Origin of the sequence: Pseudomonas sp. GL93, assembly GCF_003408955.1 — a bacterium.
GTDB classification, from domain to species: Bacteria; Pseudomonadota; Gammaproteobacteria; order Pseudomonadales; family Pseudomonadaceae; genus Aquipseudomonas; species Aquipseudomonas paracarnis.
This window is the reverse complement of sequence record NZ_NKRF01000005.1, coordinates 57,109-166,867: the sequence shown is the minus strand read 5'-3', so window position 1 is coordinate 166,867 and position 109,759 is coordinate 57,109. Positions and strand designations below refer to the sequence as shown.

The following is a 109,759-nucleotide window of genomic DNA, read 5'->3' as shown; positions in this document are numbered from 1 at the left end:
GCGGTGCTTGAACATTTGGTGAATGTATCCCTAACCTGCTCGATCCCTAATGAGTAGTCCTTCATGGCAGAAATGAATTTGTTGTTAAAAATTATTGTTGCCGCAATCAGTTTTATGTCTGCTGATGGCAGATCACAGACTGAGGAGTTTGGCTGTGTGTAGCAGCTGACGTGGCTCGTGTAAGCAATTTTCTTTACCTCTTGGCAATTGCACGATTTTGTATCCGTGAATGGTATCGACGGTACAATAGCCTCCTGCAAACAGCGCAATGTATTATCGCGCCATTGATTTCCGTTTGAGGTAAACGAGTGCTCATTTAGGAAAGCGTCACAGTATTGCTTGCCAAAAGACATCAGATACTCCTCATCGCTGCCAGTGCAATTGCAGTACTTATTGAAGCAGGAATCATAAACGTCACAGCTTGGGGTTATTGAGTTTACGCAGTTGGCCATTACAGGGAGGCATGCAAATAACAAAAATATCCCAGCTATTAATCGCATGATGCGAACCTCTATTTTTCATCACCACATATTAGTAGCAGAGGGAAGCTTACTTTATATCAATTTGAACTAGGGCTAGCTTCTGATTGGAATTGAACTGGAGTTGGAGCTTTCAATTTTTAATGCCCGCCCCCTCTTTGCAGATTCTTTTGGAGCGTAAATGTATGACGATTACTACTAAGGGAACCGTGACCAGCAGCATCCCAAGCCTCGGCCAAAAATAACAGGGCGCAAGCCAGGGGTGGCCGTGGCCCTCTAGTGATTCAGGGTCGACAAGGCCGCGGACAATGTGGAACAAAGGGCAGGAACTGCCCAATAGCCTAGCCTCCTCCTGAGCGGCTCGGCCGATTACCAATTCATAATGGCCAGCTCTCCAGTCACGGCGACTTTCCCCTGCCTCGGGTTCGCGGTGCTGTAGCGGATATCCATCGATTCCATACGAAAACCCTCAAACGCCCGCCGGATATCTGGATGATCGTTGATGCTTACCATCATCTTGCCCTGGCAGGTCCGCATGAAGTCGGCCATTCGCTCGTATTCCTCAAAGCCAAATCCGACCCCGTAGCCTGCCGTCTGCCAATATGGCGGGTCCGTGTAGTGGAAGGTGTGCGGTCGGTCGTACTTCTTGGCACACTTCAGCCAAGGCAGATTCTCGACGTAGGTGCCGGAAAGACGCTGCCAAGCTTGCGATAGATTTTCTTCGATTCGCAGCAGGTTGATTGGCCGCCCGGTTGTGGCAGTGCCGAACGTCTGGCCCGTGGCGTTAGCTCCAAATGCGTGGTGCTGGAGGTAGAAGAACCTCGCCGCCCTCTGGATGTCCGTCAGCGTTTCGGGCACCGCCATCTTCTGCCATTCGAAAATCTGCCGAGAGCTAAGCGCCCACTTGAACTGGCGCACAAACTCCTCGAGGTGGTGCTGAACAACGCGGTACAGGTTCACCAGGTCGCCGTTGATATCGTTAAGCACCTCCACCTTTGCAGGCTCTTCGCGCTTGAAGTAAAGCGCTGCGCCGCCGGCGAACACTTCAACGTAGCACTCGTGCTCAGGGATCTTCCCGTCTAGGTTGGTGACTTTTGTGTCGAGGCTGGTGAGCGCCTGAGCGGTACCTTCAAATGCCTCGACCACACCCAAGCGTGGCGACTTGATTGAGTCCTACCAGCTGGAAGTGACCGACACCCGCGATGGCACGACCGTAGAGATCTCAGTACCGACGAAGAAGCTCATTTCAGCTCATAGCATGAAGAGCATTCTGCTCGGCCGAAAATTGTTCTACTCCGTCACGCAGCGCAAGCACGCGAGAATTCTGAGCGAGATGTTCGATCAGCAGTTGCCTGAAGAAATCAAAGACTAGCTCGGCCCGCGGGCTGTTTTCGATCAAAACAAGGAGCGTTGAATGTCATGCTGCGGATGGATCTACAACCTCTTTAGAAAAACTCCGGAAAAATCAGACCCACCGTTGTCACCAGCAAAGCACGCGCAAAACATTCGTAATGCGATTCCTGCAGCCTGCCAAACCATAAAGGGGCTTCAAGATCTGAAGGTCGTCATTTCTAGGTATACAACCGAAGACCCAGAACTATTCAACGCCATCAACAGGACCTTACCCCTCACTGCGCCATCCTCTATTGGGGATTTTGACTTGCTGGGGCAGATTTGCGACATGATCGCAGATCATACTGAACGCGCGAAAATCCTTAAAACGCTTGAGTGGGCGAATTATTAGTACTACGGGCGATGGTACAGACGCAAAAAGCCCAGCGCGGAGCTAGATTCATTGATCAATATTCCAACTCGCTGTCTTGATGCTTCAAGCCATCTCTCAAAAGAGCGACGACACGCTCGGCGCCTCCACCATAAATGAGAGTGTCGTAAGCGAATTCTGACTGCCGGTAGTGGCCGTTAAGTGTCTCAAGAACCGCACAGATTGAATCCAGGGCCGCTTTGATCTTTGTACGGCTGGCAGGCGGCAGCGGTTTAGCAGAACCCCTTTGGACATGCAGCAGATCACTGTGAGCAATACGTTTGTTGCGGTGATCGCGTGCAAATTTCGTCGCATCCAGCGCATCCTTGAGCGCATCGTTCACCTGTCTCCGAACGTTCAAATCACTGACAAGCGGCGGGATCGCTCGAATGGAAAGGTTTTTCTGAGATTTGTTCTCAGGCGAATCGGTAAGCCTTGATACCCCAAGCATCACAGCATCCAAAAACTGCACCTGCACAATGCCGAAGAAGGAAGGTGCTGAGCTATTCAAAACCTGCACGGTTTCTTCATTCACACCGAACAACTGCTCGAATTGCTCCCACAAAATCAGAACTTCCACTAGCTGATCGTTGAGGTCGCAATACAAAACACCAAGCTCCCCACCCATACTTTTGACGCACTGAACCCGCTTTTCGTCCTCGCTGATCACTGACGGCACTCCTTCCTGTTTGAAGAGGCCGCGGAGCCTGCCATGCCGTTAGCTAGGATGCCACCCTGTCCACCCATCCAGCATGGATGGAATGCCAGTAGCGGGTGCGCGCTTCTACGTAGTAGCGTTGTGCCAACACACGCCGTCGCGAGCCGGCAACAGAGCGTTTTTTTGAGGCCAGCCATTGACCCCCGCCGCTTCTTCGTATGGAGGTGTATCCAGCGTGAACCGTGGGTGCTCAGCATCTGACAGAGGAATCTCTTTGATATTTCCCTGTAAGTATTTCGCGGCCAATACCAAGAAGGTTTCTAATTCTGTTTCGAAATCAACAAAATTCCCGTCAAGGAATGCTCTTCCACGCCGATCATAAGATTTACACCTACTAAAGCTATTTACCCGAAGCACTTCAACCATAAAAACCTCCAAGGAACTTGTCAGAAATGAATGGAATCACCAAAACCAAAAATATTTTAGATACAACAACCGCCCTTATCGAAACCACCGAAGCAGGAGGGGCGTCACGCGGGACTGGATTTATGTTCGCGATAAACATGGGTGAAAATGATATAGCGCCGCTACTCATCACAAACAAGCACGTACTGAAAGACGCAAAAAAACTATCAATAAAGTTCTCCCTTTCTTCCCTATCTGACCATACGCAAAAAATAGGTATTGCGGAATACATACTACAGGAAGGACTGAACAGTATAGTTTTCGAACACCCTGACAGCGATATAGATCTCGCGGCCATAAACATTGCCGCCTTGTTGCAAAACTTAACGGACTCAGGATACTCAGGCCATGGAAACATGTTCTCTGAGAATGATATCGCGGAAAAAGAGATCCTAAGTACGCTAGGCTTAGCCGAAACCGTTGTCATGGTTGGCTATCCAACCGGGCTCTCTGACGAAAAACACAACCTACCAATTATACGGCAGGGAACACTGGCTAGTGACCCGAAAATTGACTTTAATGGGCGTCGGCATTTCGTAATTGATTGTGCATGCTTTCCTGGATCAAGTGGAAGCCCAGTTGTTTTGAAAGAAACTCAGTCCATTCATGAAGACCAAGGCAATTTAATCTTCAAGCGCCGCCCCAACAAATTAATCGGGATTTTATATGCCGGACCTATACACACTAGCAAGGGCAAAATTGTAATTAGAAACATTCCGAGCAATGCCGACGACTTTGCACAGGTAGATCACATGATAAATCTCGGATATGTAATACCAGCAAAGCACATTTTGGCGCTCAAGAATATGATGACATTGAGACCTGCAGGTCAGACAATAAACTTCAACAGAACAATAACAATGTTCTAAATGTGTATTGCGCTTCCAATGAACGTATTGGCCATTTGACTTATTGCTCATTTTACGTGCTTGTGCCTGAGGATCAGGAGCCTCGCGCACTCTCCCGCTGCTCCGCCATCACCTGAAGGGCTTCGGCCTCCATTCGCCGGAAGTCGCTGAAAATAGTTTGTCGCTGGCTGATCGGCACGCCACACATCCGAATCACACCGGAGAGAACGCTGTAGTCCATGCCTGTTGCGCCGCACGCGCCTGTGCGCCACTGGGTGCTCATGGCTTCGAAGACCTTGAAGGCGTCCCAGTTGTCGGGCCAGATGCCGACTTCCTTGTCGGGTATATCCTGGCGGGACAAGCCGAAGGCCATCAGGTCTGCATCTGACGGCCCTGGTTCATACAGCGCGCGGGAGGCGCTTAGGAGTTTCCCAGGCGAGCTTCGCTGAAGGCTTCGGCGTACGCGTTCAGCACTGCCTTAGGTGCTGAGTTGATGGAGTTGACGAGGGTGCGCACGTTTTCAGGCGTGAACTTTTCTTCAATATCCCAACCGACGACCACATCCAGCAGTTGGTCTGCTTGCAGGGCGATCTGGGCGGCAGTGAAAGCCTTGAGGTCCATGTCGCCGAGCTGCTTACTCAATTCGTCGTGCCGCTCGTTCCAGCCGGTATACAGCTCGGCCAGCGCGGTTCGGTCCAGGTACTTGAACTCGAACTCCACCTTTTCAGCGTTGTACCCGGCCCGCTGGATCATCACCGGCGCTTTGAAGGTCGGCTTCTGGATCAATTTGAACTTAGCCATGGGTTACACCACGGCTGCATAGCGAGTTGGAAGGCCAGTCAGGGCAACGCTGATAACACGGGTCATCAGGTTGTTGCGTGACATGGTCGGCGTCGCAGTGATCGACACGCAGCCGTTGTAGATAATGCTGCTACCGCCCGGGAGGTTCAGGCGTAGCAAACGAGGCTGTTTGTCGTCGTCTGCCGCCTCGCAAACAGCCACATAGGGCTTCGACGGATCGTCAGCGACAGTGTAAGTCAGCGTGATTGGATTCTTGGTGGTCGGCATCTGGCGGTCGTTGTCGTCGGCCACAAAACCAAAGGTAAGGAACTGCTGATCGCCACAGGCCGAGTTCATTTCGGTGACCTGCGAGATCTCGGTGAAGGCCGTCACCTCGCGGACAGTGCCGATACCGGAGCCCGCTGGGTACTGCTGAACGTTGGTAGTGTTCACACTTTCCAGGGCGAAGGTTCCGCTGGCAATTACCCCCACACGGACACCGCGACCGTCGAGGCGAGTCCAGCCGGAGTTAACTGCGATCACATCACCTTCGGCAAGACCATGTGCTGCTGCGGTCGCAATTGCAGGATTGGCATTGGTCAGCGCGGTGAACGGGATTGCATCGCCGTAAGTCGATGCAATTTCAAGTGTTGCGCCGTTGGGCATTTGGATGCCGGCCATTGGTGTTTCCTCTTTTCAGAAATGACAAAACCCGCACATAGGCGGGTTTCGGGGTTTGCCCAACGGGCGGATTAGAACGTGTCGGCTCGATACTGAAACGACAGAGGCAAGGTACTCGTAGTCTCGCCCTGGATGGATGCGGCCGTGGCCATGGGCGAGCGGACGTAAACCGTGAAGTCCGCTTTCGTCAGTGGCAGGTTGTTCGGGTACAACTGTGCGATCTCTTCGGCAATCGCGCCGGCGGCGCCAGTGCCCGAACCTGACGCTGTGACCACGCTGACCTGAAATACACCTCGATAGGAGACGTGCTTGCCGGCCAAGTCCTCGCTGTCGGTATTCCCTGGCATCAGGTACGCCCTCAGGTAGGTAGCCCCTCCGGCTGGCGGTGTGAATGTCACGCCTTCATACGCGATCACCAGCTTTGGCGTACGTGCGTCAGCCCAGGCCTTCAGGCGTGCCTCGAACAGACTTCGGATGATTCGATCGCTCATGCTGAAAGCTCCGAGACGGCTTTATTTATGAACATCTGAAATTCCGTCACGGTGATCTGCACCATTCCGGCCGGGGCCTGGTTGGACCAGCCTTCGTACTCAAGCCGTGGGCCGTATGGGAGATTGTTCATGATCCAGATTTTCCCGACGCCGATCTGGTAATGCTCAAGAACGCCCTTGCCAATGGCTTTGGCAGCAGAGCCAGTTGGGTCGACAAGGTCCAGCATGCCGGTGGCGCCTACCTTTGACGTGGCGGCCCACCTGGTGGGAATGACGAATCGCCATGTTCATGATGCGGTCGGTCATGCCGTTGCGCAGCATGTCGCTGGAGCCCGCCTCGTTGACTTTAAACAGGCCAGACTGCTTGCCGCGCATGTTGCCGATGGCGGAATGCCCCAGAACCAGCTGCAGATCGTTGGTAGGCGCACCATTCTGCTCCAGTACGCCCAGGACGCCAGCGAAGTCGGACAGATCTGCTGCGGTACCGAATGGCGTAGTGCCGGCGGTGCCGACGGCGCGGGATGCGTTGCGGTAGGCCTCAACCCATAGATCCTTCTCGATCTCGTTCACCAGAGTGCGCATCGCTTGGTAGAAGCGATCAGCCTGAATGGACGAGAAGGTGCCCGCGTTTTGCAGGCCCTTGGTCTGCTCACCGTTCCAACGAACCGGAACGTGCTTGCTCTTGGTGATGGCCACGGCCACGTTGTCAACGGCGGTATCGCCAGTATCTGGAGCGGTTACGCCGGGGATGTTGTCAGCGGCAGCTTCTGCGCTGGTGATCGGGACCAGTACGTCCTGACCGATACCATCGCGACAGTTGGCGATCAAACAACAGGTTGCCGGTGTTGGCCTTCATGACGGCAGCCTCGCGATCAGATCGGCCAGTAGCTGGGCGTTGGAGTTGCCGCCGCCTTTCTCGATGAGCTTGAGCTCAGCACGTCGCTTCTCGACCTCAAGACGCTTCAGCTCAGCATCAAGCTCGGCATGCCCCGGCGCAGTGAACATACCGAGGTGTCGGCCAATATCTACCAGCGCGCCCTTCTTGTCGTGCAGCTTGACCTTCAGCCCATCACGGCCTTGAGATACCTCAGCAATAGCTGCTGCTGTTGAGTCGTCCACCTCGGTTGAGTCGATCAGTGCCAAGCCGTGGTACGGAACCATGTCCTCAGGGGCGTCATCCTCCCTGTCGACCATGCGGACCTGCGTCTCTCCCCAGCGGATGACCTTACGGATGTCGCTGAAGCCGATCTTCGCCAGTTCGCGAAGCACCATATCTTGGGTGATCTCGGTGCGGGCCGACCTTGACTGCATGCGCTTTTCGAGCGCTGCCTTGATGTCAAGTTTTGACAAGTTCTGATCTGCTATCTGCCGCGCCGTCTTCTTGCTGTACCCCGCGCGGATAGCTGCTTGCGTGGCATTCAGGTCTATCAGGTACTCATCGACGAAGCGCTGCTGTTTTGCTGTCAGCGCCATAGGGGTTCCTTGAGACTTTGATGCCTCGCTTGGGTAGGACTTGAAATGATGGCTGGATGCCAGTATCAGTACGCGCCGCGGGAGGCGGTGCCGGACGAAAATCTAGGAATGAAGATGAAAAAGCCACAAGCTGACTTTGAATACATGCACGACCTTCTCAACGGCTTCTTTAAAATGCCCAATATTCGGTCAGCCCTACGAGTCATCCAGAAGCAGCAGATAACCGGATGGGAAATTTGGTTTCAGGTCGAATTCGCACGCTTCCTGTCAGAGCATATTTCCGAACCTGACTGGGAGCGCGAATACGCAGTTGAATTTGATTATCGCAGAGAAAAGTTGGGATATTTTTTCAAGCCAGACTTCATTATCAGAAAGAAACACTGGCCTAAAGATCGCTATGTTGCGCTCGAGATAAAGCAACATATTCAGCTGGGGAACTGCCTTACGAATATGGTCGCCGACCTCGCCAAGGTGGCCAAGATTCGAAAGTCGCAGCTAGATCTACGATCAATCTGGGCGTTGGGCATTTTCCCTTACGACCCGGCGATTGACGTGAGAGCTATGATTGAGGACAAGCTCTATGGTGTCGGGCAGCCTTATCACGAAACAAGGACGGCTACGGCACGCATCCCTCGCACTAAGTTTAGCTATGCGTTGTTTTGATAGAAGCTTGATCACGCCCACATGACCCGGATGTCTGCATCCAGTAGGTGGGCATGGTCTTCGTTGTGAATGGTGCCGGTGTCGGCAAGGATCTTGGTTTGTAGCCATTCCCAAACCTCTGTGGCTGGAGTCAGCCGAATACCGACGTCGGATAGCTCCGACAGCTCAATCAGTGATGCGGGAGGCATCGGTCTGTTCATTGATCACCTGATCTTTGTAGCGACAGCACGTTTAATTCAGACCGGAAAATGGTACGAATACAGCACTCAGGAGTGAATTAGGCGTGGAGGATAGGTAGCTCATTCATTACAGGCGATACGCATGAGCTACACAGAGACAATATCGAAGGCGCTTCTTGTCATCTTGATTGGACTTTACCTAATGGGGCGACTCACACCGAAAACAGTGCTGATATTTGTGCTAGGAGGCGTCACCCTATGGCAAATATTTAAACCCTAACCACAATGCAACCCGGCCCGGTAGGCGCGTTCGATTGCCTCGCAGTCGGGTTGCTTGGTTGTCATTATTGGTGGCTCAAAAAAAATATTCAAACCGCTAAAGTTCGTCGTTCTTGGGACCGTTGAATAGTGAAACTATCGAAAAAGGCAAACTCGCCGAGGATCGATATTGAAAATGAGACCGAGATGCTCTTGACCAAAACGAAACTGGCTTGCTCCGACCGTCCTTACCTTCCATTGCCTGTTCTGGGAACTGGATACCGAATTGGTGATATTCCCGCCATCGTCATTCTTAAATCAGGTTTCGCAGTAAACCTCGCCAGAGAGGGCTTGAAGCGTGTCCCGGCGGTTGATCACAACCAGCGGGTTCAAGGCGCAATCGATTTCATTCGTTCAACGGAGTCTCCCCCGTTTGAAATCGGCTCATTGATCTACACAACTGAACCGGACTTCATGTCTGGCAGGCACCGCACCCTTGCATTAGCTGTAGAAGGATTTCAGACCATACCGTTCCTAGTCTCCGAACGAGCGGCCAAACTATTGACAAATTACTGGGGTAGCAAAGAGGAGGCGCTACTCGAATATGACTTCAGCTTATGCGAAACCAAATTACTGATTGGCCACTAGCACTCTCTCTTTACCGCTATCGCTCTACCATTATGCTGGTCTGCTGCTGGGCGTACCCATGCAGGAGAGATACGACGAAGCCCTGAGGCAGGCCGGCAGCCTTGGCCGCGTCGATTGCTTTGGCAATGGCGCTGTCCAAATCGGTCAGGGCCTTGTTGATGTCCTGGCTTATCGGTAGCGCGTGGTGCAGACGGGTGACATTACTCATAAAATTACCCTGATCGAGTAGGAGGCGGATTTACATCCGCCGTCCTCTCACACCACCGTACGTACGGTTCCGTATACGGCGGTTCAGGTTATGCGATTAAGCCGGTTTATCGTATCCAGTATTGAGACCAGCCCGAGTCGATCCCAGAGCTTCTTCGGTAGCGCCTGATTCATATGTGACGCTCCCGAGTTCCACCATGGGCCTCGGCCATTGACCGCCGATTTCCACGCCCGCGCCTCGTTGATTCCCAAACGTATCAGGTTGCGCGCCCTCGTAGAGGGCCGCTTCCATTGACGCCATATGACGCAACGAAGTTTGTGACGCACCCAGCCATCAAGCTCCTCAAGTGGCCGCTTGCTCTGACTCAGCTTGAAGTAGCCAGCCCAACCACGCAGCACGGGAGTCATTTGCTCAACGATATATCTCATTGAGCGGGCCCGTACCCGACGCAAGAGTTCCCTGAGTCGGTCGCGCAGGCAGTGCAGGCTTATGCTCGCTACTCTCAGCTTCGGCTGCTTATGCCAGCTCATCCCATAACCCAAGTAATCACAGGCCCAAGGCCGTGCCACACGGCTCTTTTCCCGATTCAGTGTCAGTTTCAGACGCTGAGTCAGGAAGCGCTCAACACTGGCCATGACCCGTTCGCCTGCACGATGACTGCGCACATAAATGTTCGCATCGTCGGCATAGCGCACGAAGCGATGGCCCCGCCGTTCCAGTTCGCGGTCGAGTTCGTTGAGCAGGATGTTCGACAGCAACGGCGAGAGCGGGCCGCCTTGCGGCGTCCCTTCCTGCCGTCGGCTGACGAGTCCGCCTGACATCGTCCCCGCTTCGAGATAACGACGGATCAGCGTAAGGACGCGTTTGTCTTCGATTTGACACGCAACATGGGCCATCAGGACATCGTGATTGACCCGATCAAAGAACTTCTCGAGATCAAGTTCCACGCACCAGCGGTGTCCCGCCGCTACATGGTCACGGGCGGTTTCGATGGCTTGATGAGCGCTTCTGCCCGGACGAAAACCGTAGCTGTAGTCCGAGAACAGTGGGTCGAAGATCGGCGTGAGCTGTTGCAACAGTGCCTGTTGGATCAGGCGATCCACGACGCTGGGGATACCCAGCTGCCTTGTGCCGCCTTTGGGCTTGGGGATGTCGACGGCGCGTACACCTTGGGGGTGATATTCGCCGGCCAGCAACCGAGTCTTGAGGATCGGCCAACACTGTTTCACGTAGCCCGCCAAGTCGTCGACCATCATGCCATCGGCACCCGGCGCGCCCTTGTTGCTGACCACGCGTTGATACGCACGCCTGAGGTTGGCCGGTGCTAGCACCCGCGCCATCAGCGTGTCCGGCTCCGCGTTCGTCCACGTCACAGACGCCGCCGATGTCTGCGCACTGCCAGCCGCAAACCCCGGATTCCGTCCGGGACTTGGGGGGTTACAGCCCTCTTGTGGAGAGATTTCTGCTTTCCGACATTCGACGAGACTCTGACGCCTACTGGCGGCATAACCTGTTCGGCCCTTGGTAGCATGGTTACTTGCCACTTACTACGGCCTCGGCTGACTTCTGTAGGTTCATCCCGTCGCCTCTCGACGCTCGGTAGCACAGTGGCAAACCTACAGATCTCCCAGGGTAATTCGCGCGACCTTCCTGCTTATGCCTGTCGGATTTACGTCACAGCGTTCCGTGCAAGTATCGGGCTTTGACGGTTTGGGCCGCCTTACCCCGCTGTGCCGCCTCTATCCGCTTCCTGTTCGTCAGGCCAGCATTTTGCCTCGGGCTTCCTTCAAATTCGCAGTCACCCGCGACACCCTTGCCTCTGGCTAACACTTCCCCTTGCCGGGTGTGTAGAGGACTTTCACCTCCAAGTCACCAGCGTGGCCACCACAGCCAAGCTGGTTGCGCTGACGCGCAACGCGCCGTGCCTGGCGCACCCATAAAAAAGCCCCGGCGGTTGCCGAGGCCAATTCGAGAGTTGCTTCGTCTACTACGCGCTTGTATGACGCTTGGTTCGCACCACCCTCACAGGCAGCGTCGCTGCAAAAGCAAATGCCTCTTCACGCGTGCGGAACGAGCCGAACCGATCAGCATTCGTACAGACCCTCCAAGGACCGTGGTTTACGCTTAGGACGTCGTAACCATTGATATGCATCTTGGTCAGGATAGGAACACTCATAATCACCTCCTTTTCTAGAGATAATCTCGGGCTGTCCTAACCACCATACACTCGCTTTTTGGGTCTGTGACTACCGCGTGTCGCGCCACGATTTGGCGCATTCGAAAACGTGGCGCGGATTACGGTGCAAGCCGCAGTTGTTGGTCGAACAGCTCCCGAATCTCTCCAAGACGTCGCATCACAACCGGTTCACCCTTCAAATGGATAAGGTGGGCCAGCTGGTGGACGATCCCCTCATCCGAAAGCACCTGGCTTGTCGGCAGCTCCTTGAACCAGCACACGAACACGGCGAAGTGCATAGCCCCTGGTAATTCTTTCAGGAAGCGCTTGTCAGTCATCTGGACGTATCGGGCGTGCTCTTCGCGTAGCTCTTGGTAGCTGACTGAGTAGGCATGGTCGCCGAGGACGTAATCCATTCGGGCCACCCTCAATAGATTGGCGCCGGCAGTACCGGGCGCCTTTGGTTTAATCGGTTTTTCGCCTGCGCTCATCGGTGCACGTCATGCACTGCTCGCAGTTCAGCGTCTTGCACAGCCAGGCCTTTACCGTCTGCCAGTAGGTGACCATGAAGATATGGCGGGCACCGGCCATAGCCAGGGCGATATGCAGCGTCAGGCCAGCAGTAGTCGGGCCGAAGAAGATGCTCTGGCTGCGAGCCATGACAACGAACCCGCTTATGGCGATCGCCGAATAAACCAGCTTGCCCAGGATACCGTCTCTCACCTTCCCGCTCAGTACGCACCAGGTCGCCCAGAAGGCGATCAGGCCGCAAGCGATGGAGTTAATCAATTCAAGGTTCATGGTGGATTTCTGACCATCTGGAGGACGTGATCGAACATTGCTACAAGAAGCTGCGCGAAGAGGCCAATCAAAGCCAGATGGTGGCTTCCGGCTGGATCGCTATCCCCGACACCCTGTCGCTGGACGAGGAGCACGCCGCGCGGATCTTCGAAGCGGTTGGAGCCTGGAATCAGGTGAAGGTCGATTCATGCGCCGCATAGCCCGCCCCCAGCAACGTAAACGTCAAACCTGGCTCGCACTGCCGGCCAGCGGAATAGAAGAGGTAGGCCATGGCAGCCGAACAGAAGGAACGCACGGCCAAGCTTGCCGAAAAGCGGCAGGAACTGGGCGAGCAGGAATTGCGGCACACGGTACCGTACGGCACCCGGCAGATGCTCGACGAGTTGATGCGCTGGCATGAGATCGAGGAAGTCAGCGAGGCGATGCAGCTACTGGTGCTGAATGGCCGAGCCGAGGATCTGCCACCGGCGCCACCGAAGGTCAAAGGGACGTCCGATATCATCCGTCACTACTTCCGCCCGGGAATGCGTGACCGGTTGTCATCGCTCACCGCCGAACTGGGCGAGTCGAAAGACCGGGCTACCATCTGGCGACTGATCGCACACGCCCACTCGCTCGGCGCCGATGAATCCGCAAGCTACTTCAAAATTAAGCGCCACGTTTTAGATGTATCCGAAAACGTGGCGCACAAATTACGGCAAGCAGGCTTTGCCGAATCGCTCAAAATGAATGCAGAAGACGAAGGCGACAACGACTGAAAACTCTAACATTTCGCTGCATGTAACCAAAAGGCACACAGCCAGTTTGGAGTGCTAAAAATCAAGACGGGTAGAAATACCAAGTTACACCAATCACACCTGCCAGCAATACAAATGCAGAGGACCACTTCAGAATCTGGAAGGACTTTTCCCCTCTTTTCACGCGCTGCCACTCAGTTTTCAAAACCAATTGAGTTTCTGCGACTACCCCCTCAATCAGGGATTCAGTTTGCTTTTTGCTGAGACCTTCCCCTTGGCTCATAGTATCTAAAACCGCGAGGAGACGAGCGTGTTCTTTAACATTAAGCCGCAGTCTAATCCTCGTTATCAGGTTCGCCATGTCAACAAAGCTATCTTTACTGGACACTAGAAATTCATAAGCATGACTTTCGCCCTTCGCTTTAACGGAATCAGCAAAGCTGAGCATTGCATACATAATCCCTGCTAGCTTTGAAACATCATTTCGTAGCGAGTCGATCCATGACTGACGGAACTCCGATGTCTTCTGATCTTTAGTCAAAATAGCTACAGACAGTGAAATTGCACCAGCGATTACAGCAACCACCACGGCGCCTACTAACGGGATTAAAGCCTCTTCTTTTAACATGCGCGCTCTCCATTTTTTTACATCATCGCATTTTCGAGCAAAGCAACCTACCGCCCGCCGACTCACTGAGGGCGAAATCTGACTGGAGATAATCCATGAGCAAGCCAAAACTCGATCCGGCATCACGCAAGGTGCTGGCCTACTCCGTAGAGACCAACGACCCCGAAGAATCCAACATCCAGTTCGCCACCTCGAACGCGGCAGCTCGACGTCAGGGTGCGGACGAGATTGGCACTGACTTCGGCGCAGTATCATGCCGACGAGCGCATTGGGCCGACCAGTATGCGGGCCAGCGCATTATCCCGGCGAAGGCTTACATCGACGCCGGCTGGTGGTTCGGCTGTAATCATTGCGGCGCCAGGTGCGACAGTGATACCAGCTATTGGGATGAAGAGAGCGAAGCCGATATTGCACTGAACCTGGTGTTCGATGGTCGAGTGGTCTACTGCTCTGCGGACTGCAAGACCGGGCACGAAGCCGAGGTCACGGCCCGCAATGCCAGATTTGAAGAATTCAAGATTCGGGTAGCAGCGGAGCGCCCAGGTGTCACTTTCACCGAGTTCACCGGTGGTTATCCATGGTGCGGCAACAAAGGGCTATTCACTTTCCCCGGAGCCCAGTACGGCGGCTCGGTCACTGACACGGAAGAAGGCGAGGAACTGAAGTGGTACGTAGCCCAAGGCGATAAAGCAGCCTGGGACTACTTCATCGCTGAGCATGAATCAGTCTGATCCAGCTTCATAAATTGCAATGGCCCAGAAAGTCTAAGCTAGCGATCTTCCGCCCAGACGGACTCACAAGGAGAAAATGTCTCCTGGGTCCTGCGCCATTGGCAGGAACATGTCTCGCAGGTGTAGAACGAAATATCCTTGCCGATCATGCTTCGCTCTCCCGTTTTATAAAAGCCGTTGGCATTGGACCCGTCGTCAATCTTGTGCATTACCTCTTCACAGCACTCTTTGATAAACATCGCGTTCCTCCTTGATCCGGCTCCATGCCGGTCATCCGTAATACTCCAGCCATCACCGCATTACCGTTGCGGTAAAGAGTGATGCTTACCTGAAAAAACACGATACTCAGCTCGGGGTTTCGCTTACGACTACCCATCTCATTTTGTATGGATAGTGGTCGTCGCCGTAGCTGCACTGCAAGGAACGATCTTCTGTGGGTTGAAGAGTGAAGTGTTTAAAGGTTTCTGTTGGCTTTCCCCCGCCCCATGGGTTGAAGATCTCTTTTACGACGACCTTATATGCCCGTTTGGCATCGCTGTTTATCAGATGTGCAATTTGGCCGGCTGAGGCGAAACCGCAGCGTTCATTGTATCTGACCGTTACGACAGGATCCGCAAATGCTGGGCCAGACAAAATCAGTGCGACGAAAAAACCTATCCAAATCCTTACTCGCATAGACACCTCGCGCATTCGTGCTAGCCCGATGCCAGCTCTAAGGTTATAGACCACCAAAACCAAATTGCCACCACCGGACAGCGGAGGGCGGCGCCTACCTGAGGCAAAAGCAATGCCCGTACTTCACAGCGCAATCCACAAGATCGACAAAAAGCCAGACGGCACCCCGGCCGTTCTGTTCCTCAGCGGCGCCGAGCAAGTAGAGAGCCAAGCCCGTGACGATCTGATGCACCAGTTCAACGAAAGCTACAACGGCGCTACCGGCAAGGGCTGGGGCTTCTTCCATGCCGAATCAGGTGCCTTCCCACTAAGCGGCTGGCTCGGTAAGTACCTGGCAGGAGTCAGTGACTTTTTCAAGTTCAGCACCATCGCCGTCGAGCACCTGGTCAAGCTCATGGAGGAGTCGAACCTGGCCACGGGCGGGCACGCCCTCTTCTGTCACTACCAGCAAGGCCTGAACGATTACCTGGTCATCGCCCTGTTGCAGGAAACCGAAGCGGTGACCATGACCGAAGAGCTGGCCCTGATGACGGTGAAGCGCCTGGACCTGGACCACGTACGCCTGGCCGCTCGCATCAACATCAGCGAATGGCAGACCAACCGCCAGTCGAAACAGTACATCTCGTACCTGAAGGGCAAGCAAGGCCGGAAGCTAAACGATTATTTCCGCGACTTCATCGGTTGCCAGGAAGGCGTAGACGGCCCGGGAGAAACCCGGACGCTGCTGAAGGCGTTCAGCGACTTTGTTGAAAGCGAGGATCTGCCAGAAGAGTCGGCACGCGAGAAGACGCACACGCTGGTGAGCTACTCCATGGCACAGGCCAAGATGGGCGAGCCAATCGCCCTTGATGAGCTGTCGGGTCTGATAGACGAAAACCAGCCGCGAAGTTTCTACGACTTCATCAAGGCGAAGGACTACGGGCTTTCTGAAACCCTGCCGCCGGATAAAAAGACGCTCAACAAATTCCGGCGATTCACCGGCCGGGCCGAGGGGATGTCGATCAGCTTCGAGGCGTACCTGCTCGGCGACAAGATCAAGTTTGACGAAGAAGGAGGCACGCTTACGCTCCGGGGCCTGCCTACTCAACTCACCGAGCAGCTCAAGCGCGCATCAGCCTGATATCGCTCGCGGCGGCGCTTACCTGGAAGAGCTTTCGAAGCTACCTGGCAGAAACGGGGATCCGCCGCGGCCCTTCTTTTTCTTTCGAGTCCTCCCTCTCTTGGCACCTAGAGCTTTTTTCATCGCAGCCTTCGCAGCTTCGTCTGAAGTCAGCTCTATGCCATCGGCAGCAGCTTGTGACTTTGCTGAATCGAGAACATTGATAAATCGTTGGGTTCGTTTATCGAATGCCATTTCCACTCCTGATCCGGCTCCATGCCGGTCACCCGTAATACCCCATATCAACGAATCACGCCAGCCGGCGAGGCAGGCGCACGCTTGGAGATAAGCCATGAGCACCTTTGCAGTGTTTGGAATGACCCTCGATGTCGCCAAGACAGAGGCCCGCAAGAAGACGGCTGGCACCAGGAAGAACGCCAAGGCTCCTGGCGGCGTCGAGCCGATACCGGAAGCCGAGTGGCTGGAGCTGGTCGCCAAGCGCACCGAGAAGATCATGGGGGGGGTACGGTCCGCCAGCTCTCACCGCTCTTCGATGCCCCGCAGTACGCCGAGCAGTTCATTGAGTTGGCACGCAAGACGCTGAGATGCCGAGACATGCAGATCAGGGCCAAGGCGGTGCTGGTGGACGCCAAAGGAAAGCCGATCATCAACCCGAAGACGAAGGCTCCCCGCGTTGGGTTTTCGGAATGGCCGCCGAAGCAGGACTCACAAGCAGCCTAATTTAGTGATGTATGCAAGTATTCTCTACCGATTAAAATCGGATGAAATTTGATTACTTTTTCCCTGCGGTTAGAAGACCAAGAAAAACACCCAGGCATAACTTAGCCGCATCAAAAAACCACACGCTTGAAGCATTCACCGCCCCCTTATCAGGTATTAGACACACCACACCAGCGACCGCAAACACCACCATAACAATCACGACAACAACAGCTATCCAATTATCTGCCAACTTAATCGATAGATACTCCTTCACGGTAGCCTCGGCGCCACTCCCAGAAGAAGTTGTTTTACGAGACTGAGCATATGTATTCCAGTCTTTCATTCTAAAAACCCCACCCAGCAGGAGCTTCATAGAACGAATAGAAAAGTAAATAGCTGGGTGCCTGCGGGTGGCGTTCAAGATGAAATATCATTTGAAGCTCAATATTATTTACGCCAACAATACTTACTGGCTCTGGAATACCACTTCTTCCGCTGCGAATGCTATTAAAAAAACTCACAGCTACGGAATTATTAACAATTTCGTTCACCTCGACTGTTAGAGGCGGCTTAGAAGAATCATCCAAGAGCATAAAATCAACCACTAAAGGCATCGGGATATCTGGAACGTTTATTTCAAACTGTACAGATGAGCCCTCCAGGCCAAGGATTACTCCATGAGACACAAGCTTTTTACCCGTCGGAGATCCGATACAACTAACTGAGAACATATTAATCACTGACTCCACTGGAAATTGACAATTTGAGCACAGGCTTCTCTGTTTATCCATACCTGCACCTTTCGGTGGTCGATGACAAAAAGGCAATACCTGCTTCGCAAAGTGAAATCCGTGTAATTCAATAGCTCACGGCTCATCCTCAATAAAAACAAATCATGCGTCCCACTCCACCGCCAGGGGATGGCCAGACCGGAACTCACCATGCCCGCAGAAAACCTATAGGCCTGCCCCAGCAATCAACCGGGCCCAGACCTCACGCCCAGCACCCTGTGCCAGGCCACGGTCAACATAGGTTCGGTCACCGGCAACAACCGGCACCACCGCCTCGCCACCGCGCTTCACCTCGACGTTGATTCGCCAGGTCTCCCGGCCTTCCTCGTCCTTGTCGCACTCCATGTAGTTCCAAACCTGAAAGCCTTCGATCTCATCGTAAATATCGTGCTTGGTCATGGTCCTGCCCATTTAGAGGAAGGGGCCATCGTAGCACTACACCGCCCGGGCATGGCCCGGCAAGGACTCTCCATGCCTACAGAAAACAAAACCATCGGCCAGCAGCGCCTGGATCGGATCATCGCTGCAAACGAATACCTCAGGGTGATCGCCAACTGCGGCCGCTGCTTCTTTCGTAACAAGGGCGCCGGGCACGATGCATATCTCGCTCTCAATGGCCGCCGCAATATCGTCTGGCTGTTCGATGACTACACCGGGGCGCGCATCAATGTTACGAGGGAAGGCCCGTGGGATGGCTTCTCGCACGGCGGCACACTGAAGAGCCTGGTCGGGTCTATCGGTTCGTTCGTACTCAGCGGGAAGATGATGCGCTACGGGTATTTCCAGCCACTGATGGATAACGGCTTCGAGAATCCATGGGGCTATGGCGACGACATCTTGATTGTTCGGGACGAAGGCGTGCGCCTGGGCTTGATCCGCAAGCCGGAAGAGCAAAAGGAGGCCGCATGAAACGCATCTACCTCAGCGGGCCCATGAGCGGCTTGCCAGGCCTGAACTTCCCCCCCTTTCACAGCATGACCGCCAGCCTGCGCGCCAACGGCCACACCGTCACCAACCCCGCCGAGATCAACCCAGACGGCGGCACCTGGAACGACTGCATGCGCCGTGACATTGCCGCCCTGATGGACTGCGACACCGTGGCCACCCTGCCCGGCTGGGAGCATTCAAAGGGTGCCCGCCTGGAAGTCCTGATCGCCGAACGCCTCGGCATGACGGTTGTGAATGCCCAAGACCTGGTATCGACGGAGATTGCATAAGACGTGACATAAAAACGCCGCAAGGATTTAAATTCCTTGCGGCGTGATTTGTTGATTGCCTTTGAATACTTTTGTTACGCGGAAAAGTAGTCAATTACTTCGGCAACTGTTTCTTTTGTCAAAACCGACTTATTAGGTCCAGAGCCTTTTTGGGTGCATTCAAACTTATAACTCGCTAATTTCGCGTTTTTCGCCTCTTCATTTAGGAGGCGAAGATCTTCTTCTAAGAGCCGAGTCGCATCACCGCTGCGCACTAAAGGCCTTTCGGGCATACCAGTGAAACGTGGAAGAATTCGAACATCGTTTTTCTTGCTGTCAATCAATACGTCAAACCCATGATAGACGCCCATATAGCGCTCTTCAGGCCCAGGCAAGACAAGTGCTATTTTTAAGTCTTTGTATTGACCCTCTGCACCGGCGGATGTTTTGGTAACTATGAAATCATTAACCTCTAAGTAGCTCCGAAAGTTACTCAGCACTTCTTCATTGATTTGATTTCGAAAAGCTTCGTGCAATTCTCCAACCTTTTTAGCAGCAGCGTCCACTTGCTCCCGCACTTCAGCCAATTTTTTTGCTTGCTGTAACGACATGCTCTGTTCTCCGTGATGAACGCGCGCCAATCATGATGGCTATCTGATTCTGCACCATTCCTTGACCCAAACCAACCTAACAGCCTGCCGGTGAGCGGCGGGCGAGGCATTCGTATGTCCGACTTTCAAACGGAAACCATGCCCGTAGCACGCAAGCAGCACAAATGCTGTGAATGCTACAGCCCGATCCAGCCCGGCCAGCAGTACCAGCTCATCACTGGGCGCTGGGATGGCGACATGTCCACCTTCAAGACCTGCCCATCCTGTTTGTCTGCTCGCAATTGGGCGACAGTTCAGCCTGAGTGGATGGGAGATGGTGAACACCTCTACTACTTCGGTCAGTTGGAAGAGGACTTGTCGTACACGGCACCAGAGATTCCTCCTGGTGACGGTCGGCGATTCAAGGCGTACCGGTTGCAGCTGCAAATCACTCGGCGGCGTATGGCCGCATCAGACGCCCGCAAGGCGGCTTAACCATAACCCACCTTCTGCCGCCCAGCGCGGCAAGAACACCCCATGTTCGCTATGAAACTCACCCTGATACTGCTGGGCGCTTTTCTGTACCTGGTAGGAACCATCGGATGGTTCGGCTGGCTCGGGCTCGACCTGCTGGAAACCGGCACCACTGAGGCACTGCTCTACGCCTTCACCGGCACATGCGCCTGGCTGCTGATCAGCTTCGGCCTGGCAATTCAAATCATCAAGACGGCACGTCCCGCGAGCTTTCTCGACAAACCAGAGGCATAGAGGTGCACGCCATGGAAATGCAAAGCGAAACCCTTGCCGAAGAAGAAATCGCGGCAATCACTGGATATATGATCCCGTCACGCCAAATTGCGTGGCTCAACCTGAATGGATGGAAGTACGTGCTGACCCGGGCGCGCCGGCCGGTAGTGGGCCGGGTATACGCCCGGATGAAGCTGGCAGGCGTAAAACCTTCAGCAGAAAACGTTGCGGCCGAAGCCTGGTCGTTGGACTTGTCACGGGTAGGATAAAACGATGCGAGCGAAAAAGGCGGCAAACAGGGACCTGCCGCCGCGAATGATTCGGCGCGTACGCACGCTGAAAGGTGGTAAAGAATGGGTGGGCTACTACTACGACGGAAGGAATGAAGACGGGAAGCGGGTGGAAATCCCGCTCGGGGGTGATTTGGATATCGCCAAGGCTGAATGGGCAAAGCTTGATTGCAAGCCGGTACCGAAGAAGAACGCCCTACTGACCCAGGTGTTTGATCGTTACGAGCGGGAGATCATCCCAGGCAAGAAGCCCAAGACGCAAAGCGACAACCTGCTGAGCCTTAAACAGCTTCGCAAGGCTTTCAACGACGCTCCCATTGATGCGGTTTCGCCACAGATCATCGCGCAGTACCGGGACAGCCGGACCGCCAAGGTTCGAGCCAATAGGGAGATATCCCTGCTATCCCACATCTACAACATTGCGCGGGAGTGGGGACTCACCGAAAACAACCCCGCCGCCGGCGTGCGCAAGAACAAAGAGGTGCCGCGCGACTTCTACGCCACCGAGGAAATTTGGGGCGCCGTGTATGCAGTCGCAGCCTCGGAACTACGTGACGCTATGGACCTGGCCTACCTGACTGCTCAGCGCCCGGCGGATACGCTGTCCATGCGGGAGGCGGACGCCGTGAACGAATTCCTGCAGGTGTCCCAGGGAAAGACATCGAAGAAACTACGCATTCGCCTAACCGCTGCCGGCGCACTCAATGATCTGGGCGCCTTGGTTGCAAGGCTGATAGAGCAAAGACGCTCCCGGGGCGTACGAAACCCTTACCTGATAATCACCGAAGACGGCAGGCAGGTGACTAAGCACATGCTCCGGCTACGCTTTGACGATGCTCGCGACAAAGCAATCGCCATCGCCAGAGAGGCAGGCGACGGTGTTCTTGCATCTAGTATTCGGCAGTTTCAGTTCCGTGACATCCGCCCGAAAGCTGCCAGTGAGATTCTGGACCTGGGCGATGCCAGCCGCCTGTTGGGGCATACGGACAAGCGGATAACCGAGACGGTTTACCGTCGTGTTGGGGAGATTGTGAAGCCGACGCGCTGACCGCGGTCAGCACTAGGTTGCGGAAACTGCCGGAAATGATGCGGAAACGATCAGGCTGTAGAGATTTTTCTGAGACGAACCCCAGAAACGCAAAAGCCCCGCTTTCGCGAGGCTTTCGTGTAAATCTTGGCGGGAAACCAGGGATTCGAACCCTGGAGACGCTATTAACGTCCGCCGGTTTTCAAGACCGGTGCATTCAACCACTCTGCCAATTTCCCTTGTGCATCACAGGATTATAGTAGCTCATCCCATGTCAGCGGGCGCCATAATACCCGAATGAAACACACTGTCAAACTCTCTGCATCGCTTGTTACAGAGCGTCTGTTATGATCTTTGCGACTGAACGTTTCAAAACTGAAGGAGTGTCGCCATGCGCGAACAGAATTACGCAGTGAATGGCAACGCGCAGGCTGAGCAGCTTGAAGTCAGCCGCGTGTTGCGCAACACCTACGGCTTGCTCGCCCTTACCCTCGCATTCAGCGGCGTGATGGCGTACGTGGCCCAGCAGATGCGCGTCGGTTACCCGAATATCTTTGTCGTATTGATCGGCTTCTATGGTCTGTTCTTCCTGACCAACAAGCTGCGCGACTCGGCCTGGGGCCTGGTGTCGGCGTTTGCCTTGACCGGTTTCATGGGTTTTATCCTCGGCCCGATCCTCAACCGTTACCTGGGCATGGCCGGCGGTGCGGAAGTGGTCAGCTCGGCGTTTGCCATGACGGCCCTGGTGTTTGGTGGTCTGTCGGCCTACGTGCTGATCAGCCGTAAGGACATGAGCTTCCTGGGTGGCTTCATCACCGCAGGCTTCTTCGTGTTGCTGGCGGCCGTGGTGGCCAGCATGTTCTTCCAGATCAGCGGCCTGCAACTGGCGATCAGCGCGGGTTTTGTGCTGTTTTCCTCGGTGTGCATCCTGTTCCAGACCAGCGCCATCATCCACGGCGGTGAGCGTAACTACATCATGGCGACCATCAGCCTGTATGTGTCGATCTACAACCTGTTCATCAGCCTGTTGCAGATCTTCGGCATCATGAGCCGCGATGACTGATCAATCGCAGCAATAAAAAATGCCCCGTATCGCGAGATACGGGGCATTTTCATTTCCAGGCCCGATAAAGCTCAGTACTGATTGGGTTCCATTTCCAGCTCGACCTTGAAGCGCTTGAAGATATCTTGCTGGATGCGTAGCGCCAGCTGGGCAATCTCCTGCCCGGTGGCCGTGCCGTAGTTGACCAGCACCAGCGCTTGCAGCTTGTGCACGCCTGCATCGCCCTCCCGGAAGCCCTTCCAACCAGCCTTGTCGATCAGCCAGCCGGCGGCGAGTTTCATCTGGCCGTCGGCCTGGGGGTAGGCCACCAAGTCCGGATACTGGCTTTGCAGCTCAACAGCCAAGGCTTGGGGTACCAGCGGATTCTTGAAGAAGCTGCCGGCATTGCCCAGCTCTGCCGGGTCTGGCAGTTTCTCGCGGCGAATGCTGCAGATCGCGCGGCTCACATCGCTTGGCGTGGCCTCGGTGATTCCCTGCGCGACCAGGCGCTGTTGCACCGGGCCGTAGTCGAGTTTCAGGTGGGTGGCGCGGCTAAGGGCAAAGCGTACCCGCAGGATCAGCCAGCGCCCGACTTCGTGCTTGAACAGGCTGTCACGGTAAGCAAAGTTGCATTCGTCCAGGCTGAAGTCCCGCAGTTCGCCCGTCTGACGATCCAGGGCGGTGAGGCCGGCGAAAACATCCTTGATCTCTACGCCATAGGCACCGATGTTCTGCATCGGCGCGGCACCGACAGTGCCGGGGATCAGGCTGAGGTTTTCCAGGCCGCAGAAGCCGTGCTCAAGCGTCCACAGCACAAACGGATGCCAGGCTTCGCCCGCTTCGGCTTCGACCACCACCCGCGTGCCATCGTCGCTCAGCACGCGAATGCCTTGGGTCGCCATACGCAACACCAACGCCGGAATATCCTGGGTCAACAGCAAATTGCTGCCGCCACCGATCACCAGCAACGGCACCGTGTGTGCGGCGGCATAGGCAATGGCCTCGCGCACGTCAGCATCACTGTGGGCCTCGGCAAATAATCGCGCACTCACATCAATGCCAAAGCTGTTGAATGGCTTGAGCGATACCTGCGCACGCACTTGCAAGGTCATAACCGCCCCTTCAATTCGATCACCAATAAATCACAGGCGCGTTCGATCAGGTCCAGGACCCGTTCGAAACCTTGCTCACCTTCATAGTAAGGGTCTGGCACCTCGTCCACTTCGCCATCAAAGCGACGCAGGAACAAATCCAGCTCCGCCTTACCCTGCCCTGGCTGCACGGCTTTGAGGTTGCGCAGGTTGCTGTGGTCCATGGCCAAGATCAGGTCATAGCGGGCAAAGTCCGCGCGGGAAACCTGCTGGGCACGCTGGCTCGACAAATCATAACCTCGCACCAGCGCCGCACGTTGACTGCGCTGGTCCGGCGGGTTGCCGACATGCCATTCCCCGGTACCGGCAGACGCCACCTCAACCTGGCCAGCCAAGCCGGCTTCGCGCAACTTATGACGCAAGATGCCTTCAGCGGTTGGCGAGCGGCAGATATTGCCCAGGCAAACAAACAGAACTTCCATCAGGCGCCCAGCAGGCGACGGACGCGTTCGAGGTCTTCCTGGGTGTCGACGCCGGCTGGCGGCGCTTCCAACGCATCGCCCACGTGGATACGCACGCCATGCCAAAGGGCACGCAGTTGCTCCAGAGATTCGGTGTTCTCCAGCCAGCACGGGCCCCAACTGACGAAGTCGTGCAGGAAACCGGCGCGGTAGGCATAAATGCCGATATGGCGGCGATACGGCACACCTTCCGGCAACACGTCAGGGCGCTTGGCGAAGGCATCCCGCGCCCAGGGCAACACCGAACGGCTGAACGTCAAGGCCAGTCCGTTGATATCGCTGACCACCTTCACCACGTTCGGGTTGAACAGGGTTTCAAGGTCTTTGATCGGCTCGGCCAGGGTCGCCATGCGCGCTTGCGCATCGGCGGCCAGGTTGGCTGCGACCTGGTCAATGATGCTTGGCGGGATCAACGGCTCGTCACCCTGCACGTTCACCACGATAGCGTCGGGGGCCAGGCCAAGCTTGGTCGCCACTTCGGCCAGGCGGTCAGTGCCGGAATTATGGTCTTCGCGGGTCAGTACCGCTTCGGCCCCAAAGCCTTTGCACGCCTCGACAATACGCGCGTCATCGGTGGCTACCACCACGCGCTCCGCGCTGCTTTTGCAGGCTTGCTCCCAGACCAGCTGGACCATCGGCTTGTCGCCGATCATTTGCAACGGCTTGCCCGGCAGGCGGGTCGAGGCATAGCGCGAGGGAATGACAACGGTAAAGGCGGTGGTCATTTATCCAGACGCTCATCGGTGGTCAGAGTACGGGCTTCGCTTTCGAGCATGACCGGGATGCCGTCTCGGATAGGGTAAGCCAGGCCGGCACCTTTGCTGATCAGCTCGGTTTTGTCAGCGCTGAGCTTGAGCGGGCCTTTGCAGATCGGGCAAGCGAGGATATCGAGCAGTTTGGTGTCCATGAGTGTTTCCTGGAAAGAAGCGTTTTAAGGCAAGAGACGGTTGGGCAGCAGACGCATCAGCTGCGTGTCGAACCAGGCGACGAACGCCGGCGACGGTAGCGCATCCACCGCAAGGTACCACCAGTCGGGCTGGGCAAAGGCGCGGCACTTCACCGCGTCCTTTTCGGTCATGACCAGCGGCAATGACGGGGTAAAATTCAAGACCTCGGCGCTGTAGGGCGCATGGTCGGCAAAAGCATGGGGTAGCGGCTGCCAGTGTAGCGTTTCAAGGGTATTGAAGAAACGTTGCGGGTTACCTATGCCGGCCACCGCATGCACCTGCTGGTCCTGCGGAAAATAGTTGACCGGCTGGCGCTCGCCGCTGTGCAGGTTGACCAGCGCTGTGGGCTGCAGGCGGAAGGCAAAACCCTCTTCACGGTCCGAAACGGCACCGTTATAGAGCACCGCGTCCACACTGTGCAGGCGCTCCACCGGTTCGCGCAACGGCCCGGCTGGCAGGCAGCGGCGGTTACCGAGGCCGCGGGCGGCATCAATCAGCACCAGTTCAAGATCGCGGGCCAGGCGGTAGTGCTGCAGGCCGTCATCGGAGAGGATCAGGTCCAGGGGCTCACTGGCCAGCAGGGCCTTTAACGCGCGACTGCGATCGGGGTCGATCATCAACGGGACGCCGCTGCGCTGCACGATCAGCAAGGGTTCATCACCGGCCCACTCGGCACTGTGGCCGGCCTCGACCCGCCACGGCAACTGCGGCGGCTTGGCACCGTAGCCTCGACTGACCACGCCCACGCGCAAACCGCTGCGGCGGCAGTGCTCGATCAACCAAAGGATCAACGGCGTTTTGCCGGTGCCTCCCACAGTGATATTGCCCACCACGACCACGGGCACCGGCGCTTGATAAATCTCGCCCTCGCCCGCCACGAAGCGCGCACGCTTACGTTGCACCACGCGCCGATACAGCGATTCCAGCGGCCGCAACACCACCAGTGCCGGGTGGCCCTCGTACCAGGCCTTGAGTAAACGATCGGACATGGCCATCAGGGCGGGCTCGCCGCCTCGACGGTGGTCATGCGCAAATGGCTGAAACCGAGCTTGCCGGCAGCGTCCATGGCGGTGATCACAGCTTGATGCGGGGTCTTGCCATCGGCGCTGATGGACAGCGGCAACTGGGTGTCGCCGCCGGACTCCTTCTGCAAGGCCTCCATCAAGCTGGCAAGGTCGTTTTTCTCCAGCAACTGGTTATTCACCGAAAACACCCCTTCGGCGCTGATGGCGATGTCCAGTTGCTTGACCTGCTGGTCTTCGGCAGGCGAGCCGCTTACCGCTTCAGGCAAGTCGACACGCAGCTGGGTTTCGCGGGTGAAGGTGGTGGTCACGACAAAGAACAGCAGCAGGATAAACACCACGTCGATCAACGACGCGAGGTTGATATCGACATTTTCCCGTTGCTTGCGGCGAAATTTCACGCTTTGCCCTCGACCAGGTCTACATCACGGTCGCCCTGCACCACCTCTACCAGCTTGATGGCTTCCTGTTCCATGCCGACCACCAGTTCATCAATGCGCCGCTGCAGGAAACGGTGGAAGAACACCGAAGGGATACCCACCATCAAGCCCGCGGCGGTGGTGATCAATGCCTTGGAAATGCCCCCCGCCAGTACCGACGCGTTGGTGGTCATGCCCGAGCCCGTGAACGCGCTGAAGATATCGATCATGCCCAATACCGTGCCGAGCAAACCCAGCAACGGCGCCATGGCGGCGATGGTGCCAAGGGCGTTGATGTAGCGTTCCAGTTCATGGATAACCCGGGCGGCCGCCTCTTCGATGCACTCCTTCATGATCTCGCGACCATGCTTGGAATTGGCCAGGCCGGCGGCGAGGATTTCACCCAGTGGCGAATTGGCACGCAGCTCCTTGAGCTTCTGCTTGTCGAGCTGCTTGTTCTTGATCCAGCCCCAGACTTGCCCCAGCAAGTGCTCGGGGGTGACGCGACTGGCGCGCAGGGTCCACAGGCGTTCGGCGACGATGCCGAGTGCGACGATGGAGCTCAGAATGATCGGCAACATCATCCAGCCGCCGGATTTGACCAATTCCCACACAGTGAATGTCCCCTCGAAAAAGTGCGCCACTTTACCATATAGGTTCGGCAGCGGGGTTCACCGGCTACAGGCCCGCCTGTCGCGGTTCGAGTCCTTGGTAACGTGTGATTACGGTAATGGTTCGCGCCAGAAACGACGTTGACTGCGCGCAACGATCGGAGGCTGAAACGCCCCCAGGCGCAGGCGCACGCCCCCCTGTTCGGCACTGTCGTACACCCGGCTGCCCAGCGCTTGGTAGCGTTCCAGGACCTGCGGATGAGGATGGCCGAACGCATTGCTGCGCCCGCGGGAAATCAACACCGAGGTGGGCGCCAACCGCTGCACGAAAGGCCAGGACGACGAACTGCGACTGCCATGGTGCGGGGCTTGCAGCCAGTGGGTCGGAACCGCCAGCGGGGAAGCCAGAAACGCCTGTTCGGCGGCGCGATCTATGTCGCCGGTGAGCAGCAGGCGCTCGCCACTGGCCTGGACTTGCAGCACGCACGACCTCGGATTGCCCTCAAGCCCACCCACCCACTGCCACAGTTCAAACGACACGCCGTCCCATTCCCATCGCTCGCCGCTGGTACAGGGCCGGGTGGCGAGAAAGGCGGGCAAGCCCTCGGTTTCGCCGCCCACCACGCGTTTGACGGGCAGCCCCCGAGCCACCGCCGCCGCACCACCGGCGTGATCGGCGTCGGCATGGCTGAGCAGCATCATGTCCAACTGCCCTACCCCGAGTTTTTTCAACGACGGCAACACGACGCGCGCGCCGAGGTCGACAGGCCCCGACCGCGGCCCGGCATCGTAGAGCAATGTGTGATGACGGGTGCGCAGGATCAGTGCCTGCCCCTGGCCGACATCCAGTTGTAGCACCTCGACCTGTCCGTGAGGCACCCACTCCTTGGGCGCAAAAACGGCCATCAACAGCATGGGCCAGCCCAACACCCGGAACGGTAGCCCGTTGGGCAGCAGCAACATCACCGCGCCTGTCAGGCTGACCAGCCAATACCCCAACGGCACTTCGGCCGGCACCCAGGCCGGCAATTGCCCGGCCAGCAGCGCCAGGCCCTTGAACAATCCGTCCAGCGCGCCGCCGGCCAGCCACAGCACACCCTCACCCGCCAGCGGCACCCACAACAACGCCGTGCCTAGCAGCGCCAAGGGCAGCACCACCAGGCTGATCCACGGCACGGCAAACAGATTGGCCACCGGTGCGCTGAGACTGATGGGCAACCCCAACACCAGTAACACCGGAAACAAACCGATGGCAATCAACCACTGGGGCCGGGTCCACGCCTGCCAGACGCTCCACGGTCCCAGGCGCCCGCCGAACGCTAGCAACAACACCGCGCCCGCCGCAAACGACAACCACAACCCTACCTGCAGGCTGGCCAAGGGCTCCAGCACCAGCACGCCGTTCAGCGCCAACAGCAACGGCCACCACAGTCCCAAATGGCGGAAACGCAGACGCCACAGCAACACCAGGCCGACCATCACACAAGCCCGCTGCACCGGCACGCCAAACCCTGCCAGCAGCCCATAACCCAACGCCGCGCCAAATGCCAGACCGCACGCCCACGGCAGCCACGGCCAGGTTCGGGGCCAGCAACCATAGCGCGCCAGCATCGCGACCAAGCCGTAGATCAACCCCGCCAGCAAGCCGATGTGCTGCCCGGAAATCACCAGCAGATGCACCGTGCCCGTGTCCTGCAACACCTGCCAATCCTCAGGCGCCAGGCCGGAACCGTCGCCCAATACCAACGCCGCCAAGCCCGCCTCACGGCCTTGGGCATCCACCGCCATCAGGCGCTGGCGAACAGCATCGCGCCAGGCATTGCGGGCCGGTGCGAGACGCTCACCGTCTTTTACCGTTGCAGTGGCACCGATACGCTGGGCCAGTAGCCAGGCTTCATGGTCGACACCATGGAAATTGAGCAGGCCCGCAGGCCGCTTGAGTGTCAACGCCAGGCGCCAGCGTTCGCCGCTGTTCACCGCTGGCCCGCCGTGCCAGGACACGCGGATACGTTTGGGCAGCCGAACCTTGCGCGACCGGCCGTCGGCCAGTTCAAAGCGCACGCCCGTACCAGTCTGCTGGGGCAAGCCGACGACACGCCCCTCCACCCAACGAGTCTGCCCGTCCAAGGCCGGCTGCAGTCGATCATCCAGCGCCCGCTGCGCGCTGAGACAGGCCCAACTCAAGCCCACCAAAAAGAACGCCACGGGATAGGACCGAAAAGGCAGCAGCATCAAGGCCAGCACCAGCATGGCTAATAACCCGGTGCCAGGCGGCAGCGCCGGCAACCAACGCAACGCCAGCAACCCCAGCGCCAACGCCAACATCCCTGTCTTCATGGATCATCCTTTTGCAGTGATCCACTCAGTCTTAGCCGGCTGAACGACAGCGCCTATGATGTTTTGTCACAAAGTCTGAATTTTCTGTTTATAGAATCCGGGCATACTTGCCCCTCGAATTGACCTGGACCCCTTATGCCCCGGCGCTTATTCAAACGGTACATGCCCGACCCCAGCAGTATCAGGGAACACAAGTCATTACAGTTTCTTGGCACGCTGCTGCATGACCCGAACCTCTGGCACCTGAACCGGCACTCAGTGGCGCGCGCCATGGCGGTGGGTTTATTTGCGGCGTTTATCCCGATTCCGTTGCAGATGTTGCTCGCCGCGGTCCTGGCGATCTCGGTGCGCGGCAATATGCCTATCGCCATCAGCCTGGTGTGGTTGACCAACCCCGTCACCATGCCGGTGGTGTTCATCTGCACCTATATGACCGGCGCCTGGTTAATGAATGTGCCACCACGAAGCTTGCCCGATAACCTTACGTGGGAATGGATCAGCGGCCAGTTGAGCACACTCTGGCAGCCGTTCCTGCTGGGTTCGGTGGTATTGGGGGTGGTATTGGGCGCCTTGGCCTACTGCCTGACCATGGCGTACTGGCGCTGGTGGGTGGCGCACCAGTGGAAAAAACGCAAACTGCGTAGGCGCTGAGCGCTAACGGGCCAGCAAGTGCAAATGCACCCGCAGGCCCTGCCCTGTATTTTCCGCCCATAAGCGACCGCCCTGGCGCTGCACGGCGTTGCGGGCAATGCTCAGGCCCAGGCCGAAACCGCCATCGCCGGGCCGTGAACCGTCCAGGCGGGTAAAGGGCGCGAAGATGCGCTCCAAGTCACCATCGGCGATCCCTGCGCCCTGATCCTGCAACCAGATATGCCAATAATCCCCCTCCCGACAGCCGTCCAGTTGCACGCAGCCGCCCTCGGGCGAGTGGCGTATGGCGTTGCGCAGGATATTTTCCAGGGCCTGGGCCAGTGCATTGAGGTTGCCGCGCACCCAACTGTCCGCCGGTAACAGGCACGGCAAGCGCGATGCGGGCCAACCGCTTTCAAAACACGCATTCTCGCGCAATATGTCCCATAACGCCTGGAGCTGAATGTCTTCCTGGGGCAGCGGCGTTGTTTCGCTGTCGAGCCAGGCCAGTTGCAGGCTGTCTTCCACCAGGCGCTGCATGGCGTCGATTTCCCGACCCAGGCGCTCGCGCAGCTTGGCCAGGTCTTGCTCGCTGTCGCAGGCCACCCGCAGGCGGCTCAAGGGGGTGCGCAGTTCATGGGACATATCGCGCAGCAACTGCTGCTGCAAACGCACGGTGCCCTGCAAGCGTTCGGACATATGGTCAAAGGCGCGGCCCAGCTCGCCCAGTTCATCCTGGCGGCTGGTAGCATCAAGGGACATCCGCGTATTGAGTTGGTCCGCACGCCAGGCATTGGCCTGCTCGCGCAATTGATTGAGGGGCATGATCAACAGTCGGTAGAGGCCGATGCACAGCAACAGGGTAAACAGGCCGGGAATCACACCATTGGTGACCACCCGCCAGAACAGTTGATAGCGCCCTGGCATAAAGCGCTGCGGCAGCTCGATCACCAGCGACCCGGCGCCAGGGTCGACCGGAAACGGCACCTTCATCCACGGCAGGCCGATGACATGCCGGCTGACCGGCCAATCCAATCCGCGCAAGAACGTCAGGCGCTGGCTTTCCTTGTCACTCAAGGGCGTGCTGCCCAGGGACTGCAGGTCGTTACCGATCACTCCCACCCAAGTGCTTTCGCGCTCGGCCATCCGCTGCAGCCAGGCGTCCACGCCAGCGCTGCCTTGAGTGCTCCACGCCAGCTCGGCACCCGCGGCATAACCATTGAGGATCTCCCGCGACTTGTCAGACAGGTACGCGCTCTGCTGCTCCATGTAGCGGCCCCAGGACCAACTGAGCCAGATCATCAGCAAACAGAAGGCGATCAACAGACAGGCCAGCTTCCAGAACAACGAGTGCCTGCCGGGCAATCGCTCAAAGCCCTTCATCGTGACCGCTCAGCACGTAGCCCTTGCCCCACACGGTGCGCACTTCACGCTCGATGTAACCGATGGCCTTGAGCTTGCGCCGGATCTGGCTGACGTGCATGTCGAGGCTGCGGTCATGGGGCGCATACCCGCGCTGCAGCACCTGCTGATACAGGAAGGCTTTGCTGAGGACTTCTTCGGTATTGCGGTGCAGGGTTTCCAGCAGACGGTATTCGCTGCGCGTGAGCCCGGCCCACTGGTCCTGGCAGAACACATCGCAGCGTTCATCATCAAAGTGCAGCACCCGGGCATCTTCAGGTGCCGGGGCGCGCGGCGGCTCGGGCCGGCGATCCAGGGCAACGCGGCGCAGGATCGCTTCAATTCGCACGCACAGTTCAACCATGCTGAACGGCTTGGGCAGATAGTCGTCCGCACCCAGGCGAAAGCCACTGATACGATCGGCTTCGGCGCCCAGGGCCGACATCAGGATCACGGGCATGGCGTGGCTCTGGCGCAAATGGGTGAGGATCGACAACCCGTCCAGCCCCGGCAGCAGAATGTCCATCAGCACCAGGTCGAAGGCCTGGGCGCTGGCCAGTTGCAGGCCCTGCTGGCCGTTCTGGCACCAGGTCACCTGGAAACCACTGCGGCCCAGTTGCTCGTGCACGTAGGCGCCCAACACAGGGTCATCTTCGATGGTCAGGATACTGGGTAGGCCAACTGCTGCGGGAGTCATTAGCGTCTGCAAGTCATTCTCAATCACTGATTATTCAAGATTAAACGTTCACAGGCAATCGCCACCCGGCGCCGAATGGCCCGAAGATTGCCGCATGTCATTAATTTGCAAGATTCCAGGCCGTGCAAATGGCTACACTGCGCAGGTGGCGCGGGCCGGATGCCGGCGTGGATAATTGATAACAACGTGGTAGCAGGAGAGTGGCGTGCTTAGAAGAATGGGGATAAAAGGCCGCGTACTGTTGCTGACCTTATTACCGACCAGCCTGATGGCGCTGTTGTTGGGCGGCTATTTCACCTGGATGCAGCTCTCGGAGTTGCAGACCCAGCTGCTGCAACGCGGCGAAATGATCGCCGAGCAATTGGCACCCTTGGTGGCACCTGCGCTGGGCCAAAAGAACACCGACCTGCTGGAGCGCATCGCGACCCAGTCTCTGGAGCAGCCGGATGTGCGCGCCGTGTCGTTCCTGGCGCCAGACCGCTCGTCCCTGGCCCACGCCGGTCCAACCATGCTCAACCCGCCGCCCACCGGCAACAGCTCGCAGCTGTTAAAGCGCACCGGCAACGACGCCACCCGCTATTTACTGCCGGTGTTTGGCCGCCATCGCAACCTGGCGGGCGAGTTGATTCCGGATGAGGCCGACCGTCTGCTGGGTTGGGTCGAAGTGGAACTGTCCCACAATGGCATGTTGCTGCGCGGCTATCGCAGCCTGTTCGCCAGCCTGCTGCTGATCGCCATCGGCCTGATGTGCACCGCCGCCCTCGCCCTGCGTATCAGCCGCACCATCAATTCGCCGATTGGCCAGATCAAGCAAGCGGTGGCCCAGCTCAAGGACGGCAACCTGGAGACACGCCTGCCACCCTTGGGCAGCCAGGAACTGGACCAACTCGCGTCGGGCATCAACCGCATGGCCGAAACCCTGCAAAATGCCCAGGAAGAGCTGCAACACAGCATCGACCAGGCCACCGAAGACGTGCGCCAAAACCTGGAAACCATCGAGATCCAGAACATCGAGCTGGACCTGGCACGTAAGGAAGCCCTGGAAGCCAGCCGCATCAAGTCGGAGTTCCTGGCCAACATGAGCCATGAGATCCGCACGCCGCTCAACGGCATCCTCGGCTTTACTCACCTGTTGCAAAAAAGCGAGCTGTCGCCGCGCCAGTTGGACTACCTGGGCACTATCGAAAAGTCTGCGGATAACTTGCTGGGCATCATTAACGAAATCCTCGATTTCTCGAAGATTGAAGCCGGCAAACTGGTGCTCGACAGTGTGCCTTTCAATCTGCGCGACTTGCTGCAAGACACCTTGACCATCCTCGCTCCCGCCGCCCATGCCAAGCAGCTCGAACTGGTGAGCCTGGTGTACCGCGACACGCCCCTGGCGTTGGTGGGCGACCCGCTGCGGCTCAAGCAGATCCTGACCAACCTGATCAGTAATGCGATCAAGTTCACCCGCGAAGGCACCATTGTGGCCCGGGCAATGATCGAGGACGAGCAGGAAGACAGCGTGCAATTGCGCATCAGTGTGCAGGATACCGGTATCGGCCTGTCCAACCAGGATGTGCGCGCCCTGTTCCAGGCATTCAGCCAGGCCGACAACTCGCTGTCGCGCCAGCCTGGCGGCACCGGCTTGGGCCTGGTGATTTCCAAGCGTTTGATCGAGCAGATGGGCGGTGAAATCGGCGTCGACAGCACGCCAGGTGAAGGCTCCGAATTCTGGATCAGCCTGAACCTGCCCAAGACCCGCGACGACGTCGAAGACCTGCCCGCCCCGCCGCTGCTGGGGCGGCGTGTGGCCGTACTGGAAAACCACGAGCTGGCGCGCCAGGCCCTGCAGCACCAACTGGAAGACTGCGGCCTGGAAGTCACGCCTTTCAATACCCTGGAAAGCCTGACCAACGGCATCACCAGCGCCCACCAGACCGAACAGGCCATCAGCCTGGCGGTGCTCGGTGTCACCGCCAACGACATTCCGCCCGAGCGTCTCAACCAACACTTGTGGGACCTTGAACACCTGGGCTGCAAGGTGCTGGTGCTGTGCCCGACCACCGAGCAGATGCTATTCAACCAATCGGTGCCCAACCCCAACAGCCAATTGCAGGCCAAGCCGGCCTGTACGCGCAAGCTGCGCCGCTCACTGGCCGACCTGATCAGCCCGCGCCCTTCGCGCAGCGAACCTGGTGAGCCATTGTCCAGCCGTGCCCCACGGGTGCTGTGCGTGGACGATAACCCGGCGAACCTGTTGCTGGTGCAAACCTTGTTGGAAGACATGGGCGCCAAGGTGCAGGCGGTGGAAAGCGGTTACGCGGCCGTCGACGCCGTGAAGCAGGAAACCTTCGACCTGGTGTTGATGGACGTGCAAATGCCCGGCATGGATGGCCGCCAGAGCACCGAGGCGATCCGCCAGTGGGAAAGCGAACGTCACGGCACGCCGCTGCCGGTGGTGGCTCTGACGGCCCACGCCATGGCCAACGAAAAACGCGCCCTGCTGCAAAGCGGCATGGACGACTACCTGACCAAACCCATCAGCGAGCGGCAGTTGGCCCAGGTGGTATTGAAATGGACCGGCCTGGCGCTGCGCAATCAAGGCCCGGAGCGCCCCCACGAAGGTGCGGCCCAGGGCGTGCAACTCTTGGTACTGGACCACGAAGAAGGCCTGCGCCTGGCCGCCAACAAGGCCGACCTGGCCGCCGATATGCTCGCGATGCTGCTGGCGTCCCTGGAAGCCGACCGCCTGGCGATTACCGTCGCCCGCGAAGCCAATGACAACCACGCCTTGATCGAACGCGTGCACCGCCTGCACGGCGCTACCCGCTACTGTGGCGTGCCGCAATTGCGGGCGGCCTGCCAACGCGCCGAAACCCTGCTCAAGCAGGATGACGCCAAGGCCATGGCCGCGCTGGACGAACTGGACATGGCGATTGCGCGGCTGGCCAGTGAAGCCAGAGTGAGTGCCTGACCGTCCGCCTGTAGGAGCGAGCTTGCTCGCGAAGAACCAGAGGACACCGCGTTTAACCAGAATCAACGCGTTATCGTTGACGTTTTTCGCGAGCAAGCTCGCTCCTACAGGTACGTATCTATTCTGTCATTGCAGGGAGCCTTTTTAATGCGCGTCATTCTCTTCAGCAGCCAAACCTACGACCGCGAGAGTTTCCTTGGCGAACCGCTGTCGGCTGGCCTGGAACTGCAGTTCCAACCCGCCCGCCTCAACCTTGATACCGTGGCCCTGGCCGAACGTCACGAGGTGGTCTGCGCCTTTATCAACGACGACCTCAGCACCCCCGTGCTGGAGCAACTGGCCAAGGGCGGCACACGCCTGATTGCCCTGCGCTCGGCGGGCTACAACCATGTCGACTTACCCGCCGCCCAGCGCCTGGGCCTGACTATCGTGCGCGTGCCCGCCTATTCGCCCCACGCAGTGGCCGAGCATGCCGTCGCCCTGGTTCTGGCCCTCAACCGTCGCCTGCACCGTGCCTACAACCGCACCCGCGATGGTGATTTCAGCCTGCACGGGCTGACCGGTTTCGATCTGGTCGGCAAAACGGTCGGCGTGGTCGGCACCGGTCAGATCGGCGCGACCTTCGCCAAGATCATGGCCGGCTTCGGCTGCCACTTGCTGGCCCACGACCCCTTCCCCAACCCACAGGTGCAGGACCTTGGCGCCCGCTACGTAAGCCTGCCTGACCTGTTGGCCGAGGCGCAGATCATCAGCCTGCACTGCCCGCTGACCGCCGACAGCAAACACCTGATCAATGCCCGCTCACTGGCGCAGATGCAACCCGGCGCGATGCTGATCAACACCGGGCGCGGTGGGCTGGTCGACACGCCAGCACTGATCGAAGCGCTCAAGCTTGGCCAGTTGGGCTACCTGGGGCTGGACGTCTACGAAGAAGAAGCCCAGTTGTTTTTCGAAGACCGCTCGGACCTGCCCCTGCAGGATGACGTGCTCGCCCGTCTGCTGACCTTCCCCAACGTGATCATCACCGCGCACCAGGCCTTCCTCACCCGCGAGGCCCTGGCGGCGATCGCCGGCACCACGCTGGCCAACATTGCCGCGTGGGCCGATGGCCGGGCGCAGAACCTGGTCGAGGGATGATCAGCGGTCACATACCAGGCTCATGATAGGCCGGCACCCGTGATAGGATGCCGCGCCTATTTGGAGGATCCATGGCCGAACACGATTTCCGCTTCAGCTTGCTGAGCCCGCAACACACCCTGATCGAATGCCGTGCCCTGGTGCCGGGCCGTTATCAGGTCACCGGCAACGGTGGCTCGATCAAACATGGCGACGTCCTGATCGTCAGCCTGCGCGGCAGTAAAACCCTGTCGATGCGACTGACCGTCGAAGGTGACGCACGCTACTCCATCCGCCCGGCGGGCCAGTGGGTCGCCATGGCCCAAGGGCCGAAGTTCGGCGAACTGGAGATTCACACCTGGAAGGTCAATTGCGACAGCTGCGACGCCGTGCTGGAGTTTGAATTCGCGGTAGAAACCAAGCTGACCAAGGCACCGCTGCAACCGGCCGCCAACGCGCGTATCAAAGAACTGGGCTGGGCCAGTGAAGGCGATAAGCACCGCTGCCCGAAATGCCAGCAGGCCGCGCAATGAAAGGCCGGCTGCTGCTCGCCGCAATCGGCATGGGCCTGGCAGGCTGCGCCGCCGATGGCGCCAAGCTCGAGCGCGACCACAGCTACGTAGTGGAATGGATCGGTGAGCGGCCGTTGATGGACTACGCGCACCTCACCGTCACCCTGGGCGCCGATGGCCGGGCCTATGGCAATGGCGGCTGTAACCACTGGTTTGCGCCGTACACGGTCGAAGGCGACAAGCTCAGCTTCGGCCCGGTCGGCAGCACCCGAAAAATGTGCGCCGAGGCCCTGATGGAGCAGGAGCATCGCTTCTTCCAGGCCCTGCAAGGCGTGCAGCGCTGGGACATCTCGCCGATCGAGCAGACGCGGTTCTGGCCGGCCGAGGGCAAGCCGATCCGCTTGTGGCTCGAAGAAGGCTGACCTAGGCGCGCTCTATTGTAGGAGCGAGCTTGCTCGCGAAAAACGACAACGATAACGCGTTCCTTCAGATTTAACGCGGTGTCCTCTGGTTCTGTGGGAGCTGGCTTGCCTGCGATGCGGACGACGCGGTGTACCAGGTACACCGCAGCGATGCCATCGCAGGCAAGCCAGCTCCCACAGTTTTAGCCTTTCAGGGCCTTGAGCTTGGCCAACACCCCTTGCGCTGTCTGCTCACCCATCAACTGCTCACGCACCTTGCCCTTGTCGTCGATGATATAGGTCACCGGCAATGCCTCGCTGCGTGGAATCTCGAAGATCCCGTCCGGGTTCTGGGCCAGTACCGTGAACTTGATCCCCAGCTTGTCGCTGGCGGCCTTCAGTTCTTCACCCTGCACATTGTCGAAGTTGACGCCGAACACCCCGACATTCTGGCCTTTCAACTGTTCTGCCAGGGCATTGAGCTCGGGGATTTCCGTGCGGCACGGGCCACACCATTCGGCCCAGTAGTTGACCACCAGCCACTGTTTGTCCAGGCGTTCGGCCGCCACTTTCTGGCCATATTGGTCAACGCCGTAATCGTTACCGCAGCCGCTGAGCAGCAGGGTTGTGATGATCGCCAATGCACCGATCAGTCGCCTTGTCATGGGGTATTCCTTCGCAAAAATGAACGTTGGCTGCGGCCTATCGCCTCTTACGGTTTAAGGACAGGCGCCAGCGCAGGTAGAATACCCGCCACCTTACGCAAGATGCGACCCGCACATGACCGATCTGACGCTTTATCACAACCCGCGCTGCTCGAAATCCCGTGGTGCGCTGGAACTGCTGGAAGCCCGCGGCCTCACCCCGACCGTCGTGCGCTACCTGGAAACCCCGTTGGATGCCGCGCAAATCAAGGCCCTGCTGGAAAAACTGGGGATCAGCGCACGCCAACTGCTGCGCACCGGCGAAGACGAATACAAAACCCTGAACCTGGCCGACGCCAGCCTCAGCGACACTCAACTGATCGCCGCCATCGCTGCCCATCCCAAGCTGATGGAACGCCCGATCCTGGAAACCGCCGACAAAGCCATCATTGGCCGCCCACCCGAGAACGTGCTGGAGATCCTGCCGTGACTACGCCCTATGTGCTGGTGTTGTATTACAGCCGTAACGGCTCGGTGAGCGAGATGGCCCGGCAGATTGCCCGGGGCATTGAGCAAGGCGGCATGGAAGCGCGGTTGCGCACCGTGCCGGCGATTTCCACCGAGTGCGAAGCGGTGGCGCCGAGCATTCCCGACGAAGGCGCGCTGTATGCCAGCCTGGACGACCTGAAGCACTGCTCGGGCCTGGCCTTGGGCAGCCCGACCCGGTTCGGCAACATGGCTGCGCCGCTCAAGTACTTCCTCGATGGCACCAGCAACCTGTGGCTCACCGGCGCTTTGGTCGGCAAGCCGGCCGGCGTGTTCACCTCCACCGCCAGCCTGCATGGCGGCCAGGAAACCACGCTGATGTCGATGCTGCTGCCGCTGTTGCACCACGGCATGCTGATCACCGGCCTGCCCTACAGCGAACAGGCGCTGCTCGACACCCAGGGCGGCGGCACACCGTATGGCGCCAGCCACCATTCCGGGCCAGACGGTAAGCGCATGCTCGATCAACATGAAATCACCCTGTGCCGGGCCTTGGGCCTGCGCCTGGCCAAGACCGCCACGCTGTTGGAGAACGGCCGTGGCCAAGAAGCCTAAGGTCCTGCCAACGCGGGAATGGCTGGAGCCACGGGTCAAGGTGGCACGCGCGCTGAGCCTGCTGGCGTTTTTGGGCCTGGTGGGCTTGTTGTGCGTGTACTACCTGTTGGTCGCCGACCTGCATGGCGCGCGCCCGTGGGTCATCCTGCTGATCGAACTGGTGCCGCTGCTGATACTTGCGCCAGGCATGCTGATGGGCAGCGCACGCGGGCATTCGTGGATGTGCTTTGTGGTGAACCTGTATTTCATCAAGGGCGCGCTGGCGGCGTATGACCCGAACCGCCAGTGGTTCGGTGTGCTGGAAATGCTCGCGAGCCTGGCGGTGTTTTGCACGGCGCTGTTATATGTCCGTTGGCGGCATCAGTTGAACCGCCGACAGGCCGATTGACTTGCCTTTTGTAGGAGCGAGCTTGCTCGCGAAGATCGTTAACGATAACGCGCTTATGCTGGTTTAACGCGTTGCCCTCAGGTTTTTCGCGAGCAAGCTCGCTCCGACAGTGATCAATGGTTGACGGTGTAAGCCAACATCATCGACAGCTGACACATCGGCCGCCCACTCTCGGCATGCCATTGGTTGAAAGCACCCTGCACCGTCGCTAGATCCCGCAGGCTGGTCGGGGCCTTGTCGACGATCTTTTGCGCATTCAGCGCCGCCACCACGTCATCGCTCGGTACAAAAGTGTCCTTGCCGACCATGCGCAGGAAGCGCGGCGCCGACAGCCCGCCCAACTGGTGACCGTGCTTGCTCAGGTATTTCCAGAGCCCGACGATATCAGTCACCGGCCAATCAGCGATAAACGCGCCGAAACTGCCTTTTTCCTGCTCGATATCCAGGATCATCTGCGCGTTGCGCGGCACACTCTTGAGCTTGCCCAGGTGGCGGATGATGCGGGTGTCCTGCATCAGCCGTTCCAGGTGCTCGGCGCCCATCAGCACGACTTTTTCCGGGTCGAAGCCGAAGAATACCTGCTCGAACGCCGGCCATTTGGCATCGACCACGCTGTGCTTCAAACCGGCGCGGAACACTCGCAGCGCCAAGGTCGACAGGTAACGGTCATCCGTGATCTTGCGCAATTGCGCCGGGGTCTTGGGCACCGGCAGATGGGCTTCCAGCTTGGCCGCCGAACCGAAGCGGTTCAGACAATATTCGTGCAGCCACTTGTAATCGCGCATGCCCTCTCCTGTCAGTCGAATTGAAAACGGCGCTCGCAAGCGCCGTGTACTAGAGCCTTGGGAAGGCTCAGAGGTTCACTACATTGACGAAACGCGATGCGGCGGTCTCGTCGATTTTCAGGCTGGTGAAGTCGAACAGATTGCGGTCGGCCAATTGCGACGGGATCACGTTTTGCAGGCTGCGGAAGATACTTTCGGTACGCCCCGGGGTCTTGCGCTCCCAGTCCACCAGCATTTCCTTGACCACCTGGCGCTGCAGGTTTTCCTGGGAGCCGCACAGGTTGCACGGGATGATCGGGAATTGTTTGAAATCGGAGTAAGCCTGGATGTCCTTCTCGTTGCAATACGCCAGCGGGCGGATCACTACGTTGCGCCCATCATCGGCACGCAGCTTGGGCGGCATGGCCTTGAGCGAGCCGTTGAAGAACATATTGAGGAAGAAGGTTTCGACAATGTCATCGCGGTGATGACCCAGGGCCATCTTGGTCGCGCCGATCTCATCGGCAAAGGTATAGAGCGTGCCACGGCGCAGGCGCGAGCACAGCGAGCAGGTGGTCTTGCCTTCCGGGATCAGTTCCTTGACCACCGAGTAGGTGTCTTTCTCGACGATGTGGTACTCGACGCCCAGTTCATTCAGGTAAGCCGGCAGCACATGCTCGGGGAAACCGGGTTGCTTCTGGTCCATGTTGACCGCCACGATCTCGAACTTGATCGGCGCGACCTTTTGCAGGTGCAACAACACGTCGAGCATGGTGTAGCTGTCTTTGCCGCCGGAGAGGCAGACCATGACCTTGTCGCCGTCCTCGATCATGTTGAAATCGGCGACCGCTTCACCGGCCAGGCGACGCAGGCGTTTTTGCAGTTTGTTCTGGTTGACTGTAAGAGTGCCCATGGCGCTTGGATCCGCAAAAGGTGTGTGACGAAAAGCGCAGCATTTTACCGGCAAGACTGGCCGAGTTCCAATGTGGGAGCTCGAGGGCATGAGTCCAGACAGACCACACCGCGATTAGCGCCTGCTTTTACAGCGCAATTTGCTCTAAAGGCCCTACGGTTATTCCGGTCATCCCTTTCTATACTGCGACTTGAGGTCGCACATCTATCCAGACCTTTCAGGCCATTTGGCCCGTGGGCGCTCCGATGGGGGGCGATGGTAATAACGACAGGAGTGACTGGCATGATCCATCACGTCGTGGGGCTGTTTACCCATCCCGACCAGGAATGGCGGGAAATCCGTGGCGATAAAGAAGAAAGCATCGGCCACATGTACCTCACTCATACCCTGATTCTCGCGGCGATCCCCGCCATTTCCGCCTTTATTGGCACCACTCAGGTCGGCTGGGTCATCGGCAACCGCGCCCCGGTGATGCTGACCCAGGAAAGCGCGCTGTGGATGACCCTCATGTCCTACGCGGCCATGCTGTGCGGCGTGGCCGTGATGGGCGCGTTCATTCACTGGATGGCCCGCACCTACGACGCCAGCCCAAGCATGGCCCGCTGCGTGGCGTTTGCCACGTACACCGCTACCCCCTTGTTTATCGGCGGGCTGGCGGCGCTCTATCCACATATGTGGCTGGGCATGGTCGTGGGCACGGCAGCGATTTGCTACACGGTGTACCTGCTGTATGTGGGGCTGCCGACCTTCATGAGTATCGACCCGGATGAAGGGTTCCTGTTTTCCAGTTCGGTATTGGCCGTGGGCCTGGTGGTGCTGGTGGCGATCATGGCCTTTACCGTGATCGTCTGGGGCCTGGGCGTTGGGCCGATCTACACCAGTTGACCGAAAAAAACCGTAGGCAAGGCCACCGCAAGGTGGCTTTGTGCGTCATGCATGACCATTCGGCGCCTGACAGATTCGGAAACACCCAGCTTTGCGGCATACTGGGCGTCTCTGGAGATATGTACAGCATGCCCGAGCAACTCAATACCCGCGTCGAAGATTGTTTCCTGCAAGCCGAATCCTTTTTCAAACGAAGCTTCAAACGCCCCCAGGTCAGCCTCAAGCTGCGGGGCCAGAAGGCCGGTGTCGCGCATTTGCACGAGAACCTGCTGCGTTTCAACCCTCAGTTGTACCGTGAAAACAGCCAACACTTTCTCAAGCAAACCGTGGCCCACGAAGTGGCGCACCTGATTGCCCACCAATTGTTTGGCGAGCGTATCCAGCCCCATGGCGAGGAATGGCAGCTGATCATGCGCGGGGTTTACGAACTGCCGCCCGACCGTTGCCACACCTACGAGGTCAAGCGCCGGCAGGTGACTCGTTATATCTATCGCTGCCCGTGTGCGGACAGTGATTTTCCGTTTTCACCGCAGCGCCATGGGCTGGTGAACCAGGGGCGGCGGTATTTGTGTCGGCGATGTCGGCAGACTCTGGTGTTCACTGGGGAAACTCGGGTGGAATGAGGGCCTCTTCGCAGGCAAGCCAGCTCCCACATTTTGATTGCGTTCACAGATCCAAATGTGGGAGCTGGCTTGCCTGCGAAAGCGCCCGTTCAGTCAACCCACAACCTTGGCCTGGCGCAATGCCTCTATCCGCTCAACACCGAACCCCAGCTCCACCAACACCTCATCACTGTGCGCCCCCACCGCCACCCCAATATGCCTGGGCGCCGGCAACCCCTCAGAGAACTTCAGCGGGCAGGCCAATTGCGCTTGTGTCGAGCCATCACCCCTGGGCACCTGGCTGACCAGCTCCCGCGCCTTCAACTGCGGATGCTCCACCGCCTCACTCAGACTCAACACCGGCTCCACACAGGCATCCACCCCGGCAAACAACTCACACAACTCGTCAAAACTGCGCTTCTCGAACTCCACCTGCAACGCCTGCTTGAGCACGCCCTGGCGTTCGGGCGTCACACTGTGTGCCGCCAGTTCCGGGCGCCCCAAGGCCGCGCACAGCTGCTGCATAAACCCCGGCTCCAAACTGCCCACCGACATCCAGCGCCCATCGCGTGTGCGGTAGTAGTCATAGAAACTCCCGCCATTGAGCACATGGCTCTCCCACCCAGGCTCGACCCCGCAAGCCAGGTAACCGGCCCCAGCCATGGCGTTCAGGCTGAACGAACAGTCGGTCATGCTCACATCCAGGTACTGCCCCACCCCGCTTTGCTGTCTGGCAATCACCGCCGCCAGCAAGCCCACCACGGCATGCAGTGAACCGCCCGCCACATCCGCCAGTTGTACGCCCAGGGGCAACGGGCCGGTGTCCTGGCGCCCGGTATGGCTGGCCACGCCGGCCAGCGCCAGGTAGTTGATATCGTGCCCGGCGCGGTCCTTATAGGGGCCGGTCTGGCCGTAGCCGGTGATCGACACATAGATCAGCCGTGGGTTGATCGCCTTCAGCGCCTCATAGCCCAGGCCCAGGCGCTCCATGACACCGGGGCGGAACTGCTCAAGCAGGATGTCATAGCCCTTGACCAACTCACGCACAATCTCCAGCGCCTCGGCCTGCTTGAGGTCCAGGGCCAGGCTGCGCTTGTTGCGGTTGAGGTAGGCGTGGCTGGCCGACGTGCCACGATCATGGGGCGGCAACACACGCAACAGGTCCATCCGCGTGGGCGATTCAATACGCAGCACCTCGGCGCCCATGTCCGCCAGCATCAAGGAGGCAAACGGGCCGGGCAGCAAGGTGGAAAAATCCAACACTTTAAGGGACGCCAAGGGACCTGACATAGGGACTCCAGTTGGGTTGCGAATACCCACAGACTAGGCAGCCGGGCGCCTGTCGGCAATCGTCAGAACGATCAACCACAGTGACCGTTTTGATCACGGCGGGCTTTTTCGCGGCGGCGGCTTTATCATTGGCCGACGTTTGTTGGCAGAGTCTTCCATGAAGTTCGCGATTGCACTGTATAGCGCCGCCCACGCGCCCTCCTCGCGCCGCGCCCTGTTGTTCGCACAGGCGGCGCTGGCCGGCGGGCATGAGATTGTGCGGCTGTTTTTCTACCAGGACGGCGTGTACAGCGCGTCCACTAACATCGTCGCGCCCCAGGATGAGCAAGACATTGCGCGCCAATGGCGCGAGTTTGTCAGCCAGCACCAACTCGACGGCGTGGTGTGCATCGCCGCCGCGCTGCGCCGGGGTGTGCTTGATGCCGAGGAAGCTGCGCGCTATCAGCGCAGCGCGGTCAACCTGGAAGCACCCTGGGCGTTGTCGGGTCTGGGGCAATTGCATGACGCGATTCAGGACGCCGACCGCCTGATCTGTTTTGGAGGGCCGTGACATGTCCAAATCCTTATTGGTGATCAGCCGCCAGGCCCCGTGGTCCGGGCCGAGTGCGCGGGAAGCGCTGGATATCGTGCTGGCCGGTGGCGCGTTCGATCTGCCCATTGGCCTGCTGTTCCTGGACGACGGTGTGTTCCAATTGGCGCCGAACCAAGCCGCCAAGGCCGTGCAACAGAAAGACCTGGGTGCCAACCTGCAAGCCCTGGGCCTGTTCGGCATTGACGACGTGTTCGCGTGCAGCCATAGCCTGTCCGCACGCGGGTTGCTGTCGCCTGCTAATGCCCAGGCGCTCGACAGCCAAGCCATTTCCCAGCTGATTGACCGTTACGACCAGGTGATTACCCTCTGATGTCGACTCTACATGTGGTGTCTCATTCCCCGTTTACCGACAGCCGCCTCGACAGCTGCCTGCGCATCTGTGGCGCCGAGGACGCCATCCTCCTATGTGGTGACGGTGCCTACGGCCTGCACACGCCCGCCCTGCAAACCAAAGGCGTGAAGGTGTTTGTGCTGGCCGAAGACATGCAGGCGCGCAACCTGCCGCTGCCCGACTGGGCCGACAGCGTCGATTACCCAGGCTTCGTGCAGCTGTCGATCGACTACGACAAGGTCAACACCTGGCTATGAACACCCTGACCGTAGGCGCACGCACCCTGGAACTGGATAAGGACGGCTACCTCGTCGACCTCAACGACTGGTCCGATGAAGTGGCGCATGCCCTGGCCGCTGCCGAAGCCTTGGAGCTGACCCCGGCACACTGGGAAATCCTCCCCCTGCTGCGCCAGTTCTACACCGACTTCCAGCTGTCCCCCGCCACGCGCCCGCTGATCAAGTACACCGCGTTGAAACTGGGCCCGGAGAAGGGCAACAGCCTGCACCTCAACAAACTGTTCAACGGCACTCCCGCCAAACTCGCCGCCAAGCTGGCGGGCCTGCCCAGGCCGACGAATTGCTTATGACCGACTTTGCCCCCCTGACTCTCGTAACGCCCCAAGAGCATCCCTTTGCGCAGTTCGTGCGCATCCTCGGCAAAGGCAAGCGCGGCGCGCGCAACCTCACCCGTGAGGAGGCGCGGGAAGCCATGGGCATGCTGCTCGACGAAAAAGTCGAGGACACCCAGCTCGGCGCCTTCCTGATGCTGCTGCGCCACAAGGAAGAAAGCCCGGAAGAACTCGCCGGTTTCACCGAAGCCGTACGTGAGCGCCTGCACGCGCCAGCGTTGAACGTGGACATCGACTGGCCAACCTACGCCGGTAAAAAGCGCCACCTGCCGTGGTTCCTGCTGGCAGCCAAATGCCTGGCACAGAATGGCGTGCGCATCCTGATGCACGGCGGCGGCGCCCACACCGCGGGGCGCTTGTACACCGAGCAATTGCTGGACAGCTTGCAGATCCCGCTGTGCCGCGATTGGCAACAGGTCGAAAGCGCCTTTGCCCACGGCAACCTGGCGTTTATCCCGCTGGGTGATTGGGCCCCACAACTGCAACGCATGATCGACCTGCGCAACACCCTGGGCCTGCGCTCGCCTATCCACTCCCTGGCGCGCCTGCTCAACCCGCTGAATGCGCGCTGTGGCCTGCAAAGCATTTTCCACCCCGATTACCAGGGCGTGCATCGCGATGCCAGTGGCTTGCTGGGTGATAACGTGATTGTGGTCAAGGGCGACGGCGGCGAGATCGAGATCAACCCCGACACGCTCAGTCATCTGTATGGCACCACCGGCGGCCAGAGCTGGGACGAAGAGTGGCCCGCCCTCTCCGCCCAGCGTCACGTCAAGCCAGCAACGCTTGAGCCCGAGCACCTCAAAGCGCTATGGCGCGGCGACGTTGAGGACAGCTACCCGCAACTGGCGTTGATCGCCACCATGGCGTTGGCCCTGCGCGGCCTTGGCCACCCACGGCAACAGGCGTTCGAATTGGCCCAGCAGTATTGGGACGCACGGGACAAATCGATTTAATCGATCATTCACGCCGGTTCTTTGCGCTTTTAGTTCGAACTCACCCCTTTAGACTGGGCTCCAACGCTTATCAGCCAAGGAGCCAGTCATGGGTTTATTGATCGACGGACAGTGGAAGGACCAGTGGTACGAAAGTAGCGCCGATGGCGCTTTCCAACGGGAACAGGCACAACGCCGTAACTGGGTGACCGCCGACGGCGCGCCAGGCCCGAGTGGCGAAGGCGGCTTCAAGGCCGAGTCCGGTCGCTATCACCTCTATGTCTCCCTCGCCTGCCCGTGGGCGCATCGCACCTTGATCCTGCGCAAGCTCAAAGGCCTGGAAAGCCTGATCGACGTCTCGGTGGTCAGTTGGCTGATGCTGGAAAACGGCTGGACCTTCGACAAGGCCCACGGCTCCAGCGGCGACAAACTGGACGGTTTCAACTTCATGCACCAACGCTACACCGCCGATACCGCCGACTACACCGGGCGCGTGACGGTGCCGGTGCTGTGGGACAAAAAGCTCAAGCGCATCGTCAGCAATGAATCGGCGGAGATCATCCGCATGTTCAACAGCGCGTTCAATGAGCTGACCGGCAATACCCTGGATTTCTACCCCCAAACCCTGCATTCGACCATCGACAGCCTCAACGAACGCATCTACCCCGCTGTGAACAACGGTGTGTACCGCGCAGGCTTCGCCACCTCACAACAGGCGTATGAAAGCGCGTTTGATGATGTGTTTGCCGAGCTGGATCATATGGAACAGCACTTGGGCAGCCATCGTTATCTGGCCGGCGAGTACCTGACCGAAGCCGATGTGCGGCTGTTCACCACGCTGATTCGTTTTGATGCGGTGTACTACAGCCACTTCAAATGCAACCTGCGGCGGATTGCCGACTATGGGAATTTGTCGAACTGGCTGCGGGAGATGTATCAGTGGCCAGGCGTGGCCGAGACGGTGGATTTCGAGCATATCAAGGGGCATTACTATGCCAGCCATCGCACGATCAACCCGACGGGGATTGTGCCGAAGGGGCCGTTGCAGGGGTTTGATATCGAGCATGATCGCCATACATTGCCCGGCAAAGGTGTGTGGAGCTGACATGAACCGCCTGTAGGAGCGAGCTTGCTCGCGAAGAACGCCAACGATAACGCAGCGCTATCAGGCAGCCCTGGGCGTCCTTGAGTGCTTCGCGAGCAAGCTCGCTCCTACAGTGGCTCAGTGTGGCGTTCAGACTTGGGACTGAGCGCCCTCGAACCACTTGAGCTTCTCACGCAACACCACCACCTCACCCACGATCACCAATGTCGGCGCATGCACTTCATGCTCCGCCACCATGCGCGGCAGGTCTGCCAGGGTGCCGGTGAACACGCGCTGGTTGGACGTGGTGCCCTGCTGGATCAGCGCCGCCGGGGTATCCGCGGCGCGCCCGTGCTTGATCAACTGCTCGCAAATGATCGGCAAGCCAATCAAGCCCATGTAGAACACCAGGGTCTGTGAGGGCCCGACCAGGTCTTGCCAAGGCAAGTCCGAGGTACCGTTCTTCAAGTGCCCGGTAATAAAACGTACCGATTGGGCATAGTCGCGATGCGTCAGCGGAATCCCGGCATAAGCCGCGCAACCACTGGCTGCCGTAATACCCGGCACCACCTGGAACGGGATGCCATGGGCCGCCAATTCTTCGATCTCTTCGCCACCACGGCCAAAGATGAACGGATCGCCACCTTTAAGGCGCAGCACGCGCTTGCCTTGCTTGGCCAGGTCGACCAGTTGCTGGTTGATCTGGTCCTGGGGCACCGCGTGATCGGCGCGACGCTTGCCGACGTACACGCGCTCGGCATCCCGACGGCACAGCTCCAGGATCGCCGGCGCCACCAAACGGTCGTACAGCACCACGTCGGCTTGCTGCATCAGGCGCAATGCGCGGAAGGTCAGCAAATCCGGGTCACCTGGGCCCGCACCCACCAAGTAGACCTCACCGGGCGCATAAGGCGGGGCGCCATTGACCTTTTCGATCAACAGGCGCTCGGCCTCCTCGCCCTGCCCGGCCAACTGGCGGTCGGCAATCGGGCCCTGGAACACTTCTTCCCAGAACGCCCGGCGCTGCTGCACATCCGGGTACAAACCTTTGACCTGAGCCCGAAAACGCGCTGCCAGCCCAGCCAATTGACCGTAGGTCGAGGGAATCCAGGTTTCCAGCTTCGCACGAATCAGACGCGCCAGTACCGGCGCGTCACCGCCGCTGGAGACAGCAATCACCAAGGGCGAACGGTCGACAATCGCCGGGAAGATCACGCTGCATAAGGCTGGCGCGTCCACCACATTGACCGGCACGCAACGACGCTTGGCATCACTGGACACTTGCGCATTCAGTGGCTCATCGTCGGTGGCCGCGATAATCAGGGTGCAACCATCCAGGTCGGCCTCCTGATAACCGCGCAACATCAGTTCCCCGCCACTGCCCAGCACCAGCTCACGCAGCTGGCTTTCGATCTGGGGAGCAACCACCCGCAACACCGCGCCGGCGTCGGCCAGCAGCCGGGATTTGCGCAAGGCAATCTCCCCACCACCGACGACCAACACACGACTGCCGCGCAGGTTATGAAACAGCGGCAGAAATTCCATTTAGCGGATGACCTCAACGCCCGCCATGTACGGCTTGAGCACCTCAGGTACACGGATCGAACCGTCCGCCTGCTGATAGTTTTCCAGCACGGCCACCAGGGTACGGCCTACGGCCAGGCCCGAACCGTTGAGGGTGTGCACCAGCTCCGGCTTGCCGGTTTCCGGGTTGCGGAAACGCGCCTGCATGCGACGGGCCTGGAAGTCACCGCAGTTGGAGCACGACGAAATCTCGCGGTATTTGTCCTGGCTCGGCACCCACACTTCCAGGTCGTAGGTTTTCACGGCGCTGAAGCCCATGTCACCTGTGCACAGGGCCAGTACGCGGTACGGCAGCTCCAGCAGCTGCAGCACGCGCTCGGCGTTGGCAGTCAGGCCTTCCAGGGCTTCCATGGAAGTCGACGGCTCTACCACCTGGACCATCTCGACCTTGTCGAACTGGTGCTGACGGATCATGCCACGGGTATCGCGACCCGACGCACCGGCTTCGCTACGGAAGCACGGGCTGTGGGCAACCAGCTTCAACGGCAGTTGCTTGGCGTCGAGGATTTCGCCGGCGACGATATTGGTCAGCGACACTTCGGCCGTCGGGATCAGGTACAGGTCGGCTTCGCCGTCGCGGCTGATCTTGAACAGGTCTTCTTCGAATTTCGGCAGTTGGCTGGTGCCCATCAACGCCGGCGCTTGAACCAGGTACGGGGTGTAGGCTTCTTCGTAACCGTGTTCGCCGGTGTGCAGGTTGATCATGAACTGCGCCAGTGCACGGTGCATGCGCGCAATCGGGCCGCGCAGCAAGGCAAAGCGTGCGCCGGACATTTTTGCCGCGGTTTCAAAATCCAGGCCACCGGTCAATTCGCCCAGGGCGACGTGGTCCTTGATCTCGAAATCGAAGGCTTTGGGCGTGCCCCAGCGGCGCACTTCGACGTTGCCGTCTTCATCTTCGCCGACCGGTACGGATTCGTGGGGCAGGTTCGGAATGCCCAGCAGGATCGAATCCAATTGGGTCTGAATGCCTTCCAGCTCGATTTTGCCGTCGGACAGCTCAGTGCCCATGCGCTCGACATCCGCCATCAACGGCGCGATGTCTTCACCACGCTGCTTGGCCTGGCCGATGGACTTGGAGCGCGCATTACGTTCAGCCTGCAGTGCTTCGGTGCGGGTCTGGACGGTCTTGCGCTGTTCTTCCAGCGCTTCGATGCGCGCAACATCCAAGGCAAAGCCACGGGATGCCAGGCGGTCCGCTACGTCCTGAAGGTTGCTACGTAACAGTTTGGAATCGAGCATGTCGGTCTCTCGTTATCAAAGTTTGGTCAAGGACAGGCCAGCCCAGGTGGCGAGCAGCCCGCCGAATACGCTGATAGCCGCATAGCCAATCGCCAGCGGCACTTGCCCGCTTTCCAGCAGGCGCACGGTATCCAGTGAAAAGGATGAAAAAGTCGTCAGGCCGCCAAGAAAGCCAACCATCAGGCCGGCACGTACCTCGACAGGCACTTCCGGGCGTAACAAAAACAGGCCGTATAACACGCCGATCAACAGGCAGCCCACGATATTAACGGCGAGCGTCGCCGTATAGAAGTGTTTCGGCCAATTGGCGTTGATCCAATTGCCGGTGGCGAAGCGCAACAGCGTCCCGGCAATCCCCCCCACCGAGACCGCGACCAGCAAAGGAATCATGATTTTCTCCGCTGCCTGGGGCTCAGACGGTCGAGGGCGGCCAGGTGATTGAGCTTTTCACCGATCTTCAGCTCCAGGCCACGGGGCACCGGCTGGTAGAACGGCTGCGGCTCCAGCTCATCGGGGAAGTAGTCTTCGCCGGCCGCGTAGGCGTCCGGCTCATCGTGGGCATAACGGTATTCGTCGCCATACCCCAGTTGCTTCATCAGCTTGGTCGGTGCGTTGCGCAGGTGCAGCGGCACTTCGAGGGAGCCGTGCTCGGCGGCCGCACGCAGGGCCGACTTGAAGCCCATGTACACCGCGTTGCTTTTTGGCGCGCAGGCCAGGTAAGTGATGGCCTGGGCCACCGCCAGCTCGCCTTCCGGGCTGCCGAGGCGCTCCTGCACCTCCCAGGCGGCCAGGCACAGGCTCAGGGCGCGCGGGTCGGCATTGCCGATGTCTTCGCTGGCCATGCGCACCACACGGCGCGCCAGGTACAACGGGTCGCACCCGCCGTCGATCATGCGCGCAAACCAGTACAGCGCACCGTCAGGGTTGGAACCGCGCACGGATTTGTGCAGCGCGGAAATCTGGTCGTAGAAGGCTTCGCCGCCCTTGTCGAAACGTCGGCGCGTGTCACCCAGCAGGCTTTGCAACAGGTCGACGCCAATCTCGCCACCGTCTTCGGCCAGGTCGGAGGCGTTCTCCAGCAGGTTGAGAAAGCGGCGCCCGTCACCATCGGCGGCGGTCAGCAAAATCTTGAAGCCTTCATCGCTGAGGCTCAGCTGACGCTTGCCCAGGCCCTTGTCTTCGCTCAAGGCACGGTGCAGCAGCTTTTGCATCGCCGCTTCATCCAGGCTCTTGAGCACATAGACCCGCGCCCGCGACAACAAGGCGTTGTTCAATTCAAAGGAAGGGTTTTCAGTGGTGGCGCCGATAAAGATCAGCGTACCGTCCTCGACATAAGGCAGGAACGCATCCTGCTGCGATTTGTTGAAGCGATGCACTTCGTCGACGAACAGGATAGTGCGCTTGCCGTATTGCCCGGCCTGCTGCTTGGCGACTTCCACCGCCTGGCGGATCTCCTTGACCCCGGCGAGCACCGCCGAGACCGTTTCAAAGTGCGCGTCCGAGACTTTCGCCAGCAGCCGCGCCAGGGTGGTCTTGCCCACGCCCGGCGGGCCCCAGAAAATCATCGAATGCAGCGCACCCTGCTCCAGGGCTTCGCGCAAGGGCTTGCCGCGAGCGAGCAGGTGTTCCTGACCGACGTACTCATCCAGGTTGGTCGAACGCAAGCGCGCGGCCAGTGGCTGGGCAATCGGGTCACTTCGAAACAGATCCATGGGCAGCGTTTGAAACCTCTGGGCAGTTTATTCCTGGATCACGTCGGCACCCTTGGGGATGTCGAACTTGAACTTGGACGCGGGCACCGGCTGGTTGGCCTTGACCCCGGAGAACAGGATATCGGTGCGCTGGCCGACGCTGTCGACCAGGCGCATGTTGTTGATCACGCCGTTGCCGAACGACAGGGACAGCGTGTCAAACAGCGTGTCCTTGGATTTTGGCTTGAGGGTGAACTCGATGACGTTGCTGGTCTGCTTGGAGGTGATGTCGAAGCTGTCGTTGATTTTCGACACATCCCCCGACAGCAGCAGCGCCGGGGTCTGGTTCAGGCGTGGATCGAGCTTCTTGATGGTGGCCTGCTCCAGGTCCGGGTCCCACAGCGTGACTTTCTGGCCGTCGGAAACGATGGTCTGCTCCGCCTTGCCTTCGGTGTGCCAGTAGAACAGGCCAGGGCGCTGCACCGCCATTTCACCAGCGGTTTCCTGCAACTGGGTGCCACCGGCATCCAGGGTCAGCTGGGAGAAGCGCGCGGTGAGGGTCTGGGATTTGTCCAACAGGTTCTTCAGGCTGGCGACGGAAGCCGGGTCAGCGTGAGCCGAAACAGCAGTCAGGGCCAGGGCCGGCAACAACAGCATGCGGATAAAGCGCATGGGAGTCCTCATTGAGTAGTCAGGGCACGCCGCGTGTTGCCACGCGGCGCGGGATCAGTCGCGCATCTGCCCGGGGGCGATGACTTCACGCGAGCCATTGGTGTTCATTGCGGTCACGACGCCGGCCATTTCCATGGCTTCGATCATGCGGGCAGCACGGTTGTAGCCGATTTTCAGCTTGCGCTGCACTGCGGAAATCGAGGCGCGGCGGCTTTCCAGCACGAAGGCCACGGCCTCGTCGTAGAGCGCGTCGGTTTCAGCATCATCGTCGCCACCGCTGCTGCCACCGTCGAAGCCGCTGCCGGCCTCTTCCACGCCAGCGAGAATGTCGTCGTTATATTCCGGCGCGCCGCGCAGTTTCCAGGCTTCGACCACACGGTGGACTTCGTCATCGGAAACAAAGGCGCCGTGAACGCGAATCGGCAGGCTGGTCCCCGGCGGCATGTACAGCATGTCACCGTGGCCCAGCAGTTGCTCGGCGCCACCCTGGTCGATGATGGTGCGCGAGTCGATCTTGCTGGAGACCTGGAACGCCATGCGCGTCGGGATGTTGGCCTTGATCAGGCCGGTGATCACGTCCACCGACGGCCGCTGGGTCGCAAGGATCAAGTGGATACCCGCCGCCCGCGCCTTCTGGGCGATACGGGCGATCAGCTCTTCAACCTTCTTGCCGACGATCATCATCATGTCGGCAAATTCATCGACCACCACCACGATAGTCGGCAGCTTGGTCAGCAATGGTGCTTCATCGTGAATGCTTTCGCGCTTGTACAGCGGGTCGGTCAACGGTGTGCCGGCGTCCTGGGCTTCCTTGACCTTGGCGTTGAAGCCCGACAGGTTACGCACGCCCATCTTCGCCATCAGCTTGTAGCGGCGCTCCATCTCGGCAACGCTCCAGCGCAGGGCGTTGGCGGCGTCCTTCATGTCGGTGACCACCGGGCACAGCAAGTGCGGGATGCCTTCGTAGATCGACAGTTCCAGCATCTTCGGGTCGATCATGATCAGCTTGGCGTCATCCGGCCCGGACTTGAACAGGATCGACAGGATCATGGCGTTCACACCCACCGACTTACCGGAACCGGTGGTACCGGCTACCAGCAGGTGCGGCATTTTCGCCAGGTCGGTAATCACCGGCTTGCCGCCGATGTCATGGCCGAGCGCCAAGGTGACCGGCGATTTGAAGTTGTCGTATTCCGGCGTAGACAGCACTTCGGAGAACCGCACGATCTGCCGGTCTTCGTTGGGGATCTCGATACCCACGGTGGTCTTGCCGGGGATCACTTCCACCACGCGCACGCTGGTCACCGCCAGGGAACGCGCCAAATCTTTGGCCAGGTTGGAAATGCGGCTGACTTTTACCCCGGCGGCCGGTTGGATTTCGTAACGGGTAATCACCGGGCCCGGATGGATCGAGTCCACCGACACTTCGACGCCGAATTCCTTGAGCTTGATTTCCAGCAGGTGGCCGACAGCCGCCAGGGATTCGGGGGAATAGTTGAGTTGTTTCTTTTCGGCCGGGTCCAGAATCGAGATCGGCGGCAAGGTGCCTTCGACGGCGCTGTCGATAAACAGCGGTGCCTGCTTCTCTTTTTGCACGCGATGGCTGGGCTCTGGCGCCTTGGGCGGTGCCGGGGCGATCACGGGCGGCACCTGCTTTTCACGGTCCGACATGTGCTTGCTCAGGGCCTGCTCGCGCTCAATCAAGCGCTCCTTGACCTTGGCTTGCTCGCGTCGGTCCGGCGTGCTGGGGGCCACCACCTCGTTGACACGGGTGTCGACCTCACGCAGCTGCGCCACCATTTGCTTGCGCTCGACACGGGCGGCCCACCAGCGGTTGGCTGCGCCCTGGAACAATTCGAACAGGTCGAGGGTGATCTTGCCGGTCACGTCCATCACCTTGAACCATGACAGGTCGGTGAATACCGTGAGGCCGAACAGGAACAGCGCGATGAACATCAGGGTGCTGCCCTGGATATTCAGGGTCCTGCGCGCCAGGTCGCCAAGGCTTTCGCCCAGGGCCCCGCCCGCGCCCGCCGGCAAGCCGGTCGGTGCATGGAAGTGGATATGCGCCAGCGCCGCGCCCGACAGCACCAGGAACACCAGGCCGATCAGGCGCCAGGAGAACAGCCAGCCGCTCCACTGCCACGGCTCGTGACGCTGGCGGAAGATCTGCCAGGTTTTGATCGCCAGCAACAGCGGGAAAATGTAGGCGAAGTAACCCAGGATCATGAAGAGGATATCGGCGCTGTAGGAACCTACAGGGCCGCCGAAATTCTGCACGTCATCGATCTTGCTGTTATGGCTCCAGCCCGGATCGTCCTTGCCATAGGTGAGCAAGGCCATCATCAGGAACAGGCACAGCGCACCGATGGCAATCAGTGCGCCTTCCTTGAGTCGGTAATGCAGGTGCTGGCGCCAGGCCGGTACGACTGCTGCTTTAGGTGCTGCGGCGGATTTCTTCAAAACGGGTCTATTCCTGCGCCTTTAGCGCGTCCATCTGTTGAATGACTACACACGACTGCTCTATCCGGAACAGTTGAAAAATGAACGAATGTTGCTGAATCTACTTTTAACACCCGGTGACGGATAGGTGAAATGGCGATAACGCCACAATGGCCGCATTGTACGGGTTTGCGTGCGCGATGCCACACACTTGCCCTTCACCTGACTGCACGGACAATTTGAGCATGCATTGCCTTTGCTGACAAAGGCTTATGAGCTGTATTTAGCAATCCAGGCAAGCTTGGCAAATGGCCGGCATCCGTCAGCCCCGATTACGACCACACCCTGTGTGCAGAGTTGCAGAAACACCCGCTCATGCTAATCCTCGTTAATAGCCTATTCGGGCTGGCCCCGTGGCGCCGGGTCGTTAATAATCAACGCTTGCGGTGCAGGTGCTGACCTGCCACTCCCCTCCCCTTCCGTAAGCCTGGATGCCATGCTGACCTGGTTACAACGCGACACCCTGACGTTCCCACCTTTGGCCAAGGCCATGCGCGAACCCAACGGCCTGCTCGCAGCCGGTGGCGACCTGTCGGCCGAACGGCTGATCCAGGCCTACCGCCATGGCTGCTTCCCCTGGTTCTCCGAAGGCCAGCCTATCCTCTGGTGGTCACCCGACCCTCGCACAGTGATATTCCCCGACGAGCTGCATGTTTCCCGCAGCCTCGGCAAATTATTGCGCCAGCAGCGCTATACCGTGACCTTCGACCAGGATTTCGCCGCCGTCATCCAAGCCTGCGCCGCGCCCCGCGCCTACGCCGATGGCACCTGGATCACCGAAGGTATCCAGAAGGCCTACCTGGAGCTGCACCAGCGCGGCTACGCGCATTCCGTCGAGGTCTGGGACCAGGGCGAACTGGTGGGCGGCCTGTATGGCCTGGCGATGGGCCAGTTGTTTTTTGGCGAATCCATGTTCAGCCGCGCCGACAATGCCTCCAAATTCGGCTTCGCCACGTTGACTCGGCAACTGCAAGCCTGGGGATTTGTGCTGATCGATTGCCAGATGCCCAACGATCACCTGCACAGCCTGGGTGCCCGCGGCATACCGCGCAGCGTCTTCGCTGACTTCCTGCATAAACATCTGGACCAACCCAACGCCGGGCCGTGGGTTTCCTAGGCGACTTTCGCGCACGTGGCTTACACTTATTTCAAAGCTTATCCCGAGGGTTGATCATGACCGAGTTGGCGCGCTTGAAGTTCTATGCCACTCAAGCCCACTCTTGCAGCTATCTGCCCGACGAGCAGGCCACCACGCTGTTCCTCGATCCCAGCCAGCCCATGGACGTGCATGTGTATGCCGACCTGTCCGAGATGGGCTTTCGGCGCAGCGGCGATCACCTGTACCGCCCCCATTGCCAGAACTGCAATGCCTGCGTGCCTGCGCGCATCCCGGTTGCGCAGTTTTCGCCTGACCGTAATCAGAAACGCATTCTCAAGCGCAACGCCGACCTGACCGTGCACGCCACCAAACCCCAATACAGCGAAGAATATTTCGATCTCTACCAACGCTATATCGAGCAGCGTCATGCCGACGGCGATATGTATCCGCCCAGCCGCGACCAGTTTTCCACGTTCCTGGTGCGTGACCTGCCCTTTTCGCGTTTCTACGAGTTCCGCCTCGACGGCCGCCTGCTGGCCGTGGCGGTGACCGACCTGCTGCCCAACGGCCTCTCGGCGGTGTACACCTTCTATGAACCGACCGAAGAACGCCGCAGCCTCGGGCGCTTCGCCATCCTCTGGCAAATAGGCGAAGCGCTGCGCCTTGAGCTGGAAGCCGTGTACCTCGGATACTGGATCAAGAACTGCAAAAAGATGAACTACAAGACCCAATATCGACCCATTGAGCTGCTGATTAATCAAAGATGGGTCACGCTTAACTAGAACCCCTTGGCTTGAACACCCTTTTTCGGGCACAATGCACGCCGCTTTTGCCTGGCGCAGTTGCACCGGGCCATTCACTGGATACCGAGGGCTTTACTGCATGTCGAAAGAAGACAGCTTCGAAATGGAAGGCACTGTCGTCGACACCCTGCCCAACACCATGTTTCGTGTGGAGTTGGAAAATGGGCACGTCGTAACCGCGCATATCTCCGGCAAGATGCGCAAGAACTACATTCGTATTCTTACCGGTGACAAAGTGCGCGTCGAGCTGACGCCCTATGACTTGAGCAAAGGGCGCATCACTTACCGCGCTCGCTAAGCAAGTCAATACAAAACGCCCGGTTATGCCGGGCGTTTTTGTGTGCGCAGGATTTATAGAGGCTGCAAAACAACTGTAGGAGCGAGCTTGCTCGCGAAGAACTCAAGGACAACGCAGTGAATCAGACAGCATGCGTTATCGTTGACGATCTTCGCGAGCAAGCTCGCTCCTACAGGTTTACCGCTATCAGGCCATTTCAGCCGTGGTCTCGAACTCGAAGGTCAGCTCGCCGTCCTTCAGGTCGATGTGCACCACCCCACCATGGTCGGAGAGTTCGCCGAACAGGATCTCTTCGGCCAGTGGCCGCTTGATCTTGTCCTGGATCAGACGCGCCATTGGGCGAGCACCCATTGCCGCATCGTAGCCGCCCTCTGCGATCCAACTGCGGGCCGCTTCCGTCACATCCAGCTGCACGCGCTTGTCTTCCAACTGCGCTTGAAGCTCGGTGAGGAACTTGTCCACCACGCTTTTGATAACCTCATGGCTGAGGCGACCAAACTGGATAATGGTGTCCAGGCGGTTACGGAACTCCGGCGTGAAGCTCTTCTTGATCACTTCCATGGCATCGGAGGAGTGATCCTGATGCGTAAAGCCGATCGAAGCCCGCGCCGCGGTTTCAGCACCGGCGTTGGTGGTCATGATCACGATCACGTTGCGGAAGTCCGCCTTGCGCCCGTTGTTGTCGGTCAGGGTCCCGTGGTCCATGACCTGCAACAGCAGGTTGAAGACTTCCGGGTGAGCCTTTTCGATTTCATCGAGCAACAATACGCAATGTGGCTGCTTGGTGATCGCCTCGGTCAACAGGCCGCCCTGGTCGAAGCCGACATAGCCCGGAGGCGCACCGATCAAGCGCGACACAGTGTGGCGCTCCATGTACTCGGACATGTCGAAACGGACCAGTTCGATACCCATGGCCTTGGCCAACTGGCGAGCTGCCTCGGTCTTGCCGACGCCGGTCGGGCCTGCGAACAGGAACGAACCGACTGGCTTGTCCGGCGACTTGAGGCCAGCACGGGACAACTTGATCGCAGTGGACAGCGAGTCGATAGCCGCATCCTGACCAAACACGGTGAGCTTGAGGTCGCGCTCCAGGTTACGCAGCAGCTCCTTGTCGGAACTGGTGACGTGTTTTGGCGGAATCCGCGCGATTTTGGCCACGATGTCCTCGACCTGAGGCACGTCGATGCGCTTCACACGCTTCTCGACCGGCTGCAGGCGCTGGTAGGCACCCGCTTCGTCGATCACATCGATGGCCTTGTCGGGCATATGCCGATCATTGATGTAGCGCGACGCCAGCTCAGCCGCCGCACGCAAGGCCTCATCGGTGTACTCGATGCCATGGTGCGCTTCAAAACGCCCCTTGAGCCCGCGCAGGATACCAATGGTGTCTTCAACCGACGGCTCGGACACGTCGACTTTCTGGAAGCGACGCGCCAGGGCACGGTCTTTTTCGAAAATGCCGCGAAACTCCTGGAAGGTGGTCGAGCCGATGCAGCGGATATCACCCGAAGACAGCAATGGCTTGAGCAGGTTGGAGGCGTCCATCACCCCACCGGAAGCCGCACCGGCACCAATGATGGTGTGGATCTCGTCGATGAACAGGATCGCCTGCGGACGTTTTTTCAGCTCGCCGAGCAACGCCTTGAAGCGCTTTTCGAAGTCGCCACGGTACTTGGTCCCAGCGAGCAACGCGCCCAGGTCAAGGGAGTAGACGACACTGCTGGCCAGCAGGTCTGGCACCTGGTTGTCGACAATGCGCTTGGCCAGGCCTTCGGCAATCGCGGTTTTACCCACGCCCGCCTCGCCCACAAGCAACGGGTTGTTCTTGCGACGCCGCGCGAGAATCTGCGCTACGCGCTCGACCTCGCTCTCACGCCCGACCAGCGGATCGATCCGCCCCTGGCGCGCCATTTCATTGAGGTTGCTGGCATAGGCATCCAGCGGGTTGCTTGAAGAAGAAGACTCACCGCCCTCCTCGTCCTGCATATCCTGCTCACCCTCGGAATGATCGCCATGCCCAGGCACCTTGGAGATACCGTGGGCGATGTAATTGACCACATCAATACGGGCAACGCTCTGCTGCTTGAGCAGGAACACGGCCTGGCTTTCCTGTTCGCTGAAAATTGCCACAAGCACGTTCGCGCCTGTGACCTCACGCTTACCGGAGCTCTGTACGTGGAACACAGCACGCTGCAATACCCGCTGGAAGCCCAGGGTTGGCTGGGTTTCGCGGTCCTCGTCATGCACGGGGATCAGTGGCGTGGTGGAGTCGATAAACTCCTGCAGGTCATGCTTGAGCTTGTCGAGGTTGGCGCCGCACGCACGTAGAACGGTGGCGGCAGCTTCGTTATCCAAAAGTGCCAGCAAAAGGTGTTCGACGGTCATGAATTCATGACGCTTCGAACGAGCCTCCTTGAAGGCAAGATTGAGGGTGACTTCGAGCTCGCGGTTTAACATAGCTTCACCTCATACCCAAGTGGTCGGCGTTAACCGTCCTTCTCGATTTCACAGAGTAGCGGATGCTGGCTTTCCCTGGCGTACTGGTTGACCTGCATGGCCTTTGTCTCGGCGATGTCGCGGGTAAACACTCCACATACTGCCCGTCCTTCTGTGTGAACGGCCAGCATTACCTTGGTCGCCAACTCGCGGTTCAGGTTGAAAAACACCTCGAGCACTTCGACGACGAAATCCATCGGTGTGTAGTCATCATTAAACAAAACCACCTTGTACATCGGCGGCGCCTGTAAAGCAGGCTTCGCCTCCTGAACAGCAATGCCTGCAGAACCGTCGTCGTCATGTTCCTGATCCGGGCGATCCTGATTGAATGTTAGTCGAATCTGGCTGTTTGCATGCATGGGAAAGAAAGGTTCGTCAGTGGTTCAATTACAGTGGTGGGGGCGAGCTGTCAGAATTTCAACTCTGACCGACTGGTCGCCTTGACTATCGGCAAATCGGTGTTACAACCAATAGAGCCCACAGTGGGTAAAAAAGGTCCGCGCAGTCAACCTTATTTATTCGGGTTAGGACGGATAGACAGGATGATACTCCAGTGATGGAGTCTGGTGCAGAGGGATAAGGGAATGGCTAGTGGTACGGTCAAATGGTTCAACAATGCCAAGGGTTACGGCTTCATTAATGAAGACGGCAAAAAAGAAGACCTTTTTGCGCATTACTCAGCGATCCAGGTGGATGGGTACAAAACGCTGAAGGCGGGTCAACCGGTATCCTTTGAGATTACCCAAGGCCCAAAGGGCTTGCATGCGGAGAAGATCGAAGTAATCGCCACTACGCCTGCCACAGAAAAGGTTGCGGCACCCGGTCAAAAATCAAGACAAGAAAAGCAACAGGCCTGAGCAGCCACCGAGCACAGCATTGAAAGCAAATCGGCTGCCCCGAATCATCAGGGCAGCCGGTTTTATTTGCCTGTTTACATATGTTTGATCAACGCATCTCCAAAGCCCGACGACGACACCAGCGTAGCGCCATCCATCAGACGCTCGAAGTCATAGGTCACGGTCTTGGCCGAAATCGCGCCGTTGGTGCCCTTGATGATCAGATCCGCCGCCTCGACCCAGCCCATATGCCGCAGCATCATTTCCGCCGAAAGAATCAATGAACCCGGGTTGACCTGATCCTTGCCCGCATACTTGGGCGCAGTACCGTGAGTGGCTTCGAACATCGCCACAGTGTCCGACAGGTTGGCCCCCGGCGCGATACCAATACCACCGACCTCCGCCGCCAAGGCATCAGACAGGTAGTCGCCATTAAGGTTGAGGGTCGCGATCACGTCATATTCAGCCGGGCGCAGCAGGATCTGCTGGAGCATGGCGTCGGCAATGGCATCCTTGACCACTACATTCTTGCCGGTCTTGGGGTTCTTGAACTGCATCCACGGCCCGCCATCGAGCAAGGTCGCACCGAACTCTTCAGCCGCCACCTCATAGGCCCACTCCTTGAAGGCACCCTCGGTGAACTTCATGATGTTGCCTTTGTGCACGATGGTCAGCGAGTCGCGGTCATTATCCACCACATACTGCAGAGCCTTGCGCGCCAGGCGCTTGGTGCCCTCTTTGGAGACCGGCTTGACGCCAATCCCGCAATCCTGGTCGAAACGGATCTTGGTAACGCCCATTTCTTCCTTGAGGAACTTGATCACCTTGATCGCTTCCGGCGAACCAGCCTTCCACTCGATGCCCGCGTAAATATCCTCGGAGTTCTCACGGAAGATGGTCATGTCCACGTCGCCAGGCTTTTTCACCGGGCTGGGCACGCCTTCGAACCAGCGCACCGGGCGCAGGCACACATACAGGTCGAGCTGCTGACGCAGCGCTACGTTCAACGAACGGATACCGCCACCCACCGGCGTTGTCAGCGGGCCCTTGATGGACACCACGTAATCCTTGACCGCATCCAGGGTTTCCTGGGGCAGCCAGGTGTCCTGGTCGTAGACTTGAGTGGCCTTTTCGCCAGCGTACACCTCCATCCAGGAGATTTTGCGCTTGCCGCCGTAAGCCTTTTCAACAGCGGCGTCGACCACCTTGATCATCACCGGGCTGATGTCGACGCCAATACCGTCACCTTCAATGTAGGGGATGATCGGTTGGTCAGGAACATTGAGAGAATGGTCTGCATTGACGGTGATTTTGTCGCCGACTGCCGGAACCTGAATCTTCTTGTATCCCATGCTGAACTCCATCTATGGATTGAACATCTGGCTGCGTTCGAGCCTACTCCAGATAAATGGCGACTGAAACCTCACGCCATGCTCATTTGCATCGAAAACAGCACATTTGGTGGCCTACAAGCCTGAAAGCAAAGGGAAAAGCGCCAATCTTGAGCACACCCCACCACCCCACGCACCTGCGACCTTTAGACCAATGGACGAGCCTCCTTTTTCATGAAGGCTCAGCGTAAGCATAGCGACCTATGTATAATGCCGCCGCTGACCAAAGAGTCACGACGGCGGACCGCTCTAGAACGTAGCCTTTCGCCAGAAAGCCGGACTATTACCATAGCCCACCCGCTTGACGCTCGACTGATGCAAACCAACATCACCGCGAAGAAACCTCGACATTTCGCTCATGGATGACTTTGAACGAACGCGCTCTACCCGGCGCATCTCGAGTTTCTGCGCACGCTTTCAGCAAAGAAGAGAGTTAATCCGAATATGCCCACCCGCTCGAAGATCATCTACACCTTCACCGACGAAGCCCCAGCCCTCGCCACCTATTCACTGCTGCCTATCGTAGAGGCCTTCACCGCTTCCGCTGATATTGCCGTGGAAACCCGCGACATTTCCCTCGCCGGGCGCATCCTCGCAAGCTTCCCCGAGCAACTGGGCACCAAGGCCATCCCGGACCACCTCGCCGAACTGGGCGACCTGGCCGTTACGCCTGAAGCCAACATCATCAAGCTTCCCAACATCAGCGCCTCGACCCCGCAGCTGCAAGCCGCGATCAAGGAACTGCAGGCCCAGGGCTACGCCCTGCCGGACTACCCTGAAACCGTAACCACCGACGCGGAAAAAGAAACCCGTGCACGTTACGACAAGGTCAAGGGCAGCGCCGTGAACCCGGTCCTGCGCGAAGGCAACTCCGACCGTCGCGCACCGCTGTCGGTCAAGAACTACGCACGCAAGCACCCGCACAAAATGGGCGCCTGGGCGGCCGACTCCAAGTCGCACATTGCCCACATGAACAACGGCGACTTCTACGGCAGCGAAAAAGCCGTGCAGATCGAAACCGCTGACGCTGTCAAAATTGCGCTGGTTGCAAAGGACGGCACCACCACCGTCCTGAAGGAAAAGACCAGCGTTCAGGCCGGCGAAATCATCGACACCGCCGTGCTGAGCAAGAAAGCGCTGCGCAGCTTCATCGCCGCTGAAATCGAAGACGCCAAGAAGCAAGGCGTGCTGCTGTCGGTTCACTTGAAAGCCACCATGATGAAGGTCTCCGACCCGATCATGTTCGGCCAGATCGTTGCCGAGTTCTATAAAGACGCATTGGCCAAGCACGCGACCGTGCTGGAGCAGATCGGCTTCAACCTGAACAACGGCATCGGCGACCTGTACGCCCGCATCAAGGCCCTGCCGGCCGACCAGCAAGCGCAGATCGAAGCCGACATCCAGGCGGTCTACGCCGTTCGCCCTGCCCTGGCGATGGTCAACTCCGACAAAGGCATCACCAACCTGCACGTGCCAAGCGACGTCATCGTCGACGCCTCGATGCCAGCGATGATCCGTGACTCCGGCAAGATGTGGGGCACCGACGGCCAACTGCACGACACCAAGGCTGTGATCCCGGATCGCTGCTACGCCACCATCTACCAGGCGGTCATCGAAGACTGCAAGGCCAATGGCGCCTTCGACCCCACCACCATGGGCAGCGTGCCAAACGTTGGCCTGATGGCGAAGAAAGCCGAAGAGTACGGCTCCCACGACAAGACCTTCCAGATCAAGGCTGACGGCGTTGTCCGCGTCACCGACAGCCAGGGCAACCTGCTGATGGAACAGAACGTCGAAGCTGGCGACATCTTCCGTATGTGCCAGACCAAAGACGCGCCGATCCAGGACTGGGTCAAGCTCGCCGTCAACCGTGCCCGCGCCAGCAACACCCCGGCCATCTTCTGGCTGGACCCTAAGCGTGCCCACGATGGTGTAGTCGTCGAGAAAGTTCAGGCTTACCTGAAAGACCACAACACCGAAGGCCTGGACATCCGCATCATGGCCCCGGTCGATGCGATGAAGTTCACCCTGGAGCGCACCCGCAAGGGCCTGGACACCATCTCGGTGACCGGCAACGTACTGCGCGACTACCTGACCGACCTGTTCCCGATCATGGAACTGGGCACCAGCGCCAAGATGCTGTCGATCGTGCCGCTGATGAATGGCGGTGGCCTGTTCGAAACCGGCGCTGGCGGCTCGGCACCTAAACACGTACAGCAACTGCTGGAAGAAAACTTCCTGCGCTGGGATTCCCTGGGCGAGTTCCTGGCCCTGGCCGCGTCCCTTGAGCATTTGGGTGTGACGTACAACAACCCGAAAGCCCTGGTACTGTCCAAGACCCTGGACCAGGCCACCGGCCAGTTCCTGGACAACAACAAGTCGCCATCGCGTAAGGTCGGCAACATCGACAACCGCGGCAGCCACTTCTACCTGGCGCTGTACTGGGCACAAGCCCTGGCCGCCCAGACTGAAGACACTGCACTGCAAGCGCAGTTTGGCGAATTGGCCAAAACCCTGGCCGAGAACGAAGCAACCATCGTTGCCGAACTCAACGCCGTACAGGGCAAGCCAGTGGACATCGGCGGCTACTACGCGCCGAACCCAGAGCTGACCAGCAAGGCCATGCGCCCAAGCAACACCCTCAATGCGGCGATTGCCAAGTTGAAGTAAGGTTGTAAGGATGCAAAGAAGCCCCGGCCAAGTGCCGGGGTTTCTGTTTGTCGGGACTTCGTTGAAGAAACTCAATCAAATGTGGGAGCTGGCTTGACTTAATGCCAGTCAGTTAAGCGGTCGTCGCCTTCTGTAGGAGCGAGCTTGCTCGCGAAGAACGTCAACGATAACGCGTGCTTGCTGAATGAACGCGGCGCCTTTGAGTTTTTCGCGAGCAAGAACTAGGCGTCCCCCTCGCTCCTACAAAAAAGCCTTAACTGACTGGCATTAAGGCAAGCCAGCTCCCACATTGAACGTGCCACCTTCCAGATACCGAGGTTTGCAATGACCTGGCTCCCCCACATCACCGTCGCCACCATCGTCGAAGACAACGGCAAGTTCCTGATGGTCGAAGAACTCAAGGGCGGGCGCGCCGTGCTCAACCAGCCCGCCGGCCACCTGGACCCGAACGAAACCCTGACCGAGGCCGCCGTGCGCGAAACACTGGAAGAAACCGGTTGGGACGTGCAAGCCACCGGCATCGTCGGCATCTACCTGTACACCGCACCGAGCAATGGCGTGACCTACCAACGGGTCTGCTTTATCGCCACGGCGTTGAAACACCACCCGGATTATCAACTCGACGAAGGCATCCTGCGCGCCCGCTGGCTGACCCGTGACGAGCTGATGGCCGTGCGCGACGACTGGCGCAGCGAGCTGATTATCCGCTGCATCGATGATTATCTGGCCGGCCAGCGCCACAGTCTCGAATTGATCCGCCCTTCTCTTTAGCCTTGCGGGCCCAGGCCTGCTAGAATCGCGTCCTTTTTCAAGACACCCGTTGAAACCCTATGCGTGATCCAGCCCCTTCTGACACACAAAAGAAGCGCGTCATCGTCGGCATGTCCGGCGGCGTGGACTCTTCCGTTTCCGCCGTTCTGCTCATGGAGCAGGGTTATGAGGTGGAAGGCCTGTTCATGAAGAACTGGGAAGAAGACGATGGAACGGAATACTGCACCGCCATGGACGACCTGGCGGACGCCCAGGCCGTGTGCGACAAGATCGGCATCAAGCTGCACACCGCCAACTTCGCCGCCGAGTACTGGGACAACGTGTTCGAGCACTTCCTGGCCGAATACAAGGCCGGCCGCACGCCGAACCCGGACATCCTGTGTAACCGCGAAATCAAGTTCAAGGCCTTCCTCGACTACGCCATGATGCTCGGTGCCGACCTGATAGCTACCGGCCACTACGTGCGCCGTCGCGATATCGATGGCCGCACCGAACTGCTCAAGGGCCTGGACCCGAACAAGGACCAGAGCTACTTCCTGCATGCCGTCGGCGGTGAACAGATCGCCAAGACCCTGTTCCCGGTCGGCGAGCTGGAAAAGCCCGAAGTGCGCAAAATCGCAGAGAAACATGGCCTGGCCACCGCCAAGAAGAAAGACTCCACCGGGATCTGCTTTATCGGCGAGCGGCGCTTCAGCGATTTCCTCAAGCAATACCTGCCGGCGCAACCGGGCGAGATCAAAACCACTGACGGCGAAGTGATCGGCCGCCACCATGGCCTGATGTACCACACCATTGGCCAGCGCCAGGGCCTGGGCATCGGCGGCTTGAAAGACGCAGGTGAAGAGCCGTGGTACGTGCTGGTCAAGGACCTGGAAAACAACGTGCTGGTGGTCGGCCAAGGCAATGAGCACCCGCTACTGTTCTCCGGCGCCCTGCTCGCTTCCGAAATCTATTGGGTCAACCCGATCGACCTGAGCACCCCGCGCCGCCTGACTGCCAAGGTGCGCTATCGCCAGAGCGACCAGCCCTGCACCCTGGAAAAAACCGCCACCGGTTACCGCGCCACCTTCGATGACCCGCAACGCGCGGTCACCCCTGGCCAGTCCGTGGTGTTCTATGACGGCGAAATCTGCCTGGGCGGCGGCGTGATTGAAGTCGCGCAAGCCTGGAGCAACCCGGCATGAGCCCGACCCAGGAGCAATTGACGGCCCTTGGCGGTGTGTTTCTCGCTGCGGTACTGGTGGACAAGATCGCCAAGACCGGCCAGGTCACTGAAGCCGGCCTGACCTGCATGCTCGGCAGCCTGCTGATCCGTGACCCCAAGGACACCCTTGAGGTTTACGGCGGCGACGACCTGGCCCTGCGTGAAGGCTATCGCGCCCTGGTCGGCGCCCTGGAGCGCGACCCCAGCACTTTGCAGCGCGAACCGTTGCGCTATGCCCTGTCGATGCTTGGCCTTGAGCGCCAATTGGCCAAGCGTGACGACCTGCTGGACACCATCGGCAAGCGCCTGCCGCAGATCCAGTCCCAGGTAGAACACTTCGGCCCGGCCCACGAAAACGTGATCGCCGCCTGTGGTGCGCTGTACCAGGACACCTTGAGTACCCTGCGCCAGCGTATCCAGGTGCACGGCGACATGCGCAACCTGCAACAACCCAACAACGCGTCGAAAATCCGCGCCCTGCTCCTGGCCGGTATTCGTTCGGCACGCTTGTGGCGCCAACTGGGCGGTCATCGCTGGCAGCTGGTGATCAGCCGGCGCAAATTGCTCAAAGAGCTTTACCCGTTGATGCGCAACGAATAAGTCGCATCAGCAGGCCATTTTCAAGCCGTTACGCGTAATACGCCGGTCAGTTGGCAACGGACCGGCGGATTTTTTCATGTATGATACGCGCCCCATTTCGTTGCCCGACTGTCCGAGAACACCCCATGCAGCTCTCTTCGCTCACTGCGGTTTCCCCTGTTGACGGCCGCTACGCCGGCAAAACCCAGGCCCTGCGCCCTATTTTCAGCGAATACGGTTTGATCCGTGCGCGTGTACTGGTTGAAGTGCGCTGGCTCCAGCGCCTGGCCGCTCACCCTGCCATTGGCGAAGTGCCGGCGTTTTCCGCCGAGGCCAACGCTGTATTGAACACCCTGGCGGAAAACTTCTCCCTGGAGCACGCCGAGCGTGTGAAAGAGATCGAGCGCACCACCAACCACGACGTCAAAGCCATCGAGTACCTGCTCAAAGAGCAAGCGGCCAAGCTGCCGGAACTGGCCCAAGTCAGCGAATTCATCCACTTTGCCTGCACCAGCGAGGACATCAACAACCTGTCCCACGCCCTGATGCTGCGCGAAGGCCGTGATGACGTGATGCTGCCGCTGATGCGCCAGACCGCCAACGCTATCCGTGAACTGGCGATCCGTTTCGCTGATGTGCCGATGCTCTCGCGCACCCACGGCCAGCCGGCTTCGCCGACCACCCTGGGCAAAGAGCTGGCCAACGTGGTGTACCGCCTGGAGCGCCAGATCGCTCAAGTGGCCGCCGTGCCATTGCTGGGCAAGATCAACGGCGCCGTAGGCAACTACAACGCCCACCTGTCGGCCTACCCTGAGATCGACTGGGAAGCCAACGCCCGCGCCTTCATCGAAGACGAATTGGGCCTGGGCTTCAACCCCTACACCACGCAGATCGAACCGCACGACTACATCGCCGAGCTGTTCGACGCGATTGCGCGCTTCAACACCATCCTGATCGATTTCGATCGCGATATCTGGGGCTACATCTCCCTGGGCTACTTCAAGCAGCGCACCATTGCCGGCGAAATCGGTTCTTCGACCATGCCGCACAAGGTCAACCCGATCGACTTCGAAAACTCCGAAGGCAACCTGGGTATTGCCAACGCCCTGTTCCAGCACCTGGCCAGCAAGTTGCCGATCTCTCGCTGGCAGCGCGACCTGACCGACTCCACCGTACTGCGCAACCTCGGTGTCGGCTTTGCCCACAGCGTGATCGCATACGAAGCCAGCCTCAAAGGCATCAGCAAGCTGGAGCTCAACGAGCAGAAGATTGCCGCTGACCTGGACGCGTGCTGGGAAGTACTGGCCGAGCCGATCCAGACCGTGATGCGCCGCTACAACATCGAAAACCCCTACGAGAAGCTGAAAGAATTGACGCGCGGCAAGGGCATCAGCCCCGAAGCGCTGCAAACTTTCATCGACGGCCTGGACATGCCAGCCGCGGCCAAGGCCGAGCTGAAACTGCTCACCCCGGCCAACTACATCGGCAACGCTGTAGAGCAAGCCAAGCGCATCTGATCCAAGCAAGCTCCTTTGAGACGCCCGGCCGCGCCGGGCGTTTTTATTCCTGTCTTAAAAGTGCTTTTTTTCAATAGGTTACACATGAATCCTGATATCCCTCTTCAACTTCTGGGCGGCATCACGGCACGGGAATTCCTGCGCGACTACTGGCAGAAAAAACCGCTGCTGATCCGCCAGGCCATCCCTGACTTCGAAAGCCCGATCGATGCCGACGAACTGGCAGGCCTGGCCCTGGAAGAAGAAGTCGAGTCGCGCCTGGTGATCGAACACGGCGAGCGCCCGTGGGAACTGCGCCGCGGCCCGTTCGCCGAAGACGCTTTCAGCACCCTGCCCGAGCGTGAGTGGACCCTGCTGGTGCAGGCGGTCGACCAGTTCGTGCCGGAAGTGGCTGAGCTGCTGGAGCACTTCCGCTTCCTGCCGAGCTGGCGTATCGATGATGTGATGATCAGCTTCGCCGCGCCGGGTGGCAGCGTCGGTCCGCATTTCGATAACTACGATGTGTTCCTGCTGCAAGCCCAGGGCAAGCGCAACTGGAAGATCGGCCAGATGTGCAATTCCGAAAGCCCGTTGCTGCAACACGCCGACCTGCGCATCCTCGCCGAATTCGAAGAAAGCGCCGAATGGGTGCTGGAACCGGGCGACATGCTCTACCTGCCACCGCGCCTGGCCCATTTCGGTATTGCTGAAGACGACTGCATGACCTATTCCGTGGGTTTCCGTGCACCGAGCGCCGCTGAAGTGCTGACCCACTTCACCGACTTCCTCAGCCAGTACCTGACCGACGAAGAGCGCTACACCGACGCCGACGCCCAACCCGTCAGCGACCCGCACCAGATCCAGGGCGACGCACTGGACCGCCTCAAGGGCTTGCTCGCCGAGCACATGAGCGATGAGCGCATGCTGCTGACCTGGTTCGGCCAGTTCATGACCGAGCCACGCTACCCGGAACTGGTGGCCGGCGAAGAGTTGGGCGAAGAAGACTTCGTCAACAGCCTGCAAGACGGCGCGATCCTGGTGCGCAACCCGAGCGCGCGCCTGGCCTGGTCCGAAGTGGACGACGACGTGCTGCTGTTCGCCAGCGGCCAGAGCCGTTACCTGCCGGGCAAACTGCGTGAACTGTTGAAGCTGGTGTGCTCGGCCGATGCACTGCACAGCGAAAACCTCAGCGAATGGCTGGCCGACGAAGATGGCCGCGACCTGCTGTGCGAGCTGGTCAAGCAAGGCAGCCTGGGGTTCGCGGATGAATAGAATTCACGTAAGTGTCGCGGACTGGCGAAAGGATATCGACGAGATTCGGCGCATTCGTGAAGCGGTATTCATCGCTGAACAATCGGTCCCGCCTGAATTGGAGTGGGACGCGGACGATGCCGGCGCCATGCATTTTCTTGCATACGAAGGCGACTTCCCGATTGGCACCGCTCGATTGCTGCCCAGCGGCGAGATCGGTCGGGTATCGGTGCTCAAGGACTGGCGCGGACTGAAAGTCGGCGACAAGCTGATGGAAGCGGTGATTGGCGAGGCGGTGAAACGCGGCCAGACCAGGCAATTCCTGAGTGCGCAGGTGTATGCAGCACCGTTCTATGAGCGACTGGGTTTCAAGATCGTCAGCGATGAGTTTCTTGAGGTCGGGATTCCGCATGTGGACATGGTGCGCGAGGGCTGAGCTGTCTCGTTCGCGAGCAAGCCCGCTCCCACATTTGACCGCATTCCAAAGAATGTACTCGGTCAAGTGTGGGAGCTGGCTTGCCTGCGATAGCCCTATCAGCAACACCACAAAATGCCCTGCCTGCCAGGGCATTTTGCCGTCTACGATTCAACTTGCGACCCACCAGGCCGACAAACTGGCACTATCCAGCAAATGACTCGCAGAGATAACGGACATGCCCCTACGCACCCTGCTCACCGCCCTCCTGATGACCGTCAGCGCTTGCGCCATGGCCGCCACTGAAGTCGTCAACCTGAACAACCGCACCAGCGCCGACCTGCTGCCCGTGGCGCAGAACTTCATCGGCAAGGACGGCACCGTCAGCGCCTACGGCAACCAACTTATCGTTAACGCTGAGCCCGCCAAGATCGAGAGCTTGCGCGCACTGCTCGGCCAATTGGATACACCGGCCAAACGCTTACTGATCACCGTCGATACCAACGAGAACAACCAGCAGAACAGCGGCGACAGCCAGACCCGCATCATCAGCTACGGCACTGCCAGCCGCGACGGTGGCGTGCAGCAGATCCAGGCCAGCGAAGGCGTGCCCGCGCTGATCCAGGTCGGCCAGAGCGTACCGCTGACCACCACGCAACAGGACAGCTATGGCCGTCTGCAAAACCAGACCCAGTATCGCAACGTCACCCAGGGTTTTTACGTGACCGCCAGCGTCACCGGCGAGACCGTACACCTGGCCATCAGCACCAATCGTGACCGCATGAGCCAGGAACGTCCCGATGTAGTGAACGTGCAAAGCACCGACACAACCGTCAGCGGCCGCCTGGGCGAATGGATTCCCCTGGCGGGCATCAATCGTGAAACCCAGGCGGACAAATCCTCTACAACCCGCAGCTACTCTACTCAGGGCCGCGATGACCTGACTTTACGGGTCAAGGTCGACACCCTGAACTGAAGCACCGAAAACTGACTGGCAAGTCGCATTAGACTAAAGATGTAGTGCTCAAAAAAAAGCACTACAAAACATTTGACGAGCCAAAAAAGCATGGGCATGATGGCCTCGCTCCCGCTAATCAGAGGCCCTGGCAAGGGCCTTCGGATCGCCGCTCTAAGCTACCCACCTGAGCCGATTCGTGTCTGTACCGCCCACAAGGTGTGTTTGACGTTGGTTGCGACTGGAACGAAGTTGTCCCGAGGGACGGAAGCTAACCAGGTAACCCGGCTACACACTGATGGATCGTACCAAGGCCCACGACGCCCGAAGACCGTTCGCAGTTTGCCCTTACCTGCTCAATTCCCCCTTGAGCCCCATCGTTCATCCCGTCGCTTACCTCCGTCAGATTTGACTTGAACACCAAAGCTTCTGGTCAGCGAGCAACCCTACCCAGGCAACGAATGCCGGGCTGGCAAACGGATACTTCAAACAAGACGCGACGAGGTTTTTCCCCATGGCACTGACACGCGAACAGCAAATTGCAGCCCTTGAAAAAGACTGGGCTGAAAACCCACGCTGGAAAGGCGTGACCCGCGCTTATTCCGCTGCTGACGTCGTCCGCCTGCGTGGCTCGGTCCAACCTGAGCACACCTTTGCAAAACTCGGCGCCGAGAAGCTGTGGAACCTGGTCACCCAAGGTGCCAAGCCTTCTTTCCGTCCCGACAAAGATTTCGTCAACTGCATGGGCGCCCTCACTGGCGGCCAGGCAGTCCAGCAGGTAAAAGCCGGTATCCAGGCGATCTACCTGTCCGGCTGGCAAGTGGCAGCGGACAACAACTCCGCTGAATCCATGTACCCCGACCAATCGCTGTACCCGGTGGACTCGGTGCCAACCGTGGTCAAGCGCATCAATAACTCGTTCCGTCGTGCCGACCAGATCCAGTGGAAAGCCGGCAAGAATCCGGGCGATGAAGGCTACATCGACTACTTCGCGCCAATCGTGGCAGACGCCGAAGCCGGTTTCGGCGGCGTACTCAACGCCTACGAGCTGATGAAGAGCATGATCGAGGCAGGCGCTGCCGGCGTGCACTTCGAAGACCAGCTGGCTTCGGTGAAAAAATGCGGCCACATGGGCGGCAAGGTACTGGTACCGACCCAGGAAGCCGTACAGAAGCTGACCGCTGCTCGCCTGGCCGCTGACGTGGCCGGTACACCAACCATCATCCTGGCGCGTACCGACGCCAACGCAGCAGACCTGCTGACCTCGGACTGCGACCCGTACGACCAGCCATTCGTCACCGGCGAGCGTACCCAGGAAGGCTTCTATAAAGTACGCGCCGGTCTTGACCAGGCAATTGCCCGTGGCCTGGCCTACGCGCCGTACGCCGACCTGATCTGGTGCGAAACCGCCAAGCCAGACCTGGACGAAGCGCGCCGCTTTGCCGAAGCGATCAAAAAGGAATACCCGGACCAACTGCTGTCCTACAACTGCTCGCCTTCCTTCAACTGGAAGAAGAACCTGGACGACGCGACCATCGCCAAGTTCCAGCGCGAACTGTCGGCCATGGGCTACAAGCACCAGTTCATCACCCTGGCCGGTATCCACAACATGTGGCACAGCATGTTCAACCTGGCGCACGACTACGCCCGCAACGACATGACTGCCTACGTGAAGCTGCAGGAGCAGGAATTCGCTGACGCCGCCAAAGGCTACACCTTCGTGGCGCACCAGCAGGAAGTGGGCACCGGCTACTTCGACGACATGACCACCGTGATCCAGGGCGGCACCTCGTCCGTGACCGCGCTGACCGGTTCGACCGAAGAAGAGCAGTTCCACTAAATACCGCGTACACGGCCACTGCGGCCCCACGGAAGACCTAACCGCAGTGCCGCGCAACAATCACGCCCCGACTGGTTCGGGGCGTTTTTTTGCCTCAAAAAATCCTCATAGCCACCTGTAGGAGCGAGCTTGCTCGCGAAGGAGGTGAACGATGACGCGGGAATTCAGAATGAATGCGTCACCTGTGAGTTTTTCGCGAGCAAGCTCGCTCCTACAGAGAGCGTGCCTATAGGCTGGAATTTTGCGCAAAACATTGATCCAGAGCGGTATCCGCGCACATCCGATCGGTTAAAAGAACCGTTGCGACAACTAAGCGACACTCAAGCAAGTAACGGCAACTTCCCGCGCCACATGAGAAACACTCGCTTAAACCCCGCGCAAACAATATTCATTATCATTTAGCGCCTGAAAACTTCGTTACAGCTTAAACAAAACATATTTGATGAAAAGCCCGCTAATGCCCACACCACAAGGGCTACAGCCCCAAGAAGGTGCACTATGTGCTTATTCCACCGAATAATTTCGCCCTGGGAATTTTACTTGCCCGGTGTTTAGCCATAAAATCACCGCGATTGATTGCAGTGCGACATATCGTCACTGCATCGTTACTTTTTCGAGCTCAGAGACCTTTGCTCTCTGTTAAGGATTTCCAGCATGACCGACGCGACAGGACTCATGGCCCACAACTGGGGCTTTGCCATTTTCCTCCTCGGTGTTGTAGGCCTTTGCGCCTTCATGCTCGGCGTGTCCAGCCTCCTCGGGTCAAAAGCCTGGGGCCGCAGCAAAAACGAACCGTTCGAATCCGGCATGCTGCCTACAGGTGGCGCCCGCTTGCGGCTCTCAGCCAAATTCTATCTGGTCGCGATGCTCTTCGTGATCTTCGATATCGAAGCCCTCTTTCTCTTTGCATGGTCTGTGTCCGTCCGCGAAAGCGGCTGGACCGGATTCGTCGAAGCTCTCGTTTTCATAGCAATTCTGTTGGCAGGTCTTGTCTACCTGTTCCGAGTGGGCGCCCTTGACTGGGCTCCGGAAGCTCGTCGCAAGCGGCAGGCGAAGCTGAAACAATGAGGCTTTGGCAATGCAATACAATCTCACCAGGATCGACCCGGATGCTCCTAACGAGCAGTACCCCATCGGCGAACGGGAAACCGTTTCCGACCCGTTAGAAGACCAAGTCCACAAAAACATCTACATGGGCAAGCTGGAAGACGTGCTGAGTGGCGCGGTCAACTGGGGGCGTAAAAACTCCCTGTGGCCGTACAACTTCGGCCTTTCGTGCTGCTACGTGGAAATGACCACCGCCTTCACGGCGCCCCACGACATCGCGCGCTTCGGCGCCGAAGTTATCCGGGCCTCGCCGCGCCAGGCGGATTTCATGGTTATCGCCGGTACCTGCTTCATCAAGATGGCGCCGATCATCCAGCGTCTCTATGAGCAAATGCTCGAGCCTAAATGGGTTATCTCCATGGGTTCGTGCGCCAACTCCGGTGGCATGTACGACATCTACTCGGTCGTTCAAGGGGTGGACAAGTTCCTGCCCGTGGACGTCTACGTGCCTGGCTGCCCGCCCCGTCCCGAAGCGTTCCTGCAAGGCTTGATGCTGTTGCAGGAATCGATTGGCAAGGAGCGTCGCCCACTGTCCTGGGTGGTCGGTGATCAAGGCGTTTATCGCGCCGAGATGCCGTCTCAAAAGGAACAGCGCCGCGAACAGCGAATCGCAGTCACCAACCTGCGCAGCCCCGACGAAGTCTGATCCAGCACCGCTTCTTTTATAGAACGAAAACCTGGCTTCATTCTTTACGTTGACCGAAAGCGATAAAAAACCATGACTACAGGCAGTGCTCTGTACATCCCGCCTTATAAGGCAGACGACCAGGATGTGGTTGTCGAACTCAATAACCGTTTTGGCCCTGACGCCTTCACCGCCCAGGCCACACGCACCGGTATGCCGGTGCTGTGGGTGGCGCGTGCCAGGCTCGTCGAAGTCCTGACCTTCCTGCGCAACCTGCCCAAGCCGTACGTCATGCTCTATGACCTGCATGGCGTGGACGAGCGTCTGCGCACCAAGCGCCAGGGGCTGCCGAGCGGCGCCGATTTCACTGTGTTCTACCACCTGATGTCGCTGGAACGTAACAGCGACGTGATGATCAAGGTCGCCCTGAGCGAGAACGACCTGAGCATCCCGACCGTCACCGGTATCTGGCCGAATGCGAGCTGGTACGAGCGTGAAGTCTGGGACATGTTCGGCATCGACTTCCCCGGCCACCCGCACCTGACGCGCATCATGATGCCGCCGACCTGGGAAGGTCACCCGCTGCGCAAGGACTTCCCTGCCCGCGCCACCGAATTCGACCCGTTCAGCCTTAACCTGGCCAAGCAGCAGCTGGAAGAAGAAGCCGCGCGCTTCCGCCCCGAAGACTGGGGCATGAAGCGCTCCGGCACCAACGAGGACTACATGTTCCTCAACCTGGGCCCGAACCACCCTTCGGCCCACGGTGCTTTCCGTATCATCCTGCAACTGGACGGCGAAGAAATCGTCGACTGCGTCCCGGACATCGGCTACCACCACCGTGGCGCCGAGAAGATGGCTGAGCGTCAGTCCTGGCACAGCTTCATCCCGTACACCGACCGTATCGACTACCTCGGCGGCGTGATGAACAACCTGCCGTACGTGCTCTCGGTCGAGAAGCTCGCCGGTATCAAGGTGCCGGACCGCGTCGACACCATCCGCATCATGATGGCCGAGTTCTTCCGGATCACCAGCCACCTGCTGTTCCTGGGTACCTATATCCAGGACGTCGGCGCCATGACCCCGGTGTTCTTCACCTTCACCGACCGTCAGCGCGCGTACAAGGTCATCGAAGCCATCACCGGCTTCCGTCTGCACCCGGCCTGGTACCGCATCGGCGGCGTGGCCCACGACCTGCCGAACGGTTGGGAGCGCCTGGTCAAGGAATTCATCGACTGGATGCCCAAGCGTCTGGACGAGTACCAGAAAGCCGCCCTCGACAACAGCATCCTCAAAGGCCGCACCATCGGCGTCGCGCAGTACAACACCAAAGAAGCCCTGGAATGGGGCGTCACCGGTGCCGGCCTGCGTTCCACCGGTTGCGACTTCGACCTGCGTAAAGCGCGCCCGTACTCCGGCTACGAGAACTTCGAGTTCGAAGTACCGCTGGCGGCCAATGGCGATGCCTACGACCGTTGCATCGTGCGCGTCGAAGAAATGCGCCAGAGCCTGAAGATCATCGAGCAGTGCATGCGCAACATGCCGGCAGGCCCGTACAAGGCGGATCACCCGCTGACCACGCCGCCGCCCAAAGAGCGCACGCTGCAACACATCGAAACCCTGATCACGCACTTCCTGCAGGTTTCGTGGGGCCCGGTGATGCCGGCCAACGAATCCTTCCAGATGATCGAAGCGACCAAGGGTATCAACAGTTATTACCTGACGAGCGATGGCGGCACCATGAGCTACCGCACCCGGATTCGTACCCCAAGTTTTGCCCACTTGCAGCAGATCCCTTCGGTGATCAAAGGCGAGATGGTCGCGGACTTGATTGCGTACCTGGGTAGTATCGATTTCGTTATGGCCGACGTGGACCGCTAAGCATGAACAGCACGCTTATCCAGACAGACCGTTTCACCTTGAGTGAAACCGAGCGCTCGGCCATCGAGCACGAGCTGCATCACTACGAAGACCCGCGTGCGGCGTCTATCGAAGCCCTGAAGATCGTCCAGAAGGAACGTGGCTGGGTGCCCGACGGCGCCCTCTACGCCATCGGCGAGATCCTCGGCATCCCCGCCAGCGACGTTGAAGGCGTGGCCACGTTCTACAGCCAGATCTTCCGCCCACCGGTGGGCCGCCACATCATTCGTGTGTGCGACAGCATGGTCTGCTACATCGGCGGCCATGAATCCGTGGTCAGCGAGATCCAGGCCAAGCTGGGCATCGGCCTCGGCCAGACCACCCCGGACGGCCGCTTCACGCTGCTGCCGGTGTGCTGCCTGGGCAACTGCGACAAGGCGCCGGCGTTGATGATCGACGACGACACATTCGGTGACGTACAGCCCGCTGGCGTCACCCAATTGCTCGAGGGCTACCCATGACCCTGACTTCCTTCGGCCCGGCCAACCTGATCAAGCGTTCGGCCGAGACTCACCCCCTCACCTGGCGCCTGCGTGACGACGGCGAGCCGGTATGGCTCGACGAGTACCAGGCCAAGAACGGCTACGCGGCTGCGCGCAAAGCCTTCGCCGACATGGCCCAGGACGATATCGTCCAGACCGTGAAGGACGCCGGCCTCAAGGGTCGCGGCGGTGCGGGCTTCCCCACCGGCGTGAAGTGGGGCCTGATGCCCAAAGACGAATCCATCAACATCCGTTACCTGCTGTGCAACGCGGATGAAATGGAGCCCAACACCTGGAAAGACCGCATGCTGATGGAGCAACTGCCCCATCTGCTGATCGAAGGCATGTTGATCAGTGCCCGTGCGCTGAAAACCTACCGCGGCTACATCTTCCTGCGCGGCGAGTACACCACCGCCGCCAAGCACCTGAACCGTGCCGTGGAAGAAGCCAAGGCCGCCGGCCTGCTGGGCAAGAACATCCTCGGTTCCGGTTTCGACTTCGAACTGTTCGTACACACCGGCGCCGGGCGTTATATCTGCGGTGAAGAAACCGCACTGATCAACTCCCTCGAAGGCCGCCGCGCCAATCCGCGTTCCAAGCCGCCCTTCCCCGCCGCCGTGGGCGTGTGGGGCAAGCCGACCTGCGTGAACAACGTCGAGACCCTGTGCAACGTGCCGGCGATCATCGCCGACGGCGTGGACTGGTACAAATCCTTGGCCCGTGAAGGCAGCGAAGACATGGGCACCAAGCTCATGGGCTTCTCCGGCAAGGTCAAGAACCCGGGCCTGTGGGAGCTGCCGTTCGGCGTGACCGCTCGCGAGCTGTTCGAGGACTACGCCGGCGGCATGCGCGACGGCTACACCTTGAAAGCCTGGCAGCCAGGCGGTGCCGGTACCGGCTTCCTGCTCCCTGAGCACCTGGACGCACAGATGTATGCCGGCGGCATCGGCAAGGTCGGCACCCGGATGGGTACCGGCCTGGCGATGGCGGTGGACAACACGGTGAACATGGTCTCGTTGCTACGCAACATGGAGCAGTTCTTTGCCCGCGAGTCCTGCGGTTTCTGCACCCCGTGCCGCGACGGTTTGCCGTGGAGCGTCAAGCTTCTGATGGCCCTGGAAAATGGCGAAGGCCGCGAGGGTGACATCGAAACCCTGCTGGGCCTGGTCGGTTTCCTCGGCCCAGGCAAGACCTTCTGCGCTCACGCACCGGGCGCCGTGGAGCCATTGGGCAGCGCAATCAAATACTTCCGCTCGGAGTTCGAAGCCGGCATCGCGCCTACCAGCGCCGCCGTCCCGCCTCTGGCGAAGCCGATCGTAGTCGGCGCGTAACGCTCAAACAGGCGAAGGGTCCGTGCCCTTCGCCTGCTCATGTGCTGACGCCGTCAAGGCTGTGTAGATGCACATGAATAACAAGATTCCATTAGCCACGCCCGCTGACAACGGGCCAACGAAGAACTTTGAACCATGGCCACTATCCACGTAGACGGCAAAGCGCTCGAAGTCGATGGGGCAGACAACCTGTTACAGGCATGTCTGTCACTCGGCCTCGACATCCCGTATTTCTGCTGGCACCCCGCGCTTGGTAGCGTCGGTGCCTGTCGCCAGTGTGCGGTCAAGCAATACACCGACGAGAACGACACCCGTGGTCGTATCGTCATGTCTTGCATGACCCCAGCCACCGACAACACCTGGATCTCCATCGACGATGAAGAATCCAAGGCGTTCCGCGCCAGCGTTGTCGAATGGCTGATGACCAACCACCCCCACGACTGCCCGGTCTGTGAGGAAGGCGGTCACTGCCACCTGCAAGACATGACGGTGATGACTGGCCACAACGAGCGTCGTTATCGCTTCACCAAGCGTACCCACCAGAACCAGGACCTCGGCCCGTTCATTTCCCACGAAATGAACCGCTGCATCGCCTGCTACCGCTGCGTGCGCTTCTATAAAGACTACGCCGGCGGCACCGACCTGGGCGTCTTCGGCGCCCACGACAACGTGTACTTCGGTCGCGTTGAAGACGGCGTGCTTGAGAGCGAGTTTTCCGGCAACCTCACCGAGGTCTGCCCGACCGGTGTGTTTACCGACAAGACTCACTCCGAGCGCTACAACCGTAAGTGGGACATGCAATTTGCGCCGAGCATCTGCCATGGCTGCTCCAGCGGTTGCAACATCTCCCCGGGCGAGCGCTACGGCGAACTGCGTCGCATCGAAAACCGCTTCAACGGTTCGGTCAACCAGTACTTCCTGTGCGACCGTGGCCGTTTCGGCTATGGCTACGTCAACCGCGAAGACCGCCCACGCCAGCCGCTGCTGGCCGATGGCGCCAAGCTGAGCCTGGACGCTGCGCTGGATAAAGCCGCCGACCTGCTGCGCGGGCGCAATATCGTCGGTATCGGTTCGCCGCGTGCCAGCCTCGAAAGCAACTTCGCGTTGCGCGAGCTGGTCGGCGCCGAGCACTTCTACTGCGGTATCGAAGCCGGCGAGCTGGAGCGCATCCGCCTGGTCCTGCAAGTGCTGAACGACAGCCCGCTGCCAGTACCGAACATGCGCGACATCGAAGACCACGATGCGATCTTCGTGCTTGGTGAAGACCTGACCCAGACCGCTGCGCGCATTGCCCTGTCGCTGCGCCAGTCGGTCAAAGGCAAGGCCGAGGAAATGGCCGACGCCATGCGCGTACAGCCTTGGCTCGACGCCGCCGTGAAGAACATCGGCCAGCACGCGCTGAACCCGTTGTTTATCGCGTCCCTGGCTGAAACCAAGCTCGACGACATCGCCGAAGAATGCGTGCACGCCGCACCGGACGACCTGGCCCGCCTCGGTTTCGCCGTGGCCCACGCCCTCGACGCCAGCGCGCCTGCCGTTGAAGGCCTGGACGCTGAAGCTGTCGAGTTGGCTCAGCGCATTGCCGACGCCCTGCTGGCAGCCAAGCGCCCCTTGATCATTGCCGGCACCTCATTGGGTTCCAAGGCGCTGATCGAAGCGGCCGCCAACATCGCCAAAGCCCTGAAGCTGCGCGACAAGAACGGCTCCATCAGCCTGGTGGTGCCGGAAGCCAACAGCCTTGGCCTGGCCATGCTCGGTGGCGAGTCGGTGGACGCAGCGCTGCAAGCGGTGATCGACGGCAACGCCGACGCCATCGTGGTGCTGGAAAACGACCTGTACACCCGCACCGCTGCCGCCAAGGTTGACGCTGCGCTCAACGCCGCCAAGGTGCTGATCGTCGCCGACCACCAGAAGACCGCCACCAGCGAGCGTGCCGACCTGGTGCTGCCAGCCGCCACCTTCGCCGAAGGCGACGGTACTTTGGTCAGCCAGGAAGGCCGCGCCCAGCGCTTCTTCCAGGTGTTCGATCCGAAGTACATGGACGCCAGCATCCTGGTGCACGAAGGCTGGCGCTGGCTGCATGCCCTGCGCGCCACCCTGCTGAACCAGCCGATCGACTGGACCCAGCTCGACCACGTGACCGCTGCCACCGCCGCCAGCGCGCCGCAGCTGGCTCGTATTGTCGATGCCGCGCCGTCTGCCGCGTTCCGTATCAAGGGCCTGAAACTGGCGCGTGAGCCGCTGCGTTACTCCGGTCGTACCGCTATGCGTGCTGACATCAGCGTGCACGAGCCGCGTACCCCGCAAGATAACGACACCGCGTTTGCCTTCTCGATGGAAGGTTACTCGGGTTCGGCCGAACCGCGTCAGCAGGTGCCGTTCGCCTGGTCGCCGGGCTGGAACTCGCCGCAGGCCTGGAACAAGTTCCAGGACGAAGTCGGTGGTCACATCCGCGCTGGCGACCCGGGCACCCGCCTGATCGAAACCAGCGGTGACTCGCTGAACTGGTTCGCTGCGGTACCGCGCCCGTTCAACCCGGCGCCGGGCACCTGGCAGGTCGTGCCGTTCTTCCACCTGTTCGGCAGCGAAGAAACCTCTTCCAAGGCCGCGCCGGTTCAAGAGCGCATTCCTGCCGCCTACGTGTCTGTTGCCAAATCCGAAGCCGACCGCCTGGGCGTCAACGACGGTGCCCTGCTCAGCCTCAACGTGGCCGGCCAGACCCTGCGTCTGCCGCTGCGTATCAATGACGAGCTGGGTGCCGGCCTGGTTGCACTGCCTAAAGGCATCGCCGGTATTCCTCCTGCCATTTTCGGCAAAACCGTTGACGGTCTGCAGGAGGCAGCGCAATGACTTGGTTCACGCCGGAAGTAATTGACGTGATCATCTCGGTGGTCAAGGCCATCGTGATCCTGTTGGCCGTGGTCGTCGCGGGCGCCCTGCTCAGCTTCGTCGAACGTCGCCTGCTGGGCTGGTGGCAGGACCGTTACGGTCCGAACCGCGTTGGCCCATTCGGCATGTTCCAGATCGCGGCCGACATGCTGAAAATGTTCTTCAAGGAAGACTGGACCCCGCCGTTCGCCGACAAGGTGATCTTCACCCTGGCACCGGTCGTGGCCATGAGCGCCTTGCTGATCGCCTTCGCGATCATCCCGATCACTCCGACCTGGGGCGTGGCGGACCTGAACATCGGCTTGCTGTTCTTCTTCGCCATGGCCGGTTTGTCGGTCTACGCCGTGCTGTTCGCCGGTTGGGCCAGTAACAACAAGTTCGCCCTGCTGGGCAGCTTGCGGGCCTCGGCCCAGACCGTGTCCTACGAAGTGTTCATGGGCCTGGCCCTGATGGGCATCGTGGTGCAGGTTGGCTCGTTCAACATGCGCGACATCGTCGAGTACCAGGCGCAGAACCTGTGGTTCATCATTCCGCAGTTCTTCGGCTTCTGTACTTTCTTCATCGCTGGCGTCGCCGTGACTCACCGTCACCCGTTCGACCAGCCGGAAGCGGAACAGGAACTGGCCGACGGTTACCACATTGAATATGCCGGTATGAAATGGGGCATGTTCTTCGTTGGTGAGTACATCGGCATCATCTTGATCTCGGCCCTGCTGGTCACGCTGTTCTTCGGCGGCTGGCACGGTCCGTTTGGCATCCTGCCGCAGTTGGCCTTCTTCTGGTTCTTCCTGAAGACCGCGTTCTTCATCATGCTGTTCATCCTGCTGCGCGCCTCGATTCCGCGCCCGCGCTATGACCAGGTGATGGATTTCAGCTGGAGATTCTGCCTGCCGCTGACCCTGATCAATTTGCTGGTGACGGCTGCCGTCGTGTTGTTGAACACGCCCGCTGCCGCGGTTCAGTGAGGATTTGACCCATGTTCAAATATATTGGCGACATCGTTAAGGGTACCGGTACCCAGTTGCGAAGCCTGGTGATGGTGTTCGGTCACGGCTTTCGCAAACGCGACACCCTGCAATACCCCGAAGAAGCGGTGTACCTGCCGCCGCGCTATCGCGGCCGCATCGTACTGACCCGCGACCCCGATGGCGAAGAGCGTTGCGTAGCCTGCAACCTGTGCGCCGTGGCGTGCCCGGTGGGTTGCATTTCCCTGCAGAAAGCTGAAACCGAAGACGGTCGCTGGTACCCGGACTTCTTCCGCATCAACTTCTCGCGCTGCATTTTCTGCGGCCTCTGCGAGGAAGCTTGCCCGACCACCGCGATCCAGCTCACACCGGATTTCGAGATGGCCGAGTTCAAACGTCAGGACCTGGTGTACGAGAAAGAAGATCTTTTGATCTCTGGTCCCGGTAAAAACCCTGATTACAACTTCTATCGTGTTGCAGGTATGGCCGTTGCCGGTAAGCCAAAAGGCGCCGCACAAAACGAAGCCGAACCGATCAACGTGAAGAGCTTGCTGCCTTAAGGAAGAAAGATGGAATTCGCTTTCTATTTCGCATCGGGTATTGCAGTGGTGTCCACGCTTCGCGTGATCACCAACACTAACCCCGTGCACGCCCTGCTCTACCTGATCATTTCGCTGATCGCCGTGGCCATGACCTTTTTCAGCCTCGGCGCACCGTTCGCCGGTGTGCTGGAAGTGATCGCCTACGCCGGCGCCATCATGGTGCTGTTCGTGTTTGTGGTGATGATGCTCAACCTGGGGCCGGCTTCGGTCGCCCAGGAGCGCGTCTGGCTCAAGCCCGGCATCTGGCTCGGCCCGGTTGTCCTCGCAGCCTTGCTGCTGGGTGAACTGCTGTATGTGCTGTTCGCTCACCAGAGCGGCCAGGCCATCGGCCACACCACCGTAGACGCGAAAGCCGTAGGCATCAGCCTGTTCGGCCCGTACCTGCTGGTGGTCGAACTGGCTTCGATGCTGCTGCTCGCCGCAGCCATCACTGCCTTCCACTTGGGCCGCAACGAAGCCAAGGAGCAATGACGATGCCTGCTATCCCTTTGGAGCATGGTCTGGCGGTCGCCGGCATCCTGTTCTGCCTTGGCCTGGTCGGCCTGATGGTTCGCCGTAACATTCTGTTCGTGTTGATGAGCCTTGAAATCATGATGAACGCCGCGGCACTGGCGTTCATCGTGGCGGGCGCACGTTGGGGCCAGCCGGATGGGCAAGTGATGTTCATCCTGGTGATCAGCCTGGCAGCCGCCGAAGCCAGTATTGGCCTGGCGATCCTGCTGCAGCTGTATCGTCGCTTCCACACGCTTGATATCGACGCTGCCAGTGAGATGCGCGGATGAACATGATCTTTCTGACTTTCGTATTCCCCCTGATCGGTTTCCTGCTGCTGTCGTTCTCTCGCGGGCGCTGGTCGGAAAACCTCTCGGCCCTGATCGGCGTGGGCTCCATTGGCCTGTCGGCCATCGTGGCCGCCTATGTCATCTGGCAATTCAACGTGGCACCGCCCGAAGGCGGTCACTACACCCTGGTGCTGTGGCAGTGGATGGCGGTTGAGGGCTTCAAACCCAACTTCGCCCTCTACATCGACGGCCTGTCGATCACCATGCTCGGCGTGGTGGTGGGTGTGGGTTTCCTGATCCACTTGTTCGCATCCTGGTACATGCGCGGTGAAGCGGGCTACTCGCGCTTCTTCTCGTACACCAACCTGTTTATCGCCAGCATGCTGTTCCTGGTGCTGGGCGATAACCTGTTGTTCCTGTACTTCGGCTGGGAAGGCGTGGGCCTGTGCTCGTACCTGTTGATCGGTTTCTACTACAGCAACCGCAACAACGGTAACGCAGCACTCAAGGCGTTTATCGTCACGCGCATCGGCGATGTGTTCATGGCCATCGGCCTGTTCATCTTGTTCCAACAGGTGGGCACGCTGAATATCCAGGAACTGCTGGTGCTGGCGCCGCAAAAATTCCAGGTCGGCGACTTCTGGATCACCCTGGCCACCCTGATGCTGCTGGGCGGCGCCGTGGGTAAATCCGCGCAACTGCCGCTGCAAACCTGGCTGGCGGATGCGATGGCCGGTCCTACCCCGGTATCGGCACTGATCCACGCCGCCACCATGGTGACCGCCGGTGTCTACCTGATCGCCCGTACCCACGGCCTGTTCACCCTGGCGCCGGACATCCTGCACCTGGTGGGCATCGTGGGCGGCGTGACCCTGGTACTGGCCGGCTTCGCCGCGCTGGTGCAGACCGACATCAAGCGTATCCTCGCCTACTCGACCATGAGCCAGATCGGCTACATGTTCCTGGCCCTGGGCGTTGGTGCCTGGGACGCGGCGATCTTCCACCTGATGACCCACGCGTTCTTCAAGGCCCTGTTGTTCCTCGCCTCCGGTGCGGTGATCGTGGCCTGCCACCACGAACAGAACATCTTCAAGATGGGCGGCCTGTGGAAGAAGCTGCCGTTGGCCTACGCCAGCTTCATCGTCGGTGGTGCCGCCCTGGCTGCCCTGCCGTTGGTGACCGCCGGTTTCTACTCCAAGGACGAAATCCTCTGGGAAGCTTTCGCCAGCGGTAACCAGAACCTGCTGTACGCAGGCCTGGTGGGTGCGTTCATGACCTCGCTGTACACCTTCCGCCTGATCTTCATCACCTTCCACGGTGAAGCCAAGACCGAAGCGCACGCAGGCCACGGCATCTCCCACTGGTTGCCACTGTCGGTGCTGATCGTACTGTCGACGTTCGTCGGCGCGATGATCACCCCGCCGCTGCACGGTGTGTTGCCACAAAGCGTCGGCCATGCCGGCGGCGAAGCCCAGCACAGCCTGGAAATCGCCTCGGGCGCCATCGCCATCGCCGGTATCCTGCTGGCGGCCCTGCTGTTCCTCGGCAAGCGTCGCTTCGTGACCGCCGTGGCCAACAGTGGCATTGGTCGCTTCCTGTCGGCCTGGTGGTTCGCCGCCTGGGGCTTCGACTGGATCTACGACAAACTGTTCGTCAAACCTTACCTTGCGATCAGCCACGTGCTGCGCAAAGACCCGCTCGACCAGACCATCGGTTTGATCCCGCGTGCCGCCAAGGCCGGTCACACCGCCCTGAGCCGCAGCGAGACCGGCCAATTGCGTTGGTATGCAGCGTCCATGGCGGCCGGTGCCGTGCTGGTGATCGGCGCCATCGTCGTGGTAGCGGTCTGACTATGTTTAAGTGCACTGCGTACTTTGCAAACTTGCGAAAGGAAACGAGCCCGTCATGATTCTGCCCTGGCTAATCCTGATCCCCTTTATCGGCGGCCTGCTCTGCTGGATGGGTGAACGCTTCGGCGCCACCCTCCCCCGCTGGATTGCGTTGCTGACCATGTCCCTGGAACTCGCGCTCGGCCTCTGGCTGTGGGCCCATGGTGACTATTCATTCGCTCCGGCACCGGGTGTCGACCCCACCTTCGCGCTTGAATTCAAGCACGTGTGGATCCAGCGCTTCGGCATCAACGTGCACCTGGCCCTCGACGGCCTGTCGCTGTTGATGATCCTGCTGACCGGCCTGCTGGGTATCCTTTCGGTACTCTGCTCCTGGAAAGAGATCCAGCGTCACGTGGGCTTCTTCCACCTGAACCTGATGTGGATCCTGGGCGGTGTTGTCGGCGTGTTCCTGGCGCTGGACCTGTTCATGTTCTTCTTCTTCTGGGAAATGATGCTGGTGCCGATGTACTTCCTCATCGCGCTCTGGGGTCACAGTTCTTCGGACGGCAAGAAAACCCGGATCTACGCGGCGACCAAGTTCTTCATCTTCACTCAGGCTTCCGGCCTGATCATGTTGGTGGCGATCCTGGGCCTGGTCCTGGTCAACTTCAACAGCACGGGCGTGATTACCTTCAACTACGCCGACCTGTTGAAAACCAAGATGTCGCTGACCACCGAGTACGTGCTGATGCTGGGCTTCTTCATCGCTTTCGCGGTGAAGCTGCCGGTGGTGCCGTTCCACTCATGGTTGCCTGACGCCCACGCCCAGGCGCCGACTGCCGGTTCCGTGGACCTGGCCGGTATCCTGCTGAAGACGGCGGCCTACGGTCTGCTGCGTTTCGCCCTGCCGCTGTTCCCGAATGCTTCGGCCGAGTTCGCGCCGATCGCCATGACCCTGGGTCTGATCGGGATCTTCTACGGTGCGTTCCTGGCCTTCGCCCAAACCGACATCAAGCGTCTGATTGCCTTCTCGTCCGTTTCCCACATGGGTTTCGTACTGATCGGCATCTACTCCGGCAGCCAACTGGCGCTGCAGGGCGCAGTGATCCAGATGCTGGCCCACGGTGTTTCGGCCGCTGCCCTCTTTATCCTCAGTGGCCAGCTGTACGAACGCCTGCACACCCGTGACATGCGTGAAATGGGTGGCGTGTGGTCGCGCATCGCGTACCTGCCGGCAATCAGCCTGTTCTTCGCGGCCGCGTCCCTGGGCTTGCCGGGTACCGGTAACTTCATCGGCGAGTTCCTGATCCTGATGGGCGCCTTTGTGCAGACACCGTGGATCAGCGCCATCGCCACGTCCGGCCTGGTGTTCGGTTCGGTCTACTCGCTGATCATGATCCACCGCGCCTACTTCGGCCCGGCCAAGTCCGACACCGTCCTGCAAGGGATGGATGCGCGCGAACTGATCATGGTGCTCGGCCTTGCGGTACTGCTGATCTTCATCGGCGTGTACCCGCAACCGTTCCTGGACACTTCTGCCGCAACGATGCATGGCGTGCAGCAGTGGTTCGGCACCGCCTTCTCCCAACTCGCTTCGGCCCGGTAAGAGCGCTATGGAATTCACGATCCAACACTTTATCGCGCTTGCGCCGCTGCTGATCACCAGCCTCACCATCGTGGTGGTGATGCTGGCGATCGCCTGGCGCCGCAATCACTCGCAAACGTTCCTGCTGTCCTGCGCCGGGTTGAACCTGGCACTGCTGTCGATCATCCCGGCCCTCAAGGTCGCGCCACTGGCGGTCACGCCATTGATGATGGTCGATGACTTCGCGCTGCTGTACATCGCCCTGATCCTGGTGGCGACCCTGGCCTGCGTCACCCTCGCCCACGCTTACCTCGGCGAAGGCGGCACCGGCTACCCGGGCAATCGCGAAGAGCTGTACCTGCTGATCCTGCTGGCTGCAGCCGGCGGTATCGTGCTGGTCAGCGCGCAGCACCTGGCGGGCCTGTTCATCGGCCTGGAACTGCTGTCGATCCCGACCTACGGCCTGGTGGCCTACGCCTTCTTCAACAAGCGCTCCCTGGAAGCCGGCATCAAGTACATGGTGCTGTCGGCCGCCGGTTCCGCGTTCCTGTTGTTCGGTATGGCCCTGCTCTACGCAGAAGCCGGTAGCCTGAGCTTCACCGGTATCGGCCACGCCCTGGCCGCCACCAACAGCCCGGCGCCGATTGCCCAGTTGGGCCTGGCGATGATGCTGATCGGCCTGGCGTTCAAGCTGTCGCTGGTGCCGTTCCACTTGTGGACCCCGGACGTGTACGAAGGCGCCCCGGCGCCGGTGGCCGCGTTCCTGGCCACTGCGTCGAAAGTGGCGGTGTTTGCGGTGATGGTGCGTCTGTTCCAGATCTCCCCTGCCGCCAACACCGGCGTGCTGAGCAACGTGCTGACCGTGATCGCCATCGCGTCGATCCTGTTCGGTAACCTGCTGGCCCTGACCCAGAACAACCTCAAGCGTCTGCTGGGTTATTCGTCCATCGCCCACTTCGGCTACCTGCTGATCGCCCTGGTGGCGAGCAAAGGCCTGGCTGTGGAAGCCATCGGCGTGTATCTGGTCACCTACGTGATCACCAGCCTGGGTGCGTTCGGCGTCATCACCTTGATGTCGTCGCCGTACAAAGGCCGTGACGCCGACGCCCTGTACGAATACCGCGGCCTGTTCTGGCGCCGTCCGTACCTGACCGCCGTGCTCACCGTGATGATGCTGTCCCTGGCCGGCATTCCGCTGACGGCGGGCTTTATCGGCAAGTTCTACATCGTCGCAACCGGTGTCGAAGCCCACGAATGGTGGCTGGTTGCCTCGCTGGTACTGGGCAGCGCCATCGGCGTGTTCTACTACCTGCGCGTGATGGTCACCCTGTACCTGATCGAGCCAAACCTGCGCCGTGTGGATGCCGAGCTGCATTGGGAACAGAAAGCCGGTGGCGTCATGCTGCTGGCCATCGCCCTGCTCGCGTTCTTCCTGGGCGTGTACCCACAACCGTTGCTCACCCTGGTGCAACACGCGGTACTGGGCGTTTGATCGCTTATTGATGCAGTAAACAGAACGGCGCCTTAGGGCGCCGTTTTGCGTTTCCCGGGATCTGTTTTTCCCCTCCCCTGCTCGCTGAATTTTCCTCCTCGATCTGCCTCTTCATCTGGCATCCACCCGCAAAAGCCAGCCGTATGGTGTTTGCGTTTTAAGAAAGTTCCCACAGCAAGGTCACTTGACCCAACGCGGGTGGGCCACCAAACTCTACGCAGGCAACGTACAGAACATGGATGCTCTATTTATCGAACTGCCGGCATTCGAGCGGTATCGCAAAGACTATCTGAGTGACGAGCTTTTCCAGGGTTTTCAACAGGAGTTAATGAAAAACCCCGAAGCAGGAGACGTGATCGAAGGGACGGGCGGGTTGAGGAAGGTTCGCTTCATCGATGAACGACGAAACAAAGGCAAGCGCGGTGGCCTGCGAGTCATTTACTACTGGTGGTCAGGCGGCACGCAATTCTGGTTGTTCACCTTGTACGGCAAACACGAACAGAGCGACCTGACACCCCACCACAAGAAAGCTCTTAAACACATGCTGGACAGGGAAATCAAAGCGAGAACACATCATGAAACGTGACATCTTTTCCGAACTGGTCGAAGGCTTCGACGCCCTGGCCGATGAGCGCCAAGGTAAAATCACCCTGCGCACCCACAAAGCCCACCTCAACAAGCTGGCGCCACTCAGCGCTGACGAGGTAATCGCCGTACGCCAGCAACTCAATCTGTCCCGCTCGGTATTCGCCATGTACCTGCGCACCAACACCCGCACCTTGGAGAACTGGGAGCAAGGCCGGGCCAAGCCGAATGCGCAGGCTGTCACGTTGATACGACTGGTGGCGCGCTTTCCGGAAACCGTGGCGCAACTTGCCGCATTGGGCTGACCGGCAATAGCCGCAAAAAAAACGCCCCGAGCATTCGGGGCGTTTTTACAGCGTAAACAGCGTCAGAACGCGATACCCACCTTGAAACCATACTCATCACGCTTGAGCTTGGTGTTGTCGGCCACATAGGAGTCGTTATCGAGCTTGTACTCGGTGCGAGTGTAGTACAGGCCCGCCATCACTGGCAGGTCACCCTTTTGGTTCATCAGCAGGCTGACTTCGGCGTAAGGGTTGGTGCGGTCCTTGAGGTCCACGGTGTCGCTGCCAACGCCATCCACCTTGAGCTTGGCGCGGCCGTCGATGGTGTGACGGGCGCCGGCTTCTACGCGCAGAGTCATGTCATCGAACTGGTGGTTGTAGCCCAGCGCCGCCTTGGCAAACGGCGACTTGTTGGTGAGTTTCATGTCGTAGCCATTGGTGTCCGGCTCGTAGCGGGTCCAGGTGTAGCCACCGCCCACGATCACATCGACGAAGTTGCGCGCATCCAGCGCGGCACGCCAGCCGAGGTCGAGGTCGGCCTGGCCTTCCTTGAGTTTGTTATCGCTTTTTTCGCCGTACTTGGCTTCGATACCGGCTTGGTAGATAAAGCCCGACTCGGCGGTGAGCTTGTTGCCGAAGTTGTAGAACAGGCCGGCTTCGGGCATGTGGTCCTTGTCGCTTTCGCTACCGCCTTCAAGTTTGAAGTCGTTGTAGCTGCCCATGATCCCGAACGTGGAAATCGGGTCGGTGGAAGGTGCTGCGAACACCACGCCAGGCGCAGCTACCAGAGCCAGCAACGAGGTGTTCTTGAGGATTTTTCCGAATAGTTTGGACATCGCTTTACATCTCCATTTTAAGGTGGGCAAAGTATTCAGGAATCGGTTCGAACCCTGGCGTTTGCAAAAAGTTCGAACTGATTTGCACCAAAATGGAGAAAAAACGGTTCAGCGAAGGCTCTATCTCAAGACTCTTCAGGATTCATACGGATCAGGTGTTCAACGGCTTCACGAAGTTGAGGCTGATCCGGCAGCCGAATGCCGAAGGTGTCGCGCAACAGCCCCAGCAACTCATCGGCACTCTTCAGTGTGCGCTTTTCGCTGGGTCGATCCAGATAATGAAGTGCATAGCGGGCGTTGGCCAAGGTATGACGCTTACCGGGCGCAAGCAGCGCGGCTTTCAACTGCCCCAAGAACGGTGAACCAGGGTGCGTGGAGACGTACCAGTTGCCGATTTCATAGTCGATGTCTGCCTGGGTTTGCAGATCGAACACGTACAGGCCGCGCCACTCCTCACCCACCTGTGCCCACAGCGTGTAGCTGCCGTGATTGAGCGTCAGGCGATAAGGCTCATGAGCGGTGGCCTGGGGCGCGTCGTTATCCAGTTGCAGCGGGCTGCTGGGCACCATGCCGCCAAAACCGACATCGGTGATATAGCGCACGCCGTCAAGGGTCACCAGGCTCAAGCGATGGGTGCGCCCGGTGTGGGCGTCCGGTGGGCCGCCGATCACCACACGTCCGGTGATGCCACGGGCGTCAAAGCCCAGCTCCAGCAACAGGGCAAGGAACAGCTGGTTCAACTCGTAGCAATAGCCGCCGCGCCCCTCGTGCAGCACCTTGCGCTCGACGCTGGGCAGGTCGATCGGCACCGGTGCATGCATCAAGGTCGACAGGCTTTCAAAGGCAAAGCTGCACACATGGCGCAGTTGCAAGTCCCGCAGGGTTTGCAAGGTGGGCGGCGGTGGCGAGGCATAGCCCAGGCGTTGCAGGTACAGGCGGCTATTGGCGAGTGTGTGCATGGCGCGATCCTCGGGCGCAGGGCAAGAGCGTCACTATGCCGCGCCACTGCGTACGTTGTCATTTTGAATGAACCTTTTAGAACGCTGGCCTATCCATCTATAACAAGACAGGGAGGCAACATGAGTACCGCAAAAATCTACACCGTCCACTATCAGCTACACGGTAAACCCAAGTCTTTCGTGGTGCGCGCCGAAGTGATGAACAATGCCGAGGCCTGGCATTGGGCGGCCGTTGATGCCGACATTGCCCATGTCAGCCGCATCGGTCGCGTGGGTCACGAGCAGGTGAAAAAAACCACCCGGCCCTGGGCGGAAAAGTACGGTATCAGCGACGTCAGCTGGTCCCCGCCCAGGTAAAAAAAGCCCCGCACACAGGCGGGGCTCGGTTCATTGCTTCAAGTCGCCCAACGGATCGTAGGGCGGCTTTTTTTTCGCTGTCTCGTCGTCCTTTTTGTCCAACGGCGCAATAGCCGGGCCGATGGGATCGACCTGTGGGTCGGCTACATCCGGCGAGTCCGGGTCGAAGCCAAGTTCATCCTTGCCACTGGCGTGTTCGTTGGAAGAGGGACCATCGGTAGATTTGTTCATCATATTCTCCTGCTAAAGCGGACGGGCTCTGTCGTGGAGGTTTTCCAGGTCTTCTTCGACGTGCTGCACATCATCGTCCGGGCCCCGCTCTTTCGGGTCATTGGGGCGCAACGCATCGTTGTCGCGCTCCTCTTCACCGGGGGTGCGGTGCGGGTCGGGTGTACCAGGCGGTGGCTGCTTGTAGTCGGGCATGATGGCTGACCTCATGGGGGGTTCACCGTTTTAGAGAAACCGCCCTGCGCCATCGTTCAACTTCATTGCGCCAAGCGTGAGAAGATGACCGCCCTTTTTGGAGACCTGCCCCGGATGTTCGAGCTCAAACCCTGCGACCCCGCTGCCTATCGCCAACAGACCCGCCGTAGCACGTTGATCGTGGCGGTGCTGTTCCTGGCCTTGGCCATGCTGCTGTCGAGCCTGGCGGTGATGCTGTTCGGTGAGCCTGGCGGTGACAATTTTCGCTTCAATGTCGGCGGCGTATTCGCCGGGGTGTTGATCACGGTCGCACTGGTGCGTGGCCCGTTCTGGAGCCAGCCCTGGTTGGCGCCAGCGGTGTATGGCTGGCAACTCAAGCGCAGCCTGATGAGCGTGACCAATGTCATGCACAAGGTCAGCGAGCGGGTGCAGGCCAACGACCCGGCAGCCATCAAGCTGTTGCGCTTTTATCACCTGGGGCTGACGCAGATGCACGAGCTGGACGCCAACTCCAGCGCCCAGGCGCAACTGGTGGGCGAGATCCAAGCCCACCAGGCAAAGATGCAGGCGCTGGGTATCGATATCGCGCAAACCCGGTTGGACCCGGCCTGGCTGGACAGTCTGAAAAGCGCATAAGTCCGGGCGACGTCTTGGTTTACAAGTAACATACTGAAAAACTAGAAAATTCTTACATCATTTCAAGGCGGTCATTCCCACTCTAGGCACCTCCCTCTCTAAACGAGCCTGAGAACCTTGCCTATGTGCGATCGCCACCCCTCTATAAAAGACCGACGAAACTTCCTGCGGCTGGCTGCCGTCAGTGCAGGCGCAACCCTGCTTGCCGGCGCAATGCCCTCCCTGGCGCACGCAGCCCCGACGCCCGCGAGTCTGCCCAAGCCCACCAACGACCTCAGCCCACAGCTTGCCTTGCAGCGACTGATGGAAGGCAACCAGCGTTACGCCGACGGAGTGACCAAGCGTCACGATTTTATGAGCGAACGCGAAGCGTTGGTGGGCGGGCAAAATCCGTTTGTCGCGGTATTGAGCTGCGCCGATTCGCGGATCGCTCCCGAGTACGCCTTCGACACCGCCCTCGGCGACCTCTTCGCAGTACGCGTGGCGGGCAATTTCGTCACCGATAGCGGGCTCGCCAGCCTCGAATATGCCGTAGCGGTATTGGGCACGCCCGTGATCATGGTATTGGGGCACGACATGTGTGGCGCCGTCGCGGCAGGGGTCAAGGCCGTCAAGGATAACGCCCGGTTCCCCGGCAAGATCCAGGGCTTGGCTGACACCTTCAAACCCTCGGTGAACAAGGTATTGAAAGCGCCCGGCGATCTGCTGGAAAACGCCATTGCACAAAATGTCACCGACACCATGGCGCGACTCATGACTGAATCAAGCCTGCTGGCCGATGCGGTCGCGGCGGGAAAACTGTTGATCGTCGGCGGCGTGTACAAGCTGCACAGCGGCAAGGTGAAAGTGCTCGGTTAAGCTTTCTGTAGGAGCGAGCTTGCTCGCGAAAAACGCGAAGGCGCCGCGTTGATTCAGGCGGCGCGCGTTATCGTTGACGTTTTTCGCGGGCACGCTCGCTCCTACATAGAGTTAATGATCGTTTAAAGCAAGCGGCGCTTCAAAAACCAAGCCCAGGTCCAGGCGCCCGTCCTTCAGCGGCGGGCACCAGTAATAGCCTCCCGTCAACGGCGTGCTGATGCGATACAGGCCATCGACAATCCCATCTTCCAACCCACTCATGCGTCGCAACTGCGCTTCGAACGCATCGAAAGAATGACCAAATGCGAGAAACATCAGCCCCGCCTGGCCATTTTCGGCCCAGGGCATGGAACGGCGCACTACGAAGGCTTCCGGCGTGAAGCTTTCCTGGGCAGTGCGCTTGGTATGGGCCGACTCGGGGGCGTCGTCGAGTTCTTCGTTATCGCCATGGCGGCGGCCAATGATGTGGTCACGCTCCTGGGCAGGCAACGCGGCGAAACCGTCAAGGTCGTGCTGCCATTGCTGGATAGCAGCGAAGCTGGCGCCGCTGTCGGTCAGCGCGGCTTCCACGGCGGCATCGTCGTGGGGGTTTTCGGTGCCGTCTTCATAGTCGGTCAGGTCAAAGCCGGTCTTGTAGCGGAAACCTTCAGTCGATTGCACCAGACGAAACGCCGGAGCCAGCGCTTTTTCGACGGACCGGCTGCGCAGCAACAACTCACCGCGATCCACCCCATGCAACCATACCCACAGCGCCTGTTGAGTCGACGGGTTGTGAGCGCCAGGGCCGCTGACGGCCGGGAATGAGCGCAGCCCTGGGATCTGGGCACCCAGCGCCTTGACCAGCGGCTCACCGAACCCCACCACGGCCGCCGCATCGGTCAACTGCACCAGCGCGTCCAGCGCAGCGGGCACGGCTTGCAACGAATCGAGGGCGAAAAACAGATGGCGGGCCTGCAAAGGCACCGGTGCGGCAAGAATGCCCGGCTGGTACTGACTCATGTGAACTCCTTCTGAAAAGCCGCGCAGTTTACCCGGCGTACACCGCACTGCGAACAAGAATGCGCGCAAGCCTTGCGTTAGAGCCGCGTGTTGGGTGACTCTCTAGTCATGTTTTGCAACTATTCCAGGGGTAGCGACATGACCACCAGCAACCTGCTCGCCCAGCTGTTTCCCACCTCCACCGCGCAAATTCCTGAACAGTTCCGCCTGGCGGCGCCCATTGAGCAACGTGAATACCTGGTCGATGGCCAGTTGCAGCTGTGGAACGGCCCGCTCGCCCGCGTGCAAAGCCCGGTGCAACTGAGTGATGAGCGCGTGCACATCGGCAGCACGCCGTTGCTGGATGCCGAGACCGCCCTCACCGCCCTGGATGCGGCCGTGCGCGCCTACGACCGTGGCCAGGGTGCATGGCCGACGATGCGGGTGGTCGAGCGGATCCAGCACGTTGAGGCGTTTTTGCGGCGCATGCGCGAACAGCGCGATGCGGTGGTCAAGCTGCTGATGTGGGAGATCGGCAAGAACCTCAAAGACTCGCAGAAAGAATTCGACCGCACCTGCGACTACATCACCGACACCATCAATGCCCTCAAGGAACTCGACCGCCGCAGCAGCCGCTTTGAACTGGAGCAGGATACCCTCGGCCAGATCCGCCGCGTCCCCCTGGGCGTGGCGTTGTGCATGGGGCCTTACAACTACCCGCTGAACGAGACTTTCACCACGCTGATCCCGGCCTTGATCATGGGCAATACCGTGGTGTTCAAGCCGGCCAAGCTGGGTGTGCTGTTGATTCGCCCCTTGCTGGAAGCCTTCCGCGACAGCTTCCCGGCCGGGGTGATCAACGTGATCTACGGCAGCGGCCGCGAGACCGTGAGCGCGCTCATGGCCAGCGGCAAGATCGATATCTTTGCGTTTATCGGCACCAACAAGGCCGCCAGTGATTTGAAAAAACTGCACCCCAAGCCGCACCGTTTGCGCGCTGCGCTGGGCCTGGATGCGAAAAACCCTGGCATCGTGCTGCCCGAAGTGGAGCTGGACAACGCAGTGAGTGAAGCCGTCACCGGTTCGCTGTCGTTCAACGGCCAGCGTTGCACGGCGTTGAAGATCCTGTTCGTGCATGAAGATGTCGTCGATAGCTTTATCGAGAAATTCAACGCCAAACTCGCGACGCTCAAGCCAGGCATGCCCTGGGAAGACGGCGTGGCGCTGACGCCGCTGCCGGAAGTGGGCAAGGTGGATTACCTCAACGAGCTGGTGGCCGACGCCGCACGGCATGGTGCCAAGGTGATGAATGCCGAGGGCGGCAGCAGCCGTGGTTCGTTCTTCTACCCGGCGGTGCTGTATCCGGTGAACCCGCAGATGCGCGTCTACCACGAAGAGCAATTCGGCCCGGTGGTGCCGATCGTGCCCTACCGCGACCTGGAAACCGTGATCGACTACGTGCTGGACTCGGATTTCGGCCAGCAATTGAGCATTTTCGGTACCAACCCCGTGGAAGTCGGACGCCTGGTGGACACCTTCGCTAACCAGGTGGGCCGCATCAATATCAACGCCCAATGCCAGCGTGGGCCGGACACCTTCCCGTTCAACGGGCGCAAGAACTCGGCCGAGGGCACGTTGTCGGTGCATGACGCCTTGCGCGTGTTCTCGATCCGTACCTTGGTGGCGACCAAGTTCCAGGAGAGTAACAAGGCGTTGGTCAGCGATATTTTGCGCAATCGCGATTCGAGTTTCCTGACTACCGACTACATCTTCTGAAACCAACCGTGTGGGAGCTGGCTTGCCTGCGATGCCGACACCTCGGTCTTTCAGTCAGGTCGCGGTGATGCTATCGCAGGCAAGCCAGCTCCCACATTGGATCGAGCACATTCATACATTTGAGGCCACTTTAAGACTGATGAACCTGCCCTTCTTTGCCCGGCGCCTGCTGCGCCCCTTGCTCGACCCTTACCGCCGCTTTCGCCATGCCAAGCTGATCCACGCCGCGCGCGTATCGGTGGGTTTGCTGGCAACCATCCTGCTGACCACCGGCCTCAACCTGCCCCACGGCGAATGGGCGTCGGTGACCATGCTGATCGTCATCGGCGGGTTGCAGCACCATGGCAATATCGGCAAGAAAGCCGTCGAGCGCGCCTACGGCACCTTGATCGGCGCCAGCGTCGGCTTGCTGCTGGTGGTGCAACAGGCGTACTTCGGCCTGCCGTTGCTCACCTACCTGCTGATGTCGGTGGTGTGCGGGTTCTTTTCCTATCACGCCATCGGCAAGGGCGGCTATATCGCGCTGCTGTCGGCGATCACGGTATTTATCGTCGCCGGCCACGGCGACAACCCGATCTCCGATGGCCTGTGGCGCACCGTCGATATCCTGATCGGCATTGTGCTGGCCCTGGCGTTTTCCTTTGCCTTGCCGTTGTACGCCGTGTATTCGTGGCGCTACAACCTGGCCAGCGCCCTGCGTGACTGCGCGCAGATTTATAGCCGGATCATCAATGGCCAATCGGTCACCGACGATGAACACCTCAAGCTGCTCAACCGCTTGAACGGGGCGATGGTGCAACTGCGTTCGTTGATGCCGTCGGTGTCCAAGGAAGTGCGGATTTCCATGACTGAACTGGATGCGATCCAGCGGCACCTGCGCCTGTGCATCAGCACTCTTGAGATTCTGGGCAATACCCGGCCGGACCCGCGCGACGAGCAGGCCACGGCGCGGATGCGGGTGATGTTGAAGGCCGAGCATCGGCAGATTCGGGTGCAGTTGGTGGGGATGGCGCGGGCGTTGAAGTCGGGGGTGACGGAGCGGTTGGAGCGCCCAGGCAATGTCGCGCCGAATGCCGTACTGCTGGAGGGCCAAGTGCACAATGGCTTGGACGGCTATCGACTATTGACGCTGCAACTGACCGCCACTGTGGACGGAATGCGCGAGCAGCTTTTGAAAAGCTCATTACATTGGAAAATTTAGTTGTACCCAAGAGAAGCAGGTCCTAAAACCCCATGAACCTGCTTCACGTTTTTCTACAAAACGCTGCTATTCAAGGTTGCAAGCACCAAGCCCATCCAACCGCCTGCTTTCGATTACACCAAACGACTTCTGGGTCGATGGAGTCCCAGAGTACTCCGGTAAAGGCGTCGCACTGAGGCTCCGTACATACCCAATACCAAGAGTCATAAGGCACCGGCAGTGGCCAACCATAAGCGTTGCCCATGAAGCGTATAGCCTCGCCGGAAAAGCCGACAGCACCTGGCAGGGACTTTCGCCAATTGACCGCACCGCCCCAGTCCATTCCGCGACGGTCTTCACGTACTTGCCATACGTTACTGACGCTGACGGCATAGGACACTTGGTTACCCGCCCTGTCAGTGACAACAATGTTCGTACTGCCGTTACGCATCCCAGACACAAACCCTGTTGATGTGACCGTCGCCACGGACGAGTTCTGGGAGGTGTAGGTATAAGGAGGCCGACCACCTGTTGCCACTCGGGTTTGCGTATTCCCGGCGTACTCGGCTCTCTTTGGCCAACCCGTCACGATATACGCAACTCCATTCAACGTCATCGTGGCTGTATTAATAGACAAGGCTGGATAGGCAGCAGTGTATGACGTGGTAGGAAATACGACAGCACGCGCTTTATTCGTATTACCGCCAAACTCCACTTCACAGGTTATCGTTATCTGCCTGTTGTTGGGTAATGCCTCCAGCCAACTGCGTAATACGGCTTTGTTCGCGAGGCCATTGGCAGCCTCTGTTGAGGTGATCAACGCGCCGTTAGCCGTGAGTACATGAAGCGGTGCCACTCCCGAACTGCTGCAGGTGAGCCACACACGATTTGGCACTGAGCTCAAAGGCCACTTGACGACTGATGCCAAGGCACTGCCTGTGAAGCTGTTCAAGTTCAGAACGCCACCGGGTGCAATATTATTGATCCGTGGTTGCGGCAAACTGACAGCAGGAATGGTATTGACCTTTACCGTCTGCACTTCTGACGGAATCGGGTCCGCCACACCCGGGCGCTTCACCGAATACTTCAAGCACACCGTACTGTTCACACTGCGGTGCAAGACCTTGGCCGAGGTCAGGTTGAATACCACCGTGCCTCCATCCAGCCCATTCTGGCTGGTTGAATAAAAGGTGCCGTCGGCAAAAAACCAGCAAATCGTGATGAAATCTTGGCCACTCATACCGGTGTAGCGAACAGTGAGCGTCGTATTGTGCTCAATCGGCAGCGGGTCCACCGTCACGTTCGGCCCGGTGTCGGTGGTGCCATTGATGAACGGGTGGGGCAATACGCCCGGCAGTGCCTGGATGGTGTAATGGCGAACACCGAACAGCACGGCGGTGTTCTTGTCCGGGTGTTCCGCCAGGCTGACCCAGAACTTGATCGTCAAATCCACGCCGTCCTCCAGCAGCTTGATCTTGTCAACGGGGGTGGGCGGGTTGATCCCATTGCGCACACCGTCGGGCGTTACTTCATTGGCGGTGTAGGTGTCTTCGATGACATCGCCTTCGCTTTCAAACGTCATCCACATTAATTGATCAGCATCGATGAAGCTCCACACCGGGATGTAGGTCCGCGCGGTGGGGCTCAGTTGTGACAAGTCCAGAATCGGCCCGCTGATGCCTTCGATAGTCGGCGTCGGCAGCCCGGTCAGCGGTAGCAGCCGCAGGGGGACTATCAGGGATTCATAAAGGAACGTGCCCCGATGGAAGTGATATTGCACATTGATAGTATTGCCGCCCTCACGGATCCCGCAGGCGATGGTGCGAGCATCGACCCACACGCTGACTTCATGGGTAGTGGAATTGCCATCGACATTATCTGCGAAGCTGCCGTGATGATCAGCAGTGATCCAACTCACGGTATAACGGTCAATGTCCAGCATCGGCCGAACTTTCACGATCACCCGTGTGCCATGCACTGCCGCCAACGGGTTGAGTTCATCGGGAGAGATCGAGGCGCCCTCGATGATCGGCCGGTCCAACTCCACACTTTTGCCCACGGTGAGCATCAGTACTTCTGAACGCAGCACTACTTTCGGCGGGCCAGCGCGCTCCAGGCTGTAGGAAATGCGCAGGCTACCGTTAAGGTTTTTATCGAGAATGTCGCGGGTGACTGGATAGTTTAGCTCCTTGCCAGCGGTTGCCGAGTTGATAGTGAGGGTGCCCCTGGCGGAGCCGCCAAGGCCCGAGCCAATGCAAGACCAGTGGATCTGGTCGAGGTCCTGAGTGCCCAGGTAAGTAAAGGTGACCAGCACATCACTGCCAGGCACGTCAGTCGGGTCCACGTTGTTTCCAATAGTGCCCTGCAAGCGCGGCGCCGGCATGTCTGCAATGCGCTCACCGACTTGCGCCCCGAGCATCGCCGATTGACGAATCGCCAATGCGCCGCCTCCCAAAATATGGGCGGCGCCATCATTGGTGGTGTAATAAATGTGGATTTCACCCCGCCCATTGAATTGCTCCAATTCGGCTGCGGTGACCGTGTAGGTGCCGCCTTGAGAACCGGCCAACTGCTCTCGGCTAAATATAATCGCGCTACCGCCACCCGGCGGTACATGGGTGATGTACAGCGTTTCCAGCCAGCCGGGGCTGTGCGGCTCGTAGGCAGGTATGGTAACGGTGATGTCCTCACCTGCCGGAATCAACCCCAGTTCGATAGGACTGACGCTGGGCGCGGACATTGAAACCTTGGTGCCAACCACGGTAATCGTGAGGCTGCCGGACTCGCGCGGTAGCGGCGCATCGGTTTGCCAGAAAAATGACACCCGAAGTGAGCCCCCCACCAACTGCGCAATGATGTCGTTATCAATAGGAATATAGGTAAACCCTCGGTTCAAATCAGGCACAGGTCCCAACAGGATAGTCTCGCTGGTGCCGTCGTCTCGCGTGCAAAGCAAGGAAACGGTGATCTCATACCTGGGGTTAGGCGCTGGAAACTGCCGGTCTGTCAGGACGACGAGTTCGAAGGTCGAGCCGCTCTGGGTGTCGAAGTCGATCTGTCGGGATTCAAGCTCTTGGTCATCCACCAGAAAAATCGGCGCGTCCAACAGGTTGGGGTCCAGTTCTGCGTTGAGGAAATAGGGTTTGGAATACTGATATTTTTCGCCGGAGAAGTTCTCCACCACATCCCGCACCCGAAAACGCAGGGTCAATGTGCCCCGTTGTCCGCCCTGCGCAATGATCGACTTATCTACAAATACACGGATCGGCCCCGCTCCGCCCGCTTCATCGGAAGTGACGGTATGCAGTACAAAAATGCCATCCCAGGACATTTCGATCACATCGTTCTTGCGGGGGTTTTCGTACATTTCAATCAGGCAATACACGCCGAGGCCAACGTGCTCCAGGCGAAGGGTCGCTCCTTCGGGGAACCCTTCGACTTCCATGACCAACCCGGTATGCCAAGGGCTGCCAGGGTCGGTATCGGTGCCACCCGGTCGGGTGGTCTTGATCAGAATAATCTGCTGGGGTGAGGTGCTTTCGGTCCCGCTGCCTGCCCGCAGTACTCGACCATAGGTCACCACCTCACCCTCCGGCATACGCTCCTCGGGAATCGCCAGGTTCTGGCGAATCAGAGAGGTATCCTCAACAAGATCGTCAGCGGCCGCATTATTCAGGTCGTCAAAGTAAATGGCGAAGTAGTCATTAGGACTCTGACTGGTCCACCTCTCCAGTGAATAAAGCGCATAAGGGCGCACATGGCGGATGCCCAGACCATAAACCGCAACTTCGCCGGGCACATGCCGAAGAGGTATAGCGGGATATGCGGAATAAGGATGGTCCAGGTCTTCCACGCGCTGTGGGCCGGCGACAATAGACTCTCTCTGGTGGGGCAGACAGGCGACCGGGAACGAAGCGTCGTCGGTGATAGACGGGTCGCGAGCACTGCCGGGATCAAGAGGATAGTCAGACATAAGAACACTCCTGGTAGGAGGACACGTACGCGGAGTGGTGCGTGTCGGCCAGGAAATCAAATCGCTACGAGTCAGGGGTGTCTAGCTGTGAGAATTGACAGTGGCGACGAGTGGCGGTGAATCACTCAAAAGTGCCGTTAATACAATGTCCGTACATTCACACTTCTTCTTACATATTTTTCACGATTTATTCACAAGCCGGAACGTAGTGTGAAGCCTCATCCGTTACAAACGTTGCATATCAAGCCCGCCGCCCCAGCGGGCTTTTTTTTGCCTGCTTTTTGGCGCTGGAAAACGCCCCACTTTTGTAGGAGCGAGCTTGCTCGCGAAGAACGTAATGACGGCGCGGTTAACCAGAATGCCCGCGTTATCGTTGACGTTTTTCGCGAGCAAGCTCGCTCCTACAGGGGTTTGGGGATTTTCTTCAGCGTGTGGCTTGTTCGCGAATGGCGCGCTGGGTATCCAGCACCTTCGCCAACGCCGTTTCAGCCTCTGCACTCTGCTGCGGCACTCGGATCGCTGCCGACACCAAAGTAATCAGCTTGGCCATCACCTCGGCATCCGTGGCCGGGCGGCCCAGGCTCATGGAGTTCATCAGCAGGCGCAGCTCGGTGCCGGCCATGACTCCGGAAATGGCCTTGAGGGCAAATTGCAGGCGCACCCCCAGCTCATTACGCGCCAAATCCGGCAAGGCCAGGGCGAAGGCCTCGAAGAAACGCTGGAACACCGGCTGGTAATGCACCTTGAGGTATTCCTGAATGAACGGCGACGTGTCGCTGTAGACCCGGCCCAGGAAGCGGATGAACGAGCGCCCTTCCCCGCTGGCCGGGTCGCTGCGCTCCAGGCCCATGGCCGGGGCAAACAGCACGCCCAGCAGCGTGTCGCAGTCCAGTGGGCCATCGGATTCGGCTTCACAGCGCGCCAACAGTTCCAGGCGCTGCTCGTTGAGCGGCTCCAGGCGCTGCATCAGCAGGGTTTTCATCAGGGAGTCCTTGTCCCCGAAGTGGTAGTTCACCGCCGCCAGATTGACCTGGGCGCGTTCGGTTATCTGCCGTAGCAACACAGCGTCGTAGCCGTATTTGATGAAAAGAGCCTCTGTCGCATCCAGCAGTCGAGTCTTGGTAACGTTTGGAGCGCTGAGTTTCTTCGCGACCATATGGGTTCCACGGCGGAAATATTGTTTTAAAAAATAATTTGATTTTTTATACCGGGGCGGCCCGTCGAAAGCAAGTAGTGACACTCCGCCATATCTTGCAAAGCCTGTATAACCGGGCTTTTGAGACGAGGCATGGGATTTTTTGTGAGCCACACACACGTGACGGCGAAATCGTTTCGAAGGGTAAAACCGCTCTACCCCGATGGCTGGCGAAGCGCCAGGAAGGCAGTTACTATTCAAACAATATTTTAAAAACAAGAAATAAAACCAGTCCGTGACGCGTACAGGCAGCTTCCGAACTTGTTACAAGGGTTTTCCGGGAGCAAGGCGGTACCGTCGAGACTGCAGGCGTAGTCATGATGACACAGACCCCCGCGCACACAGGTTTGATTTCCCTGCAAGGCATCGGCAAGCGCTATCAGCTCGCCGGGCAAGAGTTGAGCATTCTCAATGATGTGTGCCTGTCCATCGCCAGCGGGGACAGCTGCGGCATCCTCGGTGCCTCCGGCTCCGGCAAAAGCACCCTGCTCAACATCCTCGGCCTGCTGGACCTGCCCAACTGCGGCCAATACCACTTTGCCGGCCACGATATTTTCAACGCCACACCCGATGAGCTGGCGGCGATCCGCAACCAGCAGATCGGCTTCGTATTCCAGAGCTTCAACCTGCTGCCCCGCCTCAGCGCCCTGGACAATGTCGCACTGCCCTTGAGTTATCGCGGCGTGTCGCGGCATGAATCGGTGGAACAGGCCCAGCGCATGCTCGCACAAGTCGGCCTCGCCGACCGCGCCCACCACCGCCCCGCCGACCTCTCCGGCGGCCAGCGCCAACGTGTGGCCATTGCTCGCGCCCTGGTAGGCAACCCCTCGGTGATTTTGGCCGACGAACCCACCGGCAACCTCGACAGCACCACCGCCCAAGAGATCATGGACCTGCTGTTGAACCTCAACCGCGAACAACAGGTGACGCTGATCATCGTCACCCACGACCCCCACATTGCCGAGCGCCTGGAGCGCAAGATCCTGGTGCACAACGGCGTGGTGCATGAGGCCGGGCGCCCATGAGCCTGCGGGTCGAGCAGAGCCTCAGCCAACTGCTGCATGAAGCGTTTATCAGCCTGCGTACCTTGGGCAAGCGCTCGATCCTGGCGCTCCTGGGGATCGTCATCGGCAGTTCCTCGGTGGTGGCGCTGATCAATATCGGCCACAACGCGGCGGTGGATGCGGCGATGATTTTCAAGGACATGGGTACCGACACCCTCATCGCCCAGTTCCCACCCAAGGGCAGCAGCAACGTGCCGATGCGCACTCAGCTCGACCTCGACGCGGTGCGCCAGGCAGTGCCAGGCATTGCCCATATCGGCGCGCTCAGCCTATTCAGCGGGCCCATCGTGTTTCATGGGCGCACCACCAATGCCAGCTTTGTCGGCAGTACTGCCGGTATCCAGGACGCCATGCGCCTGGCGCTGCGTGAGGGGCGCTTCCTGTCACCCTTCGATGCCAACGAAACCTACGGGGTGATCGGCGACCAACTCGCCCAGGCCCTTGGCGCGCCAGGTGACCCGCTGCAACTGGGCGACCGTGTGCGTATCAACGATTACCTGTTTCTGGTGGTGGGCATCCTGCACAACCAACCCCGGGCCATGCTGATGCCGGTGCAGGCCAACGAATCGTTGTTCATTCCCGCCGAGGGCATGCGCCGCATCTACGCCAACCCGCAGATCAACAACCTGATCATCCGCGCAGCGCCGGGACAGGACATGGAACGTATCGCCAGGGATGCGGCCGCCGCGCTGCAACCCCAGCTCACCGACCATAGCGTCGACATCACGGTGCCCCAGCAAATGATCGATGGCATGACCCGCCAAAGCCGCACCTTCGCCTATCTGCTGCTGGCCCTCGGCGCGATCTCGCTGGTGGGCGGCGGTGTCGGGGTGATGAACGTGATGCTGATGAACGTCTCGGAACGCCGCCGTGAGATCGGCATCCGCATGGCCTTGGGCGCACGCCAGCGGGACATCCGTAATCTGTTTTTGCTCGAAGCGGTCACCCTCACCGCCGTGGGGGCACTGTGCGGCGCAGTCCTGGGCATGACTGCCGCCTGGATGTATGCGTGGCTGTCGGGCTGGGCGTTTTCCCTGGCGGTGGCCGCGCTGCCCCTGGGCGTGGGCAGCACGTTGCTGGTGGGGTTGTTCTTTGGCATTTACCCGGCGGTGTCGGCTTCACGGTTGCAACCGGTTGAGGCCCTGCGCGATGAATAAGTACCTGTTAGTGCTCATGCTGACCAGCCTGCCGGGCATGGCCGCCGACGTGGTGATCACCCCTCAGGCACCCAGCACCACCCGCAGCGGCTACGAGCGTGGCGTCTCGCTGAACGCCCAGGTCACCACCATGACCCTGGGGGACGCGGTGTACCTGGGCCTGCGTAATAACCCGGCGATTCGTAGCGCCTACCTGCAACGGGTGGCGCAGAAGTTCGACCTGCGCGTGGCCGAAGACGTGTTCAACCCTAAGCTCACCCTCAACAGCTATTACCGCAGCACCCGCGGCTCCCAAGATAATGCGCGCAACGCCAACGTCGCGCCCACCAGCAGCCTGCTCGGCGAATACGGCACGCGCTTGAGCATGGCCTGGACCCAGCAGTTGAACAATGCCAACCGCGCCGGCCGCTACCGCAGCGACGGCCTGGACCTGGCGATCATCCAACCGCTGATGCGCGGGGCCGGTTGGGATGCCACCACCGCACCGCTGCGCCTGTCGCGCCTGGCCGAGCAGGCCAACCGCCTAAACCTCAAGGCCACCGTGGCGCAGACCATCAGCCAGATCATCGCCACCTACCGCGAATTGCTGCGCGCTCAGGAACAGTTGGTGATCGTCCAGGAAGCCCTCAAGCGCTCCACGACCTTGCTAGAGGTGAACAAGGCACTGATCAGCGCCGGGCGCATGGCCGAGTTCGAGATCGTCCAGACCGAAGCCGATATCGCCACCCAGCAATTGGGCGTGGAAGAAGCCCGCAACCAACTCGACACCAGCCGCTTGGCGTTGCTGCGCCTGCTGGCCCTGGACCTGTCGACACCAGTGCGCGCCACCGAGGCCCTGGAAGCCAGCCCCATGGAGATCGACAAGCGCCAGGCCTTCAACCTCGCGCAAAACCAGCAACCGGAATACCTCGCCGCCCTGCTCGGCAGCCAGCAGGCCGACCTCAACCTGGTGATCGCCAAGGATTCGGGGCGCTGGCAGGTGGACTTGGTCGCCGGGGCCAACCAGATACGCGCCGCCACCGACAACGACGACGGCCATAACAATAACCGCACCTGGGACAGTTACGCCGGGGTGCAAGTGCAAATCCCTATTGGCGATATCAGCACGCGCCAGGCCGAAGTGCGTGCGCGGGTGAATGTGGAGGACCAGGAAATCCGCATTACCGACGCCCGCCAGGAACTGGAGCGCAACGTAAACAATGTGGTGCGTGACCTCGGCACCCGCTGGCGCCAATATGAAATCTCCAAGCGCGCCGTGGAGTTGTCACGGCGCAAGATCGAGATCGAGCGGGAAAAGCTCAGCGCCGGGCGCTCCACCAACTTCCAGGTGCTGAGCTTCGAGACCGACCTGCGCAACGCCGAAAATGCCCAGCTCAATGCGCTGATCGCTTATTTGAACGCCCAGACCCAGCTCGATCTGACCCTGGGCATGACGCTGGAAAGTTGGGAAATTGCCCTCAATGACTATTAATAAAAAATCGCTGCTGGCCGTAGCCTTGATCCTGCTGTTGGCCGGCGCGGCCGCCGGCCTGCTCAGTCAACGCAGCGGGGCTGAGCAGGCGGGTACAGGCGAACAGTGGCTGGCCGTAAAGCCCGACCCACTGGTGCACCAAATCGGCCTGGTGGGCAAGATCGAGCCGGACACCACCGTCGTCCTGACGGCACCGTTCGACGGCAATGTGCTGGCCAACCTGGTCGAACAAGGCCAGCGCGTCGAGGCCGGCCAGGTCCTGTTGCGCATGGACCCAGCGACGCTTGAAGTACAACTGCGCGATGCGCTCTCCGCGCAACTCAAGGCCCGGCGCACCGTGCAGGAGATGCAGGACTGGGGCAGCAGCCCCACGGTCAGCCGCGCCCGTCGCAGTTTACGCACCGCTGAAATGACCGCAGCCAACACCCAACGCAAACTCACCGAGAGCGAAAACCTGTTCAAGCGCGGCATCATCCCGCGCAACGAACTGGATGACCTCAAACAGCAAACCCAGCAACAGCAATTGGACTTGGTGGCGGCGCGCAGTGAGCTGCAACAAGCCTTGGACCAAGGCCAGGGCGAATACCGGCAGATCGCCGAGATGGAGCTGACCAATGCCACGGTGAAGTACCAAGCCTTGCAAACACTGCTCGAAGGCAAGGAGGTCAAGGCGCCCTTCTCCGGCATCGTGGTACCCGCACCTGGCAACACCAACACCGCTCAAGGTGGCGGCAATAACAGCGCGCCAGTGCAGGCCGGCAGCAAGGTCAGCCAGGGCCAGGTGCTGTTCGGCCTGGCCAATATCGAACGTTTGAAAATCGTCGCAAAGGTCTCAGAGCTAGATATCAACCAGTTGCGTCAGGGTCAGGCCGTTGAAGTCATGGGCGATGGCTTTGATGGCGAGCGGCTGACCGGTTCAGTCAGTGTGGTCAGCGGCCTGGCCATCGCCAGCGACAGCCAGGGCAGCGCGCAGTTTCCGGTGACCTTGTCGATCCCCACGCTGACGCCCCGGCAGTTACAGCGGGTGCGCCTGGGCATGAGTGCGCGCTTGACGATTGTCACTTATAACAATGACCAGGCGATCGTGATTCCCAGCCAGGCGATCCAGGCGGACATGACGGTGGAGTATCGGGCGGCGATGGATAAACCGGTGCAGCGGGTGAAAGTGACCACTGGGCAATCGACGCCGCAGGGGGTTGAGGTGTTTGGGCTGAAATCCGGGTTTGTGAGGGTCGAGGAAGTCAGTCACTGACACTCGATCCCGGGTATGCCTTAACTGTAGGAGCGAGCTTGCTCGCGAAAAACGTCAACGATAACGCGTGCTTCCTGAACAAACGCGGTGCCCTCAGGCTCTTCGCAGGCAAGCCAGCTCCTACATTTGGCCCTGTGGCATCCGTTAGATAGCTGTCGTAAGCCTGGCGGCCAGCGCCTTGGCTTGCAGCGCCACATCGGTCACCGCCGTGCTCTCCCACCACATGCCCCGCAACGGTGGCCCCATGGCGAACAGTCGCGGGCTGATCTGGCCGCGAGCATCCAGCACTGCCCCCGTCGCATCCGCCGCAATCCCCAGCGCCAGCGGCCCAGGCTGGACCAACCCACGCTTGAGCAGTTGCCGCGGTAAAGGCCGGGCCACCCGGCGCCAGTCGTATTCGATGCCGCTGGAATTGATCAGCGCAGCGCCCCACACCTGGGTGATCACATCCTCGCCACGGTAGCGCACCGCAATGGCAACTCCCTCTTGCGACGGCACCAAGCCCTTGAACGACGCCGCACGGATCCGCAACCGCCCTTGCTCCTGCAACCGCGCTACCAACTGCGCACTCAAGGGCGGCGAACGGTGGTGATGGCTTTCCCACCAAGGTCGTACATGCCGCACGAACTGGCGCTTGTGAGCCTCACTGGCCTGGCTCCACAGGCGTGCTATGTGCACGCGCACCGTGTCCAGCGGTGCCTGCCAGTCAATACCTTGCCCCAGCGCGAGCTGGCATTGGCGTCGCACCTCACGCAGCAATTGTCGGGGGCTGCTCAGGCTGTGGTCGGCGGCGAGGAAGTCGTCCCAGGTGGGCGGTTGCCGGCGTACATGGGGCAACAAGCCGTGCCGCGAAAAAACCTCGATAGGCCCGCGATGTCCGGCCTGTTCCAGGGAGACCACGGCATCGACCATGGTCAGGCCGGAGCCGATGATCAGCACCGTCGATTGGGAGTCGAGCCGCGTCATCGCGCATACATCCCAAGGATCCAGTGCAGCAGCGTTCAAACCTGTGGATGCGGTTTGCGGGGTGCGCGCCGCCGGGAACATGCCGGTGGCCACTACCGCGAAGGTACCCTGCAGTTGCTCGCCATTATCGAGGGTCAACAATACCGAGGTTGCGTCGACTTGCAGGTCCACCGCTTCGGCACGAATGTGCTCGACGGTCGATGTAGTCCGCGCCCTGGCTTCAGCCAAGCGCTGTTGGGCGTACAGGCCAAAAATCCCCCGTGGCGGGAACAGTTCGCTGATGGGCACATGCTGTTGGTACGACTCGGGCCATCCTCCGGCGTTGATATAGCCGGTGAGCCATTGGGTCAGGTCGTCGGCATTGTCCGGGTCAACGCTCATGCGCGCCGCATTGCCGTTTAGCGTATGGCCCAATTCGACCGCGCTGTAGGCTTCGCCGCGCCCCAGTTCAGCACGGGGTTCGACTATCAGGATGCGCCGCGTGCCCGGCAGGCGCAGCAGTTGCACGGCCAGCATCGTGCCGCTCAGGCCACCACCGATGATCAGTACATCTGCAACGCGGGTGGATTCACTCATGCCAGTTCGCCCTTATTGTTGCTCAAATCACCACATTTCGAACAAACCGTACCGCCGCGTCCCCATCATTGCGATAAGCATGGGGCTGGTGGCTGGCGAACATAAAGAACTCTCCAGCCTCGATGACATTTTCCTGATCACCTATCACCAGCGTCAGGC

The 109,759-nt window shown here is 59.4% G+C and carries 122 protein-coding genes, 1 tRNA gene and 3 pseudogenes (1 of these 126 cut by a window edge); 70 read left to right on the top strand and 56 right to left on the bottom strand.

From position 1 onward, the window contains the following. Positions 1-848 precede the first annotated feature (848 nt). Positions 849-1,547: pseudogene (locus CER19_RS02605) on the bottom strand (DNA adenine methylase); the annotation flags it as partial. Positions 1,548-1,641: 94 nt separating this feature from the next. Between CER19_RS02605 and CER19_RS02600 the strand changes: the two are divergent. Next, positions 1,642-1,851 carry a hypothetical protein gene (locus CER19_RS02600; protein WP_116665287.1) on the top strand — a complete coding sequence of 70 codons (210 nt, stop codon included), beginning with the start codon at positions 1,642-1,644 and terminating at the stop codon, positions 1,849-1,851. Positions 1,852-1,893: 42 nt separating this feature from the next. Next, positions 1,894-2,223, top strand: coding sequence for a hypothetical protein (locus tag CER19_RS02595; protein ID WP_116665286.1), 330 nt, complete (start codon positions 1,894-1,896; stop codon positions 2,221-2,223). 55 nt (positions 2,224-2,278) lie between these two features. On the opposite strand, the gene CER19_RS02590 is transcribed toward CER19_RS02595, so the two are convergent. Both CER19_RS02590 and CER19_RS28510 read right to left on the bottom strand, forming a co-directional pair. After that, positions 2,279-2,911, bottom strand: coding sequence for a hypothetical protein (locus CER19_RS02590; protein WP_256660359.1), 633 nt, complete (start codon positions 2,909-2,911; stop codon positions 2,279-2,281). Positions 2,912-3,025: 114 nt separating this feature from the next. Further along, a complete protein-coding gene (locus CER19_RS28510) occupies positions 3,026-3,325 on the bottom strand; it encodes a hypothetical protein (protein ID WP_133298298.1) in 300 nt (99 codons plus the stop codon). Between the two features lie 26 nt (positions 3,326-3,351). On the opposite strand from CER19_RS28510, the gene CER19_RS02585 reads away from it, so the two are divergent. Then, positions 3,352-4,233 carry a serine protease gene (locus CER19_RS02585; RefSeq protein WP_116665284.1) on the top strand — a complete coding sequence of 294 codons (882 nt, stop codon included), beginning with the start codon at positions 3,352-3,354 and terminating at the stop codon, positions 4,231-4,233. A 73-nt stretch (positions 4,234-4,306) separates the two neighbouring features. Here CER19_RS02585 and CER19_RS02580 read toward each other — a convergent pair whose 3' ends face one another. The 7 genes from CER19_RS02580 to CER19_RS02555 all read right to left on the bottom strand — a co-directional run bounded on the left by CER19_RS02580 (position 4,307) and on the right by CER19_RS02555 (position 7,637). Beyond that, on the bottom strand, positions 4,307-4,585 hold the full coding sequence (locus CER19_RS02580; RefSeq protein ID WP_116665283.1) for a DUF1799 domain-containing protein: 279 nt from the start codon (positions 4,583-4,585) through the stop codon (positions 4,307-4,309). Between the two features lie 47 nt (positions 4,586-4,632). Next, on the bottom strand, positions 4,633-5,013 hold the full coding sequence (locus CER19_RS02575; RefSeq protein WP_116665282.1) for a phage tail assembly chaperone: 381 nt from the start codon (positions 5,011-5,013) through the stop codon (positions 4,633-4,635). A 3-nt stretch (positions 5,014-5,016) separates the two neighbouring features. Continuing rightward, positions 5,017-5,673, bottom strand: a complete 657-nt coding sequence (locus CER19_RS02570) for a phage tail protein (RefSeq protein WP_116665281.1) — start codon at positions 5,671-5,673, stop codon at positions 5,017-5,019. Between the two features lie 71 nt (positions 5,674-5,744). After that, positions 5,745-6,164 (bottom strand): phage tail terminator-like protein, encoded by a 420-nt coding sequence (locus tag CER19_RS02565; protein ID WP_116665280.1) that lies wholly within the window; start codon positions 6,162-6,164, stop codon positions 5,745-5,747. After that, the gene (locus tag CER19_RS28505; RefSeq protein ID WP_133298297.1) at positions 6,161-6,391 is read right to left on the bottom strand and encodes a hypothetical protein; all 231 of its coding nucleotides are present in this window, start codon (positions 6,389-6,391) and stop codon (positions 6,161-6,163) included. Before CER19_RS28505 ends, CER19_RS02565 begins: the two co-directional genes overlap by 4 nt. Then, positions 6,330-6,992 carry a P22 phage major capsid protein family protein gene (locus CER19_RS02560; RefSeq protein WP_256660358.1) on the bottom strand — a complete coding sequence of 221 codons (663 nt, stop codon included), beginning with the start codon at positions 6,990-6,992 and terminating at the stop codon, positions 6,330-6,332. Before CER19_RS02560 ends, CER19_RS28505 begins: the two co-directional genes overlap by 62 nt. Positions 6,993-7,016: 24 nt before the next feature. Further along, on the bottom strand, positions 7,017-7,637 hold the full coding sequence (locus CER19_RS02555) for a terminase small subunit (protein ID WP_116665279.1): 621 nt from the start codon (positions 7,635-7,637) through the stop codon (positions 7,017-7,019). 45 nt (positions 7,638-7,682) lie between these two features. Between CER19_RS02555 and CER19_RS02550 the strand changes: the two genes are divergently transcribed. Then, on the top strand, positions 7,683-8,300 hold the full coding sequence (locus CER19_RS02550; RefSeq protein WP_116665278.1) for a hypothetical protein: 618 nt from the start codon (positions 7,683-7,685) through the stop codon (positions 8,298-8,300). Between the two features lie 14 nt (positions 8,301-8,314). On the opposite strand, the pseudogene CER19_RS28985 reads toward CER19_RS02550, so the two are convergent. Beyond that, a pseudogene (locus CER19_RS28985) lies at positions 8,315-8,500 on the bottom strand (hypothetical protein); the annotation flags it as partial. Between the two features lie 444 nt (positions 8,501-8,944). Here CER19_RS28985 and CER19_RS02540 point away from each other — a divergent pair. After that, the gene (locus CER19_RS02540; protein WP_116665277.1) at positions 8,945-9,385 is read left to right on the top strand and encodes a hypothetical protein; all 441 of its coding nucleotides are present in this window, start codon (positions 8,945-8,947) and stop codon (positions 9,383-9,385) included. 16 nt (positions 9,386-9,401) lie between these two features. Here CER19_RS02540 and CER19_RS02535 read toward each other — a convergent pair whose 3' ends face one another. The 5 genes from CER19_RS02535 to CER19_RS02510 all read right to left on the bottom strand — a co-directional run bounded on the left by CER19_RS02535 (position 9,402) and on the right by CER19_RS02510 (position 12,570). After that, complete coding sequence (locus CER19_RS02535) at positions 9,402-9,593, bottom strand: hypothetical protein (RefSeq protein ID WP_116665276.1); 192 nt, start codon at positions 9,591-9,593, stop codon at positions 9,402-9,404. An 83-nt stretch (positions 9,594-9,676) separates the two neighbouring features. Further along, complete coding sequence (gene ltrA, locus CER19_RS02530) at positions 9,677-10,966, bottom strand: group II intron reverse transcriptase/maturase (RefSeq protein WP_116665275.1); 1,290 nt, start codon at positions 10,964-10,966, stop codon at positions 9,677-9,679. Between the two features lie 614 nt (positions 10,967-11,580). After that, positions 11,581-11,769: a DUF2188 domain-containing protein gene (locus CER19_RS28980; protein ID WP_116665273.1), complete on the bottom strand. Its 189-nt coding sequence runs from the start codon at positions 11,767-11,769 to the stop codon at positions 11,581-11,583. A 119-nt stretch (positions 11,770-11,888) separates the two neighbouring features. Next, the gene (locus CER19_RS02515; protein WP_116665272.1) at positions 11,889-12,185 is read right to left on the bottom strand and encodes a hypothetical protein; all 297 of its coding nucleotides are present in this window, start codon (positions 12,183-12,185) and stop codon (positions 11,889-11,891) included. A 49-nt stretch (positions 12,186-12,234) separates the two neighbouring features. After that, entirely contained in the window at positions 12,235-12,570 is a 336-nt protein-coding gene (locus tag CER19_RS02510; RefSeq protein WP_116665271.1) for a hypothetical protein, read from the bottom strand. 2 nt (positions 12,571-12,572) lie between these two features. On the opposite strand from CER19_RS02510, the pseudogene CER19_RS02505 reads away from it, so the two are divergent. Continuing rightward, positions 12,573-12,770 (top strand): annotated as a pseudogene (locus CER19_RS02505) (hypothetical protein); the annotation flags it as partial. A 69-nt stretch (positions 12,771-12,839) separates the two neighbouring features. Beyond that, positions 12,840-13,328: a hypothetical protein gene (locus tag CER19_RS02500; RefSeq protein WP_116665270.1), complete on the top strand. Its 489-nt coding sequence runs from the start codon at positions 12,840-12,842 to the stop codon at positions 13,326-13,328. A gap of 61 nt (positions 13,329-13,389) precedes the next feature. Here the strand turns inward: CER19_RS02500 and CER19_RS02495 are convergent, their stop codons facing one another. Beyond that, on the bottom strand, positions 13,390-13,935 hold the full coding sequence (locus CER19_RS02495) for a hypothetical protein (protein ID WP_116665269.1): 546 nt from the start codon (positions 13,933-13,935) through the stop codon (positions 13,390-13,392). A 95-nt stretch (positions 13,936-14,030) separates the two neighbouring features. On the opposite strand from CER19_RS02495, the gene CER19_RS02490 reads away from it, so the two are divergent. Both CER19_RS02490 and yejK read left to right on the top strand, forming a co-directional pair. Continuing rightward, positions 14,031-14,666 carry a hypothetical protein gene (locus CER19_RS02490; protein WP_116665268.1) on the top strand — a complete coding sequence of 212 codons (636 nt, stop codon included), beginning with the start codon at positions 14,031-14,033 and terminating at the stop codon, positions 14,664-14,666. Positions 14,667-15,453: 787 nt separating this feature from the next. Next, a complete protein-coding gene (gene yejK, locus CER19_RS02480; RefSeq protein ID WP_116665266.1) occupies positions 15,454-16,461 on the top strand; it encodes a nucleoid-associated protein YejK in 1,008 nt (335 codons plus the stop codon). 18 nt (positions 16,462-16,479) lie between these two features. On the opposite strand, the gene CER19_RS02475 is transcribed toward yejK, so the two are convergent. Next, complete coding sequence (locus CER19_RS02475) at positions 16,480-16,695, bottom strand: hypothetical protein (RefSeq protein WP_116665265.1); 216 nt, start codon at positions 16,693-16,695, stop codon at positions 16,480-16,482. Between the two features lie 97 nt (positions 16,696-16,792). Here CER19_RS02475 and CER19_RS02470 point away from each other — a divergent pair, with 97 nt between their 5' ends. Continuing rightward, on the top strand, positions 16,793-17,044 hold the full coding sequence (locus CER19_RS02470; protein WP_116665264.1) for a hypothetical protein: 252 nt from the start codon (positions 16,793-16,795) through the stop codon (positions 17,042-17,044). A 189-nt stretch (positions 17,045-17,233) separates the two neighbouring features. Here the strand turns inward: CER19_RS02470 and CER19_RS02465 are convergent, their stop codons facing one another. From CER19_RS02465 to CER19_RS02460, 3 genes are all read right to left on the bottom strand, one after another. After that, positions 17,234-17,506 (bottom strand): hypothetical protein, encoded by a 273-nt coding sequence (locus tag CER19_RS02465; RefSeq protein WP_133298296.1) that lies wholly within the window; start codon positions 17,504-17,506, stop codon positions 17,234-17,236. Position 17,507: 1 nt separating this feature from the next. Beyond that, positions 17,508-17,954 carry a DUF6864 domain-containing function gene (locus tag CER19_RS28500; protein WP_133298295.1) on the bottom strand — a complete coding sequence of 149 codons (447 nt, stop codon included), beginning with the start codon at positions 17,952-17,954 and terminating at the stop codon, positions 17,508-17,510. 165 nt (positions 17,955-18,119) lie between these two features. After that, complete coding sequence (locus CER19_RS02460; RefSeq protein ID WP_116665262.1) at positions 18,120-18,353, bottom strand: hypothetical protein; 234 nt, start codon at positions 18,351-18,353, stop codon at positions 18,120-18,122. A 72-nt stretch (positions 18,354-18,425) separates the two neighbouring features. Between CER19_RS02460 and CER19_RS02455 the strand changes: the two genes are divergently transcribed. Together CER19_RS02455 and CER19_RS02450 are read left to right on the top strand one after the other, a co-directional pair. Beyond that, on the top strand, positions 18,426-18,863 hold the full coding sequence (locus CER19_RS02455) for a hypothetical protein (RefSeq protein WP_116665261.1): 438 nt from the start codon (positions 18,426-18,428) through the stop codon (positions 18,861-18,863). After that, positions 18,860-19,171: a DUF4406 domain-containing protein gene (locus tag CER19_RS02450; protein WP_116665260.1), complete on the top strand. Its 312-nt coding sequence runs from the start codon at positions 18,860-18,862 to the stop codon at positions 19,169-19,171. Before CER19_RS02455 ends, CER19_RS02450 begins: the two co-directional genes overlap by 4 nt. Before the next feature lie 74 nt (positions 19,172-19,245). Here CER19_RS02450 and CER19_RS02445 read toward each other — a convergent pair whose 3' ends face one another. Further along, the gene (locus CER19_RS02445) at positions 19,246-19,761 is read right to left on the bottom strand and encodes a hypothetical protein (protein WP_116665259.1); all 516 of its coding nucleotides are present in this window, start codon (positions 19,759-19,761) and stop codon (positions 19,246-19,248) included. 114 nt (positions 19,762-19,875) lie between these two features. Between CER19_RS02445 and CER19_RS02440 the strand changes: the two genes are divergently transcribed. The 4 genes from CER19_RS02440 to CER19_RS02425 are packed head-to-tail and all read left to right on the top strand — an operon-like array spanning position 19,876 to position 21,825. Then, complete coding sequence (locus CER19_RS02440; RefSeq protein ID WP_116665258.1) at positions 19,876-20,235, top strand: hypothetical protein; 360 nt, start codon at positions 19,876-19,878, stop codon at positions 20,233-20,235. A 42-nt stretch (positions 20,236-20,277) separates the two neighbouring features. After that, complete coding sequence (locus CER19_RS02435) at positions 20,278-20,508, top strand: hypothetical protein (protein ID WP_116665257.1); 231 nt, start codon at positions 20,278-20,280, stop codon at positions 20,506-20,508. Between the two features lie 11 nt (positions 20,509-20,519). Beyond that, positions 20,520-20,756: a DUF4224 domain-containing protein gene (locus CER19_RS02430; RefSeq protein ID WP_032872120.1), complete on the top strand. Its 237-nt coding sequence runs from the start codon at positions 20,520-20,522 to the stop codon at positions 20,754-20,756. Positions 20,757-20,760: 4 nt separating this feature from the next. Next, positions 20,761-21,825 carry a tyrosine-type recombinase/integrase gene (locus tag CER19_RS02425; RefSeq protein WP_116665256.1) on the top strand — a complete coding sequence of 355 codons (1,065 nt, stop codon included), beginning with the start codon at positions 20,761-20,763 and terminating at the stop codon, positions 21,823-21,825. Positions 21,826-21,952: 127 nt separating this feature from the next. Here the strand turns inward: CER19_RS02425 and CER19_RS02420 are convergent. Next, positions 21,953-22,043: transfer RNA gene (locus CER19_RS02420), tRNA-Ser, on the bottom strand. 152 nt (positions 22,044-22,195) lie between these two features. Between CER19_RS02420 and CER19_RS02415 the strand changes: the two genes are divergently transcribed. After that, on the top strand, positions 22,196-22,867 hold the full coding sequence (locus CER19_RS02415) for a Bax inhibitor-1/YccA family protein (RefSeq protein WP_003192030.1): 672 nt from the start codon (positions 22,196-22,198) through the stop codon (positions 22,865-22,867). 71 nt (positions 22,868-22,938) lie between these two features. Here CER19_RS02415 and murB read toward each other — a convergent pair whose 3' ends face one another. The 8 genes from murB to CER19_RS02375 all read right to left on the bottom strand — a co-directional run bounded on the left by murB (position 22,939) and on the right by CER19_RS02375 (position 29,794). Continuing rightward, positions 22,939-23,958, bottom strand: coding sequence for a UDP-N-acetylmuramate dehydrogenase (gene murB, locus CER19_RS02410; protein WP_116665255.1), 1,020 nt, complete (start codon positions 23,956-23,958; stop codon positions 22,939-22,941). Beyond that, positions 23,955-24,419: a low molecular weight protein-tyrosine-phosphatase gene (locus tag CER19_RS02405; protein ID WP_116665254.1), complete on the bottom strand. Its 465-nt coding sequence runs from the start codon at positions 24,417-24,419 to the stop codon at positions 23,955-23,957. The genes murB and CER19_RS02405 overlap by 4 nt, the downstream gene beginning before the upstream one ends. Further along, positions 24,419-25,183, bottom strand: coding sequence for a 3-deoxy-manno-octulosonate cytidylyltransferase (kdsB, locus tag CER19_RS02400; protein WP_116665253.1), 765 nt, complete (start codon positions 25,181-25,183; stop codon positions 24,419-24,421). Before kdsB ends, CER19_RS02405 begins: the two co-directional genes overlap by 1 nt. After that, on the bottom strand, positions 25,180-25,365 hold the full coding sequence (locus tag CER19_RS02395) for a Trm112 family protein (protein ID WP_003174668.1): 186 nt from the start codon (positions 25,363-25,365) through the stop codon (positions 25,180-25,182). The genes kdsB and CER19_RS02395 overlap by 4 nt, the downstream gene beginning before the upstream one ends. 24 nt (positions 25,366-25,389) lie before the next feature. Continuing rightward, a complete protein-coding gene (lpxK, locus tag CER19_RS02390) occupies positions 25,390-26,400 on the bottom strand; it encodes a tetraacyldisaccharide 4'-kinase (protein ID WP_116665252.1) in 1,011 nt (336 codons plus the stop codon). Next, a complete protein-coding gene (locus tag CER19_RS02385) occupies positions 26,400-26,828 on the bottom strand; it encodes a biopolymer transporter ExbD (RefSeq protein WP_014718877.1) in 429 nt (142 codons plus the stop codon). Before CER19_RS02385 ends, lpxK begins: the two co-directional genes overlap by 1 nt. After that, positions 26,825-27,460: a MotA/TolQ/ExbB proton channel family protein gene (locus CER19_RS02380; protein WP_003192043.1), complete on the bottom strand. Its 636-nt coding sequence runs from the start codon at positions 27,458-27,460 to the stop codon at positions 26,825-26,827. Before CER19_RS02380 ends, CER19_RS02385 begins: the two co-directional genes overlap by 4 nt. A 108-nt stretch (positions 27,461-27,568) precedes the next feature. After that, on the bottom strand, positions 27,569-29,794 hold the full coding sequence (locus CER19_RS02375) for a DNA internalization-related competence protein ComEC/Rec2 (RefSeq protein WP_116665251.1): 2,226 nt from the start codon (positions 29,792-29,794) through the stop codon (positions 27,569-27,571). A gap of 135 nt (positions 29,795-29,929) precedes the next feature. On the opposite strand from CER19_RS02375, the gene CER19_RS02370 reads away from it, so the two are divergent. After that, the gene (locus CER19_RS02370) at positions 29,930-30,445 is read left to right on the top strand and encodes a DUF2062 domain-containing protein (protein ID WP_116665250.1); all 516 of its coding nucleotides are present in this window, start codon (positions 29,930-29,932) and stop codon (positions 30,443-30,445) included. Between the two features lie 3 nt (positions 30,446-30,448). Here the strand turns inward: CER19_RS02370 and CER19_RS02365 are convergent, their stop codons facing one another. Beyond that, entirely contained in the window at positions 30,449-31,807 is a 1,359-nt protein-coding gene (locus tag CER19_RS02365) for a sensor histidine kinase (protein WP_116665249.1), read from the bottom strand. Further along, on the bottom strand, positions 31,794-32,522 hold the full coding sequence (locus tag CER19_RS02360) for a response regulator transcription factor (protein ID WP_116665248.1): 729 nt from the start codon (positions 32,520-32,522) through the stop codon (positions 31,794-31,796). Before CER19_RS02360 ends, CER19_RS02365 begins: the two co-directional genes overlap by 14 nt. 205 nt (positions 32,523-32,727) lie before the next feature. Between CER19_RS02360 and CER19_RS02355 the strand changes: the two genes are divergently transcribed. The 4 genes from CER19_RS02355 (at position 32,728) to CER19_RS02340 (ending at position 37,531) form a co-directional block, all read left to right on the top strand. Next, positions 32,728-35,481 carry a response regulator gene (locus CER19_RS02355; protein ID WP_116665247.1) on the top strand — a complete coding sequence of 918 codons (2,754 nt, stop codon included), beginning with the start codon at positions 32,728-32,730 and terminating at the stop codon, positions 35,479-35,481. Positions 35,482-35,628: 147 nt separating this feature from the next. Further along, positions 35,629-36,618, top strand: a complete 990-nt coding sequence (locus CER19_RS02350; RefSeq protein ID WP_116665246.1) for a 2-hydroxyacid dehydrogenase — start codon at positions 35,629-35,631, stop codon at positions 36,616-36,618. Between the two features lie 71 nt (positions 36,619-36,689). Further along, positions 36,690-37,130: a hypothetical protein gene (locus tag CER19_RS02345; protein ID WP_003192054.1), complete on the top strand. Its 441-nt coding sequence runs from the start codon at positions 36,690-36,692 to the stop codon at positions 37,128-37,130. Beyond that, positions 37,127-37,531, top strand: coding sequence for an META domain-containing protein (locus tag CER19_RS02340; RefSeq protein WP_116665245.1), 405 nt, complete (start codon positions 37,127-37,129; stop codon positions 37,529-37,531). Before CER19_RS02345 ends, CER19_RS02340 begins: the two co-directional genes overlap by 4 nt. A gap of 182 nt (positions 37,532-37,713) precedes the next feature. On the opposite strand, the gene CER19_RS02335 is transcribed toward CER19_RS02340, so the two are convergent. Further along, entirely contained in the window at positions 37,714-38,175 is a 462-nt protein-coding gene (locus tag CER19_RS02335; protein ID WP_116665244.1) for a TlpA disulfide reductase family protein, read from the bottom strand. A gap of 115 nt (positions 38,176-38,290) precedes the next feature. Here CER19_RS02335 and arsC point away from each other — a divergent pair, with 115 nt between their 5' ends. Genes arsC through CER19_RS02320 form a run of 3 tightly spaced genes read left to right on the top strand, consistent with a single transcriptional unit; the run spans position 38,291 to position 39,643 of the window. Further along, positions 38,291-38,644: an arsenate reductase (glutaredoxin) gene (gene arsC, locus CER19_RS02330; protein ID WP_116665243.1), complete on the top strand. Its 354-nt coding sequence runs from the start codon at positions 38,291-38,293 to the stop codon at positions 38,642-38,644. Beyond that, positions 38,641-39,255 carry an NAD(P)H:quinone oxidoreductase gene (gene wrbA / locus CER19_RS02325; RefSeq protein ID WP_014718885.1) on the top strand — a complete coding sequence of 205 codons (615 nt, stop codon included), beginning with the start codon at positions 38,641-38,643 and terminating at the stop codon, positions 39,253-39,255. The genes arsC and wrbA overlap by 4 nt, the downstream gene beginning before the upstream one ends. Continuing rightward, positions 39,239-39,643: a DUF2069 domain-containing protein gene (locus CER19_RS02320; RefSeq protein WP_116665242.1), complete on the top strand. Its 405-nt coding sequence runs from the start codon at positions 39,239-39,241 to the stop codon at positions 39,641-39,643. Before wrbA ends, CER19_RS02320 begins: the two co-directional genes overlap by 17 nt. 113 nt (positions 39,644-39,756) lie before the next feature. Here CER19_RS02320 and CER19_RS02315 read toward each other — a convergent pair whose 3' ends face one another. Beyond that, the gene (locus tag CER19_RS02315; protein ID WP_034127867.1) at positions 39,757-40,428 is read right to left on the bottom strand and encodes a DNA-3-methyladenine glycosylase I; all 672 of its coding nucleotides are present in this window, start codon (positions 40,426-40,428) and stop codon (positions 39,757-39,759) included. 67 nt (positions 40,429-40,495) lie between these two features. Further along, positions 40,496-41,320 carry a tRNA 2-thiocytidine(32) synthetase TtcA gene (ttcA, locus tag CER19_RS02310; protein ID WP_116665241.1) on the bottom strand — a complete coding sequence of 275 codons (825 nt, stop codon included), beginning with the start codon at positions 41,318-41,320 and terminating at the stop codon, positions 40,496-40,498. 282 nt (positions 41,321-41,602) lie between these two features. On the opposite strand from ttcA, the gene CER19_RS02305 reads away from it, so the two are divergent. Together CER19_RS02305 and CER19_RS02300 are read left to right on the top strand one after the other, a co-directional pair. Beyond that, entirely contained in the window at positions 41,603-42,205 is a 603-nt protein-coding gene (locus CER19_RS02305) for a Yip1 family protein (RefSeq protein ID WP_003192065.1), read from the top strand. Positions 42,206-42,333: 128 nt separating this feature from the next. After that, on the top strand, positions 42,334-42,828 hold the full coding sequence (locus CER19_RS02300) for a SprT family zinc-dependent metalloprotease (protein WP_003192067.1): 495 nt from the start codon (positions 42,334-42,336) through the stop codon (positions 42,826-42,828). A gap of 93 nt (positions 42,829-42,921) precedes the next feature. On the opposite strand, the gene CER19_RS02295 is transcribed toward CER19_RS02300, so the two are convergent. Continuing rightward, positions 42,922-44,097 carry a CaiB/BaiF CoA-transferase family protein gene (locus CER19_RS02295; RefSeq protein WP_116665240.1) on the bottom strand — a complete coding sequence of 392 codons (1,176 nt, stop codon included), beginning with the start codon at positions 44,095-44,097 and terminating at the stop codon, positions 42,922-42,924. 157 nt (positions 44,098-44,254) lie between these two features. On the opposite strand from CER19_RS02295, the gene tusD reads away from it, so the two are divergent. The 6 genes from tusD to CER19_RS02265 all read left to right on the top strand — a co-directional run bounded on the left by tusD (position 44,255) and on the right by CER19_RS02265 (position 47,691). After that, positions 44,255-44,647 carry a sulfurtransferase complex subunit TusD gene (gene tusD, locus CER19_RS02290; protein WP_116665239.1) on the top strand — a complete coding sequence of 131 codons (393 nt, stop codon included), beginning with the start codon at positions 44,255-44,257 and terminating at the stop codon, positions 44,645-44,647. 1 nt (position 44,648) lies between these two features. Next, positions 44,649-44,999 carry a sulfurtransferase complex subunit TusC gene (gene tusC, locus CER19_RS02285; protein WP_116665238.1) on the top strand — a complete coding sequence of 117 codons (351 nt, stop codon included), beginning with the start codon at positions 44,649-44,651 and terminating at the stop codon, positions 44,997-44,999. Continuing rightward, the gene (gene tusB / locus CER19_RS02280; protein ID WP_054898293.1) at positions 44,999-45,277 is read left to right on the top strand and encodes a sulfurtransferase complex subunit TusB; all 279 of its coding nucleotides are present in this window, start codon (positions 44,999-45,001) and stop codon (positions 45,275-45,277) included. The genes tusC and tusB overlap by 1 nt, the downstream gene beginning before the upstream one ends. Further along, the gene (locus CER19_RS02275; RefSeq protein WP_116665237.1) at positions 45,274-45,609 is read left to right on the top strand and encodes a TusE/DsrC/DsvC family sulfur relay protein; all 336 of its coding nucleotides are present in this window, start codon (positions 45,274-45,276) and stop codon (positions 45,607-45,609) included. The genes tusB and CER19_RS02275 overlap by 4 nt, the downstream gene beginning before the upstream one ends. Continuing rightward, entirely contained in the window at positions 45,606-46,607 is a 1,002-nt protein-coding gene (locus tag CER19_RS02270; protein WP_116665236.1) for a glycosyl transferase family protein, read from the top strand. The genes CER19_RS02275 and CER19_RS02270 overlap by 4 nt, the downstream gene beginning before the upstream one ends. Before the next feature lie 88 nt (positions 46,608-46,695). Beyond that, the gene (locus CER19_RS02265; RefSeq protein WP_116665235.1) at positions 46,696-47,691 is read left to right on the top strand and encodes a glutathione S-transferase family protein; all 996 of its coding nucleotides are present in this window, start codon (positions 46,696-46,698) and stop codon (positions 47,689-47,691) included. Between the two features lie 129 nt (positions 47,692-47,820). Here the strand turns inward: CER19_RS02265 and cysG are convergent, their stop codons facing one another. Genes cysG through ftsK form a run of 6 tightly spaced genes read right to left on the bottom strand, consistent with a single transcriptional unit; the run spans position 47,821 to position 55,322 of the window. Next, a complete protein-coding gene (gene cysG, locus CER19_RS02260; RefSeq protein ID WP_116665234.1) occupies positions 47,821-49,215 on the bottom strand; it encodes a siroheme synthase CysG in 1,395 nt (464 codons plus the stop codon). Further along, the gene (serS, locus tag CER19_RS02255; RefSeq protein ID WP_032896683.1) at positions 49,216-50,496 is read right to left on the bottom strand and encodes a serine--tRNA ligase; all 1,281 of its coding nucleotides are present in this window, start codon (positions 50,494-50,496) and stop codon (positions 49,216-49,218) included. A 15-nt stretch (positions 50,497-50,511) separates the two neighbouring features. Continuing rightward, entirely contained in the window at positions 50,512-50,886 is a 375-nt protein-coding gene (gene crcB / locus CER19_RS02250) for a fluoride efflux transporter CrcB (RefSeq protein WP_116665233.1), read from the bottom strand. Continuing rightward, positions 50,883-52,208: a replication-associated recombination protein A gene (locus CER19_RS02245; RefSeq protein ID WP_116665232.1), complete on the bottom strand. Its 1,326-nt coding sequence runs from the start codon at positions 52,206-52,208 to the stop codon at positions 50,883-50,885. Before CER19_RS02245 ends, crcB begins: the two co-directional genes overlap by 4 nt. A gap of 27 nt (positions 52,209-52,235) precedes the next feature. After that, on the bottom strand, positions 52,236-52,859 hold the full coding sequence (gene lolA, locus CER19_RS02240) for an outer membrane lipoprotein chaperone LolA (RefSeq protein WP_003174700.1): 624 nt from the start codon (positions 52,857-52,859) through the stop codon (positions 52,236-52,238). Between the two features lie 54 nt (positions 52,860-52,913). After that, on the bottom strand, positions 52,914-55,322 hold the full coding sequence (gene ftsK, locus CER19_RS02235) for a DNA translocase FtsK (RefSeq protein WP_003192084.1): 2,409 nt from the start codon (positions 55,320-55,322) through the stop codon (positions 52,914-52,916). Between the two features lie 475 nt (positions 55,323-55,797). Between ftsK and aat the strand changes: the two genes are divergently transcribed. The 3 genes from aat to infA all read left to right on the top strand — a co-directional run bounded on the left by aat (position 55,798) and on the right by infA (position 57,561). Next, positions 55,798-56,478: a leucyl/phenylalanyl-tRNA--protein transferase gene (aat, locus tag CER19_RS02230; RefSeq protein WP_034127879.1), complete on the top strand. Its 681-nt coding sequence runs from the start codon at positions 55,798-55,800 to the stop codon at positions 56,476-56,478. A gap of 56 nt (positions 56,479-56,534) precedes the next feature. Then, complete coding sequence (locus CER19_RS02225) at positions 56,535-57,242, top strand: arginyltransferase (RefSeq protein ID WP_003192088.1); 708 nt, start codon at positions 56,535-56,537, stop codon at positions 57,240-57,242. A 100-nt stretch (positions 57,243-57,342) separates the two neighbouring features. Further along, positions 57,343-57,561, top strand: coding sequence for a translation initiation factor IF-1 (infA, locus tag CER19_RS02220; protein WP_002553999.1), 219 nt, complete (start codon positions 57,343-57,345; stop codon positions 57,559-57,561). A gap of 186 nt (positions 57,562-57,747) precedes the next feature. Here infA and clpA read toward each other — a convergent pair whose 3' ends face one another. Continuing rightward, a complete protein-coding gene (gene clpA, locus CER19_RS02215; RefSeq protein ID WP_116665231.1) occupies positions 57,748-60,018 on the bottom strand; it encodes an ATP-dependent Clp protease ATP-binding subunit ClpA in 2,271 nt (756 codons plus the stop codon). Between the two features lie 29 nt (positions 60,019-60,047). Next, a complete protein-coding gene (gene clpS / locus CER19_RS02210) occupies positions 60,048-60,416 on the bottom strand; it encodes an ATP-dependent Clp protease adapter ClpS (RefSeq protein WP_005789091.1) in 369 nt (122 codons plus the stop codon). A gap of 225 nt (positions 60,417-60,641) precedes the next feature. On the opposite strand from clpS, the gene cspD reads away from it, so the two are divergent. Further along, on the top strand, positions 60,642-60,914 hold the full coding sequence (cspD, locus tag CER19_RS02205; RefSeq protein WP_116665230.1) for a cold shock domain-containing protein CspD: 273 nt from the start codon (positions 60,642-60,644) through the stop codon (positions 60,912-60,914). A gap of 74 nt (positions 60,915-60,988) precedes the next feature. Here cspD and icd read toward each other — a convergent pair whose 3' ends face one another. Further along, on the bottom strand, positions 60,989-62,245 hold the full coding sequence (gene icd, locus CER19_RS02200; protein ID WP_005789095.1) for an NADP-dependent isocitrate dehydrogenase: 1,257 nt from the start codon (positions 62,243-62,245) through the stop codon (positions 60,989-60,991). 483 nt (positions 62,246-62,728) lie between these two features. On the opposite strand from icd, the gene CER19_RS02195 reads away from it, so the two are divergent. The 24 genes from CER19_RS02195 (at position 62,729) to CER19_RS02070 (ending at position 89,964) form a co-directional block, all read left to right on the top strand. Next, positions 62,729-64,954 carry an NADP-dependent isocitrate dehydrogenase gene (locus CER19_RS02195; RefSeq protein WP_116665229.1) on the top strand — a complete coding sequence of 742 codons (2,226 nt, stop codon included), beginning with the start codon at positions 62,729-62,731 and terminating at the stop codon, positions 64,952-64,954. 324 nt (positions 64,955-65,278) lie between these two features. Then, the gene (locus CER19_RS02185) at positions 65,279-65,725 is read left to right on the top strand and encodes an NUDIX hydrolase (RefSeq protein ID WP_116665228.1); all 447 of its coding nucleotides are present in this window, start codon (positions 65,279-65,281) and stop codon (positions 65,723-65,725) included. Positions 65,726-65,784: 59 nt separating this feature from the next. Next, positions 65,785-66,909 (top strand): tRNA 2-thiouridine(34) synthase MnmA, encoded by a 1,125-nt coding sequence (mnmA, locus tag CER19_RS02180; protein ID WP_034133822.1) that lies wholly within the window; start codon positions 65,785-65,787, stop codon positions 66,907-66,909. Then, the gene (gene hflD, locus CER19_RS02175) at positions 66,906-67,529 is read left to right on the top strand and encodes a high frequency lysogenization protein HflD (protein WP_116665227.1); all 624 of its coding nucleotides are present in this window, start codon (positions 66,906-66,908) and stop codon (positions 67,527-67,529) included. Before mnmA ends, hflD begins: the two co-directional genes overlap by 4 nt. Before the next feature lie 125 nt (positions 67,530-67,654). Next, positions 67,655-69,025: an adenylosuccinate lyase gene (purB, locus tag CER19_RS02170; RefSeq protein ID WP_116665226.1), complete on the top strand. Its 1,371-nt coding sequence runs from the start codon at positions 67,655-67,657 to the stop codon at positions 69,023-69,025. An 84-nt stretch (positions 69,026-69,109) separates the two neighbouring features. Further along, positions 69,110-70,276: a cupin domain-containing protein gene (locus CER19_RS02165; protein WP_116665225.1), complete on the top strand. Its 1,167-nt coding sequence runs from the start codon at positions 69,110-69,112 to the stop codon at positions 70,274-70,276. Beyond that, on the top strand, positions 70,269-70,691 hold the full coding sequence (locus CER19_RS02160; protein WP_057710354.1) for a GNAT family N-acetyltransferase: 423 nt from the start codon (positions 70,269-70,271) through the stop codon (positions 70,689-70,691). Before CER19_RS02165 ends, CER19_RS02160 begins: the two co-directional genes overlap by 8 nt. Before the next feature lie 217 nt (positions 70,692-70,908). Continuing rightward, complete coding sequence (locus tag CER19_RS02155; RefSeq protein WP_116665224.1) at positions 70,909-71,646, top strand: secretin N-terminal domain-containing protein; 738 nt, start codon at positions 70,909-70,911, stop codon at positions 71,644-71,646. A gap of 493 nt (positions 71,647-72,139) precedes the next feature. Next, the gene (aceA, locus tag CER19_RS02150; protein WP_003174717.1) at positions 72,140-73,465 is read left to right on the top strand and encodes an isocitrate lyase; all 1,326 of its coding nucleotides are present in this window, start codon (positions 72,140-72,142) and stop codon (positions 73,463-73,465) included. A 654-nt stretch (positions 73,466-74,119) separates the two neighbouring features. Next, complete coding sequence (locus CER19_RS02140) at positions 74,120-74,533, top strand: NADH-quinone oxidoreductase subunit A (protein WP_003192109.1); 414 nt, start codon at positions 74,120-74,122, stop codon at positions 74,531-74,533. Positions 74,534-74,543: 10 nt separating this feature from the next. Further along, positions 74,544-75,218 carry an NADH-quinone oxidoreductase subunit B family protein gene (locus CER19_RS02135; RefSeq protein WP_003174719.1) on the top strand — a complete coding sequence of 225 codons (675 nt, stop codon included), beginning with the start codon at positions 74,544-74,546 and terminating at the stop codon, positions 75,216-75,218. 72 nt (positions 75,219-75,290) lie between these two features. Continuing rightward, the gene (nuoC, locus tag CER19_RS02130; protein ID WP_034133821.1) at positions 75,291-77,075 is read left to right on the top strand and encodes an NADH-quinone oxidoreductase subunit C/D; all 1,785 of its coding nucleotides are present in this window, start codon (positions 75,291-75,293) and stop codon (positions 77,073-77,075) included. 2 nt (positions 77,076-77,077) lie between these two features. Continuing rightward, a complete protein-coding gene (gene nuoE / locus CER19_RS02125; RefSeq protein WP_116665222.1) occupies positions 77,078-77,575 on the top strand; it encodes an NADH-quinone oxidoreductase subunit NuoE in 498 nt (165 codons plus the stop codon). Further along, positions 77,572-78,927 carry an NADH-quinone oxidoreductase subunit NuoF gene (gene nuoF / locus CER19_RS02120; protein ID WP_032896666.1) on the top strand — a complete coding sequence of 452 codons (1,356 nt, stop codon included), beginning with the start codon at positions 77,572-77,574 and terminating at the stop codon, positions 78,925-78,927. Before nuoE ends, nuoF begins: the two co-directional genes overlap by 4 nt. A 135-nt stretch (positions 78,928-79,062) precedes the next feature. After that, positions 79,063-81,777, top strand: coding sequence for an NADH-quinone oxidoreductase subunit NuoG (gene nuoG, locus CER19_RS02115; protein ID WP_116665221.1), 2,715 nt, complete (start codon positions 79,063-79,065; stop codon positions 81,775-81,777). Continuing rightward, positions 81,774-82,781, top strand: coding sequence for an NADH-quinone oxidoreductase subunit NuoH (gene nuoH / locus CER19_RS02110; protein ID WP_003192116.1), 1,008 nt, complete (start codon positions 81,774-81,776; stop codon positions 82,779-82,781). Before nuoG ends, nuoH begins: the two co-directional genes overlap by 4 nt. 11 nt (positions 82,782-82,792) lie before the next feature. Next, positions 82,793-83,341: an NADH-quinone oxidoreductase subunit NuoI gene (gene nuoI / locus CER19_RS02105; protein WP_003174725.1), complete on the top strand. Its 549-nt coding sequence runs from the start codon at positions 82,793-82,795 to the stop codon at positions 83,339-83,341. Between the two features lie 9 nt (positions 83,342-83,350). Continuing rightward, entirely contained in the window at positions 83,351-83,854 is a 504-nt protein-coding gene (gene nuoJ, locus CER19_RS02100; RefSeq protein WP_003174726.1) for an NADH-quinone oxidoreductase subunit J, read from the top strand. A gap of 2 nt (positions 83,855-83,856) precedes the next feature. Then, on the top strand, positions 83,857-84,165 hold the full coding sequence (gene nuoK / locus CER19_RS02095) for an NADH-quinone oxidoreductase subunit NuoK (protein ID WP_003174727.1): 309 nt from the start codon (positions 83,857-83,859) through the stop codon (positions 84,163-84,165). Continuing rightward, entirely contained in the window at positions 84,162-86,015 is a 1,854-nt protein-coding gene (gene nuoL / locus CER19_RS02090) for an NADH-quinone oxidoreductase subunit L (RefSeq protein WP_044274602.1), read from the top strand. The genes nuoK and nuoL overlap by 4 nt, the downstream gene beginning before the upstream one ends. A gap of 55 nt (positions 86,016-86,070) precedes the next feature. Continuing rightward, the gene (gene nuoM / locus CER19_RS02085; protein WP_005789127.1) at positions 86,071-87,603 is read left to right on the top strand and encodes an NADH-quinone oxidoreductase subunit M; all 1,533 of its coding nucleotides are present in this window, start codon (positions 86,071-86,073) and stop codon (positions 87,601-87,603) included. A 7-nt stretch (positions 87,604-87,610) separates the two neighbouring features. After that, positions 87,611-89,074 carry an NADH-quinone oxidoreductase subunit NuoN gene (gene nuoN / locus CER19_RS02080; protein ID WP_003174731.1) on the top strand — a complete coding sequence of 488 codons (1,464 nt, stop codon included), beginning with the start codon at positions 87,611-87,613 and terminating at the stop codon, positions 89,072-89,074. Positions 89,075-89,309: 235 nt separating this feature from the next. Continuing rightward, entirely contained in the window at positions 89,310-89,660 is a 351-nt protein-coding gene (locus tag CER19_RS02075; protein ID WP_116665220.1) for a toxin, read from the top strand. Further along, on the top strand, positions 89,650-89,964 hold the full coding sequence (locus tag CER19_RS02070; protein ID WP_116665219.1) for a DNA-binding transcriptional regulator: 315 nt from the start codon (positions 89,650-89,652) through the stop codon (positions 89,962-89,964). The genes CER19_RS02075 and CER19_RS02070 overlap by 11 nt, the downstream gene beginning before the upstream one ends. A gap of 62 nt (positions 89,965-90,026) precedes the next feature. Here the strand turns inward: CER19_RS02070 and CER19_RS02065 are convergent, their stop codons facing one another. Together CER19_RS02065 and CER19_RS02060 are read right to left on the bottom strand one after the other, a co-directional pair. Continuing rightward, on the bottom strand, positions 90,027-90,779 hold the full coding sequence (locus CER19_RS02065) for an outer membrane beta-barrel protein (RefSeq protein ID WP_116665218.1): 753 nt from the start codon (positions 90,777-90,779) through the stop codon (positions 90,027-90,029). Between the two features lie 125 nt (positions 90,780-90,904). Continuing rightward, the gene (locus CER19_RS02060; RefSeq protein ID WP_116665217.1) at positions 90,905-91,738 is read right to left on the bottom strand and encodes an arylamine N-acetyltransferase; all 834 of its coding nucleotides are present in this window, start codon (positions 91,736-91,738) and stop codon (positions 90,905-90,907) included. A gap of 120 nt (positions 91,739-91,858) precedes the next feature. Between CER19_RS02060 and CER19_RS02055 the strand changes: the two genes are divergently transcribed. Beyond that, a complete protein-coding gene (locus CER19_RS02055) occupies positions 91,859-92,095 on the top strand; it encodes a DUF6555 family protein (protein ID WP_003192128.1) in 237 nt (78 codons plus the stop codon). Positions 92,096-92,125: 30 nt separating this feature from the next. Here the strand turns inward: CER19_RS02055 and CER19_RS02050 are convergent, their stop codons facing one another. Together CER19_RS02050 and CER19_RS02045 are read right to left on the bottom strand one after the other, a co-directional pair. Continuing rightward, positions 92,126-92,326, bottom strand: coding sequence for a DUF6021 family protein (locus tag CER19_RS02050; protein ID WP_116665216.1), 201 nt, complete (start codon positions 92,324-92,326; stop codon positions 92,126-92,128). Between the two features lie 12 nt (positions 92,327-92,338). Next, complete coding sequence (locus CER19_RS02045) at positions 92,339-92,518, bottom strand: hypothetical protein (protein WP_116665215.1); 180 nt, start codon at positions 92,516-92,518, stop codon at positions 92,339-92,341. Positions 92,519-92,632: 114 nt separating this feature from the next. Between CER19_RS02045 and CER19_RS02040 the strand changes: the two genes are divergently transcribed. Together CER19_RS02040 and CER19_RS02035 are read left to right on the top strand one after the other, a co-directional pair. After that, complete coding sequence (locus tag CER19_RS02040; RefSeq protein ID WP_116665214.1) at positions 92,633-93,154, top strand: DUF3087 family protein; 522 nt, start codon at positions 92,633-92,635, stop codon at positions 93,152-93,154. A 123-nt stretch (positions 93,155-93,277) separates the two neighbouring features. Continuing rightward, positions 93,278-94,012: a carbonic anhydrase gene (locus tag CER19_RS02035; RefSeq protein WP_116665213.1), complete on the top strand. Its 735-nt coding sequence runs from the start codon at positions 93,278-93,280 to the stop codon at positions 94,010-94,012. A gap of 111 nt (positions 94,013-94,123) precedes the next feature. Here the strand turns inward: CER19_RS02035 and CER19_RS02030 are convergent, their stop codons facing one another. Then, positions 94,124-95,011: a Dyp-type peroxidase gene (locus tag CER19_RS02030; RefSeq protein WP_116665212.1), complete on the bottom strand. Its 888-nt coding sequence runs from the start codon at positions 95,009-95,011 to the stop codon at positions 94,124-94,126. 138 nt (positions 95,012-95,149) lie between these two features. Here CER19_RS02030 and CER19_RS02025 point away from each other — a divergent pair, with 138 nt between their 5' ends. Both CER19_RS02025 and CER19_RS02020 read left to right on the top strand, forming a co-directional pair. Further along, complete coding sequence (locus CER19_RS02025) at positions 95,150-96,766, top strand: NADP-dependent glyceraldehyde-3-phosphate dehydrogenase (protein WP_116665211.1); 1,617 nt, start codon at positions 95,150-95,152, stop codon at positions 96,764-96,766. Between the two features lie 139 nt (positions 96,767-96,905). Further along, entirely contained in the window at positions 96,906-97,967 is a 1,062-nt protein-coding gene (locus CER19_RS02020; protein WP_116665210.1) for an FUSC family protein, read from the top strand. A gap of 70 nt (positions 97,968-98,037) precedes the next feature. On the opposite strand, the gene CER19_RS02015 is transcribed toward CER19_RS02020, so the two are convergent. From CER19_RS02015 to CER19_RS02010, 3 genes are all read right to left on the bottom strand, one after another. Continuing rightward, positions 98,038-101,919 carry an Ig-like domain-containing protein gene (locus CER19_RS02015; RefSeq protein ID WP_116665209.1) on the bottom strand — a complete coding sequence of 1,294 codons (3,882 nt, stop codon included), beginning with the start codon at positions 101,917-101,919 and terminating at the stop codon, positions 98,038-98,040. Between the two features lie 225 nt (positions 101,920-102,144). Next, positions 102,145-102,312 (bottom strand): hypothetical protein, encoded by a 168-nt coding sequence (locus tag CER19_RS28705; RefSeq protein ID WP_165861587.1) that lies wholly within the window; start codon positions 102,310-102,312, stop codon positions 102,145-102,147. A gap of 31 nt (positions 102,313-102,343) precedes the next feature. Then, positions 102,344-103,075: a TetR/AcrR family transcriptional regulator gene (locus tag CER19_RS02010; protein WP_116665208.1), complete on the bottom strand. Its 732-nt coding sequence runs from the start codon at positions 103,073-103,075 to the stop codon at positions 102,344-102,346. Positions 103,076-103,431: 356 nt separating this feature from the next. On the opposite strand from CER19_RS02010, the gene CER19_RS02005 reads away from it, so the two are divergent. From CER19_RS02005 to CER19_RS01990, 4 genes are read left to right on the top strand one after another with little or no spacing between them, the layout of a single operon-like run. Continuing rightward, a complete protein-coding gene (locus tag CER19_RS02005) occupies positions 103,432-104,139 on the top strand; it encodes an ABC transporter ATP-binding protein (RefSeq protein WP_116665207.1) in 708 nt (235 codons plus the stop codon). Then, on the top strand, positions 104,136-105,335 hold the full coding sequence (locus CER19_RS02000; RefSeq protein WP_116665206.1) for an ABC transporter permease: 1,200 nt from the start codon (positions 104,136-104,138) through the stop codon (positions 105,333-105,335). Before CER19_RS02005 ends, CER19_RS02000 begins: the two co-directional genes overlap by 4 nt. After that, positions 105,328-106,806: a TolC family protein gene (locus CER19_RS01995; RefSeq protein WP_116665205.1), complete on the top strand. Its 1,479-nt coding sequence runs from the start codon at positions 105,328-105,330 to the stop codon at positions 106,804-106,806. Before CER19_RS02000 ends, CER19_RS01995 begins: the two co-directional genes overlap by 8 nt. Beyond that, positions 106,796-108,058, top strand: coding sequence for an efflux RND transporter periplasmic adaptor subunit (locus CER19_RS01990; RefSeq protein WP_116665204.1), 1,263 nt, complete (start codon positions 106,796-106,798; stop codon positions 108,056-108,058). Before CER19_RS01995 ends, CER19_RS01990 begins: the two co-directional genes overlap by 11 nt. 144 nt (positions 108,059-108,202) lie before the next feature. On the opposite strand, the gene CER19_RS01985 is transcribed toward CER19_RS01990, so the two are convergent. Continuing rightward, a complete protein-coding gene (locus CER19_RS01985) occupies positions 108,203-109,600 on the bottom strand; it encodes an FAD/NAD(P)-binding protein (RefSeq protein WP_116665203.1) in 1,398 nt (465 codons plus the stop codon). Positions 109,601-109,622: 22 nt separating this feature from the next. Next, positions 109,623-109,759 carry the 3' end of a helix-turn-helix domain-containing protein gene (locus CER19_RS01980; protein WP_116665202.1) on the bottom strand. It continues 427 nt past the right edge of the window, so 137 of the gene's 564 nt are visible here — the last part of the coding sequence; its start codon lies off the right edge, out of view; its stop codon occupies positions 109,623-109,625.

Excerpts from the sequence above, each read along its gene's own strand:
- CER19_RS02450 (WP_116665260.1), top strand. The coding sequence starts at position 18,860 with ATGAAACGCATCTACCTCAGCGGGCCCATGAGCGGCTTGCCAGGCCTG.
- CER19_RS02305 (WP_003192065.1), top strand. The coding sequence starts at position 41,603 with ATGATCCATCACGTCGTGGGGCTGTTTACCCATCCCGACCAGGAATGG.
- CER19_RS02265 (WP_116665235.1), top strand. The coding sequence starts at position 46,696 with ATGGGTTTATTGATCGACGGACAGTGGAAGGACCAGTGGTACGAAAGT.
- CER19_RS01995 (WP_116665205.1), top strand. The coding sequence starts at position 105,328 with ATGAATAAGTACCTGTTAGTGCTCATGCTGACCAGCCTGCCGGGCATG.
- nuoM (WP_005789127.1), top strand. The coding sequence starts at position 86,071 with ATGATTCTGCCCTGGCTAATCCTGATCCCCTTTATCGGCGGCCTGCTC.
- CER19_RS02035 (WP_116665213.1), top strand. The coding sequence starts at position 93,278 with ATGTGCGATCGCCACCCCTCTATAAAAGACCGACGAAACTTCCTGCGG.
- CER19_RS02045 (WP_116665215.1), bottom strand. The coding sequence starts at position 92,518 with ATGCCCGACTACAAGCAGCCACCGCCTGGTACACCCGACCCGCACCGC.
- CER19_RS02570 (WP_116665281.1), bottom strand. The coding sequence starts at position 5,673 with ATGGCCGGCATCCAAATGCCCAACGGCGCAACACTTGAAATTGCATCG.
- CER19_RS28980 (WP_116665273.1), bottom strand. The coding sequence starts at position 11,769 with ATGAGTGTTCCTATCCTGACCAAGATGCATATCAATGGTTACGACGTC.
- CER19_RS02515 (WP_116665272.1), bottom strand. The coding sequence starts at position 12,185 with ATGGATTACGTCCTCGGCGACCATGCCTACTCAGTCAGCTACCAAGAG.
- CER19_RS02475 (WP_116665265.1), bottom strand. The coding sequence starts at position 16,695 with ATGGCATTCGATAAACGAACCCAACGATTTATCAATGTTCTCGATTCA.
- nuoL (WP_044274602.1), top strand. The coding sequence starts at position 84,162 with ATGAACATGATCTTTCTGACTTTCGTATTCCCCCTGATCGGTTTCCTG.
- yejK (WP_116665266.1), top strand. The coding sequence starts at position 15,454 with ATGCCCGTACTTCACAGCGCAATCCACAAGATCGACAAAAAGCCAGAC.
- cspD (WP_116665230.1), top strand. The coding sequence starts at position 60,642 with ATGGCTAGTGGTACGGTCAAATGGTTCAACAATGCCAAGGGTTACGGC.
- mnmA (WP_034133822.1), top strand. The coding sequence starts at position 65,785 with ATGCGTGATCCAGCCCCTTCTGACACACAAAAGAAGCGCGTCATCGTC.
- CER19_RS02535 (WP_116665276.1), bottom strand. The coding sequence starts at position 9,593 with ATGAGTAATGTCACCCGTCTGCACCACGCGCTACCGATAAGCCAGGAC.
- CER19_RS02050 (WP_116665216.1), bottom strand. The coding sequence starts at position 92,326 with ATGAACAAATCTACCGATGGTCCCTCTTCCAACGAACACGCCAGTGGC.
- CER19_RS02030 (WP_116665212.1), bottom strand. The coding sequence starts at position 95,011 with ATGAGTCAGTACCAGCCGGGCATTCTTGCCGCACCGGTGCCTTTGCAG.
- crcB (WP_116665233.1), bottom strand. The coding sequence starts at position 50,886 with ATGATTCCTTTGCTGGTCGCGGTCTCGGTGGGGGGGATTGCCGGGACG.
- CER19_RS28510 (WP_133298298.1), bottom strand. The coding sequence starts at position 3,325 with ATGGTTGAAGTGCTTCGGGTAAATAGCTTTAGTAGGTGTAAATCTTAT.
- CER19_RS02165 (WP_116665225.1), top strand. The coding sequence starts at position 69,110 with ATGAATCCTGATATCCCTCTTCAACTTCTGGGCGGCATCACGGCACGG.
- CER19_RS02575 (WP_116665282.1), bottom strand. The coding sequence starts at position 5,013 with ATGGCTAAGTTCAAATTGATCCAGAAGCCGACCTTCAAAGCGCCGGTG.
- CER19_RS02565 (WP_116665280.1), bottom strand. The coding sequence starts at position 6,164 with ATGAGCGATCGAATCATCCGAAGTCTGTTCGAGGCACGCCTGAAGGCC.
- CER19_RS02555 (WP_116665279.1), bottom strand. The coding sequence starts at position 7,637 with ATGGCGCTGACAGCAAAACAGCAGCGCTTCGTCGATGAGTACCTGATA.
- cysG (WP_116665234.1), bottom strand. The coding sequence starts at position 49,215 with ATGGAATTTCTGCCGCTGTTTCATAACCTGCGCGGCAGTCGTGTGTTG.
- CER19_RS02000 (WP_116665206.1), top strand. The coding sequence starts at position 104,136 with ATGAGCCTGCGGGTCGAGCAGAGCCTCAGCCAACTGCTGCATGAAGCG.
- CER19_RS02065 (WP_116665218.1), bottom strand. The coding sequence starts at position 90,779 with ATGTCCAAACTATTCGGAAAAATCCTCAAGAACACCTCGTTGCTGGCT.
- CER19_RS02135 (WP_003174719.1), top strand. The coding sequence starts at position 74,544 with ATGCAATACAATCTCACCAGGATCGACCCGGATGCTCCTAACGAGCAG.
- serS (WP_032896683.1), bottom strand. The coding sequence starts at position 50,496 with ATGCTCGATTCCAAACTGTTACGTAGCAACCTTCAGGACGTAGCGGAC.
- CER19_RS02160 (WP_057710354.1), top strand. The coding sequence starts at position 70,269 with ATGAATAGAATTCACGTAAGTGTCGCGGACTGGCGAAAGGATATCGAC.
- tusB (WP_054898293.1), top strand. The coding sequence starts at position 44,999 with ATGTCGACTCTACATGTGGTGTCTCATTCCCCGTTTACCGACAGCCGC.
- CER19_RS02195 (WP_116665229.1), top strand. The coding sequence starts at position 62,729 with ATGCCCACCCGCTCGAAGATCATCTACACCTTCACCGACGAAGCCCCA.
- lolA (WP_003174700.1), bottom strand. The coding sequence starts at position 52,859 with ATGCGCTTTATCCGCATGCTGTTGTTGCCGGCCCTGGCCCTGACTGCT.
- CER19_RS02140 (WP_003192109.1), top strand. The coding sequence starts at position 74,120 with ATGACCGACGCGACAGGACTCATGGCCCACAACTGGGGCTTTGCCATT.
- CER19_RS02225 (WP_003192088.1), top strand. The coding sequence starts at position 56,535 with ATGACCGAGTTGGCGCGCTTGAAGTTCTATGCCACTCAAGCCCACTCT.
- nuoC (WP_034133821.1), top strand. The coding sequence starts at position 75,291 with ATGACTACAGGCAGTGCTCTGTACATCCCGCCTTATAAGGCAGACGAC.
- CER19_RS02070 (WP_116665219.1), top strand. The coding sequence starts at position 89,650 with ATGAAACGTGACATCTTTTCCGAACTGGTCGAAGGCTTCGACGCCCTG.
- CER19_RS02445 (WP_116665259.1), bottom strand. The coding sequence starts at position 19,761 with ATGTCGTTACAGCAAGCAAAAAAATTGGCTGAAGTGCGGGAGCAAGTG.
- CER19_RS02340 (WP_116665245.1), top strand. The coding sequence starts at position 37,127 with ATGAAAGGCCGGCTGCTGCTCGCCGCAATCGGCATGGGCCTGGCAGGC.
- nuoF (WP_032896666.1), top strand. The coding sequence starts at position 77,572 with ATGACCCTGACTTCCTTCGGCCCGGCCAACCTGATCAAGCGTTCGGCC.
- nuoJ (WP_003174726.1), top strand. The coding sequence starts at position 83,351 with ATGGAATTCGCTTTCTATTTCGCATCGGGTATTGCAGTGGTGTCCACG.
- aceA (WP_003174717.1), top strand. The coding sequence starts at position 72,140 with ATGGCACTGACACGCGAACAGCAAATTGCAGCCCTTGAAAAAGACTGG.
- purB (WP_116665226.1), top strand. The coding sequence starts at position 67,655 with ATGCAGCTCTCTTCGCTCACTGCGGTTTCCCCTGTTGACGGCCGCTAC.
- CER19_RS02595 (WP_116665286.1), top strand. The coding sequence starts at position 1,894 with ATGTCATGCTGCGGATGGATCTACAACCTCTTTAGAAAAACTCCGGAA.
- CER19_RS02405 (WP_116665254.1), bottom strand. The coding sequence starts at position 24,419 with ATGGAAGTTCTGTTTGTTTGCCTGGGCAATATCTGCCGCTCGCCAACC.
- CER19_RS02550 (WP_116665278.1), top strand. The coding sequence starts at position 7,683 with ATGATGGCTGGATGCCAGTATCAGTACGCGCCGCGGGAGGCGGTGCCG.
- CER19_RS28505 (WP_133298297.1), bottom strand. The coding sequence starts at position 6,391 with ATGCTGGACCTTGTCGACCCAACTGGCTCTGCTGCCAAAGCCATTGGC.
- nuoK (WP_003174727.1), top strand. The coding sequence starts at position 83,857 with ATGCCTGCTATCCCTTTGGAGCATGGTCTGGCGGTCGCCGGCATCCTG.
- CER19_RS02460 (WP_116665262.1), bottom strand. The coding sequence starts at position 18,353 with ATGACCAAGCACGATATTTACGATGAGATCGAAGGCTTTCAGGTTTGG.
- CER19_RS02295 (WP_116665240.1), bottom strand. The coding sequence starts at position 44,097 with ATGTCAGGTCCCTTGGCGTCCCTTAAAGTGTTGGATTTTTCCACCTTG.
- CER19_RS02275 (WP_116665237.1), top strand. The coding sequence starts at position 45,274 with ATGAACACCCTGACCGTAGGCGCACGCACCCTGGAACTGGATAAGGAC.
- CER19_RS02360 (WP_116665248.1), bottom strand. The coding sequence starts at position 32,522 with ATGACTCCCGCAGCAGTTGGCCTACCCAGTATCCTGACCATCGAAGAT.
- tusC (WP_116665238.1), top strand. The coding sequence starts at position 44,649 with ATGTCCAAATCCTTATTGGTGATCAGCCGCCAGGCCCCGTGGTCCGGG.
- CER19_RS02465 (WP_133298296.1), bottom strand. The coding sequence starts at position 17,506 with ATGAAAGACTGGAATACATATGCTCAGTCTCGTAAAACAACTTCTTCT.
- CER19_RS02585 (WP_116665284.1), top strand. The coding sequence starts at position 3,352 with ATGAATGGAATCACCAAAACCAAAAATATTTTAGATACAACAACCGCC.
- CER19_RS02300 (WP_003192067.1), top strand. The coding sequence starts at position 42,334 with ATGCCCGAGCAACTCAATACCCGCGTCGAAGATTGTTTCCTGCAAGCC.
- CER19_RS02185 (WP_116665228.1), top strand. The coding sequence starts at position 65,279 with ATGACCTGGCTCCCCCACATCACCGTCGCCACCATCGTCGAAGACAAC.
- clpA (WP_116665231.1), bottom strand. The coding sequence starts at position 60,018 with ATGTTAAACCGCGAGCTCGAAGTCACCCTCAATCTTGCCTTCAAGGAG.
- CER19_RS02510 (WP_116665271.1), bottom strand. The coding sequence starts at position 12,570 with ATGAACCTTGAATTGATTAACTCCATCGCTTGCGGCCTGATCGCCTTC.
- CER19_RS02430 (WP_032872120.1), top strand. The coding sequence starts at position 20,520 with ATGGAAATGCAAAGCGAAACCCTTGCCGAAGAAGAAATCGCGGCAATC.
- CER19_RS02345 (WP_003192054.1), top strand. The coding sequence starts at position 36,690 with ATGGCCGAACACGATTTCCGCTTCAGCTTGCTGAGCCCGCAACACACC.
- CER19_RS02060 (WP_116665217.1), bottom strand. The coding sequence starts at position 91,738 with ATGCACACACTCGCCAATAGCCGCCTGTACCTGCAACGCCTGGGCTAT.
- CER19_RS02440 (WP_116665258.1), top strand. The coding sequence starts at position 19,876 with ATGTCCGACTTTCAAACGGAAACCATGCCCGTAGCACGCAAGCAGCAC.
- nuoH (WP_003192116.1), top strand. The coding sequence starts at position 81,774 with ATGACTTGGTTCACGCCGGAAGTAATTGACGTGATCATCTCGGTGGTC.
- nuoG (WP_116665221.1), top strand. The coding sequence starts at position 79,063 with ATGGCCACTATCCACGTAGACGGCAAAGCGCTCGAAGTCGATGGGGCA.
- infA (WP_002553999.1), top strand. The coding sequence starts at position 57,343 with ATGTCGAAAGAAGACAGCTTCGAAATGGAAGGCACTGTCGTCGACACC.
- icd (WP_005789095.1), bottom strand. The coding sequence starts at position 62,245 with ATGGGATACAAGAAGATTCAGGTTCCGGCAGTCGGCGACAAAATCACC.
- CER19_RS02375 (WP_116665251.1), bottom strand. The coding sequence starts at position 29,794 with ATGAAGACAGGGATGTTGGCGTTGGCGCTGGGGTTGCTGGCGTTGCGT.
- CER19_RS02500 (WP_116665270.1), top strand. The coding sequence starts at position 12,840 with ATGGCAGCCGAACAGAAGGAACGCACGGCCAAGCTTGCCGAAAAGCGG.
- aat (WP_034127879.1), top strand. The coding sequence starts at position 55,798 with ATGCTGACCTGGTTACAACGCGACACCCTGACGTTCCCACCTTTGGCC.
- CER19_RS02415 (WP_003192030.1), top strand. The coding sequence starts at position 22,196 with ATGCGCGAACAGAATTACGCAGTGAATGGCAACGCGCAGGCTGAGCAG.
- CER19_RS02335 (WP_116665244.1), bottom strand. The coding sequence starts at position 38,175 with ATGACAAGGCGACTGATCGGTGCATTGGCGATCATCACAACCCTGCTG.
- CER19_RS02370 (WP_116665250.1), top strand. The coding sequence starts at position 29,930 with ATGCCCCGGCGCTTATTCAAACGGTACATGCCCGACCCCAGCAGTATC.
- hflD (WP_116665227.1), top strand. The coding sequence starts at position 66,906 with ATGAGCCCGACCCAGGAGCAATTGACGGCCCTTGGCGGTGTGTTTCTC.
- CER19_RS02270 (WP_116665236.1), top strand. The coding sequence starts at position 45,606 with ATGACCGACTTTGCCCCCCTGACTCTCGTAACGCCCCAAGAGCATCCC.
- CER19_RS02075 (WP_116665220.1), top strand. The coding sequence starts at position 89,310 with ATGGATGCTCTATTTATCGAACTGCCGGCATTCGAGCGGTATCGCAAA.
- CER19_RS02395 (WP_003174668.1), bottom strand. The coding sequence starts at position 25,365 with ATGGACACCAAACTGCTCGATATCCTCGCTTGCCCGATCTGCAAAGGC.
- nuoN (WP_003174731.1), top strand. The coding sequence starts at position 87,611 with ATGGAATTCACGATCCAACACTTTATCGCGCTTGCGCCGCTGCTGATC.
- CER19_RS02245 (WP_116665232.1), bottom strand. The coding sequence starts at position 52,208 with ATGGATCTGTTTCGAAGTGACCCGATTGCCCAGCCACTGGCCGCGCGC.
- nuoI (WP_003174725.1), top strand. The coding sequence starts at position 82,793 with ATGTTCAAATATATTGGCGACATCGTTAAGGGTACCGGTACCCAGTTG.
- CER19_RS02040 (WP_116665214.1), top strand. The coding sequence starts at position 92,633 with ATGTTCGAGCTCAAACCCTGCGACCCCGCTGCCTATCGCCAACAGACC.
- CER19_RS02540 (WP_116665277.1), top strand. The coding sequence starts at position 8,945 with ATGCTCTTGACCAAAACGAAACTGGCTTGCTCCGACCGTCCTTACCTT.
- ttcA (WP_116665241.1), bottom strand. The coding sequence starts at position 41,320 with ATGGGCACTCTTACAGTCAACCAGAACAAACTGCAAAAACGCCTGCGT.
- nuoE (WP_116665222.1), top strand. The coding sequence starts at position 77,078 with ATGAACAGCACGCTTATCCAGACAGACCGTTTCACCTTGAGTGAAACC.
- murB (WP_116665255.1), bottom strand. The coding sequence starts at position 23,958 with ATGACCTTGCAAGTGCGTGCGCAGGTATCGCTCAAGCCATTCAACAGC.
- CER19_RS02580 (WP_116665283.1), bottom strand. The coding sequence starts at position 4,585 with ATGGCCTTCGGCTTGTCCCGCCAGGATATACCCGACAAGGAAGTCGGC.
- CER19_RS01985 (WP_116665203.1), bottom strand. The coding sequence starts at position 109,600 with ATGAGTGAATCCACCCGCGTTGCAGATGTACTGATCATCGGTGGTGGC.
- kdsB (WP_116665253.1), bottom strand. The coding sequence starts at position 25,183 with ATGACCACCGCCTTTACCGTTGTCATTCCCTCGCGCTATGCCTCGACC.
- clpS (WP_005789091.1), bottom strand. The coding sequence starts at position 60,416 with ATGCATGCAAACAGCCAGATTCGACTAACATTCAATCAGGATCGCCCG.
- CER19_RS02455 (WP_116665261.1), top strand. The coding sequence starts at position 18,426 with ATGCCTACAGAAAACAAAACCATCGGCCAGCAGCGCCTGGATCGGATC.
- CER19_RS02425 (WP_116665256.1), top strand. The coding sequence starts at position 20,761 with ATGCGAGCGAAAAAGGCGGCAAACAGGGACCTGCCGCCGCGAATGATT.
- arsC (WP_116665243.1), top strand. The coding sequence starts at position 38,291 with ATGACCGATCTGACGCTTTATCACAACCCGCGCTGCTCGAAATCCCGT.
- CER19_RS02470 (WP_116665264.1), top strand. The coding sequence starts at position 16,793 with ATGAGCACCTTTGCAGTGTTTGGAATGACCCTCGATGTCGCCAAGACA.
- CER19_RS02055 (WP_003192128.1), top strand. The coding sequence starts at position 91,859 with ATGAGTACCGCAAAAATCTACACCGTCCACTATCAGCTACACGGTAAA.
- CER19_RS02015 (WP_116665209.1), bottom strand. The coding sequence starts at position 101,919 with ATGTCTGACTATCCTCTTGATCCCGGCAGTGCTCGCGACCCGTCTATC.
- CER19_RS02315 (WP_034127867.1), bottom strand. The coding sequence starts at position 40,428 with ATGCGCGATTACAAGTGGCTGCACGAATATTGTCTGAACCGCTTCGGT.
- CER19_RS02010 (WP_116665208.1), bottom strand. The coding sequence starts at position 103,075 with ATGGTCGCGAAGAAACTCAGCGCTCCAAACGTTACCAAGACTCGACTG.
- CER19_RS02350 (WP_116665246.1), top strand. The coding sequence starts at position 35,629 with ATGCGCGTCATTCTCTTCAGCAGCCAAACCTACGACCGCGAGAGTTTC.
- CER19_RS01990 (WP_116665204.1), top strand. The coding sequence starts at position 106,796 with ATGACTATTAATAAAAAATCGCTGCTGGCCGTAGCCTTGATCCTGCTG.
- CER19_RS02365 (WP_116665249.1), bottom strand. The coding sequence starts at position 31,807 with ATGAAGGGCTTTGAGCGATTGCCCGGCAGGCACTCGTTGTTCTGGAAG.
- CER19_RS02435 (WP_116665257.1), top strand. The coding sequence starts at position 20,278 with ATGTTCGCTATGAAACTCACCCTGATACTGCTGGGCGCTTTTCTGTAC.
- CER19_RS02020 (WP_116665210.1), top strand. The coding sequence starts at position 96,906 with ATGAACCTGCCCTTCTTTGCCCGGCGCCTGCTGCGCCCCTTGCTCGAC.
- CER19_RS02490 (WP_116665268.1), top strand. The coding sequence starts at position 14,031 with ATGAGCAAGCCAAAACTCGATCCGGCATCACGCAAGGTGCTGGCCTAC.
- CER19_RS02025 (WP_116665211.1), top strand. The coding sequence starts at position 95,150 with ATGACCACCAGCAACCTGCTCGCCCAGCTGTTTCCCACCTCCACCGCG.
- tusD (WP_116665239.1), top strand. The coding sequence starts at position 44,255 with ATGAAGTTCGCGATTGCACTGTATAGCGCCGCCCACGCGCCCTCCTCG.
- CER19_RS02495 (WP_116665269.1), bottom strand. The coding sequence starts at position 13,935 with ATGTTAAAAGAAGAGGCTTTAATCCCGTTAGTAGGCGCCGTGGTGGTT.
- CER19_RS02005 (WP_116665207.1), top strand. The coding sequence starts at position 103,432 with ATGATGACACAGACCCCCGCGCACACAGGTTTGATTTCCCTGCAAGGC.
- lpxK (WP_116665252.1), bottom strand. The coding sequence starts at position 26,400 with ATGGCCATGTCCGATCGTTTACTCAAGGCCTGGTACGAGGGCCACCCG.
- CER19_RS02155 (WP_116665224.1), top strand. The coding sequence starts at position 70,909 with ATGCCCCTACGCACCCTGCTCACCGCCCTCCTGATGACCGTCAGCGCT.
- CER19_RS28500 (WP_133298295.1), bottom strand. The coding sequence starts at position 17,954 with ATGGATAAACAGAGAAGCCTGTGCTCAAATTGTCAATTTCCAGTGGAG.